The organism is Caballeronia sp. INML3B, from assembly GCF_023631305.1.
Classification (GTDB): Bacteria; Pseudomonadota; Gammaproteobacteria; order Burkholderiales; family Burkholderiaceae; genus Caballeronia; species Caballeronia turbans.
The window spans coordinates 1-114,934 of record NZ_JALQDI010000081.1 but is presented as its reverse complement, the minus strand read 5'-3'; the positions used below and the strand labels follow the sequence as shown (position 1 = coordinate 114,934).

The window sequence follows — 114,934 nt, the reverse complement described above, 5'->3', positions numbered from 1 at the left end:
GATGGCGGCGTTGAAGCGTCCCACGACTGTCCTGATGGGCCTGATCTACTTTCTGAACCAGGTGGCGTTCGTCGGGCTCTACTTTTTTGCGCCCTCGATGATTCAGCAGATGCACGTCAAGTCGCCGTTTCTCGTGGGCGTGCTTGCCGCGAGCGTCGGCCTCGGTTTCCTGTTGGGCGTGCTCATTCTTCCGCGGATTCATCGGCGTTACGGCAATGACTGCGCTTACCTGGGCATGCTCACGGTGGGGCTCATTGCCGGTGCGTGCGCGTTCATCGCCACATCGAATCCTGCGGCACGCATGGTGCTCCTTGCGGTCACGGCTTTCTTTGCCGGAGGCGTGTTGCCATCGTACTGGGCCATCGCGATGAAGCGCCTTCACGGCATTCAGGCAGCGGCAGGGCTTGCGTTCATCAACACGATCGGGCTTATCGGCGGGTTCGTTGGACCCTACCTGTTCGGATTGGCTGAAACCGTGACGGGACGTAGCGATTCCGGCTTCTACATCATTCTCGTGGCGTCGTTGCTCGGTCTGCTGCTCGTGCCGGTGTTCGCAAAGGCGATTCGCCGCGAGACCGAAACGTCGCACCCGCTTGGAAAGGGCAGTGCTGCCGAAATGCATTCTTGAACGATCGACCCGCAAGGAAAAAAATGAGACTACAAGGGAAAGTCGCGCTCATTACGGGCGCGGGGCAGGGAATCGGCGCAGCGACCGCTCGCAAGTTCGCGCAGGAAGGTGCGGCGGTTGTCGTGTGCGATGTCAATGAGTCAGCGCTCAGGCAAGTGACGCAGGCTTGCCGGAAAGCGGGTGCGGAGACGGCGGAATACTGCATCGACATGACGGATCGGCTCGCCGTCGACGAGGTGGTCGCGAGCGTGATCAGGCGCTTCGGTCGAATCGACGTGCTTGTGAATAATGCAGGCATTACGCGCGACGCTCGTCTGCAGAAGATGACCCTCGATCAGTTCGATGCGGTGATCGACGTAAATCTGCGGGCCGTCTTTCATGCAAGCCAGGCCGTCGCAGAGGAGATGATCGCGCGAGGCTCGGGTGTCATTCTGAATGCGAGTTCGGTCGTTGGCATCTATGGCAACTTTGGGCAAACCAACTACGCCGCGTCCAAATTCGGTGTGATCGGCTTCACGAAGACATGGAGCCGGGAGCTCGGCCCGAAGGGCATTCGCGTCAACGCCGTGGCCCCCGGATTCATCGATACGTCGATTCTTTCGACGATCCCCGAAGACGTTCTGCACAAGATGCGTGAACAGGTGCCGCTGGGCCGCCTAGGTGCGCCAGAGGAGGTCGCGAACGTCTACGCGTTTCTGGCGAGCGACGAGGCGAGCTATATCAATGGCGCAGTGATCGAAGTGTCTGGCGGCATGACGCTTTGACCGCCGTGGTATCGAAATCGAATCTTGTTGACATGAATACTTTCGAATTGTTGAAGCCCCAGCCTGGTTTGCGGGTCTTGATCACCGGCGCGGCCTCTGGCATCGGTGCTGCAATGGCTCAGGCGTTTGTCGAGGCCGGCGCGAAGGTCGTCATCTGCGATGTCGATGCTGTGGCCGTCGATGCATTTGCGGCAACGAATTCGTCGTTACGTGGCTGCGTGGCGGACGTCAGCGACTCGGACCAGGTCGATCAGGTCGTCGCAGAAACCGGGCGCGCCCTGGGCGGACTCGATCTGCTGATCAACAACGCCGGGATTGCCGGTCCGACAGGGGCTATAGAAGATATCGACGAAGAGCAGTGGGAGCGGACCGTCACGACCAATTTGAACGGACAGTTCAACTTCCTGCGCAAGGCGGTGCCGCTCATGAAGGACACCTCGCGGAGTGCGAGCATCATCACGATGTCGTCTGTCGCGGGGCGGCTCGGCTACGCGTTTCGCACGCCCTATGCGGCGACGAAGTGGGCGCTCGTCGGACTCACCAAATCGCTGGCTATCGAATTGGGGCCTGCGAACATTCGAGTCAACGCCATTCTGCCTGGCGTTGTGCAGGGAGAACGGATGGATCGCGTGATCGCTGCGCGGGCGGAGTCACTGGGCGTAACGGTCGACGCGATGCGGGATGACTACCTGAGGAAGATCTCGTTACGTCGCATGGTAACGATGCAGGACATATCCGCGACGGCTCTTTTTCTTGCTTCGCCCGCTGCACGCAACATCACTGGACAGGCGATCAGCGTCGACGGGAACGTGGAGTATCTGTGAGCGACCTGCTGTTTGCGGGACACGCATCAGAATAAGCCTGCCTGGAACCCGTACAACTCGGCCGGATTATCGACCAGTATCTTGCGGCGAATCTCGTCGCTTTGCACGAGCCGCATCGTCCAGTCGAGCATGCGCGCGTCGTTTGGCAGGGGCTTCACATTGGGATGCGGCCAGTTCGACGCCCACACGCCGCGCTCGGGAAAACGCGCCGACAGCGTGCGCACGAGCCACGAAACGTCATCGAAGCCAGGCGCGCCGGTGCGCGAACTCTCATACGGCGCGGACAGTTTGATCCAGCATCGCGGGCCGTCGAGCAGACGGCACAGCGACGCGAACCCTTCGCTTTGCGGCGTCACCGGCGCGAGAAACTTGCCGAGATGATCGATGACGAGCTTCGAGGGCAGGCGCGCCAGCATCGCTTCGTGTTGCGGCAGGGCGTGCCCGTCGAGTTGAAGATCGATGTTCCATCCAAGCGGTTCGATACGCGCCGACATGTCCGCAAGCGCGTCCCATGGCAGCACGCCGCCGGGCAGCATCATGAACCGCACGCCGCGAATGCCCGCATCGTGCAGGCGCTGCAGTTCGTCATCGCCGATATCGGGTGCGACGACCGCGATGCCGCGCGCGCCGGCACCGAGCTGCCCGATGGCCGCGAGCGTGCAGCGGTTGTCGAAGCCATAGCCCGTCGGCTGCACGACGATCGCGCGCGAAAAGCCCAGCCCGCGCTGCACGTCGCGATACGCCGACGCGGGCGCGGGCGGCGGCGTGAACGTCGCGCTCGCGGCGAGCGGATAACCTTCCTCGTAGACGTGAATGTGGCAGTCGCAAGCGCCTTCGATGTTCATCGCGCGACCGCCTGCATGTCGAAGCCTGCGAGGCGGAACGCATGCGCCGCATTCACCGCGCCCACGGGCATGCGGCCCTCGAACAGCGCCTGCGTCTGCGCGACCGTTTCCATCGACTGATGCTCGATGGCGCCCGGCGTCAGCCCGCCGACATGCGGCGCCGCGATCACACGCGGATGCGCCGCGAGCGCCGCCGCGGGCATCTGGTCCGCAGCGCGGCCGACATCGAGCGCGCATCCGGCGAGGTGATCGCACGCCAGCGCGGCGAGCAACGCGGCATCGTCGACGAGTTCGCCGCGCGCGGCGTTGATGAAGTACGCGCCGCGCTTCATCGCGGCGAAGGCTTGCGCGTTCATGAGGTTCGCGGTCTGCGCATTGGCGGGCGCGAGACACACGACGAAGTCCGACTGCGCGAGCAATTCATCGAAGCCGACTTGATGGAGGCGCGCATCGTCGATCGTGGCGTAAGGATCGGACACGATGACGCGCATGCCGAACGCCAGCGCGAGGTCGCAGAGATAGCGCGAAATCTGTCCGTAGCCGATCACCCCGACGGTGCTGCCGCGAAGCTCGCGGCCCATCTTCGGCGCGGGCGCTTCATGGCGGTGATAGGCCTGCGCATACGCGGTCGTGCCGCGCGCGAGATCGAGCATCGCGCCGATCACCCATTCCGATACCGAGGGCACGAAGCCCGCGCTTGCCTGCGTGACGAGCACGCCGAGTTCGCTCGCGGCATCGACATCCACCGTGCGGATATCCACCGCGCAGCGCACGAAGGCGGCGAGCTTCGGCAGTGCCTCGAACAATGCGCGCGGCGCGGGCGTCTGGCGGTACGCGATGATGACATCGGCATCGCGCGCGGCAGCCGCGAGTTCGGCTGTCGTCAGTTCGCGGTCTTCCTCGTTATACGCAACGTCGGCGAAGGTCGCGAGCGCAGCCGATGCGCGCGCGCCGAAGTAATGTTCCAGCATGTGCCGGGGATGACTCACGAATACCTTGTTCATGTCTACGTCCTGATTTATTTCGCGGGCCGGGCGACGGATTCGCGCTCCACGAGCGTAATGTCCGTGAAAAGCGCCTGCTCCGATGCGGGCATGGGTTCGTCGTGCGGACGCATCGCGCGCTCGACCATCGCGGCGGCCATCGCCGGCACCGGAAGCTGCACGGTCGTGAGCGCGGGGTTGGAAATCGCCGCGAGAAAATGTCCGTCCATGCCGACAATCGACACGTCTTCCGGCACGCGCAGACCGCATTCGCGCAAGCCCGCCATGAGACCGAGCGCCATCAGATCGTTGACGGCGACGATGCCGGTCGGACGCGCGCCGTCCTGCGCGAGCAGACGCGCGAGCGCGCGGCCGTTTTCGGCGATCATCGAATCGCCGTATTCGTTCACCGGGCCGCTGTCGAGGACATGCGCCGTCTTCGCGAGACCCGCATCGGTCGCCGCCGATAAAAAGCCGTCGATCTTGTCACGGCGGCTCATCGTCACGCCGGTCAGCGTGGCGAAGGCGAGCCGCGTGTGGCCGTGCGCGATCAGATGCCGCGTCGCGATTCGCGCGGCTTCGAAGTTGTCCGGCGTGACGTGCTCGACGCGCGTCGTCTCGCCTTCGGTCGCGCGACGGTCGTAGCTCACGACGACCATGCCGCGCTCGACGGCGGTTTCCAGATGCCGCTCGTTCGCCAGCGACGAAATCACGATCACGCGCCGCACGCCCTGCGAGAGCAGATCCTCGAAGAACGATGCTTCCTTCGCCGGATCGCGATACGTATTGCCGATCATCACCCGATAGCCGTATCGCTCCTGTGCGTAGGTTTCGACCTCGCGCGCGATATAGCCGTACATGGGATTGGCGATCGACGGCACCAGCAATCCGATCAGCGGCGTCTGCCCCGTCTTGAGCTGCCGCGCGAGCGTGCTCGGACGATATTGCAGCGCGTTCATCGCGGCCTGCACGCGTGCGAGCGTTTCCTGGCGCATCTGGTCGGTGCGGCCGTTCAGCACGTTCGATACCGTGCTCACGGAAACGCGGGCCTCGCGGGCGACATCCTGAATGGTGCTCATAAGCTTTTACATCTGCCGGCTACAGGCCGAGCCGGGTCGGCAACCACAACGAGAACGACGGCACCAGAATCAGCACCACCAGTGCGACGAAAAGCACCAGCAGGTATTTGAGCATAGGACGCGCCACGGCTTTCATTTCCGTGCCGGTGATGGCGCAGGTCGCGAAGAGCCCGAGCCCGACCGGCGGCGCGAAGAGACCGAGGCCCATCGCGACGACGATCACCGTGCCGAAATGCAGCGGGTTGATGCCGAGCTGCGTCGCGATCGGTGTGAGCAGCGGCCCGAAGATGATGAGCGCGGGCGCGCCTTCCAGCACCGCGCCGAACACGATCATGATCAGCACGGACAGCAGCAGGAACGTGGTCGGGCCGTATTGATGCGCGAACGCGATCATCGAATCGGATACGAGCGCGGGAATCTGCTCGACGGTCAGCGCGAACGACACGCTCGACGCCGCCGCCACGATGAACAGAATGCTGCTCGCCATCGACGCCGAGCGCACGAACACGCGTGCGACCGACTTCGGCGTGAGCTCGCGAAACGCCAGCCAGCCGACGATGAGTGCATACACCACGGCGAACGCGGACACTTCCGTCGAAGTCGCGATACCCGAGGTCACGCCCTTGCCGATCATCGTGATCATCACGAGCGCGACGAGCGCGCCGCCGGCAAGCGGCAGCCATGCGCGCGGGTTGGTGAGCGCATCGGCGAGATTGATGCGGCGCCCGAAGATCACCGCGACGATAGCGAGCGCCACCGCCAGCACCGCCGCAGGCACGACGCCCGCGAGAAACAGCCCCGCGATCGAAATATTCGCGACGAAGCCCATGATGATCATGTTCACGCATGGCGGAATGGTTTCCGCCATCACGGCGCTGCAGGCGAGCAGGGCCGCCGCTTCGTTCGGATCTTCCTTGCTCTGACGCACGGCGGGCATCACGACGCCGCCGACCGCCGCGATATCCGCGAGCTTCGAGCCCGACACGCCGGAGAAGAATGCAGTCGCCATGATCGTGATGAGGCCGAGTCCGCCGCGCACGCGCCCGAACATGCGCAGCAAGAGCTCGATCAGGCGCGACGACATGCCGTTGGTTTCCATCAGCAAGCCGGCCAGCACGAAGAAGGGAATGGCGAGCAGCACGAAGTGGTCGGTGCCGGCCATCACTTGCTGCGAGTAGACGAGCATCGGCAGGGACGGTTCGGCGAGGAAGTACAGGAGCGCGGAGAACGCGAGCACGAAGCCGATCGGCACGCCGAGCACGAGTCCGCCGATGAAACCGGCCATCAGCAGAAAGCCCGGCTTGAGCGCGTGACCCGGCACGAAGGCGTTCCACGCGAACACGGCGGCCGCGACCAGCATGCAGCCGAGCAGCGTGCCGAGCACGGTCTTGCGCGCGCCGTTCAGCGCGTTGGCGAGCGCGAACACCGTCATGAACACGCTGCCGATCACGAGTGGATACACGTTGATCCAGGCGGGCAGGCCGCTCGGCGTCATCTGGCCGTAAGAATCGACCAGCAGCAGGCAGGACGACATGCACAGATTGCCCGCGACACCCGCGATCACCCAATGCCCGACATGCACGAGCGCGCTTTGCCAGCGCCGGGGCAACATGCCGCGAAACAGATCGACGCCGACATGCTGGCTGCGTCCGAGCACGGTGGCCGCGCCGAAGAACACCAGCACGATCATCAGCGCGCCGGCGACTTCCTCCGCCCAGTCGAACGGATCGTGCAGAAAGTAGCGATAGATCACGGAGAGGAACACCACGATCACATCCGCCGCGAGCACGGCTGCGCAGAAGTATTCGATCCAGTGCATGAGGCGCACGAGGCCGCGCGCGAGCACGGTCTCATGGCCGAAACCGGGCGCGGCGAGTTGCGCCTCCGGTCCGGGCGTCGCGGAGAAAGTGGTCATGGTGTCGGCCTCGTCAGCGTCGTTGGCTCGATCAACCGCGCGCGGCGGCGATGGCGGTGAAAAGCGGCGCGGTCGCCGGGTATTGCTTCGAGAAGCTCGCGTACAAGTGCGACTGCATCTCGGCGCGTGTGGTATCGCGATCGGCCTTCGACATGGGATAGAAGGTCATGCCCTTCTTTTTCAGTTCCTGCTCGGCGCTGGCGGCGGTCTGAATGGCGGCGACGCGCTGCTTCGCGGTCGCGTCCTGCGCCGCTTTCTGGAAGGCGGGCCGCAGATTCTCGGGAATCTTGGCGAGCGCGCGGCGGCCCATCACGACGACGAGCGGGCTGAAAACGTGCTGCGTCTGCCAGCACGACTTGACGACTTCGTCGTACTTGCTCGCGAGCACGGTCGCGCAATCGTGTTCGAAACCATCGACAACGCCCGTCTGCGCCGCCATATACAGCTCGCCGATGGGAATCGGCGTCGGCACCGCGCCCATCAGCTTGAAGGTTTCCATGAAGGCGGGCGTGGGCAGCACGCGCAGCTTGACGCCCTTGATATCGACGAGCGATTGCATGGGCTTCTTGGTGAACACGTTGCGCGCGCCGAAGGAATAGCCCCACGTCACGACCGAGCAGCCCGCGCGCTGTTGCAGCAGCGTGTCGAACGACTTGCCGACGGTGCCGTCCATTGCGCGGCCGACGTGATCGAAGTTATCGAACACGTAGCCGAGATCGAGCATGCCGAGTTCCGGCAGCACGGTCGCCCAGATCGAGGAGCCGGTAACCATCATGTCGACCGCGCCGACCTTCACCTGCTGGACGACGTCGCTTTCCTTGCCGAGCTGATTGTTCGGGAAATAGTCGATGCGAATCTGATCGCCGACACTCGCCTTCAGGTTCGCCGCGAGGTTCTGATACCAGACGTAGTGCGCGGCGTTTTCGTTCGGCGGCATCGAGGACGACAACCGCAGCGTGGCGGCGGGCTGGGCGCGCACGATCGCGGGAAAGCCCACGCTTGCTGCCGCGAGCGTCGTCGCGGACGCCGTCTGGAGGAAACGTCGCCGGGAAATGCGGGAATCGGATTGCATGGTGTTGTCTCCTGGGTGCCGCTTTGGGCGCGGGCGAAATGTTCAGCGCGACACGACGGGAGTGCGCGACTGTATCGATTTAGTGTATCGATACAGTAAATGGTGGAGTGGCGGGATCATATGGGCGTATACCCGCGTTCAGGTCGGTTGGTGGATTTGAGCGCAGGCCGTTGCCGCCTACAGCGTTGCAATGAGAAGCGCAGTCGGGTTCGTCGATTTCGACATGCAGCCCGCCACGGTATGTTTCGATTTCGTAGCGTTCCCGCTCCACACTTGATCGGGAACGGCCGCAATGCGCAGCGAATGTTTTTTCGCCGACGCGTTAGCCGGAAGATTCACGACGCCACGCGCAGATCATGCAGCGTCCACTCGACTTCGGGGTTGTGCTGTCGAGAGTCACGCACACTGAGGCGGCGCGGTCGCGACCAGCATCAGGGCTCGTCGCTGTGGCCGGGCAACTCGAGCCTCGACTGGCGGATGCCGCGGACCATCGACGATGCGATATGCACGGCTACTTCGCAACGGTAGCGGGAGACCGCGCCGTGCAAGGGCCGCTCAGTCGTCGAACTCGCCCGCCTCCAGAGCCTCGGCGAAATCGGTGAGCCAGGTGGCGAAGTGATCCGTGTCGTAGATCGCCCGCTTGCCGTTAGTGAGCCGCACTACTGAGACTTGCCGGGTCATTCCGTTCCGGGCGCCCGCAGAAACGTCGTCGTTGTCCGTGATCTCGAAATCGCGCGGGTCGAGGCCTTTGCTGGCAAGCACGGCTTTGACGTCTTCCTGCTCGTCCCATGAGAACTCGGAGAAGTGATGAATTGTCATGCGATCTCCTCGGCAGTGTTGGCGAAAAGCGTCCCTGCGCTGCGTAATGATACTTTTCACGCAGTCGTCAGTCTGCCGTTTTCTGTCGGATCGAAGGCCTCGCTACTCGCCAGGAGCGGGCGCGCGTGAAGCGCTCATCACCGCGCGGGGTAGACGTGTAACCGGAATGATGTGAGCTTGCTAACCGGCCGTGCTGATGCGCACGTCGATCCGGCCCAGATCCGGTTCAAGCGCGTCCGCCAAAGGCGCAGCGCCGGCCGCATGCGTCAATTGCCACTTCGGAAATACGCCCGAAGAATCTACGCTCCACGATCGGCCTGCATCGTCCGCGACGATCGACCGGGCGCCGCGCCGCCTGGAGGCGGTCGACCGGTGCATGCGCACAGGCGCTTCGCGCTCGAATGACAGGCTCCCTCGTTCGTTGAAGACGACGGCAAGCGGGCGCTCCGCCTGCCCGGACGCGTCGAGTGTCGCCACCACGGGCCCCACGGGCGCGCGCAGCACTGCGTCGGCGGTCTTGCGGCCGGCGAGGATCGCCGCTAACCGCGCAGACGGGCCGGCCTGCGGATCAGACTTGCTGGCGTTTTCAGCGGCGGCGACCGTATCGGCGGGCGCTGCGTCGGACGGATCGCCGTTGCCCTTGCGCACGAAAGGCGCCGGCGAGTCCAGTGCGACCGGTGCAGCCATGCCATCGGCCTGTACGACGAGCATCACGTGCCAGTCGTCGGGCGTATTGTTGTAGCGCGGCGCCAGAGAGACGAGGCGCAACTGCGACGCGTCGAAGCCCGCTTCACGCAGCAGCAGGTACTTGGCGACCGCAAAGTCCTTGCAGACGCCGCTCTCGGCGAAGAAGCGCGCGGGCGGGTAGTAGCTGCCGTCGGTGCCGTCGCGATAGCGGATTTCATTGATCAAGGCGTTGGCTAACATCAGCGCAGGGTAGTCACCCGCGTTCGCGCGCGCGTCGCGCACCTGCGTCACCAGCCGGTTCCAGCCTGCGGGCTTGCGTTGTTGATGCGCGCGCATCGCGTGGCGCAGACGCTGCACGCGCGATGCGCCTTCGGCGGACTGTCCCATTTCGCCTTCGGGCAACTTTGCGATGAACATCAGGTCGCCGACCTGCGCAAGCTGAGGCCGCAGCTTGCGGTTCGCTTCCCACCACGTCGCGCTGCGCAGCCGTTCGATGCCGAGATCGAATGCCTCTTGCGCCGCTTCGGAACCATTCTCGCGGCCGGGTTCGGGTGGCGCGACAGCCGGGAGAACCGCTTCCACGGGAGGCAAGGAATCGACGACTGCTACGACGGGTCGAACGATCGCGCCGCTCTGGATCGTCGGCAAAGGCGGCTCGCTGCGCGAAGCACAAACGCTGACGATCGCCGCGAAAGCAACGAGGCTGCACAATAATCGATGATGCAATCGCCCGGCCATACGATCCCCACGATTCGGGCGAGTACGGAACCTGCCGACTCGCTTAAGGCTTGCCCCGACTGCTCCATATGCCGGCTGCCGGGCGTTGCCGAAAGCACTGCACATTGCGCGCCAATCGCTGCGTGTACGGGAAGCAAAACAGGGAGAGGTCGGTCAGCAGGGCGCGAGCCGATGTGCGGAGTTTTGGCGGGGGAGGGATACAGGACGCTAGATGGTGGCTCACGCCCGACAAGTTGCGGCGCAATGTCGTTTGGAGCGCGACACGTAAGGCGGGCGTGGCGCTCGCCGACGGTGGTCCGGTTCCGAAAGACACGTGCGGACCGCCGAGGCTGCTACCCTGACCCGCCGAGCCGGCCGGATACTGTCAACACCGCGCGTGGGTCGGATTCGCTGTCGGCCAATTGCATGCTATCGCGCTCCCTTCGCCGGTCGCATTGACGAGCGAGGCGCGGGTGAATAACGCCATGAGCGCCCGCTTGGCTCAGGCCCAGCCTTCCAGGCGCAGCGTAGACCGCACGAGCCGCTCCTCCTCCTGCTCGATCTCCGCGAGACTCTCGCGCACGCTCTTGATATGCGAGCTTGCCGCCCTGCGCGCCTGCTCCGGCAGCTTGCCCGTGACCGCGTTGTATAGCCGGGCGTGCTGCCTGTCGATCACGCGCTTCTGCGGCTCACGGTGATAGAGATTGTTCACCGACGCGAACACCGAACTCAGCATCAGATCGTTCAGCATACCGAGCGTATGCACGAGCACGGGGTTGTGCGACGCTTCGCAAATCGCAAGGTGAAAGGCATGATCCAGCCGTGCGTGCGTCGATGCATCGGTGTCGCGCGGATCGGCGGCCACCAGTTCTTCATAGCGCCGGCGGATCATGATGAGATCGGCGGCCGTTGCGCGCAGCGCCGCGAGGCGCGCAGCCTCCGCTTCGAGCATCTCGCGCACTTCCAGCAGGTCGTAAAGCGTGCGCGGTTGCGATCCGAGCAGATGCATCATCGGCGTCTGCGCAGGCTCCGCCGTCAACCTTGCGACGACCGATCCCTTGCCTTGCGCGGTTTCGATCAGTCCCCTGGCGCGCAAAACCTTCAGCCCTTCGCGCAGCGCGGTTCGCGACACGCCGAGCTTTTCCGTCAAGCGGCGCTCGGAAGGCAGCGCCTGCCCGACCTTCAGCACGCCATCGACGATCAGTGCCTCGATGCGCTCGACGACGACATCCGCCAATTTCCTTTTGCTCGGTTCCGTGTCTTTCATGGCTCGATCACTGGTATTACCAGCTTTCGATCGTAGCACGCCCTCAAGCATTGGACGGAACCGTGGAGCGCTTCGGAATTGCATCTGGAACTTTTCGGACCGGTCAAGTCGCTTTATAAACTGGTATTACCAGTGCAAAAACCATCGACATGACTGGCTCGAACCGGAAAAATCGCAGAAAAAACACACATTGGAACGAGCCCTCGCCCCACCGGAGACACCGCATGTCCTACGCTTACGACGAGAAGCTCGACGGCCCGCTGCGCGACCACGACAAGGCCCGGATCGTGCGCGATCTGCGGGCACTGCTTCCCGATCTGCAACTCCTGCACGCGCAAGAAGATCTGCGGCCTTTCGAGTGCGATGGCCTTTCCGCGTACCGCATCACGCCGATGCTGGTTGCGCTGCCCGATACCATCGACGAAGTCCAGGCCTTGTTGAAGTACGCGAACGCGCACGACATTCCCGTTGTCGCGCGCGGCGCAGGCACCGGACTGTCCGGCGGGGCGCTGCCGCTTGAGAAAGGCATCCTGCTGGTGATGGCGCGCTTCAGCCGCATTCTCGAAGTCGATGCCGAAGCGGGCATCGCCCGCGTGCAGCCGGGCGTGCGCAATCTCGCCATTTCGCAGGCCGCCGCGCCGCACGGGCTCTACTACGCGCCCGATCCTTCGTCGCAGATCGCGTGCTCGATCGGCGGCAATGTCGCGGAAAACGCGGGCGGCGTGCATTGCCTCAAGTACGGACTCACGGTGCACAACATCCTGCGCGTGGAGATCGTAACGATCGACGGCGAGCGCCTCACACTCGGCTCCGAAGCGCTCGACGCGCCCGGCTTCGATCTGCTCGCGCTCATCACCGGTTCGGAAGGCATGCTGGGCGTTGTGGTCGAGGTCACGGTCAAGCTCCTGACGAAGCCGCAGAGCGCGAAAGTCCTGCTCGCCAGCTTCGACGATATCGAGAAGGCGGGCAACGCCGTCGCGAAGATCATCGCCGCGGGCGTGATTCCCGGCGGCCTGGAAATGATGGACAACCTTGCGATCCGCGCGGCCGAAGATTTCATTCACGCGGGCTATCCCGTCGATGCCGAAGCGCTGCTGCTCTGCGAAGTCGATGGCGCAGAGTCCGACGTCGAGGAAGACTGCGCACGCGTCGAAGCCCTGCTGCGCACTGCGGGCGCGACCGACATCCGCCTCGCCGCCAACGAAGCCGAGCGGCAACGCTTCTGGGCGGGCCGCAAGAACGCGTTTCCCGCAGTCGGCCGCATCTCGCCCGATTACTACTGCATGGACGGCACGATTCCGCGCCGTGAACTGTCGCGCGTGCTGCGCGGGATCGCGGACCTCTCGGCGCAATACGGGCTGCGCGTCGCGAACGTATTCCACGCCGGCGATGGCAACATGCATCCGCTCATTCTCTTCGATGCCAACGCTGCGGGCGAGATGGACCGCGCAGAAGCGATCGGGGCACGCATTCTCGAACTGTGCGTCGAAGCAGGCGGCAGCATCACGGGCGAACACGGTGTCGGACGCGAGAAGATCAACCAGATGTGCGCGCAGTTCAACAGCGACGAACTGACGTTCTTCCATGCCGTCAAAGCCGCATTCGATCCATCGGGGCTTTTGAACCCGGGCAAGAACGTGCCGACGCTGCATCGCTGCGCCGAGTTCGGCTCGATGCACGTGCATCACGGCGCATTGCCGCATCCCGAACTGGAGCGCTTCTGATGCGACGCGACCTCATTTCCATCGACGACAGCGCGCGTCTCGTCGATCAGGTGCAGTGCGCGATCGCACGCCGCCAGCCGTTGCGCATTCGCGGCGGCGACAGCAAGGCATTCCTCGGCAGGCAGGTGCGAGGCGAAGAGATCGACACGCGCTCGCATCGCGGCATCGTCAGCTACGACCCGAGCGAACTCGTGATCACCGCGCGCGCAGGCACACCGCTCGCCGAAATGAACGCGATCCTCGACGAAGCCGGCCAGATGCTTCCGTGCGAGCCGCCGACATTCGGCGAAGCGGCGACGATAGGCGGCGTGGTCGCAGCGGGTCTGTCGGGTCCGCGCCGTCCGTGGGCGGGTTCGGTGCGCGATTTCGTTCTGGGATGCCGCATCGTTACCGGCGAAGGCAGGCATCTGCGCTTCGGCGGGCAGGTGATGAAGAACGTCGCGGGTTACGACGTGTCGCGTTTGATGAGCGGCAGCTTCGGCTGTCTCGGGCTGATCACCGAAGTATCGATGAAGGTTCTGCCCAAGCCGCGTGAAACGCGCTGTCTCTCGCTCGCACTGGAAGCCTCCGAAGCAATGCGTGAGCTTTCTTCCTGGCGAAAGGCGGCATTGCCCGTGAGCGGCGCCTGTCATGTCGATGGCCGGCTGCACGTTCGCCTCGAAGGCGGCGCGGGTTCGGTGCGCGCCGCGGCGGATCGCATCGGTGGAGAGCATCTGGATGACGATTTCTGGACATCCCTTCGCGAACATCGTCTCGCCTTCTTCGAGGATGATCGTCCGCTCTGGCGCCTGTCCTTGCCGAATGCAACGCCGCTCGCCGCGCTGCCCGGCGACGCCATCATCGACTGGGGGGGCGCGCAACGCTGGCTCAAGAGCGAAGCGAGCGCGGACGTCATTCGAGGTATTGCGAGTGCGGCGGCCGGCCATGCGACGTGTTTCGTTCCGGGCGTGACGCCCGAGCCGTTCCAGCCGATCCCCGCAGCGCTGATGCGCTTTCACACGCAACTGAAGCAACGCCTCGATCCGCACCGTGTGTTCAATCCGGGCCGGATGTACGCCGACTACTGACGCCATCGACACGCACAAGCCATGCAAACGAATCTCAGCGACGAAGCGAAGACGCTCGCGCGCGCGAAGGAAGCGGAAGACATTCTGCGTTCGTGCGTCCATTGCGGGTTCTGCAATGCCACCTGCCCGACCTATCAGTTGTTGGGTAATGAACTCGATGGTCCGCGCGGGCGCATCTATCTCATCAAGCAGATGCTGGAAGGCGAGCCGGTCACGCAGAAGACGCAGCTGCATCTCGACCGCTGCCTGACGTGCCGAAATTGCGAAACGACGTGTCCTTCGGGCGTCACCTATCACGCGCTGCTCGACATCGGCCGCGGGGAACTGGAGCGTCGCGTTCAGCGGCCCGCCGGCGAACGCTTGCTGCGCAACGGATTGCGTCACGCGATTACGCGTCCTGCCGTGTTCGATACCTTGCTGAAGGCTGGCCGTCTCGCGCGTCCCGTTCTGCCGAGCGCTTTGCGACAAAAGATTCCTGCACGCGCGACCGCGGCCAAGGTGCGGCCGGGCGCGCGGCATGCGCGTCGTGTGCTCATGCTGGAGGGATGCGTGCAGCCGTCGCTGTCGCCGAATACGAACGCAGCGGCCGCGCGCGTGCTGGATCGGCTCGGGATCAGCGTGATCGGTGCGCCGCAGGCCGGCTGCTGTGGCGCGACCGACTATCACCTGAACGCACAGGAGGCAGGTCTGATGCGCGCGCGGCGCAACATCGACGCATGGTGGCCCGCCATCGAAGCGGGTGCGGAAGCGATCGTGCAGACCGCGAGCGGTTGCGGGGCGTTCGTGAAGGAATACGGCCATTTGTTGCGGGGCGATCCGACGTATGCGGCGAAAGCCGCGCGCGTCAGTGAACTCGCGCTCGATCTCGTCGAAGTGATGCGCAAAGAACCGCTCGACGCGCTCAGATCCACCGACCGTAAGCGCATCGCGTTTCATTGTCCTTGCACGCTCCAGCACGCGCAGAAACTCGGCGGCGCAGTGGAGTCGATCCTGACACGCCTCGGCTACGACCTGACCGCCGTGCCCGATGCGCATCTGTGCTGCGGCTCGGCCGGAACGTATTCGATCACGCAGCCGGCGCTATCGACGCAACTGCGCGAGCGCAAGATGGACGCGCTCGAAAGCGAAGCGCCTGAAATGATCGTCACGGCGAATATCGGGTGCCAGACGCATCTCGCGGGCGCGGGGCGTACCGGCGTGCGGCACTGGATCGAGCTGGTGGAAGATGCGCTTCGGTGAAGACACCGAAAGGCTCAGCGCATATCGATAAAACAGTTTCCACGTCCCTTTGCGCGGCGCTTCACGGTCTGATTCCGCGCGAAGTCGCAGAGCGGGTTTCTCGAATCCGCTTTCCGGTCGACGGCGACGCCGCTTCGTCATCGCGTTTGACGATGGTGCCTTTCCCAAAAAGCACGTACAAAGCGGCTTGTCAGGCGCATCATGCTCTCACAACATTGACTCGCCGAACGAAGGCGTGCCTTCGCGATCGGCGCATTGACGGAGTGAGACGAAGCGATGCAACTCGAACAAGGGGTGGGCGGTCCACAGACTCTTTACGACAAGATCTGGAATAGTCACCGGGTGATGTCGCGCGACGACGGGCAGGACCTGCTGTTCATCGATCGGCATTTTATTCATGACGTCACCGCGCAATCATTCGATCTGTTGCGCGAGCGCGGGCTCAAGCCACGGTCGCCTGAGCGAATCTTCGGTACGGCGGACCACTACGTTTCCAGCGCGGCAAACGACATGTCGGCGGTGACCGACCCCGAGCGGCGCGCCATGATCGTGGCCCTGCAGCGTGACGCAGCCGCGTCGAACATCACCTTGTTCGACATGGACGATTCGCGTCGCGGCATCGTTCACGTGGTCGGGCCCGAGCAGGGGTTGAGTTTGCCTGGCATGACCGTCGTCTGCGCCGACAGTCACACGTCGACACACGGGGCGATGGGCGCGCTCGCGTTCGGTATCGGCGCAACCGAGGTGGCTCATGTGCTCGCCACGCAATGCCTGTGGCAACGCAAGTCGAGCAACATGCGCGTCACCTTCGACGGCACGCCGGGCCCGGGTGTCACCGCCAAGGACCTGATCCTCGCCGTCATCGCGCGCATCGGCGTGGCTGGCGCCGTGGGGCATGTCATCGAGTACAGGGGCTCCGCGATCGCCGGTCTCTCGGTGGAAGCTCGGCTGACGCTCTGCAACATGAGCATCGAGGCCGGCGGTCGCGCCGGCATGATCGCGCCAGACGACACCACCTTCGCGTATCTGGCCGGTCGTCCCTTCGCGCCGAAGGGCGAAGAGTGGGACCGCGCGATGGCGCACTGGCGCACCTTGTTCACCGACCCCGATGCAACGTTCGACCGGGAGGTGCATATCGACGTCGCCGGGATCGCCCCGATGGTGACCTGGGGCACAACACCCGAATATGCCTGCGCCATCGACCGGCGTGTTCCCGATCCCGCGCTGCAGGCGGACCCCGATCTGCGCGCTGCCATGTCGACGGCGCTCGACTACATGGGATTAGCCCCGAACGAGGCGCTGGAAGGCGTTGCGATCGACCGGGTCTTCATCGGTTCGTGCACGAACGGGCGCATCGAGGATATGCGCAGCGCGGCCGAGGTCGCGCGGGGCCGCCATGTCGCATCTGGCGTCGAGGCATGGGTGGTGCCGGGCTCGCATGAGGTACGAGCGCAAGCCGAGGCGGAAGGACTGGACCGCGTGTTCAAGGAAGCCGGCTTCCAGTGGCGTTTCCCGGGCTGTTCGATGTGCCTTGCAACCAACGGCGATATTGCCGCGCCTGGGCAGCGTTGCGCCTCCACTTCGAATCGCAATTTCGTGGGCCGTCAAGGGCCGGGCGTGCGCACGCATCTGATGAGTCCAGCTATGGCGGCTGCCGCTGCCGTAACGGGACGTCTGACTGATGTGCGCCGCCTCTTGGGAGCATGAGATGGAAAGCCTGACTCACCTCGACGCAGTCGCAGCCCCGATCGTCGTCATCAATTGCGATACGGACCAGATTCTGCCGGCGCGCTTCCTGCAAAAACCTCGCTCCGACGATTTCGGCCAGTTTCTCTTTCGTGCGCTGCGCTTTGGCCCGGACGGCACCGAAAAGCCTGAGTTCGTGCTCAACCAGGCGTCGTTTCGCGAGTCGCGCATCGTGGTGGCGAACCACAACTTCGGTTGCGGATCTTCGCGTGAGCACGCTGTCTGGGCGCTGTACGACTACGGCATCCGGGCGGTGATTGCCCCGAGCTTCGGCGATATCTTCTTCATCAACTGCCTGAAGAACGGGCTGCTTCCCATCGTGCTGCCGGAGACCGTGGTTCTTCCGCTTCTGGAATACCTGACCACGAAGGCGGGTAGCCGAATCTCCATTGACGTGCCCGCACAGAGTGTGACGTTACCCGACGGCGCCTCGCATGCTTTCGAGATGGAGCCCTTCGCCAAGCAATGCCTGCTGCGTGGCATGGACGAGATCGATTACACGCTTTCGCATCGAGATCGCATTGATGCATTCGAGCGCAATCGCGCCGACGCATATTGAGGCGCGCGCTTTCTAAAACGACCCTGGAGGAGTTCAGATGAAGATTGCAGTCATGCCCGGTGATGGTATCGGTCCCGAAGTAGTGGCGCAGGCTCTCAAGGTGCTGCAAGTCGTGGCACCTCATGCCGAGACTCAAGAGGCGCACATCGGCGAGGCCGGAATCCAGGCGCACGGCGTGCCGCTTCCGGAGCCCACGCTCGACGTGGCGCGCAAGGCTGACGCCATCCTTTTCGGTGCGGTGGGCGTAGCCGATGAGGCGGACATTCCTCGCGAGCGTCGTCCCGGAACCGGTCTGTTGCAACTGCGCGAAGCGCTCACACTGTACGCGAACTTCCGTCCGGCCTATATGTTCCCGGAACTGATTGGCGCTTCCACTCTGCGGCCGGAAGTCGTCGATGGACTGGACATCGTGATCGTTCGTGAGCTGAATGGCGACGCTTATTTCGGTCAGCCGCGCGGCTTCGAAACCAACGAAGCAGGCGAGCGCGTGGGTTTCAACACGATGCGTTATTCCGAGTCGGAGGTTGAGCGCGTCGCGCACGCGGCTTTTCGAGCCGCGTGTCGCCGTCACCACAAGCTGTGCTCGGTGGACAAGGCCAACGTGCTGGAGGCGAGTCAGTTGTGGCGCGAAACTGTCACGCGCGTCGGGCGAGACTACCCGGACGTCGAACTGAGCCATCTCTTCGTGGACGCCGCTGCCATGATGCTGATGCGCCGGCCCAAGCAGTTCGATGTGATCGTTACGGGCAATCTGTTCGGCGACATTCTGTCGGACGCTGCGGCCATGTTGACCGGATCGATCGGCATGCTGCCCTCGGCTTCGCTAGGGTACGACCGCAAAGGGCTGTACGAGCCGGTGCACGGCTCGGCGCCGGATATTGCCGGCAAGGACATCGCTAATCCGCTTGCCGCCATCTTGTCGCTTGCGATGATGCTGCGCGAGAGCTTCGAGATGGAGGATGCTGCGGGCCGCGTCGAGCAGGCCGTGCGAACAGTGCTGTCCGCCGGCTACCGCACCGCCGACATCTACCAGGAGGGCACCCGAAGCGTCGGCACCCGTGACATGGGTGACGCAGTGGTCGAAGCCTTGCGAAAAGAAGTCGTTTAGGGCGGATCGCGCCTTGGGCTGGCTGCCATCTCGGCGTCACGGTCACGAAGTGCCAGTCCGTCCAGGGCAGTTGTTCGCACCAACATCCCTAGAAAGGGAGGAGACAACCATGAAGCTGAAATTCGCTGTTGCATTGTGCGCAGCCGTGGAACTCGCTTGCGCATCAGCCACGGCAGTGGCGAAGGACACGCCGGAGAAGCCCGAGTTGCACATTGCAGCGGCGTCGACTGGCATCACATACCTGCCCATGCTCGTTGCCAAGCAGCGCGGCTACTTCAAGGACGAAGGGCTCGACGTAACCATCGCGGCATTTTCCGGAGGTTCAAAGACGCTGGAGGCCTTGTTGGGCGGCAGCTCCGATATGGTGGCGGGCGCCTATTCGAACACGATCACCATGGCGACGAAGGGTCAGCACCTCGTCGTGGTGGCCGCACAAGTGATTTGCCCGGGCTGGATCTTTGGCGTGTCTCAGAAACACGAGACAGACGTCAAGTCGCCCAAGGATTTGAAGGGCATGCGAATCGGCGTGAGCGCGCCAGGCTCCAGCACGCACATGGCGGTCAACTACATCTTGCACAAGGCGGGGCTGCAGCCTTCGGACGTGTCGATCATCGGCGTGGGGCAGGCGGCCGGTGCCGTTGCAGCGGTGCGTGCGGGTCAGATCGATGCGCTCATCGTCAATGATCCGAGTGCCACGATTCTGACGAAGGATGGCAGCCTGAGACCGCTCGAGAACATGCGCACGGCGGACGGCAACGTGAAGGTGTTCGGCTCCGACTATCCCGAGTCGAGCGTATTCGCGACGCAGGACTTCATCGACAAGAATCCCAAGACGGTCCAGGCAGTCGCCAATGCAATCGTGCGCGCGGAAAAGTGGATAGCCAAGGCCACGCCGCAACAAGTCGCAGACAACGTGCCGCCGCAGTTTTTGGGCGAGAACAAGGCGCTCTATGCCGAGGCCTTCACGAATAGCCGCCGCTGCATCGCGCAGAACGGGGAGATCACCCCCAAAGGCGCGCAGACGGTGCATGAGGTGCTTGCAGCCTTCGACCCTGCGGTAGCGTCGGCCAAAATCGACCTCGCCACGACCTATGACAATCGGTTCGTCAGAAAGGCGGCGGAGGTCCAGCCATGAGCACCGCAGCATGTAGCATCCCGCTCGACAGCGGACAGGCAGAAGTGCGTGAAGCGTTACGCTTCGACAACGTGACCTGCACCTTTGCCGGCAATGGCAAGCATGCCCAGACCTACACCGCAGTTTCTGGCGGCAGTTTGACGATAAGGGACGGAGAGTTCGTCTCGATTGTCGGCCCCACGGGTTGCGGCAAGTCGACACTGCTGAACGTGGCGGCCGGGCTCACCCGGCCTTCGTCCGGCAGTCTGAGCGTGTTCGGCAAGAAGCTGACCCAGGGTCTCAATACACAGGCGGCCTACCTGTTTCAGGTGGATGCGCTCATGCCGTGGAAGACGGCCGAAGAGAACATTGCGATCGGCTTGGTCTTTCGCGGAATGCCGCGCGAAGAAGCCCTGGGTGTCGCCCGTGGCTGGCTCGAGCGAGTGGGGCTGCAAGGTCATGGGAAGAAATACCCCCATCAGCTGTCCGGCGGCATGCGCAAGCGGGCCGGTTTGGCGCAAGCCCTGGCGCTCAATCCGCGCATCATTCTGATGGACGAACCATTCAGCGCGCTCGATATCCAGACCCGCCACCTGATGGAAAACGAGCTGTTGCAACTGTGGTCACGCGATCGCAAGTCCGTGATGTTCGTGACTCACGATTTGGAAGAGGCTATCTCGCTTTCCGACCGGGTCATCGTGCTGTCGGCGGGACCCGGTACACGACCCATCGCCGAGTTCGAGATCGATCTGGAGCGGCCGCGCGAAATGTCGGAGATCCGGATGACGCAGCGTTTCCTTCAACTGCATACCCAGATCTGGGACGTGCTTCGAGGCGAGGTTCTGAAAAGCTATGCGCGCAATCGAGTTTAGTCCAAACAATCGTTTCACCGTTCTGGTGACGCGGCTGGCAATTTTGATCGGTGTCCTGTTCCTCTGGTGGCTTGGCACCTATCAGAAGTGGCTGTCCCCGTTCTTCTTCGGAGACCCTGTAGGTGTGGCTCGTCGCATCGTCGAGTGGTTCGTGACGGGCTCGGTCTTCCGCCATTTGTACACGACCCTGCTCGAGACCATGCTTGCGTTTGCAATCGGCACGGTCCTGGGATTGGGATGCGGCCTTTGGCTTGCCCTTAGCCCGTTTCTGGCCGTCGTGTTCGATCCGTTCATCAAAGCAATGAACTCGATGCCGCGATTGATCTTTGCGCCCATTTTCGCGCTTTGGTTCGGACTGGGCATCTGGTCGAAAGTAGCGTTGGGCGTAACGCTTGTCTTCTTCGTGGTCTTCTTCAACGTGTTTCAGGGTGTCCGCGAGGTGAGCCCGACAGTGTTGTCGAACACCCGGATGCTAGGCGCCAACTCGCGTCAACTGATGAGGCACGTGTATTTGCCATCGGCGACGAGCTGGGTGTTTTCGAGCCTGCATAACGCGATCGGCATCGCCTTCGTCGGCAGCGTGGTGGGCGAGTATCTGGGCTCGGAGAAAGGCGTTGGCTACCTGATTCTGCTGGCCGAAGGCGTGTTCGATATCAACTCGGTCATCGCGGGGATCCTCGTGCTCACCGTGTTCGCTCTCGTGCTCGATACAGCGGTATCGATGATCGAAGACTATCTGCTGCGCTGGCGCCCCGTGGCCGGGCAGACGGTGGCCGCTAGCGCCTGAGCGCGAGTGCATGGGATGCGTGATTCAACCTTGAGGAACTAAATTGCAGACCAACAAAATCAATCTGACGGGCCGCGTCGCCGTCGTGACCGGCGGCGCGCAAGGCATCGGTCTGGAAGTCGGCCGCCGGCTGCTCGAATCGGGTGCCCGGCTCGTGATCTGGGACGTCAATCCTGCCGGCATCGAGCAGGCCCGTACCCAGCTGAGCCAGCACGACGTTCACTTTGAGTGCGTCGACATTGCCGACTTCGCGAGCGTGCAAGCGGCTGTCGCGGGAACGATGAAATCCGCGGGACGTATCGATATCCTGATCAACAACGCGGCGATTGTTGGCCCGAATGCGCCTCTGATCGAGTATCCGATCGATATCTGGAAGCAGGTGATGGAGATCGACGTCAACGGTACCTTTCACTGCTGCCGTGCGGTGGTCCCGGAGATGGTCCGCCAGAACTATGGCCGCATCGTCAATCTCGCCTCGGTCGCCGGCAAGGAAGGTAACCCGAATGCGTCGGCCTACAGCTCGGCCAAGGCCGCGGTCATCGCAATGACCAAGTCGCTGGGAAAGGAGCTGGCGCGTCACGACATAGCAGTCAATTGCGTCACTCCTGCCGTTGCGCGCACACCTGGCGCGATGGAGCAGGCGCCCGAGCATATCGAGTACATGTTGGGCAAGATCCCGCGCGGCCGTTTCCTCGAACTCAATGAGGCCGCCGCCATGATCGCCTGGCTCGCGAGCGAAGAGAACTCCTTTACCACTGGCGCGGTTTTTGATCTGTCTGGCGGACGCGCCACCTATTGAAGCGAGCATACACATATGAAGCTGTTGCGCTACGGTTCACCGGGCCAGGAGAAGCCGGGTCTTCTCGATGCCGAGGGAAATATTCGGGACTTGTCGAACCATGTTGCCGATATTGCCGGCGAAGCTCTGCTACCCGATAGCCTTGCACGCCTGAAGGCGCTCGATGCCGCGTCGTTACCGCGCGTAGAAGGCAGTCCGCGCCTCGGGCCCTGCGTGGGTGGCACGGGCAAGTTTATCTGCATCGGCTTGAACTACTCTGACCACGCGGCAGAAACCGGTGCCACGGTCCCGCCGGAGCCTATCATTTTCATGAAGGCTACGAGCGCGATCGTTGGTCCGAACGACACGATCGAGATTCCGCGCGACTCGATCAAGACCGACTGGGAAGTGGAATTGGGCGTGGTCATCGGGAAGACAGCCAAGTACGTCAGCGAAGCCGATGCCATGAACCATGTCGCGGGCTATTGCGTCATCAACGATGTGTCCGAGCGCGCGTTTCAGGCGGAGCGTCAGGGCCAATGGACCAAGGGCAAGTCGGCCGATACGTTCGGTCCGACCGGGCCCTGGCTCGTAACCGCGGACGAGGTGCGCGACCCGCAGACGCTGCCGATGTGGCTGGAAGTCAACGGACATCGCTATCAGAACGGCAGTACGGTCACCATGGTGTATGGCGTGCGCTACCTGGTGTCGTACCTGTCGCAGTTCATGTCATTGCAGCCGGGCGACATTATCTCCACGGGCACACCTCCCGGAGTCGGCCTGGGGCAAAAACCTCCGGTCTATCTGAAACCGGGCGATGTTGTGACGCTGGGCATCGAGGGCCTCGGGCAGCAGCGCCAGAACGTCGTGCAAGGCTGAACGCTTCACGACACGGCCGCGCAAGACACATTTCCAACGGAGACATATCATCGTGACAGCGCTTTGGCGTCGAGTTTCTATCGCATTGGCAACCTTCGCCGCCGTCTCGAATGCGTCGGCCGCCAGCGGCGCGCCTGTGCCGGAAAAGCCCAAGCTCCACCTGGCGGCGGCGGGTGTCGGTTTTCCTTACCTGCCGTTCGTCATCGCGGACAGTCGGGGATACTTCAAACAGGCCGGGTTAGACGTTGAAATCGGCGTGTTCAGTGGAGGCGCCAAGGCGCTGCAGGCAATGATGGGCGGTAGTGCCGACATAGTGGCTGGGGCCTACTCCAATACGATAACGATGGCCGCCAAAGGGCAGAAGCTGGTCTCGTTCGTGACCTTGGCCTCGTGCCCCGGATGGGTATTCGGTGCGACTCGCGCAAGCCACGCCAGGATCAAGACTTATGCGGATCTGAAGGGCATGCGCATTGGCGTGAGCTCGCCCGGATCGAGCTTTCACATGGGCGTGAACTATCTGCTGAGCAAGTCCGGCGTAAAGCCCGGCGACGTATCGATCATTGGCGTCGGCTCCTCTGCCGGGGCGATCGCTGCAGCGCGCAGTGGTCAGATCGACGCACTGATGAGCAACGACCCGGTCGCTACCGTTCTGCAGGGCAGCGGCGATCTGTTTCCGTTGGCTGTGATGCGAGACCCGGCCGGAACGCGCGCGACACTGGGCGGCGACTATCCGGAAGCTGCCATCTACACGACCAAAGACTTCCTCGTCAAATATCCGAACACCGTGCAAGCGGTAACGAATGCCATCCTCGAGGCTGAGCGCTGGATGGTGCATGCAACGCCTGAGCAGGTCGCCGCCGCCGTACCGCCACAATATGCTCTCGCCGAGAAGGATGTCTTCGCTCGTGCCTACGCCAACATGCAAAGCTGCATTTCGCGCGACGGCCTGATGACCGACGCTGCCGCGCATACCGTACATGATGTGTTGACTGCATTCGATCCCGACATCGGCAAAGCCTCGATCGACCTGAAGGCTACGTACGACAACCATTTCGTCGAGAATGCGGGCAAGCGCTGAACTGAGGAGAATGAACATGGAGAGCGACGTCCGCATCCTCGCGGAAGGCTTGATGTTTCCCGAGGGACCCGTGGCGATGTCTGATGGCTCGGTCGTGCTGGTCGAAATCGAGCGTGAGACCATCAGTCGCGTAGCTGTTGACGGTACGGTGAGCGTCCTTGCGAAAATCGGCGGAGGGCCGAACGGTTTGGCCTTGGGTCCGGATGGTGCTTTCTACATCTGCAATAACGGGGGGTTCCTTTTCCGTACCGTTGCCGGGCTCAATCGCACTCGGCCGGGTATCCATCCAGGCTATACGAGCGGTCGAATCGAACGGTTCGACCCGCGTACGGGTGCGCTCACGACGCTCTACGACCGCTGCGGCGATCATCCGCTGTGCGGCCCCAACGACATCGTGTTCGACCACGAAGGCGGTTTTTATTTCACCGATTTTGGCAAGAACCGGCTGCGTGATCGCGATCACGCCGGCCTGTATTACGGGCGAGCCGATGGGTCGATGATTGTCGAAGTCGCTTATCCGCTTACCACGGCGAACGGCGTCGGCTTGTCGCCGGACGACCGTACCGTCTATGTGGCGGAAACCGAGACGGCGCGCTTATGGGCTTTTGACCTGGAGGCACCGGGCAGGGCACGCAAGCATCCGTATCCATCCCCGCACGGCGGGCGTCTCGTGTGCGGGCTTGCCGGCTACCAGCGATTCGATAGTTTGGCAGTGGATGTGGAAGGGAATATCTGCGTGGCCACGTTGGTCACCGGCTGTATCACCGTGGTCGCGCCGTCTGGCGAGGTGATGCGGCAAGTCACGGTGCCGGACGGCATGGTGACGAACATATGCTTCGGTGGCGCCGACATGAAGACAGCATATGTCACGATGTCCGGCACCGGACGTCTGGGTGCGTTGTCGTGGCCGCAAGCGGGGTTGAAGCTCGCCTATTCGTGATTTCCGGCTTGCTGCTGCGCACTTGCTAGCAGATGCTTGAGAAAGAGCTGGACGGGCGCGGGGAGCGACTCTGCCTCGCGCACACAGATTTTCCAATGCCGCTCAGCCCAAGGTTCGTCCAACAGCACGGCGACCAAGGGCGCCGAGCTGACGTAGCGTTCAGCATGATGCTCGGGTACAAGCCCGACGCCAAGCCGCGCCTCGACCATGCTGCGCACCGGCTCGAAGCCATTCACCCGGATAGAGAGCTTAAGCGGGTGGTCAAGGTCTGCCGCTGCGCGCAACACCAGCGAATTAAGATAGCTTCCTTCCTGAGGTCCTACGAGCGGGTATTCGGCCACCTCGCGGAAGCTCACTCGGCCCGCACGGCTGAGTGGATGATCGGGCGGCATGATGACGACCAGCCGGTCGCTGCGGTAGGGAAAGACCTGCAGTCCAGCGGTCACGGTGGTGCCGCCGAACACGCCGATATCGGCAGTGTTTTCGGCCACGGCGCGCACCACTGCAGGGCTCAGGCTTTCCTGTAGGTCGATCCGCAGACCTGGATGCAGGTCCAGAAAAACGCGGATATCTTTGGCAATGTACTGCACGATGGTCGAGAGGCTCGCGTGCAGCCGGATCTGACCACGCACGCCTTCGGCGTGGTCAAGCAGCTCGCTTTCCATCTGTTGAATGTCGCGCAGAAGCGTCCGGGCGTGTTGCAGCAGTGCTGCCGCCGCGACTGTCAGTTCCAGGCCCTTGTTGCTGCGCACGAACAGAGCGGTCTTGAGTATGTCCTCAAGCTGGGACATGCGCTTGCTGAGCGCCGAAGGGGCGATATTCTCGAATTCTGCTGCCCGCGCGATGCTGCCGTGCTCACAGACGGCGATGAACAGCTTCAGCGATTGTAGGTCGAAACGCAACTGAGTCTCCTGAGCGCGGTCTTCTTGCCGCGACGCTTTCATGTGAAACGAGAATAGTCACGGAGTCCGTGGCAAGTCAACCGGGGCCGATCGAGCGGCATCAACGCAAGCTTGGAACACATCGCCGATATCTTCGGGACTATCGAGAGCATCGCGATTTCCTACGTCGTCGGACACGGTCATGGCTCGACCGGGCTCAGACCACGCTGGTCAATCCGCCATCGACGAAAAGCGTCTGCCCATTCACGAAGTCCGACGCCGCCGACGCGAGGAACACCGCCGCACCGCACAGTTCCTCGACGCGGCCCCAGCGGCCCGCGGGCGTGCGCTTGCAGAGCCACTCCGAGAAAGCCGGATCGTCGACGAGCGCGCGGTTGAGATCGGTCTCGAAATAGCCGGGCGCGATCGCATTGGCCTGAATGCCGTGCCGCGCCCATTCCGCGCACATGCCTTTGGTCAGCATGCGAATGGCGCCTTTGGTGGCTGCATAGGGCGCGATGCCCGGTCGCGCCAGCTCGCTTTGCACCGACCCGATGTTGATGATCTTGCCGCGCCCGCGCGCCAGCATGTGCCGCGCGACGGCCTGCGAGACCTGGAATACGCCGTCGAGATTCACGCGCAGCAGGTCGTTCCAGTCGCCTTCGTCGAAGTTTTCGAGCGGCGCGCGGCGCTGGATGCCCGCATTGTTGATCAGAATGTCGATCGCGCCGATGGTCTTCTCGACACGTTCGATCGCCGCGACGACCTGCTCGCGGTCGGTCACATCGAACACGGCGAAACCGGCGTCGAAGCCTTCGCCTCGCAGGTCTGCGGCGAGATCGGCGGCTTTTTGCTCATTGCGATCGTTTATCACGATCGAAGCACCGGCGCCCGCGAGTCCCCGTGCGAGCGCCAGGCCAATGCCGCGCCCGGAGCCGGTGATCAGGGCCCGCCTGCCATGCAGGCTGAATAGTTTCATTGTCTCGTTCATTTTTCTGGTTGCGCATTGCGTGGTAGATGCGTGATGTCTCCGATTGCGCCTGGTTCACCCGAAGTGTGGTCGTAGCGCCAATAGTCCTGCATGACGTTCTTATCACGATTCAAGCGCGCATTGCTCGACGCGGTCTAGCTTTGCACCGGTGCCGTCTAACGGAACTCCGGCCGCTGTGCCTTCAAAACCTTCCGCTGCGGTGACGGCGTGGGATCGGCGTACGCCGATTTTCGCGCCGCGTTTTGGCGCGCTAGGGGAAATCCCCGACCTTCCTTTTCTTGTGTAGTCCCTGCCGGTCCGTTACCGTTGCGAAAATAGACATGATTTCTATTTTTCGGCTGCAGGGACATTCGCACGAAGCGAGGAGACAAGGATGAGTCTGAGATACCGGTTGCTGGCGCTGACCTGGCTGCTGCAGTTCGTGAACTATCTGGATCGGGTGAGCATTTCCGTCGCCGGCCCGACGATGATGAAAGCGTTGCGTCTCGATGCCGCGCAGTTCGGCGTCCTGCTCGCCGCTTTCGCGCTCGGCTACGCGCTGATGCAGTTGCCCGGCGGCTTCCTCGCGGACCGGTTCGGCACCAAGGCGCTCTTGGTCGTGGCGCCGGTCCTGTTCTCGATTTTCACCGGCATGACGGGACTCGCGACGTCGATGGCCGTGCTGATCGCGGCGCGCTTCTGTTTCGGCCTGGCCGAAGGATCGTGCAACGCGGCCGTCTATAAGGCCGTCGCGGACAACTTCAGTCACAAGGACGCGGCCAAGGCGCACGCCGTCTGGCTCTCGGCGCTCGCGATCGGACCGGCGGTCGTCGCGCCCGTCGTCACAAGCCTGCTGATGAACGGCGACTGGCGCAACGTGTTCTACGTGTTCGCGGTTCCGGGCGTGATCGTCGCGCTGCTGATCCTCTTCATCATTCCGGGTAAGGCAATCGAAGCGAAGGAACGCACGACGCACGACAAGGCGAACCGCGCCGAGCAATGGCGTCTGTTCGCCGGGCGCAAGAGCACCTGGCTGCTGTTCTTCGGCTATATGACCTTCAGCGTCGGCTACTGGGGCTTTCTCGGCTGGATCCCTTCGTATCTCGCCAACCAGCGGCATATCGATTTGAAATCGCTGGGCGTCGCGGCGTCGGTGCCTTATCTTTTCGGCTTCCTCGGCATCGTGGTATTCGGCTGGCTCGGCAGCGGACTGCTGCATCGCAGGCGGCCGACGCTCGTGGCCGTAGGCTATGTCTGCACGGGGCTCGCACTGTATCTCGCGTACAGCGCGGATGATATCGTCGCATGCGTGATCGGCCTTTCGGCAGCGGCGTTTCTGCTGTACGGCTGCCTCTCGCCGTATGCGGGCCTGGTCGCGCAACTGGCGCCGCAAGGCGCGCGCGGCGTGTTCGCAGGCGTCATCAATACGGGCGGGCAGATAGGCGGGCTGCTCGCGCCGCTCGGCGTGGGTTATCTCGTCAAGGCGAGCGGCTCGTACAACAATGGCTTCCTGTTCATGATCTCGGCGCTCGTCATCGGCGCGGGCTGCTTCGCGGCGCTGCAATCGCGCATAAACGGCCGCGAGCCGGAAGCCGACGGCACGAGCCCCGCGATTCAGCAGAACATCTGACGCGCGCTCAGAAACACGCGCTCATACCCCGCTGAAATGCGCGTAGGGCGGCTGGAACATCGACACATCGCCGCCCAGCGCCTTCGTGAGCGCCGCGCCCGCTTCCATCACCTTCGGCAGGTAAGCGTCGAAGGATTTGCGATCGAAGCGGTAGCGCGGCACGCCGAGAGAAATCGCGCAGACGAGCTCCTGCCCCGTGCGGAACACCGGCACGGCGATCGCGGCGCTTTCCGGCTCGCGCTCGCCGAGGGACACGCAATAGCCGTGGTCGCGCACCTTCTTCAGATTGCCCTTCACCGTGCCCTCGGAAAACGCGCGCAGAACGTGACCCGCCGCGCCGGCCTCGAGCGTGAGACGTTCGCCTTCGCGCACATGCATGCGCACCGAGCGCTGCCATTCCACGCGATAGAGACACAGACGCTCGTCGCCCTCTCGTACGTAGACCGCGGCGGTTTCACCGGTTTCCTTGACGAGCGTGCGCAGCACCGGTAACGCGTAATCGCGCAGACGGAACGAGCTCTGATAAATCATGCCGAGATGGAACAGCATTGGCCCGAGCATGTAGCGGCCGTCTTCCAGACGCTTCAGATAGCCGAAGTGCTCGAGCGATTCGCACAGACGCAAGATGGTGCTGTGGTAGAGGCCTGTCGCGTTGGTGAGATCGGTGAGCGTCATGCCGTCGATGCTGTCTTCGAAGGCCTTGAGGATCGAGAGCGCGCGGTTGACCGCCGCGACGCCGGGTTCTTCGGTTGCCATTGCTGTGTTCCGGTCGGTTGCGCCGTTGTCTGTGTGTTGCCGCGTATCTTGCCGTGTAAGGCATGTGGCCCGCAAGGGCGATGGATGCCGGCTTCGCGGCGAAACTCATCGCCGCAAGTCGGAAAGCGAAAATAGACATGATGTCTGTTTTCGAAGATAATGACATCGCGCCGGGATTTTCGGCGCGCCACGAGCGTAATCCGGAGATCCGAACCATGCAGCGCAAAGCCTTCGACGCATCGCACATCGGGCCGCTACGCGGTGTCAAGGTGGTGGACCTGTCGCGTCTCGTCGCGGGCAACATGCTGACATTGCAGCTCGCGGATTTCGGCGCGGATGTCATCAAGGTCGAGCCCTTGAAGGGCGACACGCTGCGCGCCTTCCGCACTCAGGGCGCGGAGGTGTTCTGGAAGGCGTATGCGCGCAACAAGCGCAGCGTGTGCATCGACTTCCATCACGAGGCCGGGGCGAAGCTGATCGCTAGCCTCGCGCGGGATGCCGATGTGCTGGTCGAAAGTTTCAGGCCCGGCACGCTGGAAAAGATGGATCTTTCGCCGCAGTCGCTGCACGCGGCCAATCCGAAGCTCGTCATCGTGCGAGTGTCGGGCTGGGGGCAGACGGGACCGTACCGCGAGCGCCCGGGCTTCGGCACGCTGGTCGAGGGCTATTCGGGCTTCGCCGCGATGAACGGCTTCGGCGATCGCGAGCCCGTCCTGCCGCCGATGTTTCTCGGCGACATGACCGCGGGCCTCTACGGCGCGCACGCCGCGATGGTCGCGCTGTGGGAAGCGCGCGTGAACGGCGGCAACGGGCAGGTGATCGACCTGTCGCTGTTCGATCCGATGCTTTCGATTCTCGGTCCGCAGGTCGCGAACTATCGGCTCACCGGAGAGGTGAAGGCGCGTACCGGCAGCCGCTCGAGCACCACCTGTCCGCGCAATACCTACGCAACCGCGGACCACAAGTGGCTCTGCATTTCGACGTCGACGCAGAGCATGGCGCAGCGCCTGTTCGCCGCGATCGGCCGTGAGGACATGAACACCGATTCGCGCTACGCGACCAACAGCGCGCGCCTCCAGCATGTGGATGAAGTCGACCAGGTGGTCGGTTCCTTCATCCGGGCGCGCACGCTCGCGGACAACCTCGCGTTCTTCGCGCGCGCGGAAGTCACGGCCGGTCCCGTGCTCGACGCGAGCGATCTTGCATCCGATGCCTATGTCACCGGACGCGAAGCGCTGGTCGAGATCGAAGACGACGAGCTCGGTCACGTCGCCGTGCATAACGTGGTCGCGCGTCTTTCGGCGACGCCGGGCGGCTTCACGCGTCCCGCGCCGAAAAAGGGCGAGCATTCGCGCGAGATTCTCGCGCCGCTTATCGGCGAGTGCGCGTTCGACGAACTCATCGGATGCGGCGCCGTAATCGACGCATGTCACGACGCCGTGCGCGCCTGAACCATTTCCATCGAGGAGCATGAGATGAACCGAGTAGGACAACAGATCGATTCCCCCGCTGTCTGGAAAGGCCCCGAACTCGACTGGACGCGCGAAGGCCTGCACGTCCTCACGGATGCGGAGATCGCTGAAATCGACGCCGCGCTCGCGCATCTGCATTCGCTCGGCGACATCGACTTTCCCGACATCAGCCCGGAGACCTTCCCGCTCGACACGATGGGCCGCTTCATGCGCGAGCTGCCCGGTTTCCTGCGCAACGGGCGGGGTTTCATGATGCTGCGCGGCCTGCCGCGCGAGCGTTACTCCGACGACGACATGACGCGGATCTACTTCGGCCTCGGTTCGTACGTCAGTAAGCCTGTGACCCAGTCGTATCTCGGCGACGTGCTCGGCCACGTGGTGAACGTGAGCGACTACGAGCCGAAATCGCGCGGCTATCGCAAGGGCGGAGGGCAGCTCATGCACACGGATTCGTGCGACATCATCGGGCTCATGTGTCTGCGCACGGCGATCTCCGGCGGCGAAAGCCGCATCTCCAGCGCGCTCGCCGTGCACAACGAACTCTTGCGCACGCGCCCGGATCTGCTCGAAGCGCTGCGCGAAGGTCTGTGGTGCAAGCGCACCGATGAAGACGGCCGCCGCGCGACCCGCACGTTCAGCGAGCACAAGGTGCCGTTCTTCACGGACAGTGCAGGCGAGGTGATCTGTTATCTGCCGACCGGCTATGCGCGTCTGGCGGAGAAGAGCGGCCAGGTTCCGTTCAGCGAGGTGGAGTCCGAGGCGCTCTACATGGTGCGCAAGATCGCGGCGTCGCCGGAGTTCTATCTCGACATGGGCTTTCGCGACGGCGACATCCAGTTCCTGAACAATCGCGTGCTCGTGCACGGCCGCACCGATTATGTCGATGCACAGGCGCTCCACGAGCGGCGTCATCTGCTGCGCCTGTGGCTCACGGTGTCCGAGTGGCCCGCGATGCCCGACGCTCAAGTGTTCCACAAGCCCGAGGACCTGCGCATGTGGGCGCAATATCGCCGCCCGTTCGCGGAGCTGCCTTCCACGCACGATCGCCTGCTGCTCGAAGCAGGGCAGGTCGCGCAGATGGTCGATTGAGCGCGACCATGGCCGCGCCTCAGACGCTCGCGCAAAAGCTCATCGCGAAGGCGTGCGGGCGCGCCGAAGTCGCGGTGGGCGAGATCGTCACCTGCGATGTCGATCTTGCGATGTTCCACGATTCGAGCGGTCCGCGCCGTCTGAAGCCGATGCTCGAGGCGCTTGGCGCGCCGCTCTGGGACACGTCGAAGATCGTGCTCGTGATCGATCACTACGTGCCCGAAGCAGACGACGAATCGCGCCGCATCGTGCGCATCGCGCGCGAGTGGGCCACGGAGCAGCGCCTGCCCAACGTGTACGACAGCGTCGGCATCTGTCATGTCGTGCTGCCGGAGCATGGGCACGTGCGACCTGGCATGTTCTGCGTCGGCGGCGATTCGCACTCGCCGACGGGCGGCGCGTTCGGCGCATACATGTTCGGCATCGGCAGCACGGAGATGCTGGGCGTCGCGGTATCGGGGCAGATCTGGGCGAGCGTGCCCGAGACGCTGCGCATGCACTGGCGCGGAAGGCTCGCGCGCGGCGTCACGGCGAAGGACATGATGCTGCACATGATCGGCCGCTTCGGCATGAACGGCGGGCGCTATCAGGCGGTCGAGTTCTGCGGCGCAGCCGTTACCGCATTGTCGATGCAGGAGCGCATGACGCTCTCGAACATGAGCGCGGAGATGGGCGCGCAGACGGGCCTGATCGCGCCGGATGCGGTGACGCTCGACTATCTGCGCGCAGCGGGCGTGACCGACGAGACGGACATCGCGCACTGGCAAAGCGATCCCGATGCAAAAGCCGAAACTCACGACTTCGATGCCGGCGCGCTCGCGCCGCACGTGGCCGCGCCGCACAGTCCCGCGAATACGCGTGACGTTGACGCTTTCGGCGACGTAGCCGTGCAGGTTGCCTACATCGGCGCATGCACGGGCGCGAAGCTCGACGATCTGCGCGCGGCGGCCAGCGTGCTCGAACATCGGCGCGTCGCGCGAGGCGTGCAACTAATGGTCGCGCCCGCGAGCGTGCACGATCGCGAAGCCGCGCGCCGCGAAGGCGTGATGTCGATTCTCGAAGACGCCGGCGCGCAGGTGCTCGGCACATCGTGCGGCGCATGTTCCGGCTACGGCGGACAGATTCCCGAAGGCAGCACCGTGATTTCCAGCACCGCGCGCAACTTCAAAGGCCGCATGGGCGCTGAAACGGCGCAGGTCTATCTCGGCTCGCCCTTCACGGTCGCGGCGTCCGCATTGCGCGGGCGCATCACGGACCCGCGCGAGGTGATGGCATGAGCGAAGGCATCGAGACGCATCGCGTTTGGCGCGTCGGCGCGGACATCGATACCGATGCGCTCGCGCCCGGCGCGTACATGAAATTCGGCATCGACGAGATCGCGCGGCATTGCCTGCAACGGCAGCGCCCGGAGTTCGCGGCGAACGTGCGACCCGGCGACGTCATCGTGGCGGGGCCGAACTTCGGCATCGGTTCGTCGCGCGAGCAGGCGCCGGCCGCGCTCGTGCGGCTCGGCGTGCGCGCGGTGATCGCGCCCGCGTTCAGCGGCTTGTTCTTTCGCAACGCGTTCAACGTGGGACTCGTGCTGCTCACGTGCGCAGAGGCTGAAGCGATGGAAGAGGGTGAGCGCATAGCCATCGATCCGCTGCACGGGCGCATTACGCGCGCCGGCGGCGCAACGCTCGTCTGCGAGCCTTTGCCTTCGTTCCTGCTCGACATGGCCGAGGCAGGCGGGCTTTTCAATTTGCTGAAGCAGCGCTACAGCGTCAAGGAGCGGTAACGCATGACTCTCGCTGAACAACTCGCGCACGGAACCGTCCTCGCGCCCGGCGTCTACGACGCGCTTTCCGCGCTGATCGCCGAGCAGGCCGGTTTCGATGCGCTGTATCTGTCGGGCGCGTCGATCGCCTATACGAAGCTGGGACGCTCCGACGTGGGTCTTACGACCTTCACCGAAGTCGCGGATACGCTCGCGCGCATCACCGAGCGGGTGTCGCTGCCGGTCATCGTGGATGCCGACACGGGCTTTGGGAATGCGCTGAACGTCAAGCGCACGGTTCGTGGCTTCGAACGCGCGGGCGCCGCGATGATTCAGCTTGAAGATCAGACCTTCCCGAAGCGCTGCGGTCATCTGGACGGCAAGAGCGTGATTCCCGTCGCGCAAATGTGCGGCAAACTGCGCGCCGCGCTCGATGCGCGTGAACGCAGCGACACGCTCATTCTGGCTCGCACGGACGCGCTCGCGGTGGAGGGTCTCGATGCCGCGCTCGAACGCGCCGAACGTTATCTGGAAACGGGCGTCGATGCGCTATTCATCGAAGCGCTGCGCTCGGCCGAGCAGATGGATGCGGCTTGTGCGCGCTTCGCCTCACGCGTGCCGCTGCTCGCCAATATGGTCGAAGGGGGCAAGACGCCGGTGCAGAGCGCCGATGCGCTGGCGGCACGCGGCTTTCGCATCGTGATCTTTCCGGGCGGCGCGGCGCGCGCGGTCGCGCATGCGCTGCAAGGCTTCTACGGCAGCCTGCGCGAGCATCGCACGAGTGCGCCGTGGAAAGAGCGCATGGCCGACTTCGACGAGATCAACGCGATCATCGGCACGCCGGAACTGATGGACGAAGCGCGGCGCTACGCGTAGTCGAAGCGTTGCGCCGGCGTCAGCGCGAGTCAGGGCAGCCACGCGCCGCCGATGCGCACCGTTCATCGCGCTTCAGACGAAGATCAGCAAGGCCGCGCCGTAGACGATCAGGCCGACGGCGAACGTCATCACCGTGAAGCCGAGTACACGCTGCACGCCGACGCCCGCCATCGCGACGACGGGCGCGGCCCAGAACGGCTGCATCATGTTCGAGACCTGCTCGCCCATCGCGACGGCCATCGTCGTCGCGGGCACCGAGGCGTGCAGCGCGACCGCGGCAGGCACGACGAACGGACCTTGCACGGCCCAGTGTCCGCCGCCGCTCGGAATGAAGAAAGTGACGATGAGCGAGCACACGTAGCTCCAGAACGGCAGCGTGTGCGCGTTGGAAATGGCGATGAAGAAGTGCGAGATCACGTCGGGCAGGCCGGTCGCATCCATCATGCCCATGATGCCGCCGTAGAGCGGGTACTGAAGCATCATCGAGCCGGTCTGCTTCGCCGCGTTCCTGATCGCGTCCGCATAGGCGAGCGGATAGCCGTGAAGGATCACACCGGCGATGAACATCACGAAGATCACTGCATTCACGCCGGAAAACGCGATGTGCTGGAACTGCGTGAGGACGATCAACGCAATGCCCGCAGCGCCGATGAACGCGCTGCCGATCCACGAATGCTCGATCCAGCGCGCGAAGCTCAGCTTGCCGTCGGGACGCTTGCGGATCGGCTCGTCGGGATGCCGGGCGGTGTCGAGCACGACGGCGTCTTCATCGCGCGGCTTGAGCCAGGCGAGCACGAAAGGCATGGCGAAGAGCATCACGAGCGTCGGCACGAGATTGAAGCGCGTGAACACCGTCTCGCCGAAGGGCAGCACGGCGCCCGTCAGCTTTTGCACGACATTCATCGAACTGCCCGGCGTCGATTGCGCGAGCGCGATGGAACTTGAAATGCCGCTCGCCCACACGACCCAGCCGGAGAAGCCCGCCGCGACGATCCACGCGAAGTCGACGCGCATGCGCTTGGCCACTTCGCGCGCCAGCAAGGCGGCGACGACGAGGCCCATGCCCCAGTTGAAGAACGATGTCACCGCGACGAGCACGAAGGTAAGCGCGCCCGCCTGCGCGGGCGTGCGCGCGATCGACACGAGCGCCTTGAACACGCGCTGCACGGGCGGCGCGTGCGCGAACGCATGGCCCGTGACGAGCACGAGCGTGATCTGGAACGCGAACGTGAAAATGTCGAAGAAGCCCTTGTACCAGCCGCCGATCATTTTGGGCACGGAAGCATGTGGCGCGAAGATCAGCGACAGCACCGCGACGATCGCGGTGATCAGTATCGCGAGCACGAAAGGATCGGGGATGACGCGCTCGAAGAGCCGGATGGTCGCTTCGGTGAAGCGTGTCTTGCGCACGGGCGTCGGTGCGGCGGCGGATTTCATGCGGTGTCTCCTGAAGTCTTTGTTCTTTTAGATTGCGAAGCCGTAGAGCACGGCGGGATTCGTGACGAGGATGCGTTCGCGTGCCGCATCGTCTTCGGCCCATTCGGCGAGCAGGTCGAGCAGGAACGCGTCGTCGGGCTTGTGGGTCTCCGTCACGTGCGGCCAGTCGCTTCCCCACACGAGGCGCTCGGGCACGGCTTGCACCCATGCGCGGGCCATCGGCGTAATGTCGTCGTAGCGGTTGCCGAGGCCTGCCGCCGAGTCGAGATAAGGACCGGAGAGCTTGATCCAGGCGCGGCCCGCATCGGCGAGACGGCGCACGATGCCGAATGCCGCGTGCCGCACGCCGTCTTTCGACGGCAGGCGCGCGCGATGATCGAAGACCATCTTCGCGGGCAGGCGATGCAGCAGCGCTTCGTGCTCGACGATCTGCTCCGCGGTCCAGTGCAGCTGCACATGCCAGCCGAGTTCCGCGACGCGCCGTGCGAGCGGCTCGACCATGTCGAAGCCGACTGCCGCGTTCTGCGCCGTATAGAGCGTGAAGCGGATGCCGCGAATGCCGCCCTTGTTCAGCGCATCCAGTTCGTCGTCGGTGACGTCGGGATCGAGCACCGCGACGCCGCGCGCATTGTCGATGCCGAGCTGACGGATCGCGTCGACGGTGACGGCATTGTCCGTGCCGTACACACGCGGCGTGACGATCACGACGCGCTGCGTGCCGAGCTTCGACTGCACCTGGCGGTACGCGGCGACATCGGCATGCTCGACGAAGACCTGGGCATCGCCCGGCTTCAGGAACGCGCGGTCATAGATATGAATGTGGGAATCGCATTTCATTACGAAGAGTCTCCGCTCAAAGCACTGCGCGCTTCGTACGCAGCGCTTCGATTGCTGCATCGCTCAAGCCGGCTTCGCGCAGCAGCGCATCGCTGTGCTGGCCGAAAGCGGGCGCGGCGAACGGCTCGGGCAGGGGCGTCGAAGTGAAGCGCACCGGATGCTTGAATCCGCGATACGCGCCCACGCCCGGATAGTCGAAGCGCGCGACCATGTCCTCGGCGAGCACTTGCGGATCGTCGAACATGTCTTCGACGCTGCGCGCGGCCGCGCACGGAACGGCATCGCCGAAAAGCGCTTCCCATTCGAGCGCCGTGCGTTGCGCGAGCGCGGCGTGCAGCTTCGGCACGATCTCATCGCGGTGCACCGCGCGCTTGCGCACCGTGTCGTAACGTTCGTCGGCCGCGAGCGCATCGAGACCGGTCAGCGCGCACAGCGACTTCCAGAAATGCGGCGTGTTCGCGGAGAGATAGAGATACCCTTCGCGCGTCGGATGAATGCCGGTGATGCCGCCCGAGCGCATGTCGCGGCCGACGTCCTTCGGCTCGCCGTCCGCCCAGATCATGCGCGCCGATTGCATCGTGAGCGCGCTGCGCAGCAGCGACACGCCGACGTATTGCCCTTCGCCCGTCTTTTCGCGCGCGAACAGCGCCGACGACACCCCCGATGCGACGAGCGCCGCCGCGTAGTAATCGACGACCGAGCCGTAAAGCACTTCGGGAGGACCGCCGGCCGCACCTTGCAGCGTGCACATGCCGGTCATCGTTTGCAGCACCTGGTCGTAGCCCGCCTTGTCCTTGTTCGGACCGGTTTCGCCATAGCCCGTCACCGCGCAATAGACGAGGCGCGGATTGATCGCGCGCAGCTGCTCGTACGCGATGCCGAGCCGCGCGGGCACGCTCGGTCGAAAGTTGTGGACGAGCACGTCGGCCTCTTTCACGAGTGCGATCAGCACGTCGAGCGCGTCCGCCTGCTTGAGGTCGAGCACGAGCCCGCGCTTGCTGCGATTCACGCCGAGAAACGCGCGGCTTTCGCCTTCGAGCGTCGAGGGATACTTGCGCAGGTTATCCCCCGCGGGCGGTTCGATCTTGATGACTTCCGCGCCCTGATCCGCGAGCAGCGTGCAGCCGTAAGGACCGGCGATATAGGCGCTCAGATCCAGCACGCGCACGCCCGCCAGCGGCCCGCCGCGTTCGACGTTCTGTTCCATGAAACCTTCTCCTTTCAGATTCTTGCCGAGGCGCGCTGAGCTTCAGAGAGCAGACCCAGCCGCACGGCATCCGCGACGAGCACGCGTGCCCGCTCGACAAAGGGCGGGTCGATCATCTTTCCGTCGACGAGATACGCGCCGATGCCTTTCGCATCCGCCTCGCGCGCGGCTTCGACCACGCGCACCGCATGCGCGATGTCGTCATCGGATGGACGGAACACGTCGTTCGCCATCGCGATCTGGCTCGGATGAATACAGCTCTTGCCGATGAAACCGAATGCGCGCGCCATCCGCGCCTCGGCGCGAAAGCCGTCGCTGTCCTTGATGTCGGCGAACGCGGTGTCGTAGGCGAAGACGTCGGCTTCGCCTGCCGCGATGCGCAGCGCGAACATCGCCTGCTGGATCGCGGCCGTTTCGCGACGCGCGATCGAAAGCGGCTCGAACAGGTCGCCCAGGCCGAGTTGCAAGCCCGCGACGCGCGGATGCGCGAGCGCCAGTTCCGCGGCAATGTGCAATGCGCGCGGCGACTCGACGTTGAGCAGCAGGCCGATCGGCGTGGTGACGCCGTTCGCGCGCTCGGCGGCTTCGAGGGCCGCGGCGGCCGCCAGCACGTCGTCGGGATGCTCGGGCTTCGGCAGATTGATCAGGGACACGCCGTTGCGCGCGACGGCGTCGATATCGGCGGCGAAGTGCGGCGTCGATAGCGCATTGACGCGCACGATGAGCGTCTTGTCGCTCGCGAGGGCGTCGTCGGTGGCGAGCAGCGCGCGCAAATCGGCGCGCGCCTGCGGTTTGCGCTCAGGCGAAACAGCGTCTTCCAGATCGAACGAGAGGGCGTCGGCGGCGCTCGCGAGCGCCTTGGCGAAGAGTTCCGGGCGCGAGGCCGGCACGAAGAGCTTGCTTCTCATGTGTCTCCCTTCATTTCGATATGCCGCCCAGTCTACGGATGCTCACGTTTTAGATAAACTATCCACAGCTATCTTTAAAGAAAAGTAAATCTATCCGATGGACACGGCATTTCTCTCCAATCTGCTGCTCGTCGTCGATACGGGATCGATGGCGGAGGCCGCGCGCCGCGTCGGCGTTACGCCGGCGGCGATCGCGCAGCAGATGTCGGCGCTCGAGCGCGAACTGGGCATCGCGCTCTTCGTGCGCTCCGGCCGCACCGTGATGCCGACCGAGGCGGGGCATCGCGTGATCGAGCGGGCGCGGGGTCTCGTCGCGGATTTCGCGGATCTGAAGGCGCATGCGCTCGAAGGCGAGGCGACGGGTGAACTGCGCATCGGCACGATCACGACGGCGCTTCTGAGCCTGCTGCCCGATGTGCTGGCCAATTTCGCGCGCGAATTCCCGCGCGCGAAGTTGCTGATTCGCGCGGGCACCTCGATGGAGCTTTACGACACGCTGCAACGCGGCGATCTCGATGTCGCCATCTGCCTGCATCCCGCGTTCGCGCTGCCCAAGGCATACGACTGGCATCTGCTGCGCGAGGAGCCGCTCGTCGTGCTCGCGCCGGCGCGGCTTGCGCACGAAGACCCGCACGAACTGCTGCGGCGCGAGCCGTTCATCCGCTATGACCGCACGCTCGGCGGCGGCAAGCAGGCGGATCGGTACTTGCAGGCCGCACGCATCGTGCCGCACGAGCTTTTCGAGCTGAACGCGCTGATGGCGATTGCGATGATGGTCGATCGCGGCCTCGGCGTGTCGCTGGTGCCGGACATCGTCTCGCCGATGACGTCGGCGCTTTCCGTCGCGCGGCTCGCGTTGCCGGTTCGGACGGAACCGCGCCGCTTCGGCATGGTGTGGCAAAGGGCATCGCCGCGAGCGCGCCTGATTCAGGGCTTGTTGCAATGCGCGGATGAGGCGGTCGCGGCGAGCCTTGCGCGCGGCGAGTAGCGAAGCGATCGGCACGCTTTCTTGAATAGAGCGAACCATGCCGATCGCGCGGGCGCTGCACGACGATGGCCCGCACCGGACGCTCGTTGGTGAGGAGGCGAGACTCATGACCGCGTGAGGCCGTCGACAAAGCCGAGGCCGGCGCCGTCGTACCGGTCCTCGTTGATTGTTGCCGGTGGGACAACATCCTGTACGCAATCGCGATGCTACTGGCGATCTTCTCTCATGAGTAGCATCTGTCACGCGGTCGGTCGAATCACGGGCAAAGCGAAGCGTCAAATACGTGACGGTGCTTGTGAACCGGCTACCCAGTGCGGCTTACCCACCGAAGGAAAAGGAGTACTGAAATGAGAGAAACAACCCGCAACGTCCGGCCGGTTACCGCCAGCTTTGGCAAAGAAGGTTCTGGCGAACTCGTGCCGTCGCGCTACGCCGTGCGCGTGGGCGACGTCGACGTCGTCATGATCAGCGACGGCATTCTGCCGCTGCCCACCTCCACCATGTCCACTAACGCGAGCGAAGCTGACCGCAATGATTGGTTCGACGGTCGTTTCCTGCAACGTGACACGTTCGACTGGGCGTTGAATATTGCGCTCGTGCGCAGCGGAGAACGCGTAATCCTGATCGACTCAGGCGTGGGTGACGGTTTCGAATACTTCACGCGTGCCGGTCGATCGGTCATGCGCCTGGAATCGGCCGGCATCGACCTGGCAGCGATCACCGATATCGTGATTACGCATATGCACATGGATCACGTCGGTGGGCTGAACGTCGACGGAGTCAAGGCCAGGCTGAACCCCGACGTGCGCATCCACGTGTCGGCTGCGGAAGTGGAATTCTGGAAGAATCCGGACTTCACCAGGACAGTGATGCCGGAAACGGTGCCCCCCGCGCTTCGCAAGGCTGCCGCGAAGTTCATGGAGCGATACAGCGAAAACATCGTGCAGTTCAATCAGACCGTCGAGGTCGCGGCGGGCGTGAAGGCGCGCGTGACGGGTGGGCACACACCGGGACACTGCGTCGTGGACGTCGCATCAGGCGGAGAAAGGCTGACTTTCGTAGGCGACGCGATCTTCGAAGTCGGTTTCGACCATCCCGATTGGCAGAATGGCTTCGAGCACGATCCCGAAGTGGCCGCGGACGTACGGGTGGCGCTGCTGGACGAAGCCGCTGAAACGGGCGCTCTGCTGGCCGCTGCACATATCGCGTTCCCGTCCATCGGTCACGTCGCAAAGAACGGTGACGGCTTTCGTTTCATACCGGTGCAGTGGGACTACTGATGCGTGCCGGAATTTCATTAGCGCTGGTATAGATTGCCCTGACGGAAGGATCGTTTCACCGCGCGTGTTTCGGGCCTGGAGAATGGCTTCCTTCCGTCGATGACGAGGTTCAAGTTCAGTTCGAGACAGAGTCTGACCAAGCACCTGAGGCGTCCCTGGCGTCGATCGGCCTGCGCGGCGCGATCAACGCGGTAACCGCTAAAATTGCGGTTTTACCCCGGAATACGTGCATGTCTTTTGCCTCGCTTGGCCTGATCGATCCGTTGCTGCGTAATTTGCAGCGCCTCAATTACCAGACACCTACGCCGGTGCAGGTCAAGGCGATTCCTGTTGTGCTCAGTGGCAAGGACGTCATGGCGGCGGCACAGACCGGCACTGGCAAGACGGCGGGTTTCGCGTTGCCGCTTTTGCAACGGCTGATGCAACATGGCCCGGCGGTGTCCAGCAATCGCGCGCGCGTTCTGGTTCTGGTGCCCACGCGTGAACTGGCCGAACAAGTGCTGCAAAGCTTTATCGAGTACGGCAAAGACCTCGACTTACGATTTCTGTCCGCCTACGGCGGTGTGAGTATCAACCCGCAGATGATGAAGTTGCGCAAAGGCGTGGATGTGCTCGTTGCCACGCCGGGCCGTTTGCTGGATCTCAATCGCCAGAACGCCGTGCAGTTTGATGAAGTACAAACGCTGGTGCTGGATGAAGCCGACCGCATGCTGGATTTGGGCTTTGCGCGCGAACTCGACGCCGTCTTTGCTGCCTTGCCCGCTCGGCGACAGACCCTGCTGTTCTCCGCCACGTTTTCCGATGATGTTCGCGCCATCGCGGCGAGCATTCTGCGCAGCCCCGTCAATATCAGCGTCAGCCCGCCCAATGCCGCGGCCGGCAACATCGAGCAATGGGTGGTGCCGGTCGATAAGCGGAACAAACCTGAACTCTTCATGCACCTTGTGGCTGAGAACAAGTGGGAGCACGCGCTGGTGTTCGTCAAAACACGCAATGGCGTGGATTACCTGGCGGCCATGCTGGATGAAGCGGGCTATGCGGTCGACACCATTCACGGCGACAAACCGCAACCCGCGCGCCTGCGTGCCCTGGAGCGCTTCAAGACGGGCGAAGTGAATATGCTGGTCGCCACCGACGTGGCCGCGCGCGGGCTGGATATCGACGACCTGCCGCTGGTGATCAACGTCGATCTGCCGATCGTGGCCCAAGACTATGTGCATCGTATTGGGCGTACCGGCCGTGCGGGCGCAAGCGGCGTGGCGGTGTCCCTCGTGTGTGCCGATGAAGCGCCGCAACTGGCTGCGATTGAAGCGTTGATTCGGCAAACACTGCCGCGCGAAGAAGAGCCGGGCTTTGAAGCCGAACCTATGCGCCGGGCTCTTGGCATTCTTGCTCGGCCGCTTGTTCGCGCTGACGCTGCCGTTTCGACTCCGTCCGCTTTACGACCCCTCCATTCATTTGTCGTTTCCGTTGGCCGACAAGACCGGTGAAGGCATGCGCCTGTGGAGTTCGTTTCCCAGCGACCATGCCTCGCTCTGGATGGCGATAGCCGTCGGCATTTTCCTGGTCTGGCGATGGATCGGTGTGCTCGCGATTGTGCATTGCGTGGTCTTCGTGTGTCTGCCTCGCGTTTATCTGGGGTTGCATTATCCGACTGACGTCATCGGAGGGGCGGCCATCGGCGCCGTCTGCGCATGGCTCCTCTCGCGCGCGCCGATACGCACCCGCTTTGCGCCGTTCTTCGTGCGATTCATGGAATATCGGCCGGCCGCGGGTTACATGCTTGCCTTTCTGTTCTTTTTCGAACTCGCCACGATGTTCGATGAACCGCGCTATCTCGCGACGTTGATCATCAAGCAGTTACACCAGGGCGGCTTCCATTGAGCCCGAGCGCGCATGCCGTCTCGATCAAAGTATCGATGGCACGATGGCGACGCGTCGCACACGACGCTGATTCTTCTGAGCGGGGCTGAGGACGGCCTATATTCGTCAAAGGGCGTCGCGAACGCCTTTTGCGGATATCTTTTTGATCCGCTCCGACCTGTTCGGCACGTCGCCCATATCCGGGCCCGGACAACCGGCCGCCGACGAGTTTGCCAACGTGCAGCTTTAGAAACGTTAAAGCCCACGACAGAAATATTCGACCGCTTTTACATCCTCTGTCCAAACGGCTGTCAAGTCAGTCGGTCGTCGCTTCGCATGCGTTAAGGACGCTGCGAGTAGTTGTGCCTTCAACGGCCGCCGATACAGATATCCTTGCGCGAACGGTACTCCAACCGGCTCCGACCCGGCGCACCTGTGATTGGAAAATCGCCGGTCGATCTTCCTATGGTCGAAGGGAAAGCGCGTGAGCGGTTCAAGGTGACTTTTGTCGTGGCCGAGATCATCGATGGCGCCGGCTCCCAAGTAAATGCATACTCTCTTGCGACGTGGTAACTAATACCGTTCCGCCATCGAACTGAGCGCGTTTCGTCTCAGTAATTGGATGCGCCGTCGCTTTCAGCATCGCTTAATGTGTATTGATATAGCATCGCGCGCGAACGCAAACGGGCGACCTGCTGAAGCCGAAACTCGGTTTCCTACAACTCCAGCCTGATGCGCTACAAGAGCAAGCCAGCCTACAAGGGAATCGTATGAACACCATATCGGAAGAGGCAAACACGCTGACGGACCGCGAAGTCCAACTCATGCTGCGGACGGTCGCCGCCTTGCGGGAAGGCGAACCCGTTCAGAAGTTGCCTGCCGATTGGACCGGTGCAAAAGGACAGCTAGCCGTCGAGCTGAACATGCTGGCCGACCAATGTGTGCGTCAAGGGCTGGCGCTCGGACGCGCAACCGGCAACACCGCGGCAAGCCTGGGTGCTGCGGGCCGCGTTGATGAAGAAGGGTTGAGCGGCTTCTGGCTGCAACAGGCGCGTGAAGCCAACGCGCTGCTCGAGGCGACCGATACCGCGCACGCACGTACTCGGGACATTCACACGGCGCTCATCGCGCTGAGAAAGGGAGAAGGGGCGTCGCTCGCCGCCGACTGGACCGGCTTGCACGGCAAGCTTGCGGATGTCTTCAATGACGTCGTCGACCAGAACATCCGCATGTCGGATGAGCTCGCGCGACTCAGCCAGGCAGTCGGCAAGGAAGGCCGCATCTACGAGCGCGCCACACTGCCCGATCCCCGGGGCTTCTGGCGCCGATCGATCGACTCGGTGAATTCCCTCATCGTCGATCTCGTTCACCCCACGAGCGAGGTGGCGCGCGTGATCGGCGCCGTAGCGCAAGGCGATCTCAGCAAAAGCATGGCCCTCGAAGCCGACGGACGTGCGCTCGAAGGCGAATTCCTGCGCACGGCGAAGATCATCAACCGGATGGTGGAGCAGCTCGGCACCTTTGCCGCAGAGGTCACGCGTGTGGCGCGAGAGGTCGGCACGGAAGGCAAGCTCGGCGGTCAGGCAGACGTGCAGGACGTGGCCGGGACATGGAAAGACCTGACCGATTCCGTCAATTTCATGGCCGGCAATCTGACGAGCCAGGTCAGAAACATCGCGGAAGTCACGAAGGCGGTCGCCGCCGGCGACTTGTCGAAGAAGATCACCGTGGACGTCAAGGGCGAGATTCTCGAACTGAAGAACACCATCAACACGATGGTCGATCAGTTGCGGTCCTTCGCTTCCGAAGTGACGCGCGTGGCGCGCGAGGTCGGCACCGAAGGGAAGCTCGGCGGTCAGGCGGACGTCAAGGGCGTCGCGGGCACGTGGAAAGACCTGACCGACAACGTCAACTTCATGGCGGGCAATCTGACGAGCCAGGTTCGCAATATTGCAGAAGTCACGACGGCCGTGGCGGCCGGCGACCTGTCGAAGAAGATCACCGTGGACGTCAAGGGCGAAATTCTCGAGCTGAAGAACACCATCAACACGATGGTCGATCAGTTGCGCTCGTTCGCGTCAGAAGTGACGCGCGTGGCGCGCGAAGTGGGCACCGAAGGAAAGCTCGGCGGTCAGGCCGACGTGAAAGGCGTCGCCGGAACGTGGAAGGATCTCACCGATTCGGTGAACTCGATGGGCAGCAACCTGACCGCGCAGGTGCGCAACATTGCGGACGTGACAACGGCAGTCGCGGCCGGCGATCTTTCGAAGAAGATCACCGTCGACGTGAAGGGCGAAATCCTCGAGCTCAAGAACACGATCAACACCATGGTCGATCAATTGAGTTCCTTCGCCTCGGAAGTGACGCGCGTGGCCCGCGAAGTCGGGACCGAAGGCAAGCTGGGCGGCCAGGCCGACGTGCAGGGCGTCGCGGGAACGTGGAAGGACCTGACTGATTCGGTGAATTCGATGGGCGGCAACCTGACGGCACAGGTGCGCAACATCGCAGAGGTGACGACGGCGGTTGCCGCGGGCGATCTCTCGAAGAAAATCACCGTGGACGTCAAGGGCGAGATTCTCGAACTGAAGAACACCATCAACACGATGGTCGATCAGTTGCGTTCGTTCGCCTCGGAGGTCACGCGCGTTGCACGCGAGGTCGGCACCGAAGGCAAGCTGGGCGGCCAGGCCGATGTGCAAGGCGTAGCGGGAACCTGGAAGGATCTGACCGACTCGGTCAACTCGATGGGCAGCAATCTGACCGCGCAGGTGCGCAACATCGCCGATGTGACGACGGCAGTGGCGGCGGGCGACCTTTCCAAGAAGATCACCGTCGATGTGAAGGGCGAAATCCTCGAGCTCAAGAACACGATCAACACCATGGTCGACCAGTTGCGCTCGTTTGCTTCGGAAGTGACGCGAGTGGCTCGCGAGGTCGGCACTGAAGGCAAGCTGGGAGGACAGGCCGACGTGCAGGGCGTCGCCGGAACCTGGAAAGATCTCACCGATAACGTCAATTTCATGGCCGGCAACCTGACCAGTCAGGTTCGCAACATCGCGGACGTGACGAAGGCGGTAGCCGCGGGTGATCTGTCGAAGAAGATCACCGTGGACGTCAAGGGCGAGATTCTCGAACTGAAGAACACGATCAACACCATGGTCGATCAGCTCAGTTCCTTCGCATCCGAAGTGACGCGAGTCGCGCGCGAAGTCGGCACGTTGGGCAAGCTCGGCGGACAGGCGGATGTGCAGGGCGTCGCCGGCACATGGAAGGATTTGACCGATTCCGTCAACTTCATGGCAGGCAATCTGACGAGCCAGGTCCGCAACATCGCCGACGTGACGAAAGCGGTGGCGGCAGGCGATCTGTCCAAGAAGATCACCGTGGACGTCAAGGGCGAGATCCTCGAACTGAAGAACACCATCAACACGATGGTCGATCAGCTGCGTTCGTTTGCGTCCGAGGTGACGCGTGTGGCGCGCGAGGTCGGCACCGAGGGCAAGCTCGGCGGTCAGGCGGACGTGCAGGGCGTCGCGGGCACGTGGAAGGACCTGACCGACAACGTCAACTTCATGGCGGGCAACCTGACGAGCCAGGTTCGCGGCATCGCGCGAGTCGTGACCGCCGTGGCGAACGGCGATTTGGGCCGCAAGCTCACGGTGGAGGCAAAGGGCGAAATCGCGGCGCTCGCCGACACGATCAACAGCATGACGGACACGCTCGCCACGTTCGCCGACCAGGTGACGACCGTCGCGCGCGAAGTGGGTGTCGAAGGCAAGCTCGGCGGACAGGCCAAGGTGCCTGGCGCTGCGGGCACGTGGAAAGGGCTGACGGAAAACGTGAATCAGCTTGCGGCGAATCTGACGACGCAGGTTCGCGCAATCGCCGAGGTGGCGACGGCGGTGACGCAAGGCGACCTGACTCGTTCGATCACCGTCGAGGCGCTTGGCGAAGTCGCGGCGCTCAAGGACACCATCAACGAGATGATTCGCAACCTGAAGGACACGACCGAGCTCAACACGGAGCAGGACTGGCTCAAGACGAATCTGGCGAAGTTCAGCCGCATGCTGCAGGGGCAGAAGGACCTGGTCACCGTCGGCCAGCTCATTTTGTCCGAGCTTGCGCCAGTCGTCGGCGTGCAACAAGCCGAATTCTTCGTATTCGACATGGTCGATGAGGCCGCTTCGCTGAGGCTCGTGGCGAGCTACGCGTCCGAAGGCCATCGCTCGCACGGCAAGCAGGTTCAGCTGGGTGAGGGACTCGTCGGTCAGTGCGCGTTCGAGAAGCGCAAGATTCTGCTCGCGCCGTCGGCGTCCACCGACTACCGGATCGAATCGGGTCTGCTGAGCGCCGTGCCGCAAAACGTACTTGTGATGCCGATCGTTTTCGAAGGCCAGGTCAAAGGCGTGATCGAACTGGCCTCGCTCGAATGCTTCAATTCGACTCACCTGGCGTTTCTCGATCAGCTGACTGAAAGTATCGGCATCGTCATCAATACGATCGAAGCGAACACGCGTACGGAGGACTTGCTCAAGCAGTCGCAATCGCTTGCACAGGAGCTGCAGAGCCGGCAGGAAGAGCTTCAGCAGACCAACGAGGAACTACAGGAAAAAGCGCGGCTGCTCGCGCATCAGAACCAGGAAGTCGAGCGCAAGAACTCGGAGGTCGAGCAGGCACGCCAGGCGCTCGAGGACAAAGCGAAGCAGCTTGCCCTGACGTCGAAATACAAGTCGGAGTTTCTCGCCAACATGTCGCACGAACTGCGCACGCCGCTCAATAGCCTGCTCATTTTGTCCGATCATCTCTGCAAGAATCCCGACGGCAACCTGTCTACCAGGCAGATCGAATACTCGCGGACCATTCATTCCTCGGGGAACGACCTGCTGATGCTCATCAACGACATTCTGGATCTTTCGAAGATCGAGTCCGGCACGGTCGTTCTGGACGTTGCGGAGCACCGCCTCGCCGACATGACGACATATGTCGAGCGCACCTTCCGGCACGTTGCTGAAGCGCGCCATGTCGAATTCGTCATTCATCTCGGCGACGGTGTACCCGGCTCGATCGTGACGGACCTCAAGCGTCTGCAGCAGATTCTGAAGAATCTCCTCTCCAATGCCTTCAAGTTCACGCATCACGGACACGTATCACTGACGATCGAGCATGCGCGGGGCGGATGGAGCGAGGACAATCAGGCGCTGAACAGCGCAGGCAGTGTGATCGCTTTTTCAGTTCAGGACACCGGCATCGGCATTTCGGCGGACAAGCAGCAGATCGTATTCGAGGCTTTCCAGCAGGCCGATGGCAGCACCAGCCGAAAATACGGCGGCACGGGACTGGGGCTCGCGATCAGCCGCGAACTGTCCAAGCTGCTGGGCGGCGAAATCCGCCTCACCAGCACGCCGAATGAGGGCAGCACGTTCACGCTGTTCTTGCCGCGCACCAACGATCTCGGCAGAAGCGGGCGAAGAAAGCTGATGCGGCGGGAAGAGGGACGCGAGCCCGTTCCGGGTGGCTCGCCCCGCGCGAGCTTTGCGGTCGTGGACCTGGCGGCGCAGTCAGAGATGACTATCGAGGTTGCGCACGAGGTATCGGCCGCACACCTTATCGACGACCGTGACAACATCGTTCAGGGCGATCGGGTTGCGCTGATTGTCGAAAACGATCCGGCATTCGCGGGCGTGATGGTCGAAGCGGCGCGGCAGCGCGGATTCAAGGCGCTCACCACTGCATTCGGCGCCTACGCCTTGACGCTGACCGACCAGTTCAAACCGGACCTCATCACGCTGGATCTGTTTCTGCCCGATATGGACGGATGGCAGGTTCTCGCGCGGCTCAAGAACGACATGGCCACCCGGCACATTCCGGTGTGGGTGATCTCGACCGATGAATCGCGTGACCGCGCGCTACGGTCCGGTGCTCTCGCCTTTCTGTCCAAACCGGTCGAGTCCCAGGCGATCCTGGATAACGCGCTCGCTGCGTTGGCCCGATACATCGAAGCAGAGCGACGCGTCGTTCTCGTGGCGCTTTCGTCGCCGAATGAGCGGGAGTTGCTTTCCAGTGCGTTGCAGGCCTTGCCGGCCGCGGTCGTGTCGGCAAGCTCTCGCGAGGAGTTGCTAAAGCAACTCTCGTCTCCAGCCATTGACGCGCTGGTGCTCGCTGACGACATTGCGGGCATTTCACCCGAAGACATCGAAGCGGCAGTTGCTTCGCGCGAAGCCCTTTCGCCATTGCCGGTCATCGTGAGCGCGGCGGGCCCGGTCCCGCCTGCACGCTGGCAGCGCGTCAGGGACGGGTTCGTCGCCCTGCAAGCGGCGAGCCCCGATCAATTGCTCGATCTGAGCGTCGCCGCGCTGCACATCGATGCAAAGCGCCTCAGCCAGGAGCACTGCGCCATGCTGCAGGCGTTGCGGGCGTCACAGAACGCGTTGAAGGGCGTCAAGGCACTGATCGTCGATGACGACATGCGCAACATCTTTGCGCTCGCGACGATCATGGAGGATCTCGGCATGCGTCAGGTCTGGGCCGACAACGGGCGCGATGCGATACGGCAGGTGGAGTCCGATCCCGAGATCCAGATCGTCATGATGGACATCATGATGCCCGAGATGGACGGCCTCGCCACGATGCGGGAAATCCGCAAGCGACCGGTAGGCAAGGCATTGCCGATCATCGCAGTCACGGCCAAAGCGATGAAGGGCGATCGCGAAAAGTGTATCGAGGCAGGCGCGTGGGATTACCTCTCGAAGCCGGTCAACCGCGATGACCTGCTTGCCGTGCTGCACGCGTGGCTGCATCGTTAGGAGCGCCGGCCATGGCCATGTTCGAATCATCTCCGGAGGAGAAGGTGAGCATCCTCGTAGTGGATGACCTGCCGAGCCAGCACGTCGTTCTGCGCACGGTGCTCGAGGGACCGGATCAGGAAGTGGTGACGGTGTCGTCCGGGCGGCAGGCGCTGAAGGCGGTGCTGCAACAGGACTTCGCCGTCATATTGCTCGACGTGAACATGCCCGACATGGATGGCTTCGAGACGGCCAGCATGCTGCGTTCATATCGTCGGACGGCATCGACCCCGATCATCTTCGTCACAGCGTATGTGGACGATGCAGAAATGGCTCGAGGCTATTCGCTGGGGGCGGTGGACTATATCTCGTCGCCCGTCGTGCCGGAGATTCTCAGCGCGAAGGTACGCGTGTTCGTGCAGATGTACAGGATGAACCGCGAGCTGCGCGCCCGGGCCGCGCAGCGCGAGGAACTCGCGCGGGCGGAGGCGCAACGCGCGTCCGCCGATCAGGCTCGCCAGCGCGCCGATTTCCTGGCGCACGTGAGTCATCTATTCACGCGCTCGCTGGATGTGCAGACGACTCTCTCCCGCATCCTCGATACATCGGTGCCGGCACTGGCTGACGTCGCCTGCGTCTATCTCGAACTGGACGGCGAACAGCTCCCGAGGACGTCGCTGCGCTGGGGGCCGGCTGTCCGCGCGCTGATCGACCCGGCTAGCGGTCGTGCGATCGAGACCATGGCTGCGACGGAGCAATTTTTCGAGCTCGCGAGACAGACCGTTGACAAGGGCGAGAGTCTCGTGTGCCGGGCCGGGGCGGACCGTATCTTCGAGTTTCAAAGCGACAAGGCGCAAGGGAAGAACCCGGCCAAGTTCGAGGAAATCAGATTTCACCCGCTCTTGAGCGGCGCGCAGCGAAAGGCAGCCATCGCATTCGGGACTGTGCACTGCGAGGGAGATCATCAGCGGGCGCCCATCGTCACCGAGTTCGTGAGCCGTGCGTCCATCGCGCTCGAGAACGCGTTCTTGTTCTCCGCCCTGCGTGACGAGGACAGGCGCAAGAATGAATTTCTCGCCATGCTGGCCCATGAACTCCGAAATCCGCTTGCACCCATCTCCAACGCGGTGAGCGTGATGAAGAACACGGAGCCGGGCGATGCAAAGGTCATGTCATGGGCGACCGGAATCATAGGTACCCAGCTCGATCACATGGTACGCATCGTCGACGATCTGCTCGACGTATCGCGGATCGCGCGCGGCGCGGTGGCGTTGCAGCGCAAGCCGCTTTCGCTGCGAGTCGTGGTCGATCGTGCAATCGAAACCAGCCGGCCGCACTTCGCCGCCCGCTCGCAGGCGTTCTCCTGCGAGACCTGCACGAGGGATCTGATGGTGGAAGGCGATGTCGTTCGTCTCACGCAGGTCATTGCGAATCTGTTGAACAACGCCTCGAAGTTCACCCCGCCCGGCGGGCACATCAATCTTTCGACGGCTTTTTCGAAGGGGAACGCGGTGATCACCGTCACCGACGACGGCGAGGGCATCGATTCGAAGCTGCTCCCGCGCGTCTTCGAGCTCTTTGCGCAAGGCGACAGCGCGCTGGATCGCGCGCAGGGCGGCTTGGGAATCGGGCTTACGCTTGCCCGCCATCTGACGGAGCTGCACGGCGGTTCGATCCGCTGCTGGAGCGCCGGCCGCGGACGGGGCGCCAGGTTCACGGTCGAGTTGCCGGCATCGATTGCAACCGGCATACCGGCTCCTGTCGCCGATATTCTTCCGATGCGTCGCAGAGGTGGCGCACGGGTGCTCGTCGTGGACGATTCCGTCGCGTCCACGGAGAGCCTCAAGGTCTTTCTCGAACTGCATGGATATCAGGTGCAATGCACGCACGATGGTGTCTCCGCGCTTGCGCTCGCCAGCAAATTCGCGCCTCAGGTTGCCGTGCTCGACATCGGCCTTCCAGGCATGAACGGGTACGAAGTTGCAAAGGCCATTCGTGCCGACACCGACCTCGGCGATTGTCTTCTGATTGCGTTGAGCGGTTATGGTCAGGACGAGGACCGTCTCAGGTCGAAGTCGGCCGGCATCGATCATCATCTGATCAAGCCCGCGGATCTCGCCTCGCTGGTCGACCTGATTGCGACGCACGTCATGCGGGGCGGCGCGGATGCCGAAGGCGAAGGGCGGCCAGCCTAGGGTCGAAGATCTCTTCCGTGACCCGGACGCCGGGGCCAAAGATGCAGATCTAACCCGCTACCTGATTGGCGCTGTTGAAGAACGGCGCTGCGCCGACTACGGTGCCCTCGATCAATTCGTGATGGCGCGTGCCGAATCCCCTGGCGCGAATTCGTTCGATGTCGTTCGTCACCGCCTCCATGTCCTGTTCGGAAACGACGAGACAACGCCGCGATTCCTCGGGCGTGAGTCGCATCTGGGAAAGGATGGTGCGGCCGCTCGCGCCACGGCTGCGCGAGCTGGGCGATTCTATGCGACAACATGGGCTGAGCGGTCCGATCAGACTTCCGACTCGCCTTGCGCGGGCTCCGAAAGCGTGCCCCGTTCCACAACGGGCGCTTCGAGCACGAGTTCATTGTCACCGTCCTTGCCGTCGATCAGGGCCATCAGATGCCGTGCCGCGCGAGCGCCGATCTCCAGCGATGGCACGCGCACCGTCGTCAGCGGCGGCTGAGTGAGCCGTGCCTGTTCGATGTCGTCGAACCCGGTCACCGAAAGATCTTCGGGTACGCGAATGCCTTTCGCGCGGCATTCGTCGAGCAGCCCGATGGCCTGCAGATCCGTGCCGCATATCACGACGCTGGGGTGCACTTCGCCGCCCCAGAGTTCGCGCAGCGCCTGCCGTCCGCCTTCGAACGTGAACGGTGCTTCCACGATCCATTCGGGTCTCAGGTCGAGGCCTGCTTCCCTGAGCGCGGCGCGCGTGCCTGCCTGCCGCGCGCGCACGCGTTCATTTCCGAACGTGGAGCCGCCGCACATGGCCACGCGCCGATGCCCGAATCCGACGATGCGCCGTGCCAACTGGTAAGCGGCCTCGAAGTTCGAGAAGCCGACGCAGTGCGGATACTGCGTTTCGTCCACCGACCAGGTAAGCACATAGGGCAAGTCGTATTGACGCGTGAGCGCGAAGACTTCGGGAGGATGATCGGTGCCGACGAGCACGAGCCCGTCCACGCCGCGCTCGAGAATCGCGCGCAGCACCTCGAGTTCGCGCGCCGGCTTGTATTCGTGACTCGCAATCAGCAGCTGATATCCATAGCCCCACAGCGTTTGTTGAAGCGCCTGAATGGAATCGGCGTAAATGGGGTTATTGAGCGTCGGATAGATGGCCGCGACCGTGCGCGTCTTGCGTGAGGCGAGCGCCTGCGCCGCGCCGTTTCGCACGTAGCCGAGTTGTTCGACGGCGCGCTGCACGTTCGCAAGCGTCTGCGGCTTGACCTGGTCCGGTACGGACAAGGCCCGCGACGCGCTGCCGAGCGATACGCCCGCGAGCCGCGCGACATCGGCGAGCGTGGCGCGGGTCGGCTTCATGGCGCGCTGCGCGTGCGTCCGTATGCATCGGCGCGAGCGATGCCTTCGATCAGCCTTTGCGCCGTCAATGGCGGCATCATGTGCCGGCTGTAGCGCGTGGCGAGCGTCGCCTCGGCGATGAGCGACAGCTCCACGGATGTGAGCGGGGCGTGCTGCCCCAGTTGCGCGAGCGTGAGCGGCAATCCGACTGCGGTCATAAGCGTGGCCAACGGTTCAATGTCCTCGGGCGATGAATCCTCGACGAACAATTGTACAAGCGTGCCGAACGCGACCAGTTCGCCGTGCATCATCGAGGCCATCGCGGGGATCGCCGTGAGACCGCGAATCAGCGCGTGCGCGAGCGACAGCCCCCCGCTTTCGAAGCCGACGCCGCTCAAAAGCACGGTCGCTTCGACCACGCGTTCGACGGCATCGGTGAGGTCGCCGCGCCCGACATCGGCGTAGGCGCGCGCGCCGTCGTCGAGCAAGGTGGCAAGCGTCGCGCGCGTGAGCAGCAAGGCGCCCGGCAGCGGCGGCGTGCCGTATGAATTCAGACCGGCGGCGCGCTGACATTGCGCGGCTTCGTACTTCTTGCTCAGCGCATCGCCGATGCCGGCCGCGAACAGACGCGCGGGCGCGGCGGCGATCAGCGCGGTATCGACGATCACGGCATCGGGATTGCGCGGCAGCATCTCGATGCCGGCAACACGATGCGCCTCGTCATACAGGATGATGAGGCGGCTCGTCGGCGCATCGCTCGACGCGGCGGACGGCGCGACCACGATCGGCACGTCCAGCGCCCGCGCAACGCCCTTCGCGGTGTCGATGGTCTTGCCGCCGCCGATTGCCACGACGGCATCGGCGTGTGCTTTGCGCGCTTCGTCGCTCAGCTTCGCGATGACCGCCGCCGTGCATTCGCCCGGAAACGCCGCGATGTGCGGGGCGACGCGCGCTTCTTCGAGCGATCGCGTGACGTCAGCCGACACGCGGGCGGCTACCGCGCCATCGACGAGCACGAACGCGCGGCGCGCGCCGAGCTCCGCGAGCGTCGAGCCGAGCGCGGCCAGCGCGCCCGGACCCTGTGTATATCGCCCCGGAAAGCCGATGGTCCGCCAGAGCGCATTCGTCATGTCATCAGCCATCCGCCGGCGACATCGATCACTTGTCCGGTGACGAACGCAGCTTCGTCGGACGTGAGGAAGAGACACGTCGATGCCACTTCGTCAGGCGCGCCGAGGCGTCGCAACGGCGTTTCCTGTGCGACCTTTTCGTTGGCTTCGCGCGCGACGCCGCGCACGAGCGGCGTATCGATGCGCCCCGGCGCGATTGCGTTCACCGTGATGCCGTGCGGTCCGAGCTCGCCCGCGAGATGCCGCGTCATGCCGATCAGCGCGGCCTTCGTCGTGCTGTAATGCGCGGCGACGATGTCGAGATACGCCTTGCCCGCCACCGACGACATCGACACGATGCGCCCGAAGCGCCGCTCCACCATGCCCGGCGCAAGGATGCGGCAGAAGTTGAAGACGCTGTTCACGTTCACGTCCATCACGCGGCGCCATTCGTCGGGCGCCATCTGCCAGATCGGCATCGGCTTGCCTGCGTGCTTCGGCGAGATGCCCGCGTTGTTGACGAGTGTATCGACCGGACCGAGCGCCGCTTCGATCGCGCGGCATGCGGCCTCGCACGCGGCGAAATCGCCGACGTCGGCGTGCGCGAAATGCACGCGCAGGCCCGCACCGGTGAGACGCTGTGCGAGCGCCGCGCCCGTTTCCTCATTGACGTCGACGATGCCGACCGCCGCGCCATCTCGCGCATAGCGCTCGACGAGCGCCTCGCCGATACCGCCGCTGCCGCCCGTGATCAGAACCACGCGCTTGTCGTGCCGCATGTCATTGGTCTCCCACTTTCAGCATGATCTTGCCGATATGCTTGCTCGATTCCATCAGCTCGTGCGCGGCCTGCACGTCCGCAAAAGGCAGCACGCGATGAATCACCGGCAGCGCGCGGCCCCTTTCGAGCAGCGGCCACACGTGGGCGTGCAGCGCCTGCGCGATCGCCGCTTTCTGTTCGATGCTGCGCGCGCGCAAGGTGGAGCCCGTGAAGGTGAGGCGGCGCAGCATGATGGGCATGGCATCCAGTTCGATGCGGCTGCCTTCGAGAAAGGCGATCTGCACGAGCCGGCCTTCGAGCGCGAGCGCGCGGATGTTGCGCGCGATGTAGTCGCCGCCGACCATGTCGAGGATGATGTTCACGCCCTCGCCATCGGTGAGCTTCGCGACGGCATCGACGAAATCTTCATCGCGATAGTTGATCGCGTGATCCGCGCCCGCTTCGCGGCACGCCCGCGCTTTTTCCGTGTTGCCGACGGTCGTGATGACGCGCGCGCCGAACGCGTGCGCGAGCTGGATCGCGGTCAGTCCGATGCCGCTCGATCCGCCGTGCACGAGAAACGTCTCTCCCGCCTGCAGGCGGCCGCGTTCGAATACGTTGGTCCACACGGTGAAGTAGGTTTCGGGCAAGGCCGCGGCCTGAAGCAGCGTGAGGCCTTTGGGCACCCGCAGACAATGCGATGCATCCGTGATGCAGTATTGCGCGTAACCGCCGCCTGGCACGAGCGCACAGACTTCATCGCCCGCGCGCCATTGCGTGACGCCCGCGCCCGTCGCGACGACGCGCCCCGACACCTCGAGCCCCAAATGCGGCGATGCGCCCGGCGGCGGCGGATAGGAGCCCGAGCGCTGCAGTACGTCCGGGCGGTTCACGCCCGCGTAGGCGACTTCGATCAGCACGTCGTTCGGGCCCGGCGAGGGCAGCGGTCCTTGCACGAGCCGCATGCAGTCGGGCGCGCCGCCCGTGCCGTGATCGATATATTGCATCGATGCAGGAAGAGTGGATGTCATGACGTTCAACGGATGATCGATTCGATGTAATCGGCGGGCAGACCGATCGACGCGTAGTGCCTGCGCGCCGCTTCGATCTTCGTGAAGACGTCCTCGTAACCTTGCGCGACGCCTTGCGGATCGACATATGTGTAGCCGCCGGTCACGTGGAACCAGGTGATCATCTCGGGCACGTCCTCGGGCACGAAGAGCGTGTGCGTTTCGCCCGCGGGCTCGAACGCATAGCCGCCTTGTTCCGCGACCCAGTCGTGTTCGAGGTAGTACCAGCGGCCCTTGAGCACCATCGCATGAACGGCGCCGCTATGACGATGACGCGACACGACCCCGCTGCCGCGCACGCGCAGCAGATTCACGTAATAGCCCTGGCTCGCGTTGAGGATGAGCGGCTTGAACGACACGGTTTCGGTCGCGGGGACCCACAGCTTGTCGTCTTCGAGCCAATCGGTCATGACGCCGCCGTGCACGAGATCCTTCGACATGTACGGCACTTGCTGCAACTGGTAGGCGATGACCTGTTCGTCGGGCTTCACTTCGGTTTGCATGAGTTTTTCTCCGTGGTTTCTGAATGCGATGCGTCGGATCGGCGAATCAATGACCGAGATAGGCGCGCCGCACGTGGGGACTATCGAGCAATTCTGCGCCCGTTCCGGAAAGCGCGATGGCGCCGTTTTCCAGCACGTAGCCGCGGTTCGCGAGCTTGAGCGTATGGAACACGTTCTGTTCGACGAGCAGCACCGTCACACCGCGCGCCGCCACCGTGCCGACCACTTCGAACATCTGCTCGACGAGCAGGGGCGAAAGGCCGAGCGACGGTTCGTCGAAGATCAAGAGCTTTGGCGCGGACATCATGCCGCGCGCAATGGCGACCATTTGCTGCTCGCCGCCCGACAGCGATCCGGCCAGCTGCGTGAGACGCTCGCGCACGCGCGGAAAGAGTTCGAGCACTTCGTCCATGCGTTCGCGCCGCGCGCCGCGTGCGGCGTGACGAAACGCGCCCATCAGCAGGTTCTCTTCGACGCTCAGGAAAGGGAAAAGCTGACGGCCTTCCGGAATCATCGTGACACCCATCGCGACGATGTCGTGCGACGATCTGCCAACGAGCTCCTGTCCCTGAAACGTGATGCTGCCGCCGCGCGCCGCGACGATGCCGCACAGCGTCTTCAGGGTCGTGGTCTTGCCCGCGCCGTTCGCGCCGACGAGCGTGACGATCTCGCCTTCCTGCACATCGAGCGAGACGCCGCGCAGAACTTCGCTCTTGCCGTAGCCGGCCGAGACGTTATGCAGCTTGAGCATCGAGATACCCCTTGCCGAGATAGGCCTGAATCACCTCAGGATCGTTGACGACATCGGACGGCTTCCCTTCCTTCAGCATGCGCCCGGCATTGATGACGATGATGCGGTCCGACAGCGCCATCGTCGCCTGCATCATGTGCTCGATCATCAGCACGGCGATGCCCGATTCGCGGATGCGCCGCACCATGCTGATCGCGCGCGCGATGTCGGCGGGATTGAGGCCGGCCATCACTTCGTCGAGCAGGAGCGCGCGCGGACGCGTGGCGAGCGCGCGCGCCACTTCGAGGCGTTTCATGCCGCCGACGGTCAGGCTGCGCGCTTCGGTATCGAGCAACGATGTGAGGTCGGTGATCTCCGCGACTTCGCGTGCGATGGATTCCGCTTCCATGCGCACCCGCGTATTCATGAACGCGCCGAGCATGATGTTCTCCAGCACCGAGAGGCCCGCGAACGGCTGCGCGATCTGGAACGTGCGGCCGATGCCGTCCTTCGCGAAAGCATCGGGCGTGCGCGGCTCGGCCCAGGTGCCATCGGCGAGTCGGATCTTGACGATGCCTTCGTTCGGGCGAATGAAGCCCGAGAGCTGATTGAAGACGGTGGTCTTGCCCGCGCCGTTCGGGCCGATCACGCCGAGAATCTCCCCGGCATGCAGCGTGAGGGACACGTCGTCGGTGGCGACGAGGCCGCCGAAGCGCTTCTTCAGATGCTCCGCCTTCAGCAAGGGCGTGCCGAGCGGCAGGGCATCGGCGGGCGCGATCGACTTCGCCGGTTCGGGCGCCGGCGTGCGCGCGCCGGGCAGACGGTCGATGAAGCGCAGCACGTAAGCGCCCAGATGCCCGACGAGCCCGCGCGGAATGAACAGTACGACGAGCACCAGCACGACGCCGTAGACGAAGCCGTGCGTGCCGCTGCCGAACGAGCTGAGCCAGCCGCGCGCGAGTTCGGCGATCGGCAGCACGAGCACGGTGCCCGCAAGCGGTCCGGCCACGCTGCCGAGCCCGCCGATGAGCGCGAACATCGCGATCTGGACCGACAGTTCCAGCGAGAACGCGGCGGACGGATCGATGAAGGTGAGATACATCGCATGAAAGGAACCGATCATGCTCGTCAGCACGGCCGAGATCACCGCCGCGCCGATCTTCACCTTGACCGCGTTCACGCCGACGGCGCGCGCCGCATCCTCGCGCTCGCGCACGGCGATCAGATAGAAGCCGAAGCGCGAGCGGCGGATGAGCCACGCGGCCCACAGCGTCACCAGCAGAAAGCCGAACGCGATCAGCAGATACGCCCACTTTTCGCGGAATACCATCCATTGGAGACCGATATTGAGCGGCACGTTCAGGCCCGCCGATCCGCCCGTCCAGCTTTCCTCGTGCACGGTGAGCAGCCGGCACACTTCCAGAAACGCGATGGTGGCGAGCGCGAAGAACGGCCCGCGCAGACGCAGCGTCGGATAGGCGATGACGATCGCCGCCGCCGCCGAAATCGCGGCGCCCGCGAACATGCCGAGCCACGGCGTGATGCCGAAGTCGATGACGAGCAGCGTCGCCGCATACGAGCCGATGCCGTAGAACACCGCGTGTCCGAGCGAAAGCTGCCCGGCGAAGCCGCCGACGATGTTCCACGCCGTCGCGAGCGCACCGAAGATGCATACGAGCACGGCAAGATGAAAGGCGAACGGCGATTGCAGCGCGAACGGTACCGCGAGCAGCGCGAGGAGCGCCAGCGCGCCCATGTAGCCGCGCGGATGCAGGAGATTGGGAAACATCGGATGCCTCGCTGAACGTTATTCGGAGCCGCGTCCGAGGCCGAAGAGGCCGGTCGGGCGAACCACGAGAATGACGAGGAAGATCGCGAAGTAGACGACTTCCTTCATGTCGGGCGAGATGTAATAGCCCGCGAGACTGTCGATGAGCCCGATCGCGATCGACCCGACGAGCGCGCCCGGCAGGCTGCCGAGCCCGCCCAGCACGACGATGACGAAGGCGGTCAGCACGAAGTACTGGCCGACGGTCGGGAACACCGGATACTGCGCGACGAGCAGGCCCGACGCGAGCCCGACCAGCGCCGCGCCGATGCCGAACGCGAGCACATACGTGGTCTTCACGTTGACGCCCATCAGCGAGGCCGCGTAGCGATGCTGCGCCACCGCGCGAAACGCGCGTCCCGTGTAGGTGCGCTGCAGGAACAGATGCACGCCGCCCGCGACCGCCAGCGCCGCGGCGAAAGTGATCAGCTGCCCGCTCACAATGTTGATGTCGCCGAATTGCAGGTGCTCGGTGCCGAAGCTCACGTCGACGGGATGCACGTCCGCGCCGAAGATCATGAGCGCGAGATTGACGAGTGCGGTCGATACGCCGACGGTCGCGAAGATCTGGATGTGCGCGTCGGCCGAGAGCAGCGGCTGGATGATGAAGCGCTGGATCAGCACGCCGAGGGCGAACAGAAGCAAGGCGACCGGCACCGCGGATACATACGGGTGCCAGCCGAGCTTCGCGGCGAGCAGCCACACGGCGTACATGCCGACCATCAGCAGTTCGCCGTGCGCGAAGTTGACCACCCGCACGACGCCGAAGATCAGCGTCAGGCCGATGCTGATGATTGCGTACGCGCCGCCCAGCAACAGGCCGTTGACGAGAAGTTGCAGAAGAATGGACATGCCCGTTTCCTGGAGACCGCGCAGCGCGTCGGCGCCACGCGGTTCGAGTGAAAGAGAAACGCGGATTGACTGCGGCGGAGCGAGTGCGGCGGATTTACTGCGCCGTGACCGGCTTGGCGATCGCGACCGCTTCCGGATACACGGTCACGAGCTTGCCGCCTTGCCACTGCATCACGTTGGTGGTTGCGAGCTGGTTCTGGCCGTTGTCGGCAAACTGGAAGCCCCAGCCGGCCGCGGTCGTGCCGGCCGCTTTCTTGTAGGCGAGCACGGCCGCGCGAATCTTGTCCTTGTCGGTGGACTTCGCGTTGGCGAGAACGTCGAGGAAAGCCTTCGCGCCGACATAGTTCACGAGACTGTGACCCGAGCGCGGCGCCATCCCGAAATGCTTCTGATATTCGGCGGTGAACGTGTCCAGGCCGGGCGCGCCTTTTTCGTTCATCGCGACTTGCGGGAAATCGATGTCGTATACGCCGTTCATCTGCGCGCCGACGGCCTTGGCCGTATCCGCGAGCGAGTAGCCGCCGCCCGCGCCGATCACCGCCTTCGGCTTGAAGCCTGCTTGCGCGGCCTGGCGGAAGAACAGGATCGAGTCGTTCTGGTAAGAGGTTTGCAGCACGACATCGACATCCGCGCCCTTGAGACGCAGGATCAGCGACGACAGATCGACGCTCTTCGCCGAGTACGGCAGCACCTGCACGACGTTCAGACCGAGCTTCTTCGCGCCTTCCTTCTGAAAGCCGGATACGAGTGTGCCGTACGGCCCGTCTTCCGCAATGATGGCGATCTTCAGCGTCTTCGGATCCACCTTCAACTGCGGCGCGACGACCTTGGTGAGTGCTTCCAGCGTGCCGTCCGCGAAGGTCTTCGTGGTCGAGTTGCTGCGATACAGATACTTGAAGCCGCGGCTCGTGATGGTGTCCGCGGTCGCACCGAGTTCGAAGAAGGGCACGCCGGCGAGCTCGGTTACTTGAGTCGCCGCCGACGACACCGCCGACGAGTAGCTCCCGAACACCGCCGACACGTTCTCCACCGAAGTCAGACGCCGTGCTTCGCCGACGGCCTGGTTTGCATCGACGGCATCGGCTTTGACGAGCACCACTTTTTCGCCGTTGATGCCGCCCGCGGCGTTGCGTTCATCGACGGCGAGCTGCACGCCGCGATAGCTCTCGTCGCCCAGCAACGCGAGTCCGCCGCTAAAAGGAAAGAGGGCGCCGATCTTGATGTCCGCGGCCTGCGCCGCGGCGAGGCTCGATGCAGCGATGCACGCGGCGGCGAGTGAGCGAAAGATCGTGCGGGGAAGGCGCGTCGGCATGCGGTGTCTCCATGTATTGTTTGAAATTGAAGCGCTTCAAATTCTAGACGCGAAACTGTTGTTATTTTAAGAATTGCGTGTTAGCGATTCGATTCACGGTCGCCACACACGGCGCGTCCTGTCTCATTCGAGCCGGATTTGAAGCGCTTCAAGTTTGCGTCCAGGTTCGTAGCTGCGTCAACCAAGGGTTTCCACGTAAGGAAAGCAAGGGGGCAATGCTTGCCCGCGCCGCATCGCGTGGCGAATGTCGGGGAGGGCAACTTTTCATCGATTCGCACTGCTTTCGCGTAAACCCGCTTGCACCGTATTTTTGATGGTTCTATATTGCATTACACCACTAACTATTGCTATGCGATAAACCATGAGCCAAGACGTCCTGTTTTCAAATCACGGCCGCGTCGCGGTCATCACGTTGAATCGTCCCGATCGCCTGAACGCGTGGACCACGCCGATGCGCGAAATGATCATCGCGGCGCTCGAGCGCTTCAATGCCGACGACGATGTTGCCGCGATCATCATGACGGGCGCTGGCGACCGCGCGTTTTCGGCGGGGCAGGATCTGTCGGAAGCGCACGACTTCGACGGCGAACGCGCCGTGGCGTGGGTCAAGGAGTGGCAGCGCTATTACGCGGCGTTGCGTGGCCTGAGCAAGCCGCTCGTCATGGCCCTCAACGGCACGGCCGCCGGCTCGGCGTTTCAGGTCGCGTTGCTCGGAGATATCCGCGTGGGTCATCCGGGCGTGCGAATGGGCCAGCCGGAGATCAATGCGGGCATCGCCAGCACGACCGGCCCGTGGATCATGAATTCGATGCTCGGCATGTCGCGCACCATCGAACTCACGCTCACCGGCCGTCTGATGGATGCCGACGAGTGCTATCGCATCGGGCTGATTCATCACGTCGTCGAGCAGGACAAGGTCTTCGAGAAGGCGCTGGAAATCGCCACCGAGCTTGCCGCGAAGCCGCCTGTCGCGATGCGTCTGGACAAACAGCGTTTCCGCGAGATGACCGAGCCGGGTTTCGTCGACTGTATCGAGGCGGGCATGCGCATCCAGCGCGAGGCCTACGACTCCGGCGAGCCCGCTCGCATGATGGAAGAGTTCTTCAAAAAGCGCGCCAAATGAATCGGGCCAATTAAACCGGGCTGAAGTCGAGCCGCTTCTTCTTAACCGCAGTGCGGGAGACCTGAACCATGACGCAAGACTTCAACCCGGCGCGCCGCCGCATTTTGCACGGCGCGGGCGCGCTCGCCGTGGCTGGCGCGATGCCGCTGGCCGCACGCGCTCAAACGAAGCAGATCGTCGTATCGGACCCGGGCGGCCCGTACACGACCGCATATCGCGAAGCCTTCTATGACCCGTTCGAGAAGGCGACCGGCATCAAGGTCGTCAGCGTCGCGCGCGAGTCGCAACCGGTCGCGCAGTTCGCGGCGATGGTGCAAACGAAGAACTATGTGTGGGACGTCACGACGCTGACCCTCTCGGCCGACATTCCGTATCTCGAAGCGAAAGGCCTGCTGGAGCCGATCGGCCTCAAAGCGAGCGACTATCCGGACATCATGCCCGAAGCCATTACGCCCAACTGGCTCGGCGTCGACGTCTATTCGACCGTGCTCGCGTATCGGGCGGACAAGTTCAAGGACAACGGCCCGAAGTCATGGGCGGACTTCTGGGACGTGAAGAAATTCCCGGGCCGCCGCTGCCTGCGCCGCAGTCCGCTCGACACGCTCGAACAGGCGCTGCTCGCGGACGGCGTGCCGCTCGACAAGCTCTATCCGCTCGACGTCGACCGCGCGTTCAAGAGCCTCGACAAGATCAAGCCGCACATCAACATCTGGTGGACGTCCGGTGCGCAGGCGATGCAGGCGATCCAGAGTGGCGACGTCGACATGATCTCGACCTGGAACGGCCGCGCGCAAGCCGCGAAGGACAACGGCGCGCCGGTGACGATCGTGTGGAATCAGGGCCTCTATTCGATCGAAGGCTGGGGCATTCCGAAGGGCACGCCTCGCGCCGAGGAGGCCAGACAGTTCGTGCGTTTTTGCGCCGATGCGAAACGTCAGGCCTTGCTCACGCGCACGCTGGCCTACGGCCCGACCAACAGGAAGTCCTTCGAGACCATCAGCAAGGAGCGCGCGGCCCTGCTGCCGACGGCCCCGGACAACATCAGGAACATGAAGCTGCCGAGCCCGCAATGGTGGGAAGAGAACCGCCAGAAGGTCACCGAACGGTTCAATTCCTGGATCATTTCGTAAGGAGCGGATGATGAGCTCTAAACTCGAGGCGATCGGCATCGCGAAGCGCTACGGCGATTCGGTCGCGCTGGAACCGACGGACCTCGTCGTGCAGGCGGGCGAATTCCTGACACTGCTCGGTCCCTCGGGTTCGGGCAAGACGACCTTGTTGCAGATGATTTCCGGCCTCGTCGCGCCGAGCGCGGGGCGCATCGAAATCGACGGGCGCGACGTCACGCATGTCGAGCCAGGCAAGCGCGGCATCGGCATGGTGTTTCAGAGCTACGCGTTGTTCCCGCACATGAGCGTGTGGGACAACGTGGCATACGGTCTGCGCATGCGCCGCAAGTCACGCGATGAAGTGCGCGCCGCAGTCGACGACGCGCTCGCCATGGTGCGCATGAGCGAGTACGCGAAGCGCTTTCCCAAGGAGCTGTCGGGCGGGCAGCAGCAGCGCATTGCGCTCGCGCGATGCTTCGCGTACCGGCCTTCGGTGATCCTGCTCGACGAGCCGCTCGGCGCGCTCGACAAGAAGCTGCGCGAACACATGCAGGCCGAAATTCGAAGCCTGCACAAGGAACTCGGCGCGACTTTCGTCTACGTGACGCACGATCAGGACGAAGCGCTCACGCTCTCCGATCGCATCTGTCTCATGAACCAGGCGCGCATCGAACAGGTGGGCACGCCTGCGGATCTCTACGATCGTCCGGCCACTCGCTTTGCGGCGGGCTTCATCGGCCATTCGAATCTGCTGGAAGGCGAACTCGACGCGACACGCGGCGCCAGCGGCGAACCGATCCTGCTCGCGGCGGGCGGCCGCATCCCTCTGCCGACCGGCGCGTCGGGCGCGCACGCGACGCGCCACACGCTGCTCCTGCGTCCCGAGGCGCCGCGCATCGTCGAACCGCAGAGCGGCTTTGTCGACGGCACGATTTCGGATGTCGTGTTCTTCGGCAGCGACACGCGCGTGCATCTCTCGATGAGCGACGGCAGCGAGCTGACCGTACGCTGCGGGCGCAGCGTGAGCCCGCGCGTCGGCGACCGAGTCGGCCTCACGTGGGACCCACATCGCACGACGCTGCTACACGCCTGAGGAACCGTCATGACCATCGCTCTTCATGCGCACCGCGAAAACGAGGCCGCGCGGCGCGGCCGGTCCGTCGTGCTGGCGCGCTTCATGCGCTTTTTGCCGATCGTGCCCACGCTCTTGTTCCTGCTGGTGTTCTTCGTCGTGCCGGTCGGCGAAATCCTGCAAGGCGGCCTCGTTGGCCCCGACGGCAATATCGGCTTCGCGCAGTTCGAGCGCATCGCGCGCACGCCCGTCTACGCCAAGGTGTTGTGGATCACCTTCGCGATATCGTTCCTGACGGCGGCGCTGTCCATCCTGCTCGGGTATCCGGTCGCATACATGCTGAGCCGGCTGTCGGAGCGCGTGCGCGAACGCTGGCTCCTCTGGATCATGCTGCCTTTCTGGACCAGCTATCTCGTCAAGACTTACGCGTGGATGCTGCTGCTTTCGAAGACCGGCGTGCTCTCGACCATCGCGCTTTCGCTCGGGCTCGTGCGCGAGACGAGCGGCACGATACCGTCGCTGACCGGCGTGCTCATCGGCATGGTGCATTCGATGCTGCCGCTCGCCGTCATGACGATGCTTCCCGTGATGCGCGGCATCGACGACCGTCTCGCGCAGGCGGCGGAGACGCTCGGCGCTGAACGCAGCACGAGCTTCTTCACGGTGTTTCTGCCGCTCTCGTCGCCGGGCGTGGCGGCGGCGGGGCTGCTCGTGTTCATCTCCAGCCTCGGGTTCTTCATCGTGCCGGCGCTGCTCGGTTCGCCGAAGGAAACGATGATCGCGCAACTCGTGATCTCGTCCGTGCTCGAACTCTTCGACATGCGCTTCGCCGGCGCGCTCTCGACGGTGCTTCTCGTCTGCTCGATCGTCATCTTTTTCGTCTACGACCGCATGGTCGGCCTGACCTCGCTGACGGGCGAAGTGACGGAACGTTCGCGCGGCTCGCGCGCACAGGGTTTCAAGCTCGCGCTGCTGATGACGGCGGGCCGCGTCTGCGCGCCGCTGATGATGCGCCGCAAGGTTCGCGCCGACACTACCGCGCGGGCGGCAAGCCCGCTCGGACTCTATACGTGCGTCATCATGGCGATGCTCGTCGCGCCGGTGCTTTCGGTGATTCCATATGCGTTCACGAAGAGCGACTACATCGCGTTTCCGCCGAAGTTCTTCAGCACGCGATGGTTCGGCACCTTCATGGATTCGCCGGTGTGGCACAGCGCCATCATCCGTTCATTCGAAGTCGGTCTGGGCACCGCGCTGCTGTCGCTTCTGCTCGGCTTCGGCGCGACGCTCGCGATGACGCGCATGCCGCGCCGCGTGAGCAAGCCCGTGTTCGCGCTGCTCGTCGCGCCGCTGATCGTGCCGCGCATCGTCGTCGCGGTGGGGCTCCTGTATCTCTTCGGCCGCTTCGGGCTTACGGGCACGAATCTCGGCCTCGTGCTCGGGCATACGGTTCTCGCGATTCCTTATGTGGTCGTCACCCTCGCGGCCGGCTTCCAGCGCTTCGACTGGCGGCTGGACGACGCAGCCCGCGTGATGGGCGCGTCGCCGCTGCGGCGCATCACGTCGATCGTGCTGCCGCTACTCATGGCGAGCGTGACGGCGGCGTTCCTGTTCGCATTCCTCGTTTCCTTCGACGATCTGACCATCGCGATCTTCGTGAGCGGCGGAATCAATTCGACGCTGCCGAAGCAGATGTGGGACGACATCCAGCTTGCGATCACGCCGACGCTCGCGGCTGTGTCGACCACGCTCGTCATTCTCATCGCGCTCGTCGTGGCGGTTTCTTCCTGGCTCAAGCGCCGCGCGCGCTGAGTCACGGGCTTCTCAATCGGTAACCCTATGCATCGCTATACGGAATACTTCGCTCATCGCCACGCAGACGACGAACTCGACTGCGTGCCACTGCTCGCGGCCGGATTGCGCCGCGACCCGGCGCGCACCGTCGCGCACTTCGACGATGAGGCGATTACCTGCGACGACATCGCGCGGCACGTCGCGCATCTACAGTGCTGGTTCGCGGAAGAGGGACTCGCTCCGGGCGATCGCGTCGCCGTCATGCTCGGCAACAGCGCGGCGCACGTGCATCTGATCTATGCACTCGTGCTGAGCGGGCTCGTGTGGGTACCGGTGAATACGAAGTTGCGCACCGCGGGCGTCGAATATCTGGTGCAGCACGCCGAACCGAAGCTCCTCATCATCGAGGACGAGTTCGACGCCGCTTCTGCGACGATCGACTGCGGGACCACACGGCGCGTGCGTTTGCCCGCGTTCGACACGCGAAAAGCAAGTAGTGCATTCACGAGCCCGGATATCGGTGTGCACGATCCGCTGTGCATCATCTATACATCAGGCACGACGGGCGCGCCGAAGGGCGTGATCTTCACGCACCGGATGATGCGCATTGCGGGTGAGGCCGCGCTGCGCGTCGCCGATGTGCGCGAAGGCGACCGAATGTTCCTGTGGGAGCCGCTGTGCCATATCGGCGGCGCGCAGATGCTGTTGCTGCCGTTTCTCGAAACGGTGAGCCTGCACGCGGTGCCGCGCTTCTCGGCCTCGCAGTTCTGGCCGCAGATCGAGCGCGCGGGCGCCACGCAACTGCACTATCTCGGGGGCGTGCTCGATATCCTCATGCAGTTGCCGCCGGACGCCCAGCCCGAGAGGCACACCTTGCGCGTCGCGTGGGGCGCGGGTGTGAGCGCCTCGGCCTGGGCGCCGGTGCAGGAGCGGCTCAACGTGCGCTTGCGAGAGTGCTACGGCATGACCGAATGCTCCAGTTTTGCGACTGCGAACGCAACGGGCAAGCCGGGGTCGATCGGTCGCGCGCTGCCATGGATGGAGATCGAACTGCTCGATGAAAACGGCCAGCCGGTGAAGGAGGGCGAAGCGGGCGAGATCGTGCTGTCGAGCAAGGTGGAAGGCACGTTCCTGCCGGCATACCTCAAGAATCCCGACGCGACGAGCGCCGCCCTGCGCAGCGGCCGCTTGCACACGGGCGATCGCGCGCGGCGCGACGCCGACGGCGATTTATTCTTCATCGGCCGGCAAACGGACAGCATGCGCGTGCGCGGCGAGAACGTTTCGGCGTGGGAGATCGAGCGCATCTTCGCGGCGCATCCGGCCATTCGCGCGAGCGCTGCGATCGGCGTGGCGTCACCGATCGGCGAACAGGATATCCTGCTCAACGTGCAGTTCAAGGAAGAACCGGTGGACTGGAACATCCTGCACGCGTGGGCGCGCGAGCGGCTCGCCAGTTTCCAGTTGCCGCGTTATTACCGGGCGGTGGCGAGCTTCGAACTCACGGCCAGCGAGCGTATAAGGAAGCATCTGCTGCCGCGCAGCGTCGACGACGCATGGGACCGAATGGGCGAAGCGCGGGTCTGATATCGGCAAACGATAGGGTGTTAGGGCCATGCGATAATCCGCCAACAATCGAAAAGACGAACCTGTGATGATCGAAGCGCCCAAAGCCCCGCGCAAACGCAAGAGCCCAGCGACGAAGCCGCGGGCCGAGGCGGCGGATCCGAGTGCATCGTCCCTGTACGTGCAGTCCGTCGAAAAGGCGATGAAAGTGCTCACCGCCTTCGACGGCAGCAAGCGTCAGTTGTCGCTGTCGGAGATTTCGTCGCTCACCGGCTTCGACATGAGCGCGACGCAACGCTTCACCTTCACGCTCGCCGCCCTCGGTTATCTTTTCAAGGATCCGGACAGCCGCAAGTATGAACTGTCGCCCCGGCTGCTCGACTTCACCTACCACTATCTGACATCGAACGAGCTCGTGAGCCGGGCCACGCCTTATCTCCAGCAACTCGGCTCGGAGACGGAGGAGGCCACCAATCTCACCGTGCTGGACGACACGGACATCGTGTTCGTGCTGCGGATCGTGAGCCGCAACGTGTTCAACGCCCATGTGATTACCGGTTCGCGCCTGCCTGCGTACTGCACGGCGCCGGGACTCGCGATCCTGGCAACGCTTCCTGACGGGGAGATCGACGACCTCCTGTCCCGCACGAATCTCGTGCCGTACACGTCGTCGACCGTGTATCAGCCACGCAAGATCAAAGACCGGATCGCGCAAATCCGCAGGCAGGGGTACGCCCATACAGAAGACGAGTACTTCGTCAGCGACATTTCAACTGCGGCGGCCATCACCAATGCGCACGGGCGAGGGATCGGCGCGGTGAATATCGCGGTGGCGAGATCGCGGTGGCATGCCGACCGCGACGAAAGGCGCTTCGCCGATCTGGTCATTTCCACAGCCTCGGCTATTTCAACGCGGCGTCGCGTCGAATAGCTCGAAGCGAGCGATGAGCAGCCTAAGTACGCTGACGTTCTTTCTGCGGCCGGTCGCGCAGCAGCAGCGGCATTAAACGCCGGTTGGCTGTCTGCGCAGCCCACTCGCAATACGCGGCGCTGCCGAGCACCCAGCCCTCGAGGGTCGACTGCATCAGGTTATCGACCTCGCGTTCGTCAGCAGGATGTGCGCCCAGATCGCGGTATGCCCGGTAGCGCTCGAGCGGCGTATTGCCGAGCGCCCCGTAAAGTGGATGGTCCTTGATAAAGCTATCGACACGCAGCCCGATATGGTGCGCGTAGCTCGACCACCGGTAGCTTCCCGGGTCGGCTACAAGGCGGTTGCGCACCGGCGCCTGATCGATGATCTGGCTTGCGAGCAGGAAGTACCGGTCGGGCTCAATCACTGCGGCTCGGTACCCGCCACGCCATACCGCACCGCGGCGTCCATGGCGGCGATTGAAAGTCTCGACATACCGACGGCCGACGGCCTGCAACGTAATGGCCACGCTCGACTCATACGAAGGGGTGACAAGGAACTGTACCGCCTCGGGCATGAGTACCCACGCGTGGACGGCCAGATCGGCGACGCGCGCTGCGTCTGCCAGGCAGGCGAGGAAGTACAGATAGTCTCCTTCGTCCAGGAAGGCGGGGCCCGTGAACCCCTGCAAGATAACGTGCTGCGGTTGTTCTGGGACGTAGTGCCGTGCGAGCCGTGTCATGCTGGATGAACCGGAAATCCGATGTGAGAAAGCGATCCGACAGATATCGGATGCGTGACAGTGCGTAACGTCGATATAGGACGAAATTCTATCGATCACGTGCTTGCGCTGGCGTCACGAACAGACCTTTGTTCTGGCCTCTTTTCGCTGATTTGTCGGTCGCAACCAGTGTCGAATTACAGGATGCGCGGAGGATAAGGCGATGCGTTTCGCGGCCTGAAGGCGGTCGATGTCGGGGACGTGGAGAAGCGCCGGGTCCACCCCCAGGTGCTTCAAGATCGCGGCGACGTGCAGACGCTGCTGAACACGGCAAGCAGGCTCGCCGGCATCGCGTGCAAGTTCGACTTGCAGCTTCTTCACTGTGAACTACGACGATCAGGAGCGGCGGGCGACACTGATCAGATGCCCGACTGGTTCACCCGCTTCATCAGTTCCGCGGCGCTTTCCTTTCGTTCGCTATAACGGTCGACCAGATACGGACCAATATCCCGGGTGAGCAGCGTAAACTTCACCAACTCTTCCATTACATCCACGACTCGATCGAAGTAGGCCGAGGGTTTCATGCGGCCGGTTTCATCGAACTCCATGAACGCCTTGGCCACCGACGACTGGTTCGGGATCGTCAGCATGCGCATCCAGCGCCCGAGCACGCGCATCTGGTTGACCGCGTTGAACGACTGCGAGCCGCCGCTCACCTGCATCACCGCGAGCGTCTTGCCCTGCGTCGGCCGGACCGCGCCGAGCGAAAGCGGAATCCAGTCGATCTGCGATTTCATGATGCCGGTCATCGCACCGTGGCGCTCCGGCGAGCACCAGACCATGCCTTCCGACCACAGCACCAGGTCCCGCAGCTCGGCCACCTTGGGATGAGTGTCCGGCGCATCGTCCGGCAGCGGCAGGCCGCTCGGATTGAACGTCCGCACATCGGCGCCCATCGCCGCAAGGAGGCGCGCGGCTTCTTCGCTGAGCAGTCGGCTGAAGGAGCGTTCGCGTAGCGAGCCATAGAGCAGCAGGATGCGCGGGGGGTGCGGCGAAGCCTTCGCGGCCTGCAGGCGGTCGATGTCCGGAACGCGGAACAGCGCCGGGTCAACCTGCGGCAGTTCGGTCGCAAGATCAGACACGTTTTCCCTCCGCATCGGTAATGGTCGTGGGTTCGTTGTTCGCGCGGTGAATCACCGCGAGCGTGTCACGCGGGGCTCCGAACCCAGGGTTGTGATAGATGATGACGTCGTTCATGTGCTCGTTTCCAAAGCCTTCAGGCGGACTCGTACCAGTTCTTCGAACGATTGACGATGCGTACGACGAGCAGCATGACCGGCACCTCGATCAGCACGCCCACGACGGTCGCGAGCGCAGCGCCGGAGTTGAACCCGAACAGGCCGATTGCCGTGGCAACGGCCAGTTCGAAGAAGTTCGACGCGCCGATCAGGGCAGACGGGCAGGCAATGTTGTGCTTCTCGCCGACCGCGCGATTAAGCCAGTACGCGAGCGCCGAATTGAAGAACACCTGGATCAGGATCGGCACGGCGAGCAGCACGATGACGAGTGGCTGCTTCAGGATGGCTTCGCCCTGGAAAGCGAACAGCAGCACCAGCGTCGCGAGCAGCGCCGTGATCGACCAGGGACCGATCTTCGCCATTGCTGCTTCAAACGCGGCTTCTCCCTGGACGAGCAGCGCCTTGCGCAGGATCTGCGCGAGAATCACCGGAATGACGATGTAGAGCGCGACCGAGGTGAGCAGCGTCGCCCAGGGCACCGTAATCGCGGAAATGCCGAGCAGCAGGCCCACGAGCGGCGCAAACGCGACCACCATGATGCTGTCGTTGAGCGCGACCTGCGAGAGCGTGAAGAGCGGGTCGCCGCCGGTGAGACGACTCCACACGAACACCATTGCCGTACAGGGCGCGGCCGCCAGCAGGATGAGGCCGGCCACATAGCTGTCGAGCTGCGCTGCGGGCAGCATCGGCGCCAACAGGTGCTTGATGAACAGCCAGGCGAGGAACGCCATCGTAAAAGGCTTGACCAGCCAGTTCACGAAGAGCGTGACGCCGATGCCCCGGATGTGCTGACGCACTTCATGCAGCGAACCGAAATCGACCTTGACCAGCATGGGGATGATCATCACCCAGATCAGCAGCCCGACCGGGAGGTTGACCTGCGCGTACTCCATCCGGCCAATTGCCTGAAAGACGCCGGGCATGACCTGGCCGAGCAGGATGCCTGCGAGAATGCACAGCGCGACCCAGACGGTCAGGTACCGCTCGAAGAAGCTGATGGCTGGCTTCGATGCGGTCCTGCGCGAAGCGGCGACGTTGGGCGTGTTCATGAGACGACTCGATGGAGATGGGTTCAGCTTTGCAGGATGTCATTGAGCGCCTGCTGAAGCTCGGCATCGCCCAGACGGTCCAGGGGAAGTTCAAGCAACTGCAGCATGCGATAGCCGATCGCCTGGCGGGTCAGCTCGAACGCCTGACGCTTGACGTCATCGCCGCCCGGTGCGTTCGACCCGTCGGCATCGCCCCGATGCACCCTGACCGGACTACCCGGCCAGAACGCACATGCTTCGGCGGCGGCGCTGTCGCAGTAGTGATTCAGCATGGCATCGCCGAGCACGCTGCGCGCCGAGTTGTGCGTGCACAGGATCAATACGTTGGTTGTCATACGCTTGTCGTTGAATTGCGCGTCGGACTCAGCAGCATGACGAGGATTTGACCGGAACACCGACCGACTTGCCCGACGTCGGAGCGCAGCACGCTGCGACTTCAGAAGCAGGTGCACCTTTCGGCGAATTGCGTGACTCGCCGAATACTGGAATGTCGTTCAGCGTGTGATACGACTCCCATGCGATGCCTTGCGGATCGACGGTCCAGTACTTGTTCGAGTTGGCATAGCAGCAGACGGTATCCGTCTGGGTGTCGACCGGCAACGCGGCGCCTTGGAGTCGATCGTGCATCTCGGCCAGTTCGGCCTCGTTTTCGACCTGCACCCCCAGATGGTCGACGCCCGGCGTGGCGCCGCGTTGCGAGATCGCGAAATTGACGCGCGGGTCGTCGAGCATCCACTTCGCGTAATCGCTCTTGATGACCGTCGGTTCAGCCGCGAACAACGCCGAGTAGAAACGGATGCTCGCTGTGAGATCGGTGACGGCGACGTGCACATGAAAGCGCTTCATGACTGCTTCTCCCGAGAGGGAGAACATGCCGATGCTGGCGAACAGGGGTTGCCGCCACAGCAGTTCTCGGTGAGATAGGCCAGCAGGCCGTTCATCGTTTCGAAGTTGGCGCAGTAGTAGATGAACCGGCCTTCCTGACGGCTGGTGACGAGCTGCGCGCGAGACAGTTCCTTCAGATGGAAGGACAGCGACGACGGCGCGACATCCAGCAGCGTGGCGATCTGGCCTGCGGGCATGCCTTCGGGGCCCGCCTGTACCAGGGCGCGAAAGACCGCGAGCCGCGACTCATGCGCGAGCGCCGCCAGCGCGGCAATGGTTTCATTCGTTTCCATGATTCGATAATAGTCGAAATATGAAACTAATGACAAGACCTATTCGGTCGACCGGACGTCCTGGCAGATCTCGGCTCTTCGCAATCCGGCAGTGCACACCAGACTAGAGAGGGGCGCGAGAACTAGAGCCTTCCCTGTTGCTGCGCGCAGAGGGTTCTCGGCGCGTTGCTATCTCATGCCCGGCAGCGCCGGGCATGATCGCAAGCAAATGCTTCTATCCCCGGTTGTTGCCGCTGCGAAGCCCGTTGCGATTTGCGGAGCGCGCGCTATCGCGCTTCGACGACTTTGGAGGGTTCAGGGGCGGTCGTCACGCGGTCAAGGCCGGCAGCAAGCCGCCATTCCTCGAGCACGCGCTCGAGCAAGTCGTAGGTGACCGGCTTGCGTACATAACCATCGAACGAGGGAAAGTCGTCATCGCCGAGGTCGGTCTTGCCCGTCACGGCAATCATGTACGCTCCCTGCGAAGCGCCCTCGGCCCTCAACCCGTCACAAACGTGTCTTCCATCACCGTCCGGAAGGTCAACATCGGCAAGAATGACGTCGAAGTCGCGATCATGAGCGAACGTGCGAGCTGCGGCGCAGTTGTGTGCGATCGCTACGCCATGGCCCATCCGTGCGATAAGTGCCGCGAGCCCGTTCGCGAAATCTTGATCGTCGTCCAGGATAAGGATCTGCATGGCGCTTCTCCATAGTTTCAAGCGGGTACCGTTGCCCGCAATTGACGCCTATGCAAGGAAGGTGCCAGCCGATGGCAGCCTCATGCCCTCTCGAAGAGTCCCGCGCGCAAGTAGTGAGTCGCTTGTATTCTGTTCCCAGGGCGCGGCCGAAATTTCCATGCGCAATGAGCGAAGGCGCTCGGCCAGGCGACGGCTTCACGACGTTCCGGTATCGCATGCCCGAAACGGGAACATCAACGCGGCTTCAACGCTTGCGCTGCGCCTTGATCGGAATTCGCGTTGCGCGCGGGCGTCGCTGGGCCGGGATCTCCCGGTTCCGGTGCGCTCGTGTCATAGAGGCGGTCGGGAATGAAAAACGCGCAGATACCGCTCAGGAAGAACACTGCGCCGACCAGCAGAAAGCTCACACCGAACGAAAATTGCGTGGCGATATAGCCGATCACGACCGGCGCCGCACCGGAGCAGAAGCGACCCACGTTATATGAACCGCCGACGGCCGTGCCGCGAATGCGCGTGGCGAAGCTCTCGGACATGAACGCACCCATCGTTCCCAGTGGCACGCCGTAGAGAAAGCCGAAAAAAAGCATTAGCCAGACGATATTCTCGCGCGTGTGAAGAAAGACGATGACCGGCAGAAACAAGGCCGCGCCGATGCAGCCGAGCACATACACGCCGCGCCGGCTCCACAGATCGCCGACCCAGCCCGCGACGATCTTGCCCACGAATGCGACGACGTACGTGCCGATCATATAGCCCGCCATCGAGCCGAAGCGCACGTGCAGTTCTTTCTCCAGATAGGTCGGCAGCCAGTTGTTCAGCCCGTAGAAGCCCGAAAGCGCAAACACGGAGGCGAGCGCCCACAGAATGAACATCTTGCGTGCCTCGCGATCCGAGAAGATCAGGTAATAGCGGTTTTCGCGCCATGCGCGACGCACGCGCGGGGCGCCTTGCCGCATCGCCACGCTTGCGCGCCAGCCGGGCGGTTCGGGCACGAACAAATGAATCGCCAGCGCCAGCACGACGGGAATCGTCGCGACGTAAAAGAGCATGCGCCAGCCGTAGAGCGGCAAGATCCAGTTGGCGAGCGAGATCACGACGATATAGCCCGCCGATACGCCCGTCTGCAACATGCCGAGAATCAGCGAGCGCCGCTCGGTCGGTACGTATTCGGCGACGAGCGTGCTCACGAGGACCATGCAGCCGATTCCGAGCGAACTGATGAAGCGCACGAGGGCGAACTGCGCGAACGTATGCGTGAGTCCGAGCAGGCCCGCGCCGAGCGAGAAGAGCGCGAGCGCCCACACCACCACTCGCACGCGCCCGAGCGCATCGCTCGCCCATCCGCCGAGAATGCCGCCCACCGCCATCCCGACGAGCGTGAGGCTACCCAGGGCGCCGGCCTCGACGTTGGTGAGGCCGAATTCGCTTTTGATGCGCGTGAGCGTGAGGCCGTACATCATGACGTCGGCGCCGTCGACGAGCAGTGCGAGATAGCCGAGCGCGAACACCATCAGCCAGCGCCCGGTTTCAGGAGAGGCGCGATTCATGGGCGCGGTGCCTCGTCGGCGTATAGCGGCATGCGGGAGACGAGCGCGGGCGCGAGAAACGAGCCGAGCAGCACGCCCGTGTCTTCGTGCTCGCGCTTGTACCAGTGCTCGACGTGCGTGAGATTCATCGTGCCGATGCATTCGCCGTCATAGGCGATCGGGATGTTGAGGATCGAGCCCAGGCCCATGTTCGCCATTGTCATGTGGTCGTCGAACGCGCGGCGGATGTCGTGTGCGGTCTCGCCGCGGAACGGCCGCAAATCATGGAGGATTTGCGTCGCCCACGCGGTGCCGCGCTTCTTCTTGCGGCCCCCGGCCGGATAGACCTCGGGCATGTTGGTGAAGACGCGCTCCACCTCGTGATTGCGCGCGTCGTAAGCCATGATGGTGAAAAGCCGGAAGCCGATCGTCTCGGCGGCGACTGCGGCGAGCGCGTCGAAGAGCGTCGCGGGCTGGGTGGGCTCGCGCATCGCGCGTGCGAGCCGTTGCAGGTCGTTCAGTGTCAGTGGGCGCGTCGTATCTGCTTCTGTGTCCCGCATGATGTCGTTATCGGTGTAGGCGCTCAGCCGCGCAGATTGGTGGAGGCAAGACGGTCGCGCGCATCGTCCTCGATCGCGCCGTTGATTTCGATGTCTTCGAGCGAGCGATTGCGCGTCTCGATGCCGAGGAAGAACACGACGCACGCGCCCGCAAGCAGCACGGCGGTCGTCATCGCGAAAACACCGAAGAAGCCGAACGACGGATACACGATGCCGACGAGAATCGGAGCGCTCACCGAGCCGATGCGCCCGAACGAGGACGACGATCCCGTGCCTGTCGTGCGCACCGCGGTCGGGAAAATTTCCGGCGTGTACGCGTAGACGCCCGCGAATGCGCCGTTCATGAAGAACGACAGGCAGATGCCCGCCGCCATGATCTGCATGCCGGTATGCGACAGCGACAGCATGATCGCCGCGATGCCGCCGAGCGTCATGTACGAGGCCACCACGCCCTTGCGCCCGATCTTCTCGTTGAGCCACGCCGCCGAGAAATAGCCCGGAATCTGCGCGCCGTAGATGGCAATGGAGAAGCCGAAGCTCTTCGTGATCGTGAGCCCTTCCTTGACGAGCAGGCTCGGGATCCATGAGAAGAACGAGTAGTACGCGAAGGCGACGGCGAACCACATCAGCCAGCTCACGGCTGTCGTGCCCGCGAGGCGCTTGGACCACAGCGTCTTCACGTTTTGCCAGGCGCTTCCGCTGCTCTTTGCGGCGGCCGGAATCGCGCCCACGACAGACAGCGGTGCGAGCGCGATGCCGCGTTGCGCATACCACGCCTCGATGTCGTCGACGACGCTGCCGGCCTCGGCGACGCGGCCCTGGCTTTCCATCCAGCGCGGCGATTCGGGCAGCGTGCGCCGCCACCACAGCAGCATGACGACGGGCAGGGCTGTAATGACCGCGAGATAGCGCCAGCCGTCCGGAAAATTGCGCACGACGGTATAGCCGAGAATCGACGAGCTCAGATATCCGAACGACATGAAGCCCACCAACGCGCCGCAAAACATGCCGCGATAACGGCGCGGCACGAATTCGGCGAGAAACGGCGCGATCACGACGGTTTCGGCACCTGAACCGAAGCCCGCGACGATGCGCAACACGAAGAACGTGTGCCAGTCGTTGGCGGTGGCGCTCGCAAGCGACGCGACGCAATAGATCGCGAGCGCGCTCATCATGATGCGGCGCCGGCCGATGATGTCCGCGAGCACGCCCGACAGGAACGCGCCGAAGAAATAGCCGATATACGTGCTGCTCGCGACGAGCCCGGTCTGCGCGCTCGTCAGGCTCCACAGCTTGCTGACGACCGGAAGCAGGAAGGCGAGCGACGACGAATCGAGGCCGTCGAACATATAGCCGAGTCCCCCGATGATCAGCAGCTTGCGATGAAAGCCGGATAGCGGCAGCCGTTCGAGGCGGGCGGCGACAGCGGACATGATCGATGTTCTCCGATGGATGCTGCGTCAGCGCCCGATGGCGTAAGCCTGCATCTGCCGCGGCGTGGCGGCTCCGCGCATCAGGCCATGACGGATCCCCACGGCGCACACGCGCCCGAGCGACCAGGGTTCGGCGACCGTGAGTTCGTGGCCGCGCGCGCGCAGTTCATCGAGCGTGGCTTGCGCAAAGGTGCCTTCCGCCGACATCTTGCCGAGCTGAATGTCGCGCGGATAGAACGAGCCGGGGAAGTGTGCGGTCTGGAATGAGGGCGAATCCACGGCGGCTTGCAGGTTCAGGCCGAAGTGCACGTGCCGTAACAGCAGTTGCAGCGACCATTGATCCTGCTGGTCGCCGCCCGGTGTGCCGAGCGCGGCATACGGCTTGCCGTCGCGCGTGACGAGCGTCGGCGAGAGCGTCGTGCGCGGACGGCGTCCCGGCCCGAGCGACGAGGGCAGTCCTTCTTCCATCCAGAACATCTGGCCGCGCGTCGTCACATTGAAGCCCAGTCCGGGCACCGCAGGCGATGCCTGCAACCAGCCGCCCGACGGCGTTGCCGATACCATGTTGCCCCAGCGGTCGACGACATCGAGATGTACCGTGTCGCCCCGCAACTCGGGCAGTGGCGCGAAAGTGGGTTCGCCCTGACCGAAACCGCCGGGTTGCTGGCGGCCCGCGTTGGCCAGGATTTTTTCGGCGCGCGCCGCGCTGTCGAGCAGATTGCCCGGACGGAACTCGAATGATGCGCGACGCGGGTCGATCTGCTGGCGGCGCGCGTCGTTGTAGGCGTCGCTCAGAAGCGTGTCCATCGGCACGTCGGAGAAATTCGGGTCGCCGTAGAAGACGTCCCGGTCGGCGAACGCGAGCTTCGCGCATTCAATGACCGTGTGGACGAAGTCGGGCCCCAGCGGGTCCATGCTCGCGAGATCGAAGCCCTTCAGCAAGGCGAGCTGCTGCAGAAACATCGGACCCTGGCCCCAAGGTCCCGTCTTGTGGACCATGAAGCCTTCGTATTCGTACGAGACGGCGTCTTCGTACGTCGCTTCCCAACTCGCGAGATCCGATGCATCCAGCAGGCCGCGATTGCGCTGACCCGATGTATCCAGCACGTCCGTCGAGCGAAAGTACTGATCGATCGCGTCCGCGACGAAACCGCGGTAGAAGGCAAGGCGCGCGCGTTCGCACTGCTCCGCGCGGTCGCCGCGCGTTTTCGCCTCGCGCAGAATGCGCTTGTAGGTTTCCGCAATGGCCGGATTTGCGAAAAGATGATTGGGACGCGGCGCTTCGCCGTCGCGCAGCCATTGCTCGGCGGACGTGCGCCATTCGCGCTTGAAGAAATCCTGAATCGCGAGAATCGACGACGCCATGCGCGGCAGCACGGGATAGCCGTGCTCCGCATAGCCGATGGCATAGCTCAGCACGTCTTCCAGCGGCAACTGCCCGTAGTCGCGCAGCAAAGTCATCCAGCCGCCGAATGCGCCCGGCACGACGGCGGGCAACAAACCGGTGCCTGGCATCACGGTGAGGCCCAGGTCCTTCATGCGATCGATGGTCATGGCAGCGGGCGTCACGCCCTGGCCGCACAGCACGCGCACGCGGTCGTCCTTCGCGCTGTAGAACACGGCGGGCAACTCGCCACCGGGCCCGTTCAGATGTGGCTCGACGATCTGCAGCACGAAGCCGGCGGCCGCGGCCGCGTCGAACGCGTTGCCGCCTTTTTCGAGGACCGCCATCGCGGACGCGCTGGCTAGCCAGTGCGTCGACGCCACCATGCCGAAAGTGCCGATCAGTTCGGGTCGTGTCGTGAAACTCATTACTGTTGTCCCTATCTCGAACCATTGGTTATTGGTCCAGACTGCATCGATGCCTACGACTTCGTGTGAAATCGAAAGCTGTTCGCGTAGGGTATGCGAACAGAAAAAGTAAAGCAATCCATCGCGGTGCCGCCGGCAATCTGCTACATTGAACCAATGTTTATTGGTTCAATGTAGCAGATCATGGAAAATCCCACGCTTGAGAGCCTGCTCGACTATGTCGCGCAACACAATCTGAAGGATGGCGATGCGTTGCCGTCGGAGCGCAGCCTCGCCGAGGCGCTCGGCGTGAGCCGGCGCGATCTGCGCGGGGCGCTGGCATCGCTGGAAGCGGCGGGGCGAGTCTGGCGCGGTGTCGGGCGCGGCACGTATTTAGGCGCGCGTCCGCTGAAGTTTTCGGCGTCGTTCAGCAGTCTGCGCGCGGGGTCGAGCCCGGCCGACATCGCGGAGATGCGGCTCGTGCTCGAACCGGCGTTCGTGGAGCTGGCGACGAGCAAGGCGAGCCCGGACGATCTCGCGGAGCTGGAGAAATGCGCACGGCGCAACGCCATGGCCAAGGACGACGACGAGTGGCAGCAGTGGGATCATCGCTTTCATTTGCTCATTGCACAGGCCACGCGCAATCCGGCGATCATCGCGCTGATGGAGGTCGTGAACGGCATGCGCATGAAGCCGACCGCGCGCGAAAAAACCGCTGATCAGGAAACGCGTCGGCATTTCGCGGAGCAGCATCAGGCTGTCGTGAAAGCGATGATCGAGCGCGACGGCGCGACCGCCGCTGCGCGCATGCGCGACCATCTGCTGAACGTGCAATGGCGGATACCGTCTCATCGAGGGTGAGCGTGCTGGCAGCCCCCGGATCATGCGTCGGATCAAGCGGCCGATTCAGCTCCACAGGGCGCGGCAGCCGCTGCGTGGCGCCCGATGCGCGCACGAAGCCGAACCGGACGTGCTGATCGCCGGAACGACCGTCCTGATGGCAGGCGCAATTTGCAAATAACGGCAGCTAGACAACTGAAGGTCGCTCGAAGCCGACCTGATACGTCGTCAACCGCGGAGTTTTGCGCCTTCTGCCGTTTATCTGCTTCATGTCTCCGACATGGCCACGAAGATGCGCGCGTCGATCCATCCGGCGCGAGACATTCGTTCGGCCCGTGTGCGGTATTCCATTAGAACGCCCTTTGGTCTATCGCTTCATTTCTCTGCGGGCTGAATTAACCATTTGCAAAAGCTTTATATGCATACATGGACTCCCGCCCATGAGCAAGATTGTGCCGGTCATCTCGCCGCCCGACGAAGCGCATCACCGCTCGCGCTCCCCGAACGAGAAGGGTGCGGAGATAGGTGTCGCCGTGTTTTTGTAATACGACCCAGCTTTGAAGAGTGCTCCTCATGTGTGGCCTACGCAACCGGCGAAAACGACTGACTTATCTCACCGTATGCGCGCCCGGCTTAAACGCGGCCATCTCTTCATGGACGCGTTCGAGAAATTCGCCGACCACCGGACTGCCTCGCGGCGTCTGCGGATAAAGGGTGAAGCCGCGAAACCATATCTCCGGCGCGAACGGCCGGAACACGATGCGCGCCGGATCGGTACCCACCGTCGCGAGCGGATTGACGATGCCCACGCCCGCGCCGCGCGTCACGAGCGCGCAGATGGTCGCGCCATACGGCGTCTCGATGGCAGGCACCTGGTCCACCCCCGCCGGACGCAGCGCGCGGTCGAGCGCGGCGCGCGTATCGTCAGCATAGGAGGGCAGGATGAGCCGCTCGCCACGCAAGTCGGCCGCGCGAATCTGAGTGCGCGCAGCAAGCGCATGGCGCGCGGGCAACGCGCATAGCCCGGCCAGCTCATAGAGTTCCACGCTCGTCACGCCGAACGCATCTGGTGTGGTGGTCGCGAAGCCCACGTCGCAGTGTCCCGACGACACCCAACGCTGGATAGTGCTCTCGCTGCGCATTTCGAGCGATACCGCGACGCGCGGATGGGCGTCCGCGAAGCGCGCGATCACGGCCGGCAGAAATGACAGTGCGAGCACCGGCGCCGCCACGACGCGTAGCCGTCCACTGCCGAGCTCGAGAATCTCGCGCGCCGAATGCTGTAGCTTCTCGAGACCGACGAAGCTGCGATCCACCTCGCGATAGAACGCGCTGCCTGCATCGGTGGCGTGAATGCGTCCGCCATTGCGCACGAACAGCGTCAATCCCGTGGTGGCTTCCAGTTCCGCGATCAACCGGCTGATGCTCGGTTGCGATGTGCCGAGTTCTTCGGCGGCGGCCGTCATCGAACCGCGTAGCATGACCAGCCGAAACGCCTCGACCTGCCTGAGATTCATCGCTTTCCCCGGGCGTGGGCCGTGGAGACACCGGCCGAAGCCGTCAGCTTGCCATATCAGAAATGAATGGAAGCCGTTTTTGGCGCTATTTGACCGGATGATTTGCGAGGACGACACTGGGCTCGAATCAAGCGAACAGGGTTGAGTCCATGCGTCCCGATGCGTTGCTGTTTCACGAAACCTTTCGCTGCACCCCGTACTGGTGGGATGCGGCACCGCCCGAGGCCGCGCCCGAGCCATTGCCGGCGAACGTGGACCTGGCGATTGTCGGCAGCGGATATTGCGGGCTATCGGCGGCGGCGGAGGCCGCGAAGCATGGCGCGCGCGTCGCGGTGCTGGATGCCGCCGAGATCGGCGCGGGCGGCAGCACGCGCAGCGGGGGCATGGTTTCTAGCGGGCAGAAGCTCGCGCTGACCAACGCCATTCGCGGCGCGTCCGCCGAACGTCTCACGCGTCTGATGCAGGAGTCGATGGCCAGCTTCGACTATCTCAAAGGCATCATCGCCGACGAATCGCTCGACGCAGACCTAAGTATCACCGGCCGCTTCTTCGGCGCCTATACGCCCGCGCATTTCCACGTCCTGCGTCGCCAAGGCCAGTTGTTGCGCGACAAGACCCGCGTCACGGTGCATGTGATCGAGCGCGATGCGCAGCGCGGCGTCATCGGTTCCGACTATTACTACGGCGGTATTCTCGTCGACGAATACGGCGGGCTGCATACCGCCAAATATCATCGAGCGCTGCGCGGTCTCGCACGCCGGCGCGGCGCGACGCTGCACTCGCACGCAGCGGTGCAGCGGATCGAACGCACGGGAAATGCACGCTTTCGCGTGCACACCGCGCGCGGCGCGTTCGATGCGCGGCAGGTCCTGGTAGCCACCAACGGCTATACCGGTCCGCTGCTGCCGTTCTTTTCGCGCCGCGTGTTGCCGGTCGCGAGTTATCAGATCGCCACCGAGCCGCTGCCCGAAGGTCTCATGAACGTGCTCAATCCGGGCCGCCGCATGATCAGCGATTCGAAGCGCAATCTCTTCTACACGCGCCCGTCGCCGGACGGCACGCGCATGATCTTCGGGGCGCGGCCCGCCATCCGCGAGATCGACGAACGCGAGGCCGCGCGTCGGCTGTACGCGAAGCTCGTGCAATTGTGGCCAGCGCTGCGTGATGTACGCGTCACGCATGCGTGGAAGGGCTTCGTCGCGATGACCGGGGACAGGCTCGCGCACATCGGCCAGCACGACGGCGTGCACTATGCGCTCGGCTGCAACGGCAATGGCGTCGCGCTGATGAGCTATCTCGGGCATCGCATCGGCAAATATATGGTCGGCGTCGAGCAGGATGTCGGTGCGTTCGGCGAGGGCGGTTTTCCTCTCGCAGGTGCGGGAATGGCCAGCACGTTCGCGGTGCCCGTCGGCAGTGCGCTGTACCGGATCGGCGATATGTGGCACGGCCGCGTGCGAGCAGCGCTTTCTTGAAGCGAAGACAAACCGAATCAATAAGGATGCCGAGGTATCTAAAGGATTCCCAATGATCGAGTTGAGCAAGGTTTCGAAATGGTATGGCGGCAATCGCGTATTGAACGACTGCACGGCGAACGTTGCGCGCGGTGAAGTGGTCGTGATTTGCGGACCGTCCGGCTCCGGCAAGTCCACGCTCATCAAGTCCGTGAACGGGCTGGAAACGGTGCAGAGCGGCCAGATCGTCGTGGACGGAATCGACGTGACGGCGGAGCGCGCGAATTTATCGCGGCTACGGGCGCGCGTCGGCATGGTGTTTCAGCATTTCGAACTCTTTCCTCATCTTTCGGTGCAGCGCAACCTGATGCTCGCGCAGATGAACGTGCTCGGCCGCGCCCGCGACGAAGCCGCTGAGCGCGCACGCTCGCTGTTGCGCCGCGTGGGCCTGACCGGTCACGAGGACAAATATCCGGCGCAATTGTCGGGCGGCCAGCAGCAGCGCGTGGCGATCGCGCGAGCGCTTTCGATGGACCCCGTCGCCATGCTGTTCGACGAGCCCACTTCCGCGCTCGATCCCGAGATGGTGAACGAAGTGCTCGATGTGATGAGCACGCTCGCGCAGGACGGCATGACCATGCTGTGCGTCACGCACGAGATGGGCTTCGCGAAACGCGTGGCCGACCGCGTGTTGTTCATGGACCGCGGCGTCATCGTGGAAGACGATACGCGCGAAGCCTTCTTCGAGCGCCCGCGCTCCGAACGCGCGCGAGACTTCCTCTCGCGCATCCTGCATTGAACCAACCGCTGTCCAATCCAAGGGAGCCTCACCATGCGATTACTTCGCCTCGCACGCCACTTCGCCCTGGCCGCATCGTTCCTGGTCGGCGCGACGACTGCCGCCCACGCCGCCGATGATGTCGGCACATTGACGCCGGGCAAGATCGTCGCGGGTGTCGATGCGAACAACAAGCCGTACTCGTACATCGACAACGGCAAGATGACGGGCTTCGACGTGGAACTGGTGCGCGCCATCGCCGCGAAGCTGGGGCTCACGGCCGATTTCCGCGCGCAGGACTTCGCGGGTCTCTTACCGAGCGTGGCGAATCAGCAGGTCGATCTAGCTGCGGGCTCGATCTCGATCACCAAGGAGCGCCTCAAGATGGTCGATTTCTCGGAAGGCTATCTGACGGGTCTTCTGAGCGTCGGCACGCTGCCGGACAGCACGATCGGCGCGGACGTGTCATCGGTGAAGGACAAGCGCATCGGGGTGGTGCAGGGGACGATCGAAGACACTTATTCGCAGAGCTATCTGCCGGGCGCGCAGATCGTCCGCTTTCCGAATATCAACGCGGGCTTTCTTGCGCTGCGCAACAAGTATATCGACGGCTACTTCATCGACAAAACCTTGCTTGAAGGCTTGCAAGGGAAGTATCCGGACCTGAAGCTGGCCGACAAGCTCGATATCTCGGCTTCGAATCTTCCCGCCGGTTTCCCTATCCGCAAGGGCAACGTGAAGCTCGAAGCGGCGGTCAACAAGGCCATCGGCGAACTGGTGGCGGACGGCACATGGCTCAAGCTATATCAGCAGTTCAATCCCGGCTATCCGAAGCCTGACCCGATGCCGCCGTATGCCATGAAATAACCGTCCGCCATCGTTGCTTCTCGCGAAGCGTTAAGCGCATGGAGAGAGTCCTCATGAATGCATTTCTGCAGAACTTCCTGGATTGGCCGCTGCTCGTCGAGTCGCTGCCGACGCTGATCGGCACGGGTCTCGTCAACACGCTGATCCTGTCGGTAATCTCGACTGCGCTCGGCATCGTGGCAGGCATGGCGCTAGCGCTCTGCGCCGTATCACATACGCGCTGGCTGACGTGGCCCGTGCGCGTCTTCGTGGATGTCTTTCGCGGGCTGCCCGCCGCGCTGGTCATCCTCGTGGTCGGGCAAGGGCTGGCGCCCGTCGGACTCTCGCTGTTCGGGCCGAATCCGTATCCGCTTGCGATCGTTGCGCTGGCGCTGGTGTCCTCGGCGTATATCGCGGAGATTTTCCGCTCCGGCATTCAGAGCGTCGGACGCGGACAGATGTCGGCGTGCCAGGCGCTCGGCATGACGTACTGGAGCGGCATGCGTCATGTGATCGTGCCGCAGGGCGTGCGGCGCATTCTGCCCGCGCTTGCCAATCAGTTCATCTCGATCGTCAAGGACTCGAGCCTCGTGTACTTCCTCGGGCTGCTCACTTCGCAGCGCGATCTGTTCACTATCGGGCAAAACGCGGCGGTCAATACGGCCAACCTGTCGCCGCTCGTCGCGGCAGGCGCCGTGTATCTACTCATCACCGTGCCGCTCACGCACGCAATCAATCATCTGGACCGCTGGACCAATCGCTTCATCAATCCCGCAACGCGCCAGCAAAAGGCATCGCGCGCCGCGCGCAACGTGCGCGCCGAGGAAGCGCTGCAATCGCAGACGGCGGCCGTGGCCGAGCGTCGTCCGTAACTCTCACTTCGACACAAGAAACCATGGGTCCTAAAGTCGACACCGTCGCCGACGATATCACGCTGCCCGAACGCGCCGATGTCGTTGTGATCGGCGGCGGCATCATCGGCGTATCAACGGCGCTTTCGCTCCACGAAAAAGGGCTGTCCGTCGCGCTTTGCGAGAAGGGGCACATCGCGGGCGAGCAGTCGAGCCGCAACTGGGGCTGGGTGCGTGTGACGAGGCGCGATCCCCGCGAACTTCTGCTCAGCATCGAAAGCCTCAAGATCTGGCGCACGCTCGACAGAACGCTTGGCATCGACACGGGCTTCAACCCGTGCGGCATCCTGTACGTATCGAACGATGATGCCGTGCTCGAACGTCACCGTGACTGGTTGAAGCGCGGTCGCGAGATAGCCGGCGACGATGCCTTCGACACGCGCGAAGTGGACACGCATGACGTCGCACGCCTGCTGCCCGGCGCGACGCAGACGTACAAGGGCGGCATCTTCACGCCGGGCGATGCGCGCGCCGAACCGCAAAAGGCCGCGCCCGCCATCGCCAACGCGCTGCGACGCAAAGGCGTCAGCATTCTCACGCCGTGCGCGGTGCGAGGCATTGAGACGAGCGGCGGCCGCGCGAGCGCGGTCGTCACCGAGCACGGGACGATCCGCTGCAATGCGGTCGTCGTGGCGGGCGGCGCATGGACGCGCTATTTCTGCGGCAATCTCGGCGTGGACCTGCCGCAGTTGCTCACGCGTGCATCCGTGCTGCGCACCGAACCGCTCGAAGGCGGTCCCACGTGCAGCGCCAATAACGAGGAATTCGCGTTTCGCAAGCGTGCGGATGGCGGCTACACGGTCGCGTATGGCTTGCGCACGCACGCCGATCTGACGCCGGATTCGTTCCGCCTCTTCTTCAAATACATCGAAGCATTGAAGAGCCAGATGGGCGCGCTGCAGATTCAGATCGGCAAGCGTTTCTTCGACGAACTGAAGCGGCCGCGCCGCTGGGCGCTCAACGAATCCACGGTTTTCGAGCACGTTCGCACGCTCGATCCGGACCCGGTGGTGCCTTACGTTGACAAGGGTCTAAAGGCCTTTACCGAAGCGTTTCCGCAGTTGTCGGGTGCGCGCATTGCGCAGCGGTGGGCTGGTTATATCGACGTGACGCCGGACGCGATTCCCGTCATCTCCGGAGTGGCGCGCGTGCCGGGCATGTTCATCGGCACCGGATTCTCGGGACACGGCTTCGGTATCGGGCCGGGCGCGGGCAGGCTGATGGCGGACCTCGTCAACGGCGACGCGCCGCTCGTCGATCCGCACGCATTCCGTCTCGAGCGCTTCAGCGACGGATCGAAGATCACCATCGACGCGGGCTTTTGATACGCGAGAACCGACAGCATGGAGTTACATATGGACAAGGTGGCGATGGTGTCGGGCGCGAGCCGCGGCATCGGACGTGAGATTGCTCTGGAACTGGCGAGGCGCGGTTACAGGCTGTCGCTCGGCCTGCGAGATACGCAAGCCTACGATGGCGTGCCGGACGCGTTCCTGCATCCCTACGAGGCGCGCGATCCCGAAGCCGCCCGCGCCTGGGTGGATGCGACGATTGCGCGCTTCGGCCGCATCAACGTGCTGGTGAGCAACGCGGGCATCTGCCGCATGATCGACTTCGATACCGGCACTGATGCGCACCTAAATGAGACCTTCGAGATCAATGTGAACGCGCCTTTCCGGCTTGTGCAGGCGGCGCTGCCGCATTTGCGCCGCGCGGGAGCCGGACGCTTCGTGCAGCTTGCGTCGCTCTCCGGCAAACGCGTGAAGAACCTGAACGTCGGTTATCAAATGTCGAAGCACGCGATGGTGGCGCTCACTCATGCCGTGCGCCGCGCGGGCTGGGATGATGGCGTGCGCGCGACCGCGGTGTGCCCGGGCTTCGTGAATACTGACATGGCCGCCGGCATCGCCGATATCGAACCGATGGCGATGACGCAGCCGCAAGACCTGGCGCTTCTGGTGGTGAATACCATCGAGTTGCCGAATACGACGAGCGTGGCGGAACTGCTCGTTAACTGCCAATATGAGGAGACGCTTTAGCGGACGCCTGCGCTTTCTCGAGCTAGGGCAAGGTCAGCTGTCGGGTGGCGAAGCCGGCATCGCATGCCGTTCGGCACGGACCGCGGTGCGGATGAGCGATTGTGAGTTTGAATGGTCATGGATAGTCCTTCTGTACGCGACCGAGTCGTCTCGTTAAGCGCCGCAGGGTTACGGAGATCGTAATCGGCAATGGCGGCGTCGATGGTGGGAGTAGTCGGCCCTCTCTTGCGGTTGACGCACACGGCGCTTGCTCTTTCGAAATGTCGTTACGAAGAGCGGGCGCGATGGAACCTAATTTCATAACGGAGGCTTGGTTAGTCAACGAGCGAACAAACGGCGACTGGGTGCGGATTGCCGTCCGCGTTGGTGGTCGAGTGCAGTCCGGGACCATTACCTACGCGGCCTTGGCAGAATTAGCGCTCGCCGCGGGCAACACGAACGAGGATGCGATGGGCGCTGTGCTCCTACGCGTCGTACGGATTTTCGCGCGCATGAATCCGGGTGCCCTCGTTCCAGTCATTCGGGCACCTGTTATCTGGGAGTAAAAGCTCGTTTCAAGCTACCCGTAAAGTTTGTGAGGTCTTTGCCGAAAACCCGGGAATGAATAACGAACCATTTCAACGACTGGGTAACGACGATCCGCTCGGCGCGGAAGCGCGTTCTCTGGCGGCGAGCATCGAAGCTATCCGTCGGGCCCGTGGGAAAAGGAATCCCCGGGACTTTGCGGTTGACACGCCCGAGTGGGAAACCACCTGCGTCGAGTTCGTTCGTGATCTGCGTTGGGCGCTAGGCATGAGCGGTGACGATTTGACCGACGTGCCTTCCATTGAAAGCCAAGTCAGGCGTCTGTCTCGTTGAATAGCCGCAGCCAGTGCGTGGCGTCGAACGTCTCAGTTTGTCGAAGGAGCGCGCGGAAGGTAATGATGGTGCGTGTCATGCGTGCTCGAGCATCAGACCAGGCTGCCGCAAGCGATCGCGCTGAAGCTGCTCGTATTGCGGATTCAGTTCCCATCCGATGAAGCGGCGGCCGAGGCGCTGTGCAACCTCGTCCGTCGTGCCGCTGCCGAAGGACGGATCGAACACGACATCGCTGGCGCGGGATCCTGCGAGGGTGCAGGCTCGACGAGTGCTTCAGGGAACGTTGCGAAGTGCGCGCCTTCATACGGCGTCGTCGCTACCGTCCAGGCGGAGCGCTTGTTCGCTCGGCCGCTTTCGCCTTTCCACTCGTTGCCGCTTTTCGTCCGGGACTCTTCGCGATCGTCGTCGCCGTACTTGTTGCCGCCGAAGCGCGGGCCAACGGCTTTCATGCTGCCGCTCGTCTTGCCGGGCAATCGGTCACTGCCTGCTCGATCCTCGATATTCGGCTGCGAGAGGCGCTCTTTCCCGTCGAAAGAGGATTTGATTGAGGCCGTGTTGCGGCTCTATAGTGAAGGCGTCGTTCACGAACTTTTCGATCCGGTCGCGCACATCAGCGACCCGCGCGAGCAGATCATTGAGTTCTTCGACGTACGAAAGGTTACCGGTCGAGTGCTAACGCGAGGTTGCCTGGGGACGAAGGCGGCACAGGAATATGCCGGGAAGCACGAGGGCATTGTAGAACTTGGCATAGCGGCAAGTTCACGCGGTGAAGTGAAGTTCCTCGAACTGTGCAAGCGGGCGGGCTTCGCCAAACCTCAGTGTCTCGCCAAGCAACTCAACCTGCTTCTTCAGGGGGCGTTGGCCCTTTCGCACGCTTCGGGCGAGACGTCGGCGTTCATGCTCGCAAAGGACGTGGCATCGGCGGTCCTGGAGAACGCGCCTTTGGTGCAGCCTACGCGTTCAGGATCGTAGCTTCAGAACGGTAAAGCCAGTGCGGCCGCCATTGGAAGCGGTCATACCAAAGCAAACCTTTCGGCCGGCCGGGTTGGGTCGGTTCATGCCTTTGGCATGCGCGCATTCGAATGACAGACTCGTCACGCCAGGCAGCGGCCGAAGCGACCCGGGCAATTCAGATAACGGACACTCGCAAAATGCAGTTAAACCAGGGACCACGGCTCGCAAGATCTGTCCGGTCCGAAGCGCGAGCCGCGGTCATTGTCGGTTTGTGTAGTCAGATCCAGCGAATAGGCCGGCGAGCAAACGGCGGCAACGATCTACTCCGGTCGCTCTGAGGGGAGCGCCGTGTTGCGCTCATCAACTGCCATCAAGTGATCAAGTAGTTGCTCGCAGTCGCTCGGAAACACGCAGGCCAGCGCGTACTCGCCGATAAATGCGTCGTGACCTCGCGGCAGCATATCCGCAATGCCGGGGAATTTCCCGCGAATTACGAGTCCCAGGCAGGACAACGCGGACGCGGGTAATGACGCAATACACCCGTCTATGCGTTGAACAACTCGCTGCGCGCGGCGTCCATGATGATCGCGACCGCCGGATGACTGATGCGACGCTCGATCGAAATCGCGAAGAATTCTTCGACAATGGTGCTGATCCGTCCGACCATCGTCAGTTTGTGCTCTGCCTGTAACTGGCTCTCCAGCACGGTTGGCGCGAACAGCACGCCACGCCCTTCGCGACCGAACGCCATGGTCATCGCTCCATCGTCGAATTCGCCGATTATATGCGGCGCGATGGCATGTAGCGCTAACCAGTGGTCCAGCTTGCGACGGACAGCGGAGTCCGTACCAGGCAACAATACAGGCACTTGGCCAAGCAGTTTCGGGAAGCTTTGCTTGTTGCCTTGCATCAGCGCGTACGCGCCAAAACAGCCTAGTGACGAATGACCGAGCTGGTGATTAAACGCCTTGACGTTCACGTCGGCAGGAATCGGAGCATCGGCGATGATCAGATCGAGCCGGTGTACCGCCAGTTGCGCGAGCAGTGCGTGCAGCTTGCCTTCTTGGCAGATCATACGCAGCGACACCGAGGCGCCCAGCGCCGGTTCCAAGAGCCGGTAAGCGATTGCCTTCGGCACGGAATCCGCAATCCCCACACGAAACCGCGTTTGTGCGCCGGATTCGCTCTCGCGGCGCACGGCACTCTCGAGTTCTGAGCCCAACGAGAAGATTTCGTCTGCGTAGCCAAGCGTCAGGCGGCCCACATCGGTCAGTTCAAGCGTGCGCCCATTTTTCCGAAACAGCTTCTTGCCCAGCGCTTCCTCGAGCAGTTTGACCTGTCCACTGAGAGTCTGCGGCGAGATGTGCAATTGCTCGCCAGCGCGGGCGATTCCCCCTGCATGCGCTGCCACCCAGAAGTAATGCAAATGCTTAAAGTTCACGCGAGCCTCCGAGATGAACAAAGCTACGGTTTTTCCGGACGATTAGCAACGAAAATACGAATTTTATATTCTGTCCAATTCGGTTAAGTTCAGACATCACGTCCGGACGCCAGCGGGCGCTAACAAACAGCGGAGAGGTGGGATATGGCATCCATTGCGCAACTCCTTCGTTTTAGAGTTGCGCAGACAGCGTGGGCTACCGAGGCATTCGCATCAGTCTACGACGCGAGTGCGTCATGGCTTGCCGGGCACGTCGGAGCGCTAAGCGTCGCGCATAAAGGGCGCCCGGCCGGGATCGTCACCGAGCGCGATGATGCCGGGAAAATTGTCCTGATGGACCGTTCGTCACGGCATACGCAGGTATTCGAAATCATGTCGACACGTTCCGCTACATCACCCCGCAGCAGACGACCGACGAATGCATGGCGCTGATGACCGAGCACCGGCTACGTTATCTGCCCGTGATCGTGGCTGGAGAGGTCATCGGAAAGGTGTCGATCGGCGACCTCGTCAAGAACCTGATTGCTGATCAGGAGACACGATCCAACAACTGTTGCGTTACATTCACGGCAACGCCTCTCAGCGCGGCCACATTGAATTGAAGACGCAATCGGCGGCAAGTTCGATGAGTCAGTAGTTTTGCTATCCGTATTTTTATCGCATGGGCTATACCAAACGCGTGATGACGGAAGTACCGCGAATCAACAGAAGAGGCTTCTTATGTTCAAGCAATTCATCAATCAGGTTCGGCATGCGGCCGGTGCGATAGCGCGCGGAACCGCGGCATTTGGTCTGGCAGGCTTGCTTGCTCTAGGCGCGGTGGCCTCGAACGATGCCGAAGCGAAGCGGGTAGGCGGTAGCCAAAGTATCGGGCGTCAGACGCAAGCGGCGCCGCAGTCTGGGCAGGCGCAACGTAGCCAGCAAGCCCAGCCTGCGCAGCAGGCCGCGCAGTCGCCTGCCGCAGCGGCGGGCAACCGCTGGATGGGTCCGCTCGCCGGCTTCGCCGCAGGCCTTGGCATTGCGGCGTTGCTGTCATCGTTTGGCCTGGGTGGAGAGCTCGCGCAAATGCTGTCGAATGCGCTGCTCATCGGGTTAGTGATTTTCTGCGGAATGTTGCTGTATCGCTTCATCGCCAACCGGCGTCGTCCGGATCTCGCTTATGGCCCGGGGGCTGCGAGCCGCCAGCAGACGAAGGGCTCGCCATTCCGGAATCGGTTCGGGCAACAGCGTCCCGAAGCCGATTCCGGGGGCTGGGGACGCCCGGCGGTAGGGGCGGCTGCAGCTGCGGGAGCGGTGACAGCAGCGGACCTCTCGTCAAAGGTTGATCTGGCCGCTCTTCTGGTTTCGGCGAAGGACATGTTCATGCGTCTTCAGAGCGCATGGGACCGGAACGAGCAGGGTGACATGTTCGAGTTGACGACGCCGGAGATGTTCATGCGGCTCAAGCAGGACCTTGAAGCGCGCGGCCGCGAGCGCAGCGTAACGGAAGTCACGCGGCTCGACGCCGAGGTGCTGTCCACGGAAGGCAATGCGGACGAAACGCTGGTAAGCGTGCGCTTTCACGGTCAAATGCGGGAGGATGACAATCCGACCGCAGAGCCATTCCAGGAGATCTGGAATTTGGTGAAGGGCACGCACGGCGATCAGACGTGGCGACTGGCCGGGATTCAGCAGATAACCGGCTAGAGGGACCGTTAGAGAAGGGGGCACAACCGGTGGGATCGTTCATTTCACTGCTCATCTCTAAACCGATGGCGAAATGGACAACTGGGACGCGTGTCATTGGCTCGCCAAGGAATCCGACCGAGCAGTGTTGGTCGATACGGTACGGGAGCTTGCGCAGCGTGCTGAGATCGGTATGCCGCAAGTCGCCATTTTTGAAGGGGCGCCGAACGCATTCGCGACAGGTGCTTTCAAGAATTCCGCGCTGGATGCCTTTGGGAAGGACTGTCTCAACAGCCCGTTCGTATTCTCATTGGAGCCGCGTTGCCACGGATGCTTGGGGTCACAGAAATACACGGCAATGTCAGTGGCGATGGTGAGCCGTTTGTGCCCCGCCATCTCGGTGCCGCGATCCCAGGTAAGCGATTTGTAGAGCTCTTGCGGAAGCTTGCCGGCGTGTTTGATGAGCGCGTTGGCCACGGTTTCACTGTCCTTGCTGTCAATCTCGACCAGCATGACATAGCGTGTGTGTCGCTCTACAAGCGTTGCAATCTGGCTGTTACCGCTGCCGCACAGGAGGTCGCCTTCCCAGTGCCCCGGAACGGCGCGGTCCTGCGCCATGGGCCAGCTGCTCGGCGCGTCTGGCAATAGCGCGCTCGCCGGGCACCCGCACGGGATGATCCGTCGTGCGCGGCGGATTGCTGCGGCAGGCATCGTTCAGCCAGTCCATTTGCCTTTGGAACGCATCAATACCGCCGAACGCAGCCGGATCATGCAGCGACATGAAAACCGTCGCGCCCCATCCTTCCTGCGGATCGGCACGGCTGAAGCCGGCAAGTCCACCGGTGAGCGCTTCGATCATCAACGCCATGCCGAACCCCTTGTGACCGGCTGACAGTCCGCCTAGCGGCAGGATCGTCCCGGTGGATCGGTGAACAGCACGCCGGGGTCGCGCGTCGCGTTGCCGCGCGCATCGATCATCCAGGGTTCATCGAATGACTGGCCATGCTTATGCAGGCCGGCACTCATGGCGTTGGTCGTTACGGATGACGATATATCGATCAACATCGGCGTCGTCGATGTCGGGATGCCAAGCGCGATCGGATTCGGCGTGAACAAGGCGCGTGTGCCGCCGAAGGGCGCCACGCTCTGCACGCTCGGATCGGAGCTTGCGAGCATCAACACCAGATTCATCTGCGTGGCGCGCAGAAGATACGCAGCAAGGCAAGCAATGTGATGACCTGCGCCGAATCACAAGCGTGGCGGAACCCAGTTCGCGCGCGCGTGGGGCAAGGCATCGATACCGGCATGCACGAGCGAAGGTCCGGGCAGACGGCGCCCATCCCATAGCAACGCCGCCGGCCGGTCCGAGATGGCTTGCGGCAAACCCTCCCGGGTCATTGCGCCTTGCTCGAGTTGCTTCACATAACCGGGTAGCAAAGCGAGTCCATGTGTGTCATGTGCGAGCAGGGCGCCTTCGACGAGCGTATGCGCGACGTTGTGCGCATGAGCGCTTTCAAGCCCCGCCTTGCAAAGCACTTCGTTTGCATATTCGACGAGCGCGCTCGCCTCGTAGTGGACTGTGTCCATGCCCTCTCTCCCTTGATGAATGTGCCGAGAAAGACGACACGAAACGCACGATAGTACATAGCAACAACGCTGAGAAGACGTTGATTCAACGATCAAGTATTGTGCGCTGCAGGGCGGCTCACCTAGACTGGTTTCGTCGATGCAGCAACAGGAGATTTGAGCCGTGAGCAACGAATACATTACCGGCAAGGTGAAGGCCATCATCGGCGCACAGACGGACTGGGTCACGTCCACTCATCCCGTCGAAGCGAGCGAAGTGCGCCGCTTCCACCACGCGACCATGGACGACGCGCGCCGCTATTGGGACGAAGACTGGACCGCGACGAGCCGTTACGGCGCGCTGGTTGCGCCGCCGGGTTTTCCGGTGCATGCGTTTCGCAGAGCGCCGGCATCGCCCGATCCGCTCGATGACATGAACAAGCCCGATTACGATGGCCTGAGCCGCAGTTTCAGCGGCTTGCCCCCAGTCGAAGTGGAGTTGCCGCGTGACCTGAACGGCGGCTACGAGTACGAGCTTTATCGCTATGCACGGGTGGGTGAGAGGGTGCTGCGTCAGGCACGTTACAAGGAGATCGTGCAGCGCGCTGGCAAGAGCGGACCGATGGTGTTCGTCATCATAGAAGAGACCTATGTGAACGAGAGCGGCGAGAAGCTCATGAAAGTCACCAACACTCAGATCATGCGCTAGGCGGGAATCATCATGGCCGACTTGTATTTCGAGGATATCGCGGTGGGCTCCGAGATTCCATCGCTCGTCAAGGGACCGATGACTACGGCGCACATCGTGCGCTGGTCGGCATCGATGGAGAACTGGCATCGCATTCATTACGACTGGCGCTTCGCGACGGAGCACGACAAGCTGCCCGACGTGATGGTCAACGGATCGTGGAAGCAACACATCATGCTGCAACTGCTGACCGACTGGGTAGGCGAAAGCGGCTGGGCATGGAAGCTCCAATTCCAGTTTCGCGGCATGAACGTGCCGGGCGATCTGCTCACGGCATGGGGACGCGTGACCGGAACCGAACGGCGCGGCGGCTATGGTCTCGTGCATCTGGAAATCGGCTTGCGCAACCAGGAAGGCAGGGAGAGCACGCCCGGCAGCGCCACGGTCGTGCTGCCGTTGCGCAATGGGGCGCCGGTACCCTATCCGTTCGATCCCGCCGTGCTCGAAGAGGCAGCATGAGCGCCGCCATGTCCACGGCGCAAGCGCGTGAAAATCGTGCGATTGCCGCGCCGCTGGCCGGTGTGCGCGTGATCGAATGGAGTCATTCCATGGCCGCCGCGTTCTGCGCGCGCATATTGTGCGACCTCGGCGCGCACGTGCTCAAGCTGGAACCGCCCGGCACCGGCGATGCACTGCGCCGCATCGGACCGTTCGCGCCCGATGCGCCTTATGGCAACGATGCGGCGCTCTTCGCCTATCTGAATCACGGCAAGCAAAGCGTGACGCTCGATCCGTCGCACGTGCAGGGCGCGGCGTTGCTGCGGCGTCTCGTCGAACCGGCCGATCTCCTGATCACTTCGGATGCGACGCGTCTCGCGGCACTGCAACTGGATGGCGATACGCTGAGGCAGATCCAGCCGGCTCTCGTCACGCTCGCAGTCACACCCTGGGCGACTCACGCATTGCCCGACGCGCCGTCCGCTTTCACCGACTTCACGCTCACGCATCACGCAGGCTATGCGTTCCATCAGGCGCGTCCCGTGCATGCGCCGGATGAGCAGGCGCCCGTGGCCTGTGCGGATCGCGAAGTGGCGCTTGCCACGGGCGTGGCTGCCGCCAACGCAGCGCTTTGGGGCTTACTCGAAGCGCAGATGAATGGCGAGGGGCGCAGTATCGAATGCGCGGAACTGGATGTGATCGCCCACTTGCTCATCGAGCCGGTCGCCGATTATGGCCGTGGCGAACGCAACTTCAGCCGTCTGCGCGAAGAACTGCAAGGCACCGAAGTCGCGGGCGGGCTGATCTGGCTTCTGCCGTGCAAGGACGGCTTCGTGATGATCTCGCCGCGCGAGCAGCATCAGTGGGAACGGTGGGTCGAACTGCTGGGTAACCCCGCATGGTCGCGAGATGCGGCGCTATGCGGCGAGCGCACGGCGCGCAACGAGAACTGGATGATCCTGCAAGACGAAATGTCGAAGTGGACGCGCGAGCACACCCGCGCCGACGTGTTCGAGCGCGCCCAGGGCGCCCGCGTTGCATGCTTTCCCGTAAGCGGCGCGCGCGATCTGCTGGACAACGCTCAACTGAACGCGCGCGGCTTCTTCGATCGCTGGCAAGGCGCGGGCGATACGCCGTTGCCGATGCCCGGTCTGCCATTCGCCATGCGCACGACTTCAGGCGCGGAGTTGCCGCGCGCACGCGACGTGGTTTCGCCCGCGCTGGGTTGCGCCAATCGCGCGATATTCGAAGAGCGGCTCGGGCTGTCGCCCGACGAAGTCGAAGCGTTGCGCCTGCACGGAGTGGTGTGATGACACAGAAAGCATTAGCGGGCTTGCGCGTCGTCGATTTCAGTTGGGTGCTGGCCGGCCCGATGACCACCAAGATGCTGGCCGGCATGGGCGCGGAGATCATCAAGATCGAATCGTCGACGCGGCGCGAGCATACGCAGCGTCAACCGTGGTGGGCCGTGGTGAATGCGGGCAAGAAGAGTTGCACGATCAACCTGAGCCGGCCGCAAGGCCCAGAGCTGATCCGCCGCCTGATCGCGCAGAGCGACATGGTCGTCGAGAACTTCTCCAACGGCGTGCTGGCGAAGTTCGGCCTCGATTATGCGACGCTCGCCGCCATTCGCCCCGATCTGATCTTCGTGTCAGCATCGGGCACGGGCCGCGAAGGGCCGCAGCGTGATGCGCTCGCCTACGGGTCGCTATTGCAGGCATATAGTGGCCGCGCCAGCGTGGTCGGCACGCCGAACGAGCGCGTCGAAGCCATGGGCATCCTGCCCGCATGGACCGATCCGATCACCGCGCTGTGGGAAAGCTGCGCGGTGCTGGCGGCCATCAGGCATCGGCACATCAGCGGCGAGGGCGCTTACATCGACCTGTCGATGCTGGAGAGCACGGTCGCGCTTCTGCCCGAACTGCTGTTTCGCGAGTCGCTCGGCAGCAAGACGCCGACGGCGACCGGCGCACACGAAGCCGACGCCGCGCCATCCGGATGCTTCCGCTGCGCTGGCGACGACGCCTGGCTCGCCGTCTCCATCTGTGACGACCGGCAGTGGCGCGGGCTGTGCGACGCCATGCGCAAGCCCGAACTCGCCGCCGACTCCCGCTTCGCCGATGCACTCAGCCGCGCGGCGCATCGAGCCGAAGCGGAAGATCTGATCGCGGCATGGCTGCACGATCAGCCGCCCGCGCGCGCGCTGGATGCGCTGCACTCGCGTGGCGTGCCGGCGGCGCGTTCCAGACACATCGGCGCGGTGATGGAAGACCCGTATTTCGCCGATGCCGGGCTATTTCCGACGCTTCCCGACGGCTCGCGCAGCATCGCGCTGCCGTGGCGTGACAGCGCTGGCTTTCGCGGCGATTTCACGCCGCCGCCGCGTCTTGGCGAACACAACGACTACGTATTCGGCGAATTGCTCGGCCTGGACGCGCACGAAATCGAAACCCTGACCGAGGCGGGCGTGTTGCGCTGACGGCATCGCATCCGCGGAAAAAGCGACCATTCGAAGGAGCAGCGAACATGAAAGAGAAAGTGATGGTGTGCGAAGTCGGGCCGCGTGACGGCTTGCAGATGGCGCACGAAATCATGCCGACCGCACTCAAGACGCGCTGGATCGCGGCAATTGCGCAGGCGGGTATAGGCGAGATCGAGGTCGGCAGCTTCGTGTCGCCGAAACTCGTGCCGCAGATGGCGGATACCGACGCCATCGTCAGGGCTGCGCTGCAGCAATCCGGCTTGCGCGTGATGGCGCTCGTGCCCAATCTGCGCGGCGCGCAGGCGGCGTATGCAGCGGGCGCGCATGGCGTGGGCGTGCCGGTCTCGGTGAGCGAAGGACACAGCCGCTCGAATACGCGCAAGGGAACCATGGAGCAGGTTGAGGAAGTGCGGCGCATCGTCGAATGGGTGCGGGAGCAGGAGCGGCCCATGGCTATCGAGCCCGGTTGCGCGACGGCCTTCGGCTGCGCCATCGATGGCGTCATCCCCATGCGCAAGGTGATCGAGACGGCGGTAGCGCTGGCCGAAGCGGGCGTCGATGCCGTCGCGCTCGCCGATACCGTCGGCTACGGCAATCCCTTCCAGGTGCGCAACATGGTCAGGGCCGTGCGCGCGGAGATCGGCGACAAGCTGACGAAGCTGCATCTGCACGACACCATGGGGCTCGGGCTCGCCAATGCACTGGCGGGTCTCGAAGAGGGCATCCGTTCCTTCGATTCGGCGCTCGCGGGTCTCGGCGGCTGTCCGTTCGCCCCGGGCGCGTCGGGCAACATCGTGACGGAGGATCTCGTGTTCATGCTGGAGAGCATGGGTTTCGATACGGGCGTCGACCTCGAACGGCTGATCGCCGCGCGTGAACTCCTGCACGAAGGCCTGCCCGGCGAGCCGATGTACGGGCAGGTGCCGAAGGCCGGCATTCCGAAGACGTTCCATCCGGCAGCCGAGCTTCAGGTTTAGAAAGGAGGCTTCTTCCATCTCAGGGCTACTGGCATGACCCGATTGTGAGCATCCACGCGTTTGATTATCTTGTGGTTCACTGTGCCCCGTCTGGCGCGTCGACGCCGGCAGTTTTGCACGGGACCGGAGCGCCCGCCCGCGCGCGTGCTCCGGGTCGACAGGAGACCGAGGTGCAATCCAAACCGCGAGATGCCGCGTACGCCGGGCGGGGCGCCGCCCCCGACGCGCCCGGAGACTACCTGACGCGCGCCGAGACGCTGGCGCTGCTGCAGATCAAGTTGCAAACCTTATACGCCTACGTCAGCCGTGGCCTGATCCGCAGCGTGCCGCAGGGCGACAAGGGCCGCCGGCTGTATGCGCGGCAGGATGTCGAGCGCATGAAGTCACGCGCCGATGCCCGCAGCGGTCATGCACCCGTCGCCGCCGCCGCCATGCGCTGGGGCGAGCCGATCATATCGAGCACGCTTACCGAAATCACCGCCGATGGCCCGCGTTATCGCGGCGTGGCGGCGCTCGAACTGGCGCGCCGCGGACAGTGCTTCGAACAGGTGGCGAAAGCGCTCTGGAATCCCGGCTATGACGTGACCCTGTCGTGGCAGCCGTGCGGCCGCACGCTGCGCTTCGCGGACGCCTGGTCGCGCACTGCGGGTCTGCAACCGCGCCGCGAACTCGTGCGCTTCTTCGCCGATATCGCGTTGCGTTTCGGCGGCGAGCATCTTCGCGCGCTGCAGGCCAAGGACGCGCAGCTCATCGAATGCAGCCGCATGATTGCAACCATGGCGCATTGTCTTGCGCACTTGCGGCGCGCTTCGGGCGGCGCGGCGGCGAGCGTTGTGCGAAAGCGCACCGACGGCCTCGCCGCGACGCTCCTGAAGGTGCTGGGCGGAAGCGCATCCACCGCGCATTGCACCGCGCTCGATGCCGCGCTCGTGCTGTGCGCCGATCACGAACTCGCGCAGGCGACCTTCGTTGCGCGCATCGCGGCATCGGCGGGGGCGGATATCGGCGAATGTGTGGCGGCGGCGATCCTCACGCAAACGGGTCTGACGTCCGCGCGCTCCTACGAAGCGACCGAAGACCTGTTGCGCGCGTGCCGAACCACGGCGCAGGCGCAGCGGCTCTTCGAGGAACATTACGCGGCGCATCGCAATTTGCCGGGCTTCAATCATCCGCTGTATCCGGATGGCGATCCGCGCGCGAAGTATCTGATCGATCTCGCGCGGCGCCTCGAAGGGCATCATGCGGCAGTCGAACCGCTCTTCGCGGCGCTCCATATCGCGGCTGGCCATGGATGTCTGCCGAGCCTCGAAATCGGCCTGACGATGCTGACCGTGGCGCTGGGCCTGCCGCCGCGCAGCGCGTTCTCCCTGTTCATCATCGGACGGCTGGCGGGATGGGTGGCGCACATCATCGAGCAACGCGAATCAGGCGCATTGATTCGGCCGCGCGCCGATTATCTCCAGGCGAGGGACGAGCACCTGCAGCCCGTGGACGGCGCGCTCCTGCCGCCCTGATCGCCGCGCACGGCGTGAGACGACATGGAACCATTCGACCGGCCCCGCAAGGGCCGTTCTTTTTGGCGCGAGGCAGGCATGTTGATTCAACGATCAAGTATTGTGGGCCATGCCATGCGTCACTAGACTGGGCTAATCGAAAGGAGACAGCGGCCCGGACCAGCTCACGCGCTTCAAGATGCGCAACGTGTCGGCGATCCATACCGTCCTCATCGAATAGTTAGTATCCCCGATATTCACGACCGGCACGGTGCGCATTCGACATCCAGCCGGCTGCACAGGAGGAGAAGAGGATGAATACCCCGAACAGGGCCATTGGCGCCGATGTCGCCGGCTCGCTCGACAGCGCGGATTATCCGGCGCGCGTCATCACGGCAGGCGGTGTGACCGCACGTTTTGACCGTTTGCCGATGACCGCGACGCTCTGGAAGCTCCTCACCCTCGTGGCGCTCGGCGGCTTCTTCGAACTCTACGACGTGTACTTCGCGGGTTACATTGCGCCGGGGCTGTTTCGCTCGGGCATCCTCACGGCGACCACGCCTACCTTCTTCGCGATGAACGGCCTCGCGGGTTTCCTCGCTTCGCTGTTCATCGGGCTTTTTATCGGCACGATCTGCTTCGGCAGCCTGGCGGACCGCTTCGGGAGGCGCCGCGTGTTCGCTGCCTCGATGCTGTGGTATTGCATTGCGACCATCTTCATCGCGTTTCAGGACACGGCGCTCGGTCTGAACGTGTGGCGCGTGATCTGCGGCATCGGCGTGGGCGTGCAGTATGTGACGATAGATTCATATGTCTCCGAACTCACGCCGCGACATGCGCGCGGCATGGCGTTCGGGCTCGTGTATGGCGTGGCGCAGATTTGCGCACCGCTGATCGCGTTCCTCGCCTGGGTGCTGGTGCCTATTGCGCCGCTCGGTTTCGAAGGCTGGCGCTGGGTGATCGCGCTGGGATCGGCGGGCGCGTTGCTCGTCTGGTATCTGCAACTGCGGCTGCCGGAGTCGCCGCGCTGGCTGGTGCAGAAGGGGCGTCTGGATGAAGCCGAGCGCGTGATGCAGATGATCGAAACCCGCGTGCGCCGCGAATACGGCAAGGACTTGCCCGCACCGGCCGAAGCGCCCGAAGCGGAAGAGCAGGAAGGCACGTTGCGCGAGGCGTTCAGTCCGCAATACCGCAGCCGCACGCTCATGCTCGTGGTGGTGAACTTTTTTCAGACCATCGGTTATTACGGCTTCGTGAGCTGGATTCCGACGCTGCTGATTGCCAAGGGCATGATGGTGACGCGCAGCCTCGAATATACGTTCCTGATCGTGCTGCTCTATCCAATTGCACCGTTCATCGTCATGCTGGTGGCGGACCGCTTCGAGCGGAAATGGCAACTGGTGTGCAGCGCGATCTCGGTCGCGGTGATAGGCGTGATCTTTTCGATGCTGAAGGCGCCGGGCTGGTTGATCGCGGTGGGTATCGTGCAGACGCTGGTGGTCAATTGGCTCTCCACCATCGTGCACACGTATCAGGCCGAGCTGTTCCCCACGCGCATGCGCGCAGGCGCGGTGGGCTTCGTGTATTCGTGGAGCCGCTTGTCGTCGATCTTCGTCGGCTTCTTCATTGCGTTCTTCTTGCGCGAGTTCGGCGTGCCGGGGGTGTTCGCGTTCATCTTCGCGGCGATGGCTATCGTTGTGGTCGCGGTGGCGCTGTTCGGGCCGCGTACCACGGGTCTTGCGCTCGACGAGATCGCGCGTTGATAGTGCAGGTTTGACGCCCTGGCCGAGCATCGAATGGATTCCGTGGACCCGCAGGTCGTATCCGGCACCATCAACGGACGCCTGGATCGGCAGCCGATGACCCGGCACATGTGGAGGCTTCTGCTGCTGATCGCGGCCGGCCGCCTCTTCGAACAATACGACATCTACTTCACCGCCTACATTGCTCCGGGTCTGGTTCAAAGCAAGCTGCTGACCTCGACCACCGCATCCTTACCGGCAATCGTGCTGTTCGGGTCGCTGCTGTTCCCGATTGCCGAAGGGCTCGGCGTGCATCCGGTGCATTACGCGATGATCGCCATTCTCGGCATGGGCATCGGCCTCTTCGCGCCACTGTTCCGCGTCGGGTATTACACCGCGCGCGATCAACCGGATTGCGCCTGAGGAAGGCATGCGGCCAATCGTGTCATATATGGTTGCACTCGGAATTGGACTGATTCTGGTGGCGGCGGTGCCCTGGATTTCCATCGGGTTTCTGTGATTTCGAACGTAAGAACCGCACGTCCCATGAACGCTGAAAATGCCCTTCCCGACGCAGCGCCAACGGGGACGGTTCAGACTGCCTCCAACCCCGGTTACGCGAAAGCGCATCCCGTCTCGCGCGCTTTCGATGCCTTCTCCAGCACGGTGACGCGCCGGGCAGGATCGTCATTTGGGTTCGGGCTTGCGGTCATTCCCGTGGCGGCCGTCTGGCTCGCGTCCGGCCCGGTCTTCAAATTCTTCAAAGGACGGCAACTCGTCATCAACACGGACACGACCATCGTCACGCTTCCGATGGTATGTCCATTCAGCAGAGTGCCAACAAGGACAGCGTCGCAGCTCGGCTGGACGGAACGGCGCTGGCGCGGCCACCGCGGCACTGGTGGCGTCCCAGATCGAGACTCGACAACTGGCGGGGCAGCAGGCGCAAGAGCCGCCAGTGCGTAAAGCGCTCGAGACGGAGATCAGACGTCTCGGCGAGGAGGCGGTCACGAGCGAGAAGTGGAAAGAGTACGCGATACAAGCTGGACAGCGTCGTCTTGAGAAATCCCAGAGACGTCGAACGCTAGTGTCTCAGCGGCTCCGAGCGACCGATTATCCAGAGGTGAGTCCAGCCTAGCCTGCCGAATGCCATTCTGCTGAACCGCCAGTTCTCCTCACGCGGCTGAATTCGAAAGGGTGTTGCAGGAAGTTGGCAAACGGTCATTGCAGATAGGGACTGGCTTTGACCGCAAGGGGTCGCGTTCGGCAGTGCACGCTGCGACCGCATCTTTGGGCGATGGACGTACCTGTGAAGTTCAGGTACCGGCCACTTACCGCCAGTGGCCGCTCGTTGCTTATGCCCCTGGAGTGCCGGCTCAGTCCTTCACAACGGGTGTTTACGCGCATGTGACCCGGAGCCCGTCATCTGACGAAAGGGTCGCTCTCTTCCCTTGTTCGTAGCCAGTCGATGAAATCTCTCATATGCACGGGCTTATCGGCATCGAGCGGGACCAACGCATGGTAGGTCGCTCCCTTTGACGTCAGATCGGGAAAAGGCCTTTGCAGACGACCTGAAGTGCAATCGGCCTCGAGCGTGGGAAATGGCCCAATACCGAAGCCCAGGCCATCTGCGACGGCCTGCAAGGTTACAAAGTAGTGATCGAATCTCAGCGTTCGGCTGGCTCGAAGGGTTGGATGACCCACGGCCTCTGTCCAGCTTTCCCAATCCCTCGGGCGCGATTCCGTGGTAAGCCATGTTTCGTCGCCCAACTGCTCGACAGAAGATATTCCGGCTTGCGCGATCAGCGCCGGGCTCGCGATCACGGTGTTGCGCTCCTCGAAGAGTGGCCACGTCTGAAACTGGCCCTCAGGGGGTACTTCGCGACGAATCGCCAGATCGAAGCTGCCGCGCAGCGCGGAGTCGGTCGTCAGCGTCGTCGAAACGCGAACGTCGACGTCCGGGCGAATCGCGGCGAACAACGGCAGGCGAGGAATCAGCCAGCGCATCGCGACTGTCGCCGCCGCGCTGACCCGAATCACTTTGCGGTGCTGACTCTTGCCGTAGCGCTCGGCCGCGTCGGCGATATGGTCGAACGCCGCGCTGATTTCACGGGCGAATGCGCGCGCATGGGCGGACGCGACCATGCTCTGCCCCTCGCGCAAGAACAACGGTAGACCAAGCCAGTCTTCGAGAATGCCGATATGGCGGCTCACCGCGCCGTGCGTCAAGCTCAGTTCGCGCGCGGCCGCGGAATAGCTGCCCGCGCGCGCGGCGACCTCGAACACGCGCAAGGCGTTGAGGGGAGGCATCTTCGATCGCATGTGTGAGATTAATTAACGGGCTGTGGGAAATTTTGTCGATTGTGTGAGCGGATTGCTCATCATACGCTGAGGTCATTCCAGTCACACAATCAAAGAAGGTGCCCCATGGCCCGCCAAATCAGCGTCAATTCCCGGACTTATCAGTGGCCTTCTGCTCCGACGATCGTCGTGTGCGTCGACGGATGCGAGCAGGAGTACATCAATCAGGCGATCCTCGCGGGCAAGGCGCCGTTCCTGGCCAGCCTGCAGTCGATCGGCACAGTGCTGGCGGGCGACTGCGTCGTGCCGTCGTTCACCAACCCGAACAACCTGTCGATCGTCACGGGTGCGCCGCCATCGGTCCACGGCATCTGCGGGAATTTCTTCTTCGACAAGGAGACTCAGGCCGAAGTCTTGATGAATGACGTCAAATACCTGCGCGCGCCGACCATACTTGCCGAGATGGCGCGCGCGGGCGGCGGCGTGGCCGTGGTGACCGCGAAGGACAAGCTGCGCAGCCTGCTCGGCCATCGGCTGGAGGGCATCTGCTTTTCCGCCGAGAAGGCCGACCAGGTGACGCGTGCGCAGCACGGCATCGAGCATGTGGTGGAGCGGGTCGGCATGCCTGTGCCGTCGGTCTACAGCGCCGAACTCTCGGAATTCGTGTTCGCGGCCGGTCTGTCGATCCTGCGCGAAGAACGCCCGGACCTCATGTACCTCTCCACGACCGATTACGTGCAGCACAAGCACGCGCCCGGCACGCCGGAGGCCAACGCCTTCTACGCGATGATGGACGGTTACCTGCAACGTCTCCACGACGAGGGCGCCGTACTCGCGCTCACCGCCGATCACGGCATGAACGCGAAGACCGATGCGATCGGCCGGCCCAACGTGGTGTACCTGCAGGATCGTCTCGACGCGCAATTCGGTGCGCAGCGCACGCGCGTCATTCTGCCTATCACCGATCCGTACGTCGTCCATCATGGCGCGCTGGGCTCCTACGCGACCGTCTACCTGCGCGATGGCGATGACGACGCGCGGCAACGCGAGGTGATGGCATTCATCGCGGCGATTGGCGGCGTCGAGGCGGTGTTGACGCGTGCTGAGGCGAGCGAGCGATTCGAACTGCCGCCTGACCGTATCGGCGAGCTCGTGGTGCTCGGCGAACGATTGACGGCACTGGGCAGCGCCGCCGCCAATCACGACCTGTCCGGGCTCACCGTGCCGCTGCGCTCGCACGGCGGGCTGTCCGAACAAAAGGTGCCGCTCATTTTCAACCGCAAGCTCGTTGACATCGACAACACACGGCGCCTGCGTAATTTTGACGTGATCGACCTCGCGCTCAACCACCTCGCCTGATGGCGACAAACGGCTAGCGCGGCAAAGACCGCGCGCCACACGGAGACACCCATGCCCTTAGACACGTCGAATGTCTTGCCATACACGTCCGTCAACACGTCCACGACTTTCACGCAATTTAGATGGCGTGCACTGATCGGCGTGACCTTCTGCTATCTGTTCTATTACACCGGCCGCCAGACGCTAGGCTTCGCGGTTGCCGGTATTCAACATGATTATGGTCTGTCGAAGTACGAGCTCGGCTGGATTAGTGCCACGATGCTCTGGTGCTATGCCGGCGGACAGTTCATCAATGGCAACCTCGGTGACAAACTGGGCGGCAAGACGATGATGATCGCCGGGGCCGTCCTCTCATTGGCGGCGAACTGGCTATTCAGTTTCGGCCATACGTTCCCGTTCTTTCTGCTGGCATGGGGACTTAACGGTTATTTCCAGTCGATGGGGTTCGCCCCAGGCAGCCGCTTGCTATCCAACTGGTGGGACCACCAGCATCGCGGCTTTGTCTATGGCGTTTATGTGGGCTTTTCCGGGTTCTCTTCCGTGCTCGCCTATATCTTCCCGGTCGTCATTCTGGGCACGATGCAACTGGGCTGGGTCTGGATCTTCCGTCTCGCACCGCTGTCGATGTTGCTCGGCGCACTGGTGCTGTTGCTATTCGTTTCCGAGCGGCCCCAGGCTCGCGATCTGCCGGAAACGGGTCAATCGAATGACGCTGCGCCGCCCGACGACGCTTCCGGCGAACTGACGAGCGCGCAGCGTTACGCGCTCGTAATGAAGAACTGGAGGCTCTACATCACAGGTCTCGCGATCGGTTTCCAGAATGCCGCACGGTATGCGCTGGTGGTCTGGGTGCCGGTTCATTTTCTCGGCATCGACTGGAAGACTTCATCGACGCTGATCGACCCGAAATGGATCACGGTCGCGTTGCCAGTGGGCATGGCGCTAGGCTCCCTGTCGAATAGCTGGATTTCCGACGTGCTATTCCAGGGACGCCGTTATATGGCGATCGTCTCGTACATGGTGCTGGCTTGCGCCACAGCGATCTTCATGATGTTCATACCGCACGGCAGCATGCTCGCGATCGCACTCCTGTTTCTGTGCGGCTTCTTTGTCTTTGGGCCTGCGTCTTCGTTCTGGGCCTTGTGTCCTGACCTTTTCGGACGCCGGGCTGCGGGCACGGCGACAGGCGTACTTAACACCATGTCATACATGTTCGCCGGCGTCGGCGAACCGGTCATCGGCCGCATCATCGATACAACCGGCCATACGTCGATCATCTTTCCGATTGTCGCGGGGCTTTGCGCAGCGAGTGCAGTGCTTTCGATGTTGATCAAACGCTGATCGCGTTACGGCGTGCGAACGGAAAAGGGATCTCGAGATAGACCATTTTATCGTTGCAAGCTGATTCGTAACGGCCGCTTTGTTCCGGGGGGCGGCCGTTTAGCAGCCTGTTGAAATACCCTCTGCGCGAGTCATCCGGGCAGGAGGGGCAAACGTTGATTCAAGGAATCGAACGACACTGAGACCGAAACGATGCGCGGCGCGGACGGCTACACCGAATCGATGTTCACGATGACCAGACTGGATGACTTCGTTGCGGCCAATCACCCGCTGCGACCGATTCGGCTGTGGTTGAACGAAGCGCTCACACGCATGGACACGGTCTTTTCGCGGATGTATGAGAGCGACGCGAGGGGCGGTCGCCCGAGCATCGCGCCGGAGAAGCTGATTCGTGCACTGCTGTTGCAAGTGCTGTACTCGATTCGAAGCGAGCGCATGTTGATGGAGCAAATCTCCTACAACATGCTTTTTCGCTGGTTCGTCGGACTGGCGATGGACGATGCGGTTTGGGACCACTCCACTTTCAGTAAGAACCGCGACCGACTGATGGTTCATGATGTCATTGTCACTCTGTTCAACGAGACGGTGGAGACTGCACGTGTGCGCGGTCATCTGTCGGGAGAGCATTTCAGTGTCGATGGCACGCTTATTCAGGCTTGGGCTGGGCACAAGAGCTTCGTGCCCAAGCGAAGTCGGATGACGACGCGCCGCGCGACGGCGGTGGCGGTTCTCAAGAGAACTGGCATGGCGAGAAGCGTAGCAACGACACACCTGAATCCAGCACGGACGCTCAGGCGCGGCTGTTCCGCAAGAGTCGCGGCACGGGGGCGATGCTTTGCTACATGGGTCACGTGCTGACTGACAATCGACATGGTCTGGTGGTGAACGCACAGGTTACGCAGGCCAACGGCACCGCCGAGCGAGACACGGCAGCGAAGATGCTTGCGGAGGCCGCGCGATTCGCTGGCACGTCCATTACCGTAGGCGCTGATAAAAACTACGACACCGCGGGCTTCGTGGCAACGTGTCGCGCGAACAATGTCACGCCGCACGTGGCGCAAAACGTCGCTCGCGCAGGCGGCTGCGCCATCGACGCTCGAACGACACGGTGGCCCGGCTACTCTATCAGTCAGCGCAAACGCAAATGCATTGAGCAGGTGTTTGGTTGGAGCAAGACAGTCGGGAGAGTTCGGCAGGCGATGTATCGAGGCCTGAAGCGCGTCGACCAACTCTTTCTGCTGACCCAGGCAGCCTACAACTTGACGCGCATGCGAACGCTGGCCGCTCGGGCGGCATGAGAGCAAGCGCGGAGAAGAATGCGACATTAGCAGCACTTGAATCAACGAAGTTCGGCGTCAAATTAGTTGGGACTGCGCGTCGCGTTGCCTCTTCCGAGTGAGCGGGCGCGCGTTCAAGAAGGCATATTTCAACAGCCTGTTAGGTGATCGAGCTCCTCATCGGAAATATGTCCGTCGTTGAGACGTGTTACGAAGTTTCGCCGTGAAGGACTCCAGTTACGAAAGCAGCTTCGCGAGCTTCATCAATCCGGGCTTCTTTCTCGGACGTCTGAGGGCTGTTTAATTTGCTTCATTCGTTTCACGCCTACGGTTCTGAGCCAGACAACGCATGCGCTGACGGGTTGTCTACGGGTGAAGGGACGTAGAATCGTCGAGAAAAGTAAAATTCTCACAACCGGGAGTGTCGGCGGGGACCGCGGCGCAGTAGCTTTGCCATAGCCTGGAGATATGGATCGCGTTGCTTTCCTGCGCCTGCCCCTGAGCGTCATCCATCTCTCGGCTCTTCGTCTGGCCAGTCTCAGGCTCATACTTCTGCTTTATGTTCTCAGCCTGGGTATTCCGGGACGAGGCGATCGCACCGTGCGTGGCCGTCGTTTCAGCCTTGTCCTGCACCACCGTGGTAACAACCTCGTCGTTGACCCTGTTCAGCGTATGGGCGAGCTGCACCTGCTCGGTCAGATTTCGGTTTGCTGTCTTCGAATCGGCGACCTGTTGCCGGGCGAATGCCGGGCTTTCGTTGAGGGCATTGGCCTTGTGCGCCTGATACGCACCGTACGTAATCAGGCTTGCTATAAGCGCAAACACCACGGAACCGACAATGACGGCGGTGTTTACTTTCAGCATGTCGAACATGTCACATCCTCCAGAGCGGCTTTCCAGTGGGCGTAGCCCACGGCGATGGCATCAATGCTGTGTTCATCGAGGGATTTGAGTGTTATGTCGCCGTCGTAGTGCAGGTTAGTGAGGCGCAGAAGCGCCCACTTCATCCCATCCTTGTCAGCATTACCCTTGGCGCCCACTGCGTTCTTGACACTGGCCGGATCAATGAGATAGAGCGGCTTCCACGCGTCGTAGCGCATCACCGCTTGGCGGATGCCGCAGATGACTTCCATGAGTGGGCCGTGAGCCTGGGGACGGCGCAAGTTGATGAAGGGCGCTTCGCAGGTGATCATGAAAGGCTCGACGTCTTCGAAGAGGGCGAGAAGTGCGTCCTCGAGTGAAGCAATCCTCCCCAGGCGCTCGCCAAAGAGACGTGAGGTCCATAGCGCCTCCGGCGGCTGTGAGACGTGTAGTGCGTTGAGGGTATGCGCCGTTGTGCGGGTGATCTGCCGTGAGGCCAGATCGATGTGCAGCACAGCCGTGCCGAGATGGAGACTTCCAGGATCAATGCCGACGATGGATATCTCTCGTGCGGGGTCTGCCGGCATGCTAAGCATCGCACCTCCTTAACCGGTGGGGATCCCATGGTTGCGGGTGTCCTGAAGGACAAAGAGCGGCTCGGTGGACCCAATTGAAAGAATGTTGTTCACACCGCCGTTCTGATAATTCATCGCCTGATAGGTGTTGAAGAATGAACAGATCTGCGCGCAGATGACCTCGCTCATGTTGAACGAGCCGCCTGAAACTGGCACGTTCACGACCTTGTCCACGCCGCTCACAAGCCCAATCTCGTTGACTACCGCATACCTCGGATCTCCGTAGATGATGTTGGCGCAGTTAATCAGCTCGGTGACGTCTTGCGCACTAAACGACAGCTTCACGATGGCGGCTGCCGTGATGTAATCACCGGAGAGGTTATTGATCGATCCTTTCGCAGGCGTGGGTGGTCTCGGATTGAGGTTCGATGCGTCCGGCACATAAGGCGTGATCGTGGACAGGCCTTTGGACACCGTTACCATGTCCAGTTCGACGCCGACGCCGGTGAAATTGATGCGGCGCAGGAAGTAGCAGGCATACGGTACGCTGTTCCAGGTGATCACCTGCCGGAGCGCGTATTGCGCCATCTGAGAAGTGGACAGGTCCGCGCTCACCGGACGCATAATGAAAGGCAGGTGATTGAAGAGCGCCGCATCCGTTGCCTGATGTTGAGGGGGTTGCGAGAGCGCGACGCTGTCGGCGCCGGCCGTCACGCCCGCTCCGCCATTGCCGATGCAGTAGTAGCGCTGCGAGGGGAGAATGCCGGGCGAAGGCGGCACGCCGGCCTGTACACCAAACTTCTCGTTGAGCGTGGTGTTCGCCATCATCGTAAAGGGCAGATTCTGCAGCAGGCACGTCTGCAAATACGCGCCCCAGGCCGTGCGCTGACTTTGTTCCATTTCGCATTCCTGAGGAGGGGTGATCGGATACGGATCGAAAAGGTATTGCGGGGTGTGCTACTCAGACGGTGGCGTGTAGATCAGGCCGCTCAGGTTTTCGACACACCAGATATTCGAGATCTTGGGTAGGGGGTCGCGGGGCGCTTGCCACGGCGGTGGCCAAACACTGATGATCGAAGCGGCCCGATCTGCATCGACATGACGGACGCAGCCCCGTACACGCTTGAAGACATCCTGCTTCACCACTGGGCCTACTTCTCCAGTCGCGATCTCGATACAGCGTTTCTCGTCGTCAACAACGCGGTGACGGGAGAACCAATTGTCCCCATGACCGCGAAAGGTTCATCACATAGGCGGCGAGCGGTATGGCGCGGTCCGTGAGCAGTTTCTGGATGAGGGTGCGGAAAGTGGACTGCTTGCCCGCATTGCGCTTGATGTAATTGACGTTGCGGTATAGCCAGATGGACTGCACGAGCGTGAGCTGGTCGCAGTACGTATCGAGCCCCAGATGCGAAGCGAGATACTGCCTTACGTGACAACTGTGGGCTTCGGCGGTGCCGCAGGCTGCGAGGCGATACGAAATGATTGCCATGAGCAGACCGTAGTACAGGGTCGAATTCTGCACGGTGAAGTAAAGCTCATCACTGATCCCATACTGAGGATTGAACCACCGCACCTTGAATGCCTTGACCCAGCCCTGGAGCTTTTGCACCAGGCTGAACTCGTTGGGTTCGATCAGCGACGATGGCCATCCGAGGATGTCTCCGTCCGCAGCGTCGATCGCGGACTGAATGTCGACGGGATAGATGATTCCGAGAATCAGGAACACCTGCTTCGGGTATTGCGTGACGAGCTGCTGGTACTCCCACGTTCCAAACTGATAAGCGGCAGCCGTCGCGGTGTGAAGCTTGAGGTTGTTCACGGTGAAATCGATGATCTCCATGGTGTCGAGCGACTTCACATGCATGGGGGAATCCGTCGCGTGATACTGCCCCGCGATGTTCAGGTAGTACTTCCACGTGGTCGGCTCGGTCTCGTCAAACGCACTCGATCCGTAGTAATCGTGCACGTAGCGATTCAGCCCATCCACGCTTTCCTGCGACTTGATCGTAAGGGTCCTTGCGAGCTGGATGCACTGGTTGATGTAGACCTGTAACTCGTTCGACTTGCTCGATGCCACGACCGTGCTCCGGGCGTTCGGATTCCGGGATTCCTGAAAACAGAAAGGGGGTGCCACATGAGCTCAAGCGCCTATCGGCGTGTGATCGAATCGGCCGCGGCCGGAAAGAAATTCCGCGTCCTCCAACTCGTGCGCCGCGACCCGGAAACCGCCGCGATGCTTGCCAAGCTGGTTCCGTCGACCAACCCGCCGCAATACAACCAGGAGGGGCGACGCGAGATCACTCAGCCCAATCTCTACGAGTTTCGCGATGCCGCGGAGCAGACTGCCCGTAACGTCAACGACGCCGAAACCGTAATGGGCTTGCTGCCCGATATGGAGCTAGCACAGCAGGTGCTTGTAGCCAGCATCGGATCGCCGAAGGACATGATGTCGATCGATCTGACCTTTACACCGCCAGAAGGGTTGATGCCGCCCGACGTGAGCGGCGCACTCATCGATCGCTACCGCCGCCACTTTGAGCAGGTAGATAAAATTAAGGCCCTCATTCCGCAGATCTTGAGGTCTGCACTCTTCAGAACCGGCTCGTATTCGATAGCCGTGATCCCTGAGAATTCGGTGGACGCGGTGATCAACGGCGAGCAGCGTCTGTCGATGGAGGCGCTTTCAGAGCACATCTATGCCGACGGCACGGTTAGGCCGCTGGGGATACTCGGGCCGGTGCAGAAGTCTTCGCCTACCGAACAAAGAACGACCAGTATCCCGGCGGAGTCGTTCGCGGACTGGCGTTTTGACGGTTGGGAAAGCCGGCAGGTGGGGAAGGTTCGGTTTGACCTGGGATTTTCGCAGCCATTGCCGCCTGAGGATGTTTTCCTGACTGTAACTGACAACCCGACGGTGCTTAAGATTCCGGAGATCAAGCAGAAGATCCGCGAGCGCCGGATTCTCGCTTCGCTAAGATCGCCGGCACTGGAAGCTGTCGGCTACGGCCGAGAGATGTCGATTGCGGAGATGAACGACCGCGAATTGACAGGCGTGCTGTACCGAAAACGACAGTATGGGTATCAGCCGATCGCGAGCGTAAAGACCCAGGAGCAGCTCACGCGACGCACGGTCGGCAGTCCGCTGACCATGCACATCCCCTCGGAAGCGGTGATTCCGGTGCACGTGCCGGGTAGCCCCGAGCATCAGGTCGGATTCTTTGTGCTGCTCGACGTGAGGGCATCCGATCGTCAGGCAGGCCTTCAACGATTCATACCAGCAGATGTCGCAGCAGCTCAATACGGGCGGCTCGTTTCCCTCCGCGATGATCAACAAGGTGAAGTCGCAGATGGAGGGCTTCAACTTCACGAACCGGGAATCGCTCGACTACAGCGCGCGTGTTTATGGCGACATGATCGAGCAGGATCTGCTCGCGCGTCTGCGTAATGGAGTTTATGGCTCGGGTGTGAAGCTTGCACGGCGAGAGGAAGTTTACCGCGTGATGTTCGCGCGGGCGCTCGCGAAGCAAAACAGCCAACTGCTTCTCGTTCCCGCGGAGTTCATGACCTATTTCGCATTCCGGTTCAATGAAAACGGGATCGGGGAATCGTTGCTCGATGAAATCCGAATTCTGAACGGGCTGCGCACCACGTTGCTGTTCTCCAACGTCATGGCCGGCGTGCGCAATTCCATCGCGCGCACGGATGTAAAGATTAAGCTTGACGAGGAGGATCCGAATCCCGAGAAGACGATGGAAACCATCATGAACGAGACAGCGCGTCTGCGTTCAAGCCAGATGCCGGTGGGGATCAGCTCGCCCTACGACGTGCTGGATTTCATCGCTCGCGCGGGGTTCAATTTTGCGGTGGAAGGACACCGTGGTTACCCGGACGTCAACATCGACTTCGGAGAAAAGAACACCAGCTACGCCAAGCCCGATACCGACCTCGAGGACAACCTGAGAAAGCGAGCTCTCATGAAGGTGGGCACGCCGCCGGAGCTCATCGACACGGCGAGCCAGCCAGAGTTCGCGACGTCGATCGTCACGAGCAACACGCTGATGTCCAAGCGCGTGATGCAGCTGCAGGATGAATTCCATCCGCAGCTTGCGGCTCACATGCGCATCCACGTCATGAACACTGCTGAGACGATGGCGGATATGAAGCAGATCCTGCGGGACAATTTCACGAAACTAAAGTTCGGCAGGGACGAGCGGCAGGACACGAGACAGTATTCGCACCAGCCGCCAGATCGAAAGGCGGAGGTGCCGGTTGTGACCAACAGACCCGTCGGCGACAGGGACGTCGGAAACGAGCAGAAGGAGTATCTCGTTGAGCAGATCCTGGTCGAATTTCTGATGAATGTCGAGGTGTCGCTTCCGCGGCCGAACTCGTCGACGCTGGGGAATCAGGTGACCGCGCTCGAGCGGTACACCAAGGCGCTCGAAGCGGGGCTGGAAGCATGGATCTCCGAGAAGTTCTTCAATGCGGATACTGGCGGTGATGTCGCCGCGAAAATCGAAACGCTGAAGGAGGTGGCCAAAGCATACTTCGTTCGTCTGTACATCGTCGAAAACGGGATGCTGCCGGAACTCGCCCAACTCACGACGGTGGATGAGGACGGCAAACCGCTCGTGGATGTGTTCAAGATGCAGACCGACCACATCGAGCAACTGGGCGGCCTCAAATCTGAAGTGCAACACCTGTCTCATATAAGGTGTTGCGATGAACGAAAGAACCCAGTACAAGCAAC

At 63.0% G+C, this 114,934-nt stretch carries 100 protein-coding genes and 9 pseudogenes (1 of these 109 cut by a window edge); 60 read left to right on the top strand and 49 right to left on the bottom strand.

Annotation, left to right across the window (positions count from 1 at the left end; genetic code table 11):
* The 3 genes in view from NCS58_RS32815 to NCS58_RS32805 are tightly spaced (at most 32 nt apart) and all read left to right on the top strand, a layout consistent with a single transcriptional unit that may run on beyond the window.
* Window positions 1-628: the final stretch of an MFS transporter gene (locus NCS58_RS32815; protein WP_250477949.1), read on the top strand. Its footprint begins 716 nt before the window's first position; the window shows 628 of its 1,344 coding nt (coding positions 717-1,344); the start codon falls outside the window, past its left edge; its stop codon occupies window positions 626-628.
* Between the two features lie 23 nt (window positions 629-651).
* A complete protein-coding gene (gene fabG / locus NCS58_RS32810; protein WP_250477948.1) occupies window positions 652-1,392 on the top strand; it encodes a 3-oxoacyl-ACP reductase FabG in 741 nt (246 codons plus the stop codon).
* A gap of 32 nt (window positions 1,393-1,424) precedes the next feature.
* The gene (locus NCS58_RS32805) at window positions 1,425-2,216 is read left to right on the top strand and encodes an SDR family oxidoreductase (protein WP_061118659.1); all 792 of its coding nucleotides are present in this window, start codon (window positions 1,425-1,427) and stop codon (window positions 2,214-2,216) included.
* Window positions 2,217-2,242: 26 nt separating this feature from the next.
* On the opposite strand, the gene NCS58_RS32800 is transcribed toward NCS58_RS32805, so the two are convergent.
* From NCS58_RS32800 to NCS58_RS32770, 7 genes are all read right to left on the bottom strand, one after another.
* Window positions 2,243-3,061 (bottom strand): amidohydrolase, encoded by an 819-nt coding sequence (locus tag NCS58_RS32800; RefSeq protein WP_061118658.1) that lies wholly within the window; start codon window positions 3,059-3,061, stop codon window positions 2,243-2,245.
* The gene (locus NCS58_RS32795; RefSeq protein WP_061118657.1) at window positions 3,058-4,065 is read right to left on the bottom strand and encodes an NAD(P)-dependent oxidoreductase; all 1,008 of its coding nucleotides are present in this window, start codon (window positions 4,063-4,065) and stop codon (window positions 3,058-3,060) included. The genes NCS58_RS32800 and NCS58_RS32795 overlap by 4 nt, the downstream gene beginning before the upstream one ends.
* A 14-nt stretch (window positions 4,066-4,079) precedes the next feature.
* Window positions 4,080-5,123, bottom strand: a complete 1,044-nt coding sequence (locus tag NCS58_RS32790; RefSeq protein ID WP_061118656.1) for a LacI family DNA-binding transcriptional regulator — start codon at window positions 5,121-5,123, stop codon at window positions 4,080-4,082.
* Window positions 5,124-5,142: 19 nt separating this feature from the next.
* Window positions 5,143-7,038: a TRAP transporter large permease subunit gene (locus NCS58_RS32785; protein ID WP_250477947.1), complete on the bottom strand. Its 1,896-nt coding sequence runs from the start codon at window positions 7,036-7,038 to the stop codon at window positions 5,143-5,145.
* A 31-nt stretch (window positions 7,039-7,069) separates the two neighbouring features.
* Window positions 7,070-8,110, bottom strand: coding sequence for a TRAP transporter substrate-binding protein (locus NCS58_RS32780; protein ID WP_250477946.1), 1,041 nt, complete (start codon window positions 8,108-8,110; stop codon window positions 7,070-7,072).
* A 555-nt stretch (window positions 8,111-8,665) separates the two neighbouring features.
* Complete coding sequence (locus tag NCS58_RS32775) at window positions 8,666-8,929, bottom strand: hypothetical protein (RefSeq protein ID WP_061118653.1); 264 nt, start codon at window positions 8,927-8,929, stop codon at window positions 8,666-8,668.
* A gap of 180 nt (window positions 8,930-9,109) precedes the next feature.
* Entirely contained in the window at window positions 9,110-9,973 is an 864-nt protein-coding gene (locus NCS58_RS32770; protein WP_250477945.1) for a transglutaminase-like domain-containing protein, read from the bottom strand.
* Between NCS58_RS32770 and NCS58_RS32765 the strand changes: the two genes are divergently transcribed.
* Window positions 9,956-10,330, top strand: coding sequence for a hypothetical protein (locus tag NCS58_RS32765; protein ID WP_250477944.1), 375 nt, complete (start codon window positions 9,956-9,958; stop codon window positions 10,328-10,330). The two genes, NCS58_RS32770 and NCS58_RS32765, sit on opposite strands and share 18 nt — an antisense overlap.
* Window positions 10,331-10,835: 505 nt before the next feature.
* On the opposite strand, the gene glcC is transcribed toward NCS58_RS32765, so the two are convergent.
* Complete coding sequence (gene glcC / locus NCS58_RS32760) at window positions 10,836-11,600, bottom strand: transcriptional regulator GlcC (protein ID WP_061118651.1); 765 nt, start codon at window positions 11,598-11,600, stop codon at window positions 10,836-10,838.
* A gap of 224 nt (window positions 11,601-11,824) precedes the next feature.
* Here glcC and glcD point away from each other — a divergent pair, with 224 nt between their 5' ends.
* From glcD to NCS58_RS32695, 13 genes are all read left to right on the top strand, one after another.
* Window positions 11,825-13,324, top strand: a complete 1,500-nt coding sequence (glcD, locus tag NCS58_RS32755) for a glycolate oxidase subunit GlcD (RefSeq protein WP_250477943.1) — start codon at window positions 11,825-11,827, stop codon at window positions 13,322-13,324.
* Window positions 13,324-14,391 carry a glycolate oxidase subunit GlcE gene (glcE, locus tag NCS58_RS32750; protein ID WP_250477942.1) on the top strand — a complete coding sequence of 356 codons (1,068 nt, stop codon included), beginning with the start codon at window positions 13,324-13,326 and terminating at the stop codon, window positions 14,389-14,391. Before glcD ends, glcE begins: the two co-directional genes overlap by 1 nt.
* A 21-nt stretch (window positions 14,392-14,412) precedes the next feature.
* Complete coding sequence (glcF, locus tag NCS58_RS32745) at window positions 14,413-15,630, top strand: glycolate oxidase subunit GlcF (protein WP_250477941.1); 1,218 nt, start codon at window positions 14,413-14,415, stop codon at window positions 15,628-15,630.
* A gap of 276 nt (window positions 15,631-15,906) precedes the next feature.
* Entirely contained in the window at window positions 15,907-17,337 is a 1,431-nt protein-coding gene (gene leuC / locus NCS58_RS32740) for a 3-isopropylmalate dehydratase large subunit (protein ID WP_061118647.1), read from the top strand.
* A 1-nt stretch (window position 17,338) separates the two neighbouring features.
* Window positions 17,339-17,935 (top strand): 3-isopropylmalate dehydratase small subunit, encoded by a 597-nt coding sequence (gene leuD, locus NCS58_RS32735; RefSeq protein WP_061118646.1) that lies wholly within the window; start codon window positions 17,339-17,341, stop codon window positions 17,933-17,935.
* Window positions 17,936-17,972: 37 nt separating this feature from the next.
* Window positions 17,973-19,043: a 3-isopropylmalate dehydrogenase gene (gene leuB / locus NCS58_RS32730; protein ID WP_250477940.1), complete on the top strand. Its 1,071-nt coding sequence runs from the start codon at window positions 17,973-17,975 to the stop codon at window positions 19,041-19,043.
* A 109-nt stretch (window positions 19,044-19,152) separates the two neighbouring features.
* Complete coding sequence (locus NCS58_RS32725) at window positions 19,153-20,178, top strand: ABC transporter substrate-binding protein (RefSeq protein WP_061118644.1); 1,026 nt, start codon at window positions 19,153-19,155, stop codon at window positions 20,176-20,178.
* Window positions 20,175-21,029 (top strand): ABC transporter ATP-binding protein, encoded by an 855-nt coding sequence (locus NCS58_RS32720; RefSeq protein WP_250477939.1) that lies wholly within the window; start codon window positions 20,175-20,177, stop codon window positions 21,027-21,029. The genes NCS58_RS32725 and NCS58_RS32720 overlap by 4 nt, the downstream gene beginning before the upstream one ends.
* Window positions 21,010-21,816, top strand: coding sequence for an ABC transporter permease (locus tag NCS58_RS32715; protein ID WP_061118642.1), 807 nt, complete (start codon window positions 21,010-21,012; stop codon window positions 21,814-21,816). The genes NCS58_RS32720 and NCS58_RS32715 overlap by 20 nt, the downstream gene beginning before the upstream one ends.
* A gap of 43 nt (window positions 21,817-21,859) precedes the next feature.
* Entirely contained in the window at window positions 21,860-22,615 is a 756-nt protein-coding gene (locus NCS58_RS32710) for an SDR family NAD(P)-dependent oxidoreductase (RefSeq protein WP_061118641.1), read from the top strand.
* Window positions 22,616-22,630: 15 nt separating this feature from the next.
* The gene (locus NCS58_RS32705) at window positions 22,631-23,473 is read left to right on the top strand and encodes a fumarylacetoacetate hydrolase family protein (RefSeq protein ID WP_061118640.1); all 843 of its coding nucleotides are present in this window, start codon (window positions 22,631-22,633) and stop codon (window positions 23,471-23,473) included.
* Between the two features lie 52 nt (window positions 23,474-23,525).
* Window positions 23,526-24,551 (top strand): ABC transporter substrate-binding protein, encoded by a 1,026-nt coding sequence (locus NCS58_RS32700; protein ID WP_250477938.1) that lies wholly within the window; start codon window positions 23,526-23,528, stop codon window positions 24,549-24,551.
* Window positions 24,552-24,567: 16 nt separating this feature from the next.
* Window positions 24,568-25,491, top strand: a complete 924-nt coding sequence (locus tag NCS58_RS32695; protein ID WP_061118740.1) for an SMP-30/gluconolactonase/LRE family protein — start codon at window positions 24,568-24,570, stop codon at window positions 25,489-25,491.
* Here the strand turns inward: NCS58_RS32695 and NCS58_RS32690 are convergent.
* Together NCS58_RS32690 and NCS58_RS32685 are read right to left on the bottom strand one after the other, a co-directional pair.
* Window positions 25,482-26,393: a LysR substrate-binding domain-containing protein gene (locus tag NCS58_RS32690; RefSeq protein ID WP_250477937.1), complete on the bottom strand. Its 912-nt coding sequence runs from the start codon at window positions 26,391-26,393 to the stop codon at window positions 25,482-25,484. The genes NCS58_RS32695 and NCS58_RS32690 overlap by 10 nt on opposite strands.
* Window positions 26,394-26,589: 196 nt before the next feature.
* The gene (locus NCS58_RS32685) at window positions 26,590-27,351 is read right to left on the bottom strand and encodes an SDR family oxidoreductase (protein WP_409219321.1); all 762 of its coding nucleotides are present in this window, start codon (window positions 27,349-27,351) and stop codon (window positions 26,590-26,592) included.
* Window positions 27,352-27,736: 385 nt separating this feature from the next.
* Here NCS58_RS32685 and NCS58_RS32680 point away from each other — a divergent pair, with 385 nt between their 5' ends.
* Window positions 27,737-28,972, top strand: a complete 1,236-nt coding sequence (locus tag NCS58_RS32680) for an MFS transporter (protein WP_061118637.1) — start codon at window positions 27,737-27,739, stop codon at window positions 28,970-28,972.
* Window positions 28,973-28,993: 21 nt separating this feature from the next.
* On the opposite strand, the gene NCS58_RS32675 is transcribed toward NCS58_RS32680, so the two are convergent.
* Window positions 28,994-29,728 carry an IclR family transcriptional regulator gene (locus NCS58_RS32675; protein ID WP_061118636.1) on the bottom strand — a complete coding sequence of 245 codons (735 nt, stop codon included), beginning with the start codon at window positions 29,726-29,728 and terminating at the stop codon, window positions 28,994-28,996.
* Window positions 29,729-29,943: 215 nt separating this feature from the next.
* Here NCS58_RS32675 and NCS58_RS32670 point away from each other — a divergent pair, with 215 nt between their 5' ends.
* From NCS58_RS32670 to NCS58_RS32650, 5 genes are read left to right on the top strand one after another with little or no spacing between them, the layout of a single operon-like run.
* Entirely contained in the window at window positions 29,944-31,179 is a 1,236-nt protein-coding gene (locus tag NCS58_RS32670; RefSeq protein WP_250477936.1) for a CaiB/BaiF CoA-transferase family protein, read from the top strand.
* A gap of 24 nt (window positions 31,180-31,203) precedes the next feature.
* Window positions 31,204-32,289, top strand: a complete 1,086-nt coding sequence (locus NCS58_RS32665) for a TauD/TfdA family dioxygenase (RefSeq protein ID WP_250477935.1) — start codon at window positions 31,204-31,206, stop codon at window positions 32,287-32,289.
* Between the two features lie 8 nt (window positions 32,290-32,297).
* Window positions 32,298-33,566, top strand: coding sequence for a 3-isopropylmalate dehydratase large subunit (locus NCS58_RS32660; protein ID WP_250477934.1), 1,269 nt, complete (start codon window positions 32,298-32,300; stop codon window positions 33,564-33,566).
* Window positions 33,563-34,066 carry a 3-isopropylmalate dehydratase gene (locus tag NCS58_RS32655; RefSeq protein WP_250477933.1) on the top strand — a complete coding sequence of 168 codons (504 nt, stop codon included), beginning with the start codon at window positions 33,563-33,565 and terminating at the stop codon, window positions 34,064-34,066. The genes NCS58_RS32660 and NCS58_RS32655 overlap by 4 nt, the downstream gene beginning before the upstream one ends.
* 3 nt (window positions 34,067-34,069) lie before the next feature.
* Window positions 34,070-34,921, top strand: coding sequence for an oxaloacetate decarboxylase (locus tag NCS58_RS32650; protein WP_250477932.1), 852 nt, complete (start codon window positions 34,070-34,072; stop codon window positions 34,919-34,921).
* Between the two features lie 72 nt (window positions 34,922-34,993).
* On the opposite strand, the gene NCS58_RS32645 is transcribed toward NCS58_RS32650, so the two are convergent.
* The 4 genes from NCS58_RS32645 to NCS58_RS32630 are packed head-to-tail and all read right to left on the bottom strand — an operon-like array spanning window position 34,994 to window position 39,310.
* Window positions 34,994-36,358: a short-chain fatty acid transporter gene (locus NCS58_RS32645; RefSeq protein ID WP_061118631.1), complete on the bottom strand. Its 1,365-nt coding sequence runs from the start codon at window positions 36,356-36,358 to the stop codon at window positions 34,994-34,996.
* A gap of 27 nt (window positions 36,359-36,385) precedes the next feature.
* Window positions 36,386-37,195, bottom strand: coding sequence for an amidohydrolase (locus NCS58_RS32640; RefSeq protein ID WP_250477931.1), 810 nt, complete (start codon window positions 37,193-37,195; stop codon window positions 36,386-36,388).
* A gap of 16 nt (window positions 37,196-37,211) precedes the next feature.
* The gene (locus tag NCS58_RS32635) at window positions 37,212-38,402 is read right to left on the bottom strand and encodes a CaiB/BaiF CoA-transferase family protein (RefSeq protein WP_213233919.1); all 1,191 of its coding nucleotides are present in this window, start codon (window positions 38,400-38,402) and stop codon (window positions 37,212-37,214) included.
* Window positions 38,403-38,416: 14 nt separating this feature from the next.
* Entirely contained in the window at window positions 38,417-39,310 is an 894-nt protein-coding gene (locus NCS58_RS32630; RefSeq protein WP_250477930.1) for a CoA ester lyase, read from the bottom strand.
* A 97-nt stretch (window positions 39,311-39,407) separates the two neighbouring features.
* Here NCS58_RS32630 and NCS58_RS32625 point away from each other — a divergent pair, with 97 nt between their 5' ends.
* From NCS58_RS32625 to NCS58_RS32600, 6 genes are all read left to right on the top strand, one after another.
* The gene (locus NCS58_RS32625) at window positions 39,408-40,298 is read left to right on the top strand and encodes a LysR substrate-binding domain-containing protein (protein WP_061118627.1); all 891 of its coding nucleotides are present in this window, start codon (window positions 39,408-39,410) and stop codon (window positions 40,296-40,298) included.
* A gap of 347 nt (window positions 40,299-40,645) precedes the next feature.
* Window positions 40,646-41,578, top strand: coding sequence for an MBL fold metallo-hydrolase (locus NCS58_RS32620; protein ID WP_250477929.1), 933 nt, complete (start codon window positions 40,646-40,648; stop codon window positions 41,576-41,578).
* A 230-nt stretch (window positions 41,579-41,808) separates the two neighbouring features.
* Window positions 41,809-43,068 (top strand): DEAD/DEAH box helicase, encoded by a 1,260-nt coding sequence (locus NCS58_RS32615; RefSeq protein ID WP_250539011.1) that lies wholly within the window; start codon window positions 41,809-41,811, stop codon window positions 43,066-43,068.
* Entirely contained in the window at window positions 42,980-43,462 is a 483-nt protein-coding gene (locus tag NCS58_RS32610) for a phosphatase PAP2 family protein (protein ID WP_250539010.1), read from the top strand. Before NCS58_RS32615 ends, NCS58_RS32610 begins: the two co-directional genes overlap by 89 nt.
* Window positions 43,463-44,211: 749 nt before the next feature.
* A complete protein-coding gene (locus NCS58_RS32605) occupies window positions 44,212-50,244 on the top strand; it encodes a HAMP domain-containing protein (RefSeq protein ID WP_250539009.1) in 6,033 nt (2,010 codons plus the stop codon).
* An 11-nt stretch (window positions 50,245-50,255) separates the two neighbouring features.
* Window positions 50,256-52,418: a response regulator gene (locus NCS58_RS32600; RefSeq protein ID WP_250477925.1), complete on the top strand. Its 2,163-nt coding sequence runs from the start codon at window positions 50,256-50,258 to the stop codon at window positions 52,416-52,418.
* A gap of 49 nt (window positions 52,419-52,467) precedes the next feature.
* On the opposite strand, the gene NCS58_RS32595 is transcribed toward NCS58_RS32600, so the two are convergent.
* From NCS58_RS32595 to NCS58_RS32550, 10 genes are all read right to left on the bottom strand, one after another.
* Window positions 52,468-52,653 (bottom strand): hypothetical protein, encoded by a 186-nt coding sequence (locus NCS58_RS32595; RefSeq protein ID WP_250477924.1) that lies wholly within the window; start codon window positions 52,651-52,653, stop codon window positions 52,468-52,470.
* Between the two features lie 83 nt (window positions 52,654-52,736).
* Entirely contained in the window at window positions 52,737-53,768 is a 1,032-nt protein-coding gene (locus NCS58_RS32590; protein WP_250539008.1) for a LacI family DNA-binding transcriptional regulator, read from the bottom strand.
* Window positions 53,765-54,877, bottom strand: a complete 1,113-nt coding sequence (locus NCS58_RS32585; protein WP_250477922.1) for a glycerol dehydrogenase — start codon at window positions 54,875-54,877, stop codon at window positions 53,765-53,767. Before NCS58_RS32585 ends, NCS58_RS32590 begins: the two co-directional genes overlap by 4 nt.
* A complete protein-coding gene (locus NCS58_RS32580; protein WP_250477921.1) occupies window positions 54,874-55,635 on the bottom strand; it encodes an SDR family NAD(P)-dependent oxidoreductase in 762 nt (253 codons plus the stop codon). The genes NCS58_RS32585 and NCS58_RS32580 overlap by 4 nt, the downstream gene beginning before the upstream one ends.
* 1 nt (window position 55,636) lies before the next feature.
* Complete coding sequence (locus NCS58_RS32575; protein WP_250477920.1) at window positions 55,637-56,647, bottom strand: NAD(P)H-quinone oxidoreductase; 1,011 nt, start codon at window positions 56,645-56,647, stop codon at window positions 55,637-55,639.
* A 5-nt stretch (window positions 56,648-56,652) separates the two neighbouring features.
* Window positions 56,653-57,189, bottom strand: coding sequence for a 2,4'-dihydroxyacetophenone dioxygenase family protein (locus NCS58_RS32570; RefSeq protein WP_250477919.1), 537 nt, complete (start codon window positions 57,187-57,189; stop codon window positions 56,653-56,655).
* Window positions 57,190-57,235: 46 nt separating this feature from the next.
* The gene (locus NCS58_RS32565; protein ID WP_061118617.1) at window positions 57,236-57,940 is read right to left on the bottom strand and encodes an ABC transporter ATP-binding protein; all 705 of its coding nucleotides are present in this window, start codon (window positions 57,938-57,940) and stop codon (window positions 57,236-57,238) included.
* On the bottom strand, window positions 57,924-59,708 hold the full coding sequence (locus NCS58_RS32560) for a branched-chain amino acid ABC transporter ATP-binding protein/permease (RefSeq protein WP_250477918.1): 1,785 nt from the start codon (window positions 59,706-59,708) through the stop codon (window positions 57,924-57,926). The genes NCS58_RS32565 and NCS58_RS32560 overlap by 17 nt, the downstream gene beginning before the upstream one ends.
* An 18-nt stretch (window positions 59,709-59,726) precedes the next feature.
* Window positions 59,727-60,599 (bottom strand): branched-chain amino acid ABC transporter permease, encoded by an 873-nt coding sequence (locus NCS58_RS32555; RefSeq protein ID WP_061118615.1) that lies wholly within the window; start codon window positions 60,597-60,599, stop codon window positions 59,727-59,729.
* Window positions 60,600-60,693: 94 nt separating this feature from the next.
* Window positions 60,694-61,911, bottom strand: coding sequence for an ABC transporter substrate-binding protein (locus NCS58_RS32550; protein ID WP_250477917.1), 1,218 nt, complete (start codon window positions 61,909-61,911; stop codon window positions 60,694-60,696).
* A gap of 361 nt (window positions 61,912-62,272) precedes the next feature.
* On the opposite strand from NCS58_RS32550, the gene NCS58_RS32545 reads away from it, so the two are divergent.
* The 6 genes from NCS58_RS32545 to NCS58_RS32520 all read left to right on the top strand — a co-directional run bounded on the left by NCS58_RS32545 (window position 62,273) and on the right by NCS58_RS32520 (window position 69,506).
* Window positions 62,273-63,034: an enoyl-CoA hydratase/isomerase family protein gene (locus tag NCS58_RS32545; protein WP_061118613.1), complete on the top strand. Its 762-nt coding sequence runs from the start codon at window positions 62,273-62,275 to the stop codon at window positions 63,032-63,034.
* A gap of 68 nt (window positions 63,035-63,102) precedes the next feature.
* Complete coding sequence (locus NCS58_RS32540; RefSeq protein WP_061118612.1) at window positions 63,103-64,164, top strand: ABC transporter substrate-binding protein; 1,062 nt, start codon at window positions 63,103-63,105, stop codon at window positions 64,162-64,164.
* Window positions 64,165-64,174: 10 nt separating this feature from the next.
* Window positions 64,175-65,236, top strand: a complete 1,062-nt coding sequence (locus NCS58_RS32535; protein ID WP_061118736.1) for an ABC transporter ATP-binding protein — start codon at window positions 64,175-64,177, stop codon at window positions 65,234-65,236.
* Window positions 65,237-65,245: 9 nt separating this feature from the next.
* Entirely contained in the window at window positions 65,246-67,027 is a 1,782-nt protein-coding gene (locus NCS58_RS32530) for an ABC transporter permease subunit (protein WP_061118611.1), read from the top strand.
* 27 nt (window positions 67,028-67,054) lie between these two features.
* Window positions 67,055-68,596: an AMP-binding protein gene (locus tag NCS58_RS32525; protein ID WP_250477916.1), complete on the top strand. Its 1,542-nt coding sequence runs from the start codon at window positions 67,055-67,057 to the stop codon at window positions 68,594-68,596.
* A 67-nt stretch (window positions 68,597-68,663) separates the two neighbouring features.
* Entirely contained in the window at window positions 68,664-69,506 is an 843-nt protein-coding gene (locus NCS58_RS32520; protein ID WP_061118609.1) for an IclR family transcriptional regulator, read from the top strand.
* Window positions 69,507-69,528: 22 nt separating this feature from the next.
* On the opposite strand, the gene NCS58_RS32515 is transcribed toward NCS58_RS32520, so the two are convergent.
* The 13 genes and pseudogenes from NCS58_RS32515 to NCS58_RS32465 all read right to left on the bottom strand — a co-directional run bounded on the left by NCS58_RS32515 (window position 69,529) and on the right by NCS58_RS32465 (window position 79,739).
* Window positions 69,529-70,227, bottom strand: a complete 699-nt coding sequence (locus tag NCS58_RS32515; protein ID WP_061118608.1) for a hypothetical protein — start codon at window positions 70,225-70,227, stop codon at window positions 69,529-69,531.
* 398 nt (window positions 70,228-70,625) lie between these two features.
* On the bottom strand, window positions 70,626-71,363 hold the full coding sequence (gene arsH, locus NCS58_RS32510; RefSeq protein ID WP_284502509.1) for an arsenical resistance protein ArsH: 738 nt from the start codon (window positions 71,361-71,363) through the stop codon (window positions 70,626-70,628).
* Window positions 71,341-71,463 (bottom strand): hypothetical protein, encoded by a 123-nt coding sequence (locus NCS58_RS34285; RefSeq protein ID WP_284502508.1) that lies wholly within the window; start codon window positions 71,461-71,463, stop codon window positions 71,341-71,343. Before NCS58_RS34285 ends, arsH begins: the two co-directional genes overlap by 23 nt.
* A gap of 19 nt (window positions 71,464-71,482) precedes the next feature.
* A complete protein-coding gene (gene arsB / locus NCS58_RS32505) occupies window positions 71,483-72,553 on the bottom strand; it encodes an ACR3 family arsenite efflux transporter (protein ID WP_213233901.1) in 1,071 nt (356 codons plus the stop codon).
* 23 nt (window positions 72,554-72,576) lie between these two features.
* On the bottom strand, window positions 72,577-72,840 hold the full coding sequence (locus NCS58_RS32500; RefSeq protein WP_409241444.1) for a hypothetical protein: 264 nt from the start codon (window positions 72,838-72,840) through the stop codon (window positions 72,577-72,579).
* Window positions 72,814-72,888 (bottom strand): annotated as a pseudogene (locus NCS58_RS34585) (arsenate reductase ArsC); the annotation flags it as partial. The pseudogene NCS58_RS34585 and the gene NCS58_RS32500, both read right to left, overlap by 27 nt.
* Window positions 72,889-72,916: 28 nt before the next feature.
* The gene (locus tag NCS58_RS32495) at window positions 72,917-73,399 is read right to left on the bottom strand and encodes an ArsI/CadI family heavy metal resistance metalloenzyme (RefSeq protein ID WP_250477913.1); all 483 of its coding nucleotides are present in this window, start codon (window positions 73,397-73,399) and stop codon (window positions 72,917-72,919) included.
* Complete coding sequence (locus NCS58_RS32490; protein WP_061118604.1) at window positions 73,396-73,731, bottom strand: helix-turn-helix transcriptional regulator; 336 nt, start codon at window positions 73,729-73,731, stop codon at window positions 73,396-73,398. The genes NCS58_RS32495 and NCS58_RS32490 overlap by 4 nt, the downstream gene beginning before the upstream one ends.
* 266 nt (window positions 73,732-73,997) lie before the next feature.
* A complete protein-coding gene (locus NCS58_RS32485; protein WP_086961132.1) occupies window positions 73,998-74,408 on the bottom strand; it encodes a response regulator in 411 nt (136 codons plus the stop codon).
* A 233-nt stretch (window positions 74,409-74,641) separates the two neighbouring features.
* Window positions 74,642-75,955 (bottom strand): MFS transporter, encoded by a 1,314-nt coding sequence (locus NCS58_RS32480; protein ID WP_250477912.1) that lies wholly within the window; start codon window positions 75,953-75,955, stop codon window positions 74,642-74,644.
* The gene (locus NCS58_RS32475) at window positions 75,952-76,494 is read right to left on the bottom strand and encodes a GAF domain-containing protein (protein WP_250477911.1); all 543 of its coding nucleotides are present in this window, start codon (window positions 76,492-76,494) and stop codon (window positions 75,952-75,954) included. Before NCS58_RS32475 ends, NCS58_RS32480 begins: the two co-directional genes overlap by 4 nt.
* Window positions 76,495-76,517: 23 nt before the next feature.
* Window positions 76,518-77,927 carry an MFS transporter gene (locus NCS58_RS32470; RefSeq protein ID WP_250477910.1) on the bottom strand — a complete coding sequence of 470 codons (1,410 nt, stop codon included), beginning with the start codon at window positions 77,925-77,927 and terminating at the stop codon, window positions 76,518-76,520.
* Window positions 77,928-77,954: 27 nt separating this feature from the next.
* Complete coding sequence (locus NCS58_RS32465; RefSeq protein ID WP_250477909.1) at window positions 77,955-79,739, bottom strand: gamma-glutamyltransferase family protein; 1,785 nt, start codon at window positions 79,737-79,739, stop codon at window positions 77,955-77,957.
* 183 nt (window positions 79,740-79,922) lie between these two features.
* Here NCS58_RS32465 and NCS58_RS32460 point away from each other — a divergent pair, with 183 nt between their 5' ends.
* Window positions 79,923-80,579, top strand: a complete 657-nt coding sequence (locus tag NCS58_RS32460; RefSeq protein WP_061118597.1) for a FadR/GntR family transcriptional regulator — start codon at window positions 79,923-79,925, stop codon at window positions 80,577-80,579.
* Between the two features lie 434 nt (window positions 80,580-81,013).
* Here the strand turns inward: NCS58_RS32460 and NCS58_RS34580 are convergent.
* Window positions 81,014-81,116, bottom strand: a pseudogene (locus tag NCS58_RS34580) (transposase); the annotation flags it as partial.
* A 50-nt stretch (window positions 81,117-81,166) separates the two neighbouring features.
* Complete coding sequence (locus NCS58_RS32455) at window positions 81,167-82,075, bottom strand: LysR substrate-binding domain-containing protein (RefSeq protein WP_250477908.1); 909 nt, start codon at window positions 82,073-82,075, stop codon at window positions 81,167-81,169.
* Between the two features lie 149 nt (window positions 82,076-82,224).
* Between NCS58_RS32455 and NCS58_RS32450 the strand changes: the two genes are divergently transcribed.
* The 7 genes from NCS58_RS32450 (at window position 82,225) to NCS58_RS32420 (ending at window position 88,961) form a co-directional block, all read left to right on the top strand.
* Window positions 82,225-83,550 (top strand): FAD-binding oxidoreductase, encoded by a 1,326-nt coding sequence (locus NCS58_RS32450; RefSeq protein WP_250477907.1) that lies wholly within the window; start codon window positions 82,225-82,227, stop codon window positions 83,548-83,550.
* Between the two features lie 52 nt (window positions 83,551-83,602).
* Window positions 83,603-84,328: an amino acid ABC transporter ATP-binding protein gene (locus NCS58_RS32445; protein ID WP_250477906.1), complete on the top strand. Its 726-nt coding sequence runs from the start codon at window positions 83,603-83,605 to the stop codon at window positions 84,326-84,328.
* Between the two features lie 33 nt (window positions 84,329-84,361).
* Complete coding sequence (locus tag NCS58_RS32440; RefSeq protein ID WP_250477905.1) at window positions 84,362-85,174, top strand: ABC transporter substrate-binding protein; 813 nt, start codon at window positions 84,362-84,364, stop codon at window positions 85,172-85,174.
* 53 nt (window positions 85,175-85,227) lie between these two features.
* Entirely contained in the window at window positions 85,228-86,025 is a 798-nt protein-coding gene (locus tag NCS58_RS32435; RefSeq protein WP_250477904.1) for an amino acid ABC transporter permease, read from the top strand.
* A 23-nt stretch (window positions 86,026-86,048) separates the two neighbouring features.
* Entirely contained in the window at window positions 86,049-87,389 is a 1,341-nt protein-coding gene (locus NCS58_RS32430) for an FAD-binding oxidoreductase (protein ID WP_061118590.1), read from the top strand.
* 30 nt (window positions 87,390-87,419) lie between these two features.
* Window positions 87,420-88,103 (top strand): SDR family NAD(P)-dependent oxidoreductase, encoded by a 684-nt coding sequence (locus NCS58_RS32425; RefSeq protein WP_250477903.1) that lies wholly within the window; start codon window positions 87,420-87,422, stop codon window positions 88,101-88,103.
* A 600-nt stretch (window positions 88,104-88,703) separates the two neighbouring features.
* Window positions 88,704-88,961: a hypothetical protein gene (locus NCS58_RS32420; protein ID WP_143756346.1), complete on the top strand. Its 258-nt coding sequence runs from the start codon at window positions 88,704-88,706 to the stop codon at window positions 88,959-88,961.
* Between the two features lie 75 nt (window positions 88,962-89,036).
* Here the strand turns inward: NCS58_RS32420 and NCS58_RS32415 are convergent.
* Window positions 89,037-89,302: pseudogene (locus tag NCS58_RS32415) on the bottom strand (DNA methyltransferase); the annotation flags it as partial.
* Window positions 89,303-89,408: 106 nt separating this feature from the next.
* Between NCS58_RS32415 and NCS58_RS32410 the strand changes: the two are divergent.
* Window positions 89,409-89,933: a hypothetical protein gene (locus tag NCS58_RS32410; RefSeq protein ID WP_250477902.1), complete on the top strand. Its 525-nt coding sequence runs from the start codon at window positions 89,409-89,411 to the stop codon at window positions 89,931-89,933.
* 526 nt (window positions 89,934-90,459) lie between these two features.
* On the opposite strand, the gene nhaR is transcribed toward NCS58_RS32410, so the two are convergent.
* Window positions 90,460-91,356, bottom strand: coding sequence for a transcriptional activator NhaR (gene nhaR / locus NCS58_RS32405; RefSeq protein WP_250477901.1), 897 nt, complete (start codon window positions 91,354-91,356; stop codon window positions 90,460-90,462).
* A 144-nt stretch (window positions 91,357-91,500) separates the two neighbouring features.
* On the opposite strand from nhaR, the pseudogene NCS58_RS32400 reads away from it, so the two are divergent.
* The 3 genes and pseudogenes from NCS58_RS32400 to NCS58_RS32390 form a co-directional block, all read left to right on the top strand.
* Window positions 91,501-91,993 (top strand): annotated as a pseudogene (locus NCS58_RS32400) (CBS domain-containing protein).
* 83 nt (window positions 91,994-92,076) lie between these two features.
* A complete protein-coding gene (locus NCS58_RS32395) occupies window positions 92,077-93,042 on the top strand; it encodes a Tim44 domain-containing protein (RefSeq protein WP_250477900.1) in 966 nt (321 codons plus the stop codon).
* Window positions 93,043-93,074: 32 nt separating this feature from the next.
* A pseudogene (locus tag NCS58_RS32390) lies at window positions 93,075-93,316 on the top strand (zinc metalloprotease HtpX); the annotation flags it as partial.
* Here the strand turns inward: NCS58_RS32390 and NCS58_RS32385 are convergent.
* Together NCS58_RS32385 and NCS58_RS32380 are read right to left on the bottom strand one after the other, a co-directional pair.
* Window positions 93,292-93,639, bottom strand: a pseudogene (locus NCS58_RS32385) (IS30 family transposase); the annotation flags it as partial. The pseudogenes NCS58_RS32390 and NCS58_RS32385 overlap by 25 nt on opposite strands.
* Window positions 93,578-94,608 (bottom strand): annotated as a pseudogene (locus NCS58_RS32380) (Ldh family oxidoreductase). The pseudogenes NCS58_RS32385 and NCS58_RS32380, both read right to left, overlap by 62 nt.
* Before the next feature lie 163 nt (window positions 94,609-94,771).
* Here NCS58_RS32380 and NCS58_RS32375 point away from each other — a divergent pair.
* From NCS58_RS32375 to NCS58_RS32335, 9 genes and pseudogenes are all read left to right on the top strand, one after another.
* A complete protein-coding gene (locus NCS58_RS32375) occupies window positions 94,772-95,296 on the top strand; it encodes a MaoC family dehydratase N-terminal domain-containing protein (protein ID WP_250477899.1) in 525 nt (174 codons plus the stop codon).
* Window positions 95,297-95,308: 12 nt separating this feature from the next.
* On the top strand, window positions 95,309-95,794 hold the full coding sequence (locus NCS58_RS32370; RefSeq protein WP_250477898.1) for an acyl dehydratase: 486 nt from the start codon (window positions 95,309-95,311) through the stop codon (window positions 95,792-95,794).
* Window positions 95,791-97,083: a CaiB/BaiF CoA-transferase family protein gene (locus tag NCS58_RS32365; RefSeq protein ID WP_250477897.1), complete on the top strand. Its 1,293-nt coding sequence runs from the start codon at window positions 95,791-95,793 to the stop codon at window positions 97,081-97,083. Before NCS58_RS32370 ends, NCS58_RS32365 begins: the two co-directional genes overlap by 4 nt.
* Window positions 97,083-98,252, top strand: a complete 1,170-nt coding sequence (locus NCS58_RS32360; protein ID WP_250477896.1) for a CaiB/BaiF CoA-transferase family protein — start codon at window positions 97,083-97,085, stop codon at window positions 98,250-98,252. Before NCS58_RS32365 ends, NCS58_RS32360 begins: the two co-directional genes overlap by 1 nt.
* 47 nt (window positions 98,253-98,299) lie before the next feature.
* Window positions 98,300-99,232: a hydroxymethylglutaryl-CoA lyase gene (locus tag NCS58_RS32355; RefSeq protein ID WP_250477895.1), complete on the top strand. Its 933-nt coding sequence runs from the start codon at window positions 98,300-98,302 to the stop codon at window positions 99,230-99,232.
* A 170-nt stretch (window positions 99,233-99,402) separates the two neighbouring features.
* The gene (locus tag NCS58_RS32350) at window positions 99,403-100,746 is read left to right on the top strand and encodes a citrate synthase (RefSeq protein WP_250477894.1); all 1,344 of its coding nucleotides are present in this window, start codon (window positions 99,403-99,405) and stop codon (window positions 100,744-100,746) included.
* A gap of 293 nt (window positions 100,747-101,039) precedes the next feature.
* Window positions 101,040-102,488 carry an MFS transporter gene (locus NCS58_RS32345; RefSeq protein WP_250539007.1) on the top strand — a complete coding sequence of 483 codons (1,449 nt, stop codon included), beginning with the start codon at window positions 101,040-101,042 and terminating at the stop codon, window positions 102,486-102,488.
* A 231-nt stretch (window positions 102,489-102,719) separates the two neighbouring features.
* Window positions 102,720-102,987: pseudogene (locus NCS58_RS32340) on the top strand (TRAP transporter large permease subunit); the annotation flags it as partial.
* A gap of 26 nt (window positions 102,988-103,013) precedes the next feature.
* A complete protein-coding gene (locus NCS58_RS32335) occupies window positions 103,014-103,433 on the top strand; it encodes a low affinity iron permease family protein (protein ID WP_311765933.1) in 420 nt (139 codons plus the stop codon).
* Window positions 103,434-103,889: 456 nt separating this feature from the next.
* Here the strand turns inward: NCS58_RS32335 and NCS58_RS32330 are convergent, their stop codons facing one another.
* Window positions 103,890-104,789, bottom strand: a complete 900-nt coding sequence (locus NCS58_RS32330; protein WP_250477892.1) for a LysR substrate-binding domain-containing protein — start codon at window positions 104,787-104,789, stop codon at window positions 103,890-103,892.
* Between the two features lie 105 nt (window positions 104,790-104,894).
* Between NCS58_RS32330 and phnA the strand changes: the two genes are divergently transcribed.
* The 3 genes and pseudogenes from phnA (at window position 104,895) to NCS58_RS32315 (ending at window position 108,766) form a co-directional block, all read left to right on the top strand.
* Window positions 104,895-106,127, top strand: coding sequence for a phosphonoacetate hydrolase (gene phnA / locus NCS58_RS32325; RefSeq protein ID WP_250477891.1), 1,233 nt, complete (start codon window positions 104,895-104,897; stop codon window positions 106,125-106,127).
* A 51-nt stretch (window positions 106,128-106,178) separates the two neighbouring features.
* Window positions 106,179-107,468 carry an MFS transporter gene (locus NCS58_RS32320; RefSeq protein ID WP_250539006.1) on the top strand — a complete coding sequence of 430 codons (1,290 nt, stop codon included), beginning with the start codon at window positions 106,179-106,181 and terminating at the stop codon, window positions 107,466-107,468.
* A gap of 192 nt (window positions 107,469-107,660) precedes the next feature.
* A pseudogene (locus NCS58_RS32315) lies at window positions 107,661-108,766 on the top strand (IS5 family transposase).
* Window positions 108,767-109,111: 345 nt separating this feature from the next.
* Here the strand turns inward: NCS58_RS32315 and NCS58_RS32310 are convergent.
* From NCS58_RS32310 to NCS58_RS32295, 4 genes are all read right to left on the bottom strand, one after another.
* The gene (locus NCS58_RS32310; protein ID WP_250477889.1) at window positions 109,112-109,618 is read right to left on the bottom strand and encodes a hypothetical protein; all 507 of its coding nucleotides are present in this window, start codon (window positions 109,616-109,618) and stop codon (window positions 109,112-109,114) included.
* Complete coding sequence (locus NCS58_RS32305; RefSeq protein ID WP_250539005.1) at window positions 109,603-110,193, bottom strand: hypothetical protein; 591 nt, start codon at window positions 110,191-110,193, stop codon at window positions 109,603-109,605. Before NCS58_RS32305 ends, NCS58_RS32310 begins: the two co-directional genes overlap by 16 nt.
* A gap of 18 nt (window positions 110,194-110,211) precedes the next feature.
* Window positions 110,212-111,081, bottom strand: a complete 870-nt coding sequence (locus NCS58_RS32300; protein WP_250477887.1) for a hypothetical protein — start codon at window positions 111,079-111,081, stop codon at window positions 110,212-110,214.
* Window positions 111,082-111,373: 292 nt separating this feature from the next.
* Window positions 111,374-112,261, bottom strand: a complete 888-nt coding sequence (locus NCS58_RS32295; RefSeq protein ID WP_250477886.1) for a hypothetical protein — start codon at window positions 112,259-112,261, stop codon at window positions 111,374-111,376.
* A 1,204-nt stretch (window positions 112,262-113,465) separates the two neighbouring features.
* Between NCS58_RS32295 and NCS58_RS32290 the strand changes: the two genes are divergently transcribed.
* Window positions 113,466-114,934 (top strand): hypothetical protein (locus NCS58_RS32290; RefSeq protein ID WP_250477885.1); only part of this gene is annotated, 1,469 nt, incomplete at its 3' end.

What these genes read in the sequence shown, in the direction of transcription:
- fabG (WP_250477948.1), top strand. Translation starts at nt 652, where the DNA reads ATGAGACTACAAGGGAAAGTCGCGCTCATTACGGGCGCGGGGCAGGGA.
- NCS58_RS32805 (WP_061118659.1), top strand. Translation starts at nt 1,425, where the DNA reads ATGAATACTTTCGAATTGTTGAAGCCCCAGCCTGGTTTGCGGGTCTTG.
- NCS58_RS32800 (WP_061118658.1), bottom strand. Translation starts at nt 3,061, where the DNA reads ATGAACATCGAAGGCGCTTGCGACTGCCACATTCACGTCTACGAGGAA.
- NCS58_RS32795 (WP_061118657.1), bottom strand. Translation starts at nt 4,065, where the DNA reads ATGAACAAGGTATTCGTGAGTCATCCCCGGCACATGCTGGAACATTAC.
- NCS58_RS32790 (WP_061118656.1), bottom strand. Translation starts at nt 5,123, where the DNA reads ATGAGCACCATTCAGGATGTCGCCCGCGAGGCCCGCGTTTCCGTGAGC.
- NCS58_RS32785 (WP_250477947.1), bottom strand. Translation starts at nt 7,038, where the DNA reads ATGACCACTTTCTCCGCGACGCCCGGACCGGAGGCGCAACTCGCCGCG.
- NCS58_RS32780 (WP_250477946.1), bottom strand. Translation starts at nt 8,110, where the DNA reads ATGCAATCCGATTCCCGCATTTCCCGGCGACGTTTCCTCCAGACGGCG.
- NCS58_RS32775 (WP_061118653.1), bottom strand. Translation starts at nt 8,929, where the DNA reads ATGACAATTCATCACTTCTCCGAGTTCTCATGGGACGAGCAGGAAGAC.
- glcC (WP_061118651.1), bottom strand. Translation starts at nt 11,600, where the DNA reads ATGAAAGACACGGAACCGAGCAAAAGGAAATTGGCGGATGTCGTCGTC.
- glcD (WP_250477943.1), top strand. Translation starts at nt 11,825, where the DNA reads ATGTCCTACGCTTACGACGAGAAGCTCGACGGCCCGCTGCGCGACCAC.
- glcE (WP_250477942.1), top strand. Translation starts at nt 13,324, where the DNA reads ATGCGACGCGACCTCATTTCCATCGACGACAGCGCGCGTCTCGTCGAT.
- glcF (WP_250477941.1), top strand. Translation starts at nt 14,413, where the DNA reads ATGCAAACGAATCTCAGCGACGAAGCGAAGACGCTCGCGCGCGCGAAG.
- leuC (WP_061118647.1), top strand. Translation starts at nt 15,907, where the DNA reads ATGCAACTCGAACAAGGGGTGGGCGGTCCACAGACTCTTTACGACAAG.
- leuD (WP_061118646.1), top strand. Translation starts at nt 17,339, where the DNA reads ATGGAAAGCCTGACTCACCTCGACGCAGTCGCAGCCCCGATCGTCGTC.
- leuB (WP_250477940.1), top strand. Translation starts at nt 17,973, where the DNA reads ATGAAGATTGCAGTCATGCCCGGTGATGGTATCGGTCCCGAAGTAGTG.
- NCS58_RS32725 (WP_061118644.1), top strand. Translation starts at nt 19,153, where the DNA reads ATGAAGCTGAAATTCGCTGTTGCATTGTGCGCAGCCGTGGAACTCGCT.
- NCS58_RS32720 (WP_250477939.1), top strand. Translation starts at nt 20,175, where the DNA reads ATGAGCACCGCAGCATGTAGCATCCCGCTCGACAGCGGACAGGCAGAA.
- NCS58_RS32715 (WP_061118642.1), top strand. Translation starts at nt 21,010, where the DNA reads ATGCGCGCAATCGAGTTTAGTCCAAACAATCGTTTCACCGTTCTGGTG.
- NCS58_RS32705 (WP_061118640.1), top strand. Translation starts at nt 22,631, where the DNA reads ATGAAGCTGTTGCGCTACGGTTCACCGGGCCAGGAGAAGCCGGGTCTT.
- NCS58_RS32695 (WP_061118740.1), top strand. Translation starts at nt 24,568, where the DNA reads ATGGAGAGCGACGTCCGCATCCTCGCGGAAGGCTTGATGTTTCCCGAG.
- NCS58_RS32685 (WP_409219321.1), bottom strand. Translation starts at nt 27,351, where the DNA reads ATGAAACTATTCAGCCTGCATGGCAGGCGGGCCCTGATCACCGGCTCC.
- NCS58_RS32680 (WP_061118637.1), top strand. Translation starts at nt 27,737, where the DNA reads ATGAGTCTGAGATACCGGTTGCTGGCGCTGACCTGGCTGCTGCAGTTC.
- NCS58_RS32675 (WP_061118636.1), bottom strand. Translation starts at nt 29,728, where the DNA reads ATGGCAACCGAAGAACCCGGCGTCGCGGCGGTCAACCGCGCGCTCTCG.
- NCS58_RS32670 (WP_250477936.1), top strand. Translation starts at nt 29,944, where the DNA reads ATGCAGCGCAAAGCCTTCGACGCATCGCACATCGGGCCGCTACGCGGT.
- NCS58_RS32665 (WP_250477935.1), top strand. Translation starts at nt 31,204, where the DNA reads ATGAACCGAGTAGGACAACAGATCGATTCCCCCGCTGTCTGGAAAGGC.
- NCS58_RS32660 (WP_250477934.1), top strand. Translation starts at nt 32,298, where the DNA reads ATGGCCGCGCCTCAGACGCTCGCGCAAAAGCTCATCGCGAAGGCGTGC.
- NCS58_RS32655 (WP_250477933.1), top strand. Translation starts at nt 33,563, where the DNA reads ATGAGCGAAGGCATCGAGACGCATCGCGTTTGGCGCGTCGGCGCGGAC.
- NCS58_RS32650 (WP_250477932.1), top strand. Translation starts at nt 34,070, where the DNA reads ATGACTCTCGCTGAACAACTCGCGCACGGAACCGTCCTCGCGCCCGGC.
- NCS58_RS32645 (WP_061118631.1), bottom strand. Translation starts at nt 36,358, where the DNA reads ATGAAATCCGCCGCCGCACCGACGCCCGTGCGCAAGACACGCTTCACC.
- NCS58_RS32640 (WP_250477931.1), bottom strand. Translation starts at nt 37,195, where the DNA reads ATGAAATGCGATTCCCACATTCATATCTATGACCGCGCGTTCCTGAAG.
- NCS58_RS32635 (WP_213233919.1), bottom strand. Translation starts at nt 38,402, where the DNA reads ATGGAACAGAACGTCGAACGCGGCGGGCCGCTGGCGGGCGTGCGCGTG.
- NCS58_RS32630 (WP_250477930.1), bottom strand. Translation starts at nt 39,310, where the DNA reads ATGAGAAGCAAGCTCTTCGTGCCGGCCTCGCGCCCGGAACTCTTCGCC.
- NCS58_RS32625 (WP_061118627.1), top strand. Translation starts at nt 39,408, where the DNA reads ATGGACACGGCATTTCTCTCCAATCTGCTGCTCGTCGTCGATACGGGA.
- NCS58_RS32620 (WP_250477929.1), top strand. Translation starts at nt 40,646, where the DNA reads ATGAGAGAAACAACCCGCAACGTCCGGCCGGTTACCGCCAGCTTTGGC.
- NCS58_RS32615 (WP_250539011.1), top strand. Translation starts at nt 41,809, where the DNA reads ATGTCTTTTGCCTCGCTTGGCCTGATCGATCCGTTGCTGCGTAATTTG.
- NCS58_RS32605 (WP_250539009.1), top strand. Translation starts at nt 44,212, where the DNA reads ATGAACACCATATCGGAAGAGGCAAACACGCTGACGGACCGCGAAGTC.
- NCS58_RS32600 (WP_250477925.1), top strand. Translation starts at nt 50,256, where the DNA reads ATGGCCATGTTCGAATCATCTCCGGAGGAGAAGGTGAGCATCCTCGTA.
- NCS58_RS32595 (WP_250477924.1), bottom strand. Translation starts at nt 52,653, where the DNA reads ATGCGACTCACGCCCGAGGAATCGCGGCGTTGTCTCGTCGTTTCCGAA.
- NCS58_RS32590 (WP_250539008.1), bottom strand. Translation starts at nt 53,768, where the DNA reads ATGAAGCCGACCCGCGCCACGCTCGCCGATGTCGCGCGGCTCGCGGGC.
- NCS58_RS32585 (WP_250477922.1), bottom strand. Translation starts at nt 54,877, where the DNA reads ATGACGAATGCGCTCTGGCGGACCATCGGCTTTCCGGGGCGATATACA.
- NCS58_RS32580 (WP_250477921.1), bottom strand. Translation starts at nt 55,635, where the DNA reads ATGCGGCACGACAAGCGCGTGGTTCTGATCACGGGCGGCAGCGGCGGT.
- NCS58_RS32575 (WP_250477920.1), bottom strand. Translation starts at nt 56,647, where the DNA reads ATGACATCCACTCTTCCTGCATCGATGCAATATATCGATCACGGCACG.
- NCS58_RS32570 (WP_250477919.1), bottom strand. Translation starts at nt 57,189, where the DNA reads ATGCAAACCGAAGTGAAGCCCGACGAACAGGTCATCGCCTACCAGTTG.
- NCS58_RS32565 (WP_061118617.1), bottom strand. Translation starts at nt 57,940, where the DNA reads ATGCTCAAGCTGCATAACGTCTCGGCCGGCTACGGCAAGAGCGAAGTT.
- NCS58_RS32560 (WP_250477918.1), bottom strand. Translation starts at nt 59,708, where the DNA reads ATGTTTCCCAATCTCCTGCATCCGCGCGGCTACATGGGCGCGCTGGCG.
- NCS58_RS32555 (WP_061118615.1), bottom strand. Translation starts at nt 60,599, where the DNA reads ATGTCCATTCTTCTGCAACTTCTCGTCAACGGCCTGTTGCTGGGCGGC.
- NCS58_RS32550 (WP_250477917.1), bottom strand. Translation starts at nt 61,911, where the DNA reads ATGCCGACGCGCCTTCCCCGCACGATCTTTCGCTCACTCGCCGCCGCG.
- NCS58_RS32545 (WP_061118613.1), top strand. Translation starts at nt 62,273, where the DNA reads ATGAGCCAAGACGTCCTGTTTTCAAATCACGGCCGCGTCGCGGTCATC.
- NCS58_RS32540 (WP_061118612.1), top strand. Translation starts at nt 63,103, where the DNA reads ATGACGCAAGACTTCAACCCGGCGCGCCGCCGCATTTTGCACGGCGCG.
- NCS58_RS32535 (WP_061118736.1), top strand. Translation starts at nt 64,175, where the DNA reads ATGAGCTCTAAACTCGAGGCGATCGGCATCGCGAAGCGCTACGGCGAT.
- NCS58_RS32530 (WP_061118611.1), top strand. Translation starts at nt 65,246, where the DNA reads ATGACCATCGCTCTTCATGCGCACCGCGAAAACGAGGCCGCGCGGCGC.
- NCS58_RS32525 (WP_250477916.1), top strand. Translation starts at nt 67,055, where the DNA reads ATGCATCGCTATACGGAATACTTCGCTCATCGCCACGCAGACGACGAA.
- NCS58_RS32520 (WP_061118609.1), top strand. Translation starts at nt 68,664, where the DNA reads ATGATCGAAGCGCCCAAAGCCCCGCGCAAACGCAAGAGCCCAGCGACG.
- NCS58_RS32515 (WP_061118608.1), bottom strand. Translation starts at nt 70,227, where the DNA reads ATGACACGGCTCGCACGGCACTACGTCCCAGAACAACCGCAGCACGTT.
- arsH (WP_284502509.1), bottom strand. Translation starts at nt 71,363, where the DNA reads ATGCGGAGGGAAAACGTGTCTGATCTTGCGACCGAACTGCCGCAGGTT.
- NCS58_RS34285 (WP_284502508.1), bottom strand. Translation starts at nt 71,463, where the DNA reads ATGAACGACGTCATCATCTATCACAACCCTGGGTTCGGAGCCCCGCGT.
- arsB (WP_213233901.1), bottom strand. Translation starts at nt 72,553, where the DNA reads ATGAACACGCCCAACGTCGCCGCTTCGCGCAGGACCGCATCGAAGCCA.
- NCS58_RS32495 (WP_250477913.1), bottom strand. Translation starts at nt 73,399, where the DNA reads ATGAAGCGCTTTCATGTGCACGTCGCCGTCACCGATCTCACAGCGAGC.
- NCS58_RS32490 (WP_061118604.1), bottom strand. Translation starts at nt 73,731, where the DNA reads ATGGAAACGAATGAAACCATTGCCGCGCTGGCGGCGCTCGCGCATGAG.
- NCS58_RS32485 (WP_086961132.1), bottom strand. Translation starts at nt 74,408, where the DNA reads ATGCAGATCCTTATCCTGGACGACGATCAAGATTTCGCGAACGGGCTC.
- NCS58_RS32480 (WP_250477912.1), bottom strand. Translation starts at nt 75,955, where the DNA reads ATGAATCGCGCCTCTCCTGAAACCGGGCGCTGGCTGATGGTGTTCGCG.
- NCS58_RS32475 (WP_250477911.1), bottom strand. Translation starts at nt 76,494, where the DNA reads ATGCGGGACACAGAAGCAGATACGACGCGCCCACTGACACTGAACGAC.
- NCS58_RS32470 (WP_250477910.1), bottom strand. Translation starts at nt 77,927, where the DNA reads ATGTCCGCTGTCGCCGCCCGCCTCGAACGGCTGCCGCTATCCGGCTTT.
- NCS58_RS32465 (WP_250477909.1), bottom strand. Translation starts at nt 79,739, where the DNA reads ATGAGTTTCACGACACGACCCGAACTGATCGGCACTTTCGGCATGGTG.
- NCS58_RS32460 (WP_061118597.1), top strand. Translation starts at nt 79,923, where the DNA reads ATGGAAAATCCCACGCTTGAGAGCCTGCTCGACTATGTCGCGCAACAC.
- NCS58_RS32455 (WP_250477908.1), bottom strand. Translation starts at nt 82,075, where the DNA reads ATGAATCTCAGGCAGGTCGAGGCGTTTCGGCTGGTCATGCTACGCGGT.
- NCS58_RS32450 (WP_250477907.1), top strand. Translation starts at nt 82,225, where the DNA reads ATGCGTCCCGATGCGTTGCTGTTTCACGAAACCTTTCGCTGCACCCCG.
- NCS58_RS32445 (WP_250477906.1), top strand. Translation starts at nt 83,603, where the DNA reads ATGATCGAGTTGAGCAAGGTTTCGAAATGGTATGGCGGCAATCGCGTA.
- NCS58_RS32440 (WP_250477905.1), top strand. Translation starts at nt 84,362, where the DNA reads ATGCGATTACTTCGCCTCGCACGCCACTTCGCCCTGGCCGCATCGTTC.
- NCS58_RS32435 (WP_250477904.1), top strand. Translation starts at nt 85,228, where the DNA reads ATGAATGCATTTCTGCAGAACTTCCTGGATTGGCCGCTGCTCGTCGAG.
- NCS58_RS32430 (WP_061118590.1), top strand. Translation starts at nt 86,049, where the DNA reads ATGGGTCCTAAAGTCGACACCGTCGCCGACGATATCACGCTGCCCGAA.
- NCS58_RS32425 (WP_250477903.1), top strand. Translation starts at nt 87,420, where the DNA reads ATGGACAAGGTGGCGATGGTGTCGGGCGCGAGCCGCGGCATCGGACGT.
- NCS58_RS32420 (WP_143756346.1), top strand. Translation starts at nt 88,704, where the DNA reads ATGAATAACGAACCATTTCAACGACTGGGTAACGACGATCCGCTCGGC.
- NCS58_RS32410 (WP_250477902.1), top strand. Translation starts at nt 89,409, where the DNA reads ATGCTGCCGCTCGTCTTGCCGGGCAATCGGTCACTGCCTGCTCGATCC.
- NCS58_RS32395 (WP_250477900.1), top strand. Translation starts at nt 92,077, where the DNA reads ATGTTCAAGCAATTCATCAATCAGGTTCGGCATGCGGCCGGTGCGATA.
- NCS58_RS32370 (WP_250477898.1), top strand. Translation starts at nt 95,309, where the DNA reads ATGGCCGACTTGTATTTCGAGGATATCGCGGTGGGCTCCGAGATTCCA.
- NCS58_RS32365 (WP_250477897.1), top strand. Translation starts at nt 95,791, where the DNA reads ATGAGCGCCGCCATGTCCACGGCGCAAGCGCGTGAAAATCGTGCGATT.
- NCS58_RS32360 (WP_250477896.1), top strand. Translation starts at nt 97,083, where the DNA reads ATGACACAGAAAGCATTAGCGGGCTTGCGCGTCGTCGATTTCAGTTGG.
- NCS58_RS32355 (WP_250477895.1), top strand. Translation starts at nt 98,300, where the DNA reads ATGAAAGAGAAAGTGATGGTGTGCGAAGTCGGGCCGCGTGACGGCTTG.
- NCS58_RS32345 (WP_250539007.1), top strand. Translation starts at nt 101,040, where the DNA reads ATGAATACCCCGAACAGGGCCATTGGCGCCGATGTCGCCGGCTCGCTC.
- NCS58_RS32335 (WP_311765933.1), top strand. Translation starts at nt 103,014, where the DNA reads ATGAACGCTGAAAATGCCCTTCCCGACGCAGCGCCAACGGGGACGGTT.
- NCS58_RS32330 (WP_250477892.1), bottom strand. Translation starts at nt 104,789, where the DNA reads ATGCGATCGAAGATGCCTCCCCTCAACGCCTTGCGCGTGTTCGAGGTC.
- phnA (WP_250477891.1), top strand. Translation starts at nt 104,895, where the DNA reads ATGGCCCGCCAAATCAGCGTCAATTCCCGGACTTATCAGTGGCCTTCT.
- NCS58_RS32320 (WP_250539006.1), top strand. Translation starts at nt 106,179, where the DNA reads ATGCCCTTAGACACGTCGAATGTCTTGCCATACACGTCCGTCAACACG.
- NCS58_RS32310 (WP_250477889.1), bottom strand. Translation starts at nt 109,618, where the DNA reads ATGTTCGACATGCTGAAAGTAAACACCGCCGTCATTGTCGGTTCCGTG.
- NCS58_RS32305 (WP_250539005.1), bottom strand. Translation starts at nt 110,193, where the DNA reads ATGCCGGCAGACCCCGCACGAGAGATATCCATCGTCGGCATTGATCCT.
- NCS58_RS32300 (WP_250477887.1), bottom strand. Translation starts at nt 111,081, where the DNA reads ATGGAACAAAGTCAGCGCACGGCCTGGGGCGCGTATTTGCAGACGTGC.